Origin of the sequence: Vibrio sp. 10N.247.311.51, assembly GCF_041467855.1 — a bacterium.
GTDB classification, from domain to species: domain Bacteria; phylum Pseudomonadota; class Gammaproteobacteria; order Enterobacterales; family Vibrionaceae; genus Vibrio; species Vibrio coralliirubri.
On the sequence record NZ_JBFSVK010000025.1, the window covers coordinates 1 to 94824 of the forward strand.

At 44.3% G+C, this 94824-nt stretch carries 73 protein-coding genes and 1 riboswitch; of the genes, 49 read left to right on the forward strand and 24 right to left on the reverse strand.

The features are described from left to right. Positions 1 to 1630: Ig-like domain-containing protein (locus tag AB6E85_RS19255; RefSeq protein WP_372143734.1), on the reverse strand; the 1630-nt coding region annotated here is incomplete at its 3' end. 402 nt (positions 1631 to 2032) lie between these two features. Here AB6E85_RS19255 and AB6E85_RS19260 point away from each other — a divergent pair. The 4 genes from AB6E85_RS19260 to AB6E85_RS19275 all read left to right on the forward strand — a co-directional run bounded on the left by AB6E85_RS19260 (position 2033) and on the right by AB6E85_RS19275 (position 6633). Then, positions 2033 to 3340 carry a TolC family outer membrane protein gene (locus AB6E85_RS19260; protein ID WP_050648222.1) on the forward strand — a complete coding sequence of 436 codons (1308 nt, stop codon included), beginning with the start codon at positions 2033 to 2035 and terminating at the stop codon, positions 3338 to 3340. Beyond that, entirely contained in the window at positions 3340 to 3957 is a 618-nt protein-coding gene (locus AB6E85_RS19265; protein WP_372143736.1) for an OmpA family protein, read from the forward strand. The genes AB6E85_RS19260 and AB6E85_RS19265 overlap by 1 nt, the downstream gene beginning before the upstream one ends. Before the next feature lie 135 nt (positions 3958 to 4092). Continuing rightward, positions 4093 to 4443, forward strand: coding sequence for a DUF2750 domain-containing protein (locus tag AB6E85_RS19270; RefSeq protein WP_017062305.1), 351 nt, complete (start codon positions 4093 to 4095; stop codon positions 4441 to 4443). Between the two features lie 162 nt (positions 4444 to 4605). Further along, positions 4606 to 6633, forward strand: a complete 2028-nt coding sequence (locus tag AB6E85_RS19275) for a diguanylate cyclase (protein WP_372143738.1) — start codon at positions 4606 to 4608, stop codon at positions 6631 to 6633. On the opposite strand, the gene queC is transcribed toward AB6E85_RS19275, so the two are convergent. Both queC and queE read right to left on the reverse strand, forming a co-directional pair. Then, the gene (gene queC / locus AB6E85_RS19280) at positions 6593 to 7288 is read right to left on the reverse strand and encodes a 7-cyano-7-deazaguanine synthase QueC (protein WP_050633466.1); all 696 of its coding nucleotides are present in this window, start codon (positions 7286 to 7288) and stop codon (positions 6593 to 6595) included. The genes AB6E85_RS19275 and queC overlap by 41 nt on opposite strands. Before the next feature lie 58 nt (positions 7289 to 7346). After that, a complete protein-coding gene (queE, locus tag AB6E85_RS19285) occupies positions 7347 to 8015 on the reverse strand; it encodes a 7-carboxy-7-deazaguanine synthase QueE (protein ID WP_338107884.1) in 669 nt (222 codons plus the stop codon). A gap of 184 nt (positions 8016 to 8199) precedes the next feature. Here queE and AB6E85_RS19290 point away from each other — a divergent pair, with 184 nt between their 5' ends. Next, complete coding sequence (locus AB6E85_RS19290; RefSeq protein WP_372143740.1) at positions 8200 to 9009, forward strand: Cof-type HAD-IIB family hydrolase; 810 nt, start codon at positions 8200 to 8202, stop codon at positions 9007 to 9009. A 99-nt stretch (positions 9010 to 9108) separates the two neighbouring features. Here the strand turns inward: AB6E85_RS19290 and AB6E85_RS19295 are convergent, their stop codons facing one another. The 11 genes from AB6E85_RS19295 to AB6E85_RS19345 form a co-directional block, all read right to left on the reverse strand. Next, entirely contained in the window at positions 9109 to 10521 is a 1413-nt protein-coding gene (locus tag AB6E85_RS19295) for an NUDIX domain-containing protein (RefSeq protein WP_372143742.1), read from the reverse strand. 86 nt (positions 10522 to 10607) lie between these two features. Beyond that, entirely contained in the window at positions 10608 to 11087 is a 480-nt protein-coding gene (locus AB6E85_RS19300; protein ID WP_009846623.1) for a GNAT family N-acetyltransferase, read from the reverse strand. 191 nt (positions 11088 to 11278) lie between these two features. Next, positions 11279 to 11680: a glycine zipper domain-containing protein gene (locus tag AB6E85_RS19305; protein WP_017062298.1), complete on the reverse strand. Its 402-nt coding sequence runs from the start codon at positions 11678 to 11680 to the stop codon at positions 11279 to 11281. A 238-nt stretch (positions 11681 to 11918) separates the two neighbouring features. Continuing rightward, positions 11919 to 12365 (reverse strand): hypothetical protein, encoded by a 447-nt coding sequence (locus AB6E85_RS19310; protein WP_050648228.1) that lies wholly within the window; start codon positions 12363 to 12365, stop codon positions 11919 to 11921. A 146-nt stretch (positions 12366 to 12511) separates the two neighbouring features. Continuing rightward, positions 12512 to 14416 (reverse strand): propionyl-CoA synthetase, encoded by a 1905-nt coding sequence (locus AB6E85_RS19315; RefSeq protein WP_372143744.1) that lies wholly within the window; start codon positions 14414 to 14416, stop codon positions 12512 to 12514. 118 nt (positions 14417 to 14534) lie between these two features. Then, the gene (gene prpF, locus AB6E85_RS19320; RefSeq protein ID WP_372143746.1) at positions 14535 to 15707 is read right to left on the reverse strand and encodes a 2-methylaconitate cis-trans isomerase PrpF; all 1173 of its coding nucleotides are present in this window, start codon (positions 15705 to 15707) and stop codon (positions 14535 to 14537) included. A gap of 9 nt (positions 15708 to 15716) precedes the next feature. Next, positions 15717 to 18353 (reverse strand): Fe/S-dependent 2-methylisocitrate dehydratase AcnD, encoded by a 2637-nt coding sequence (acnD, locus tag AB6E85_RS19325; RefSeq protein ID WP_372143748.1) that lies wholly within the window; start codon positions 18351 to 18353, stop codon positions 15717 to 15719. 101 nt (positions 18354 to 18454) lie between these two features. After that, positions 18455 to 19657 carry a 2-methylcitrate synthase gene (gene prpC / locus AB6E85_RS19330; protein ID WP_372078450.1) on the reverse strand — a complete coding sequence of 401 codons (1203 nt, stop codon included), beginning with the start codon at positions 19655 to 19657 and terminating at the stop codon, positions 18455 to 18457. Positions 19658 to 19803: 146 nt separating this feature from the next. Beyond that, entirely contained in the window at positions 19804 to 20700 is an 897-nt protein-coding gene (prpB, locus tag AB6E85_RS19335; protein ID WP_048606883.1) for a methylisocitrate lyase, read from the reverse strand. A 69-nt stretch (positions 20701 to 20769) separates the two neighbouring features. After that, entirely contained in the window at positions 20770 to 21489 is a 720-nt protein-coding gene (locus tag AB6E85_RS19340) for a GntR family transcriptional regulator (RefSeq protein ID WP_050621277.1), read from the reverse strand. A gap of 391 nt (positions 21490 to 21880) precedes the next feature. Continuing rightward, the gene (locus AB6E85_RS19345; RefSeq protein ID WP_372143750.1) at positions 21881 to 25054 is read right to left on the reverse strand and encodes an HD domain-containing phosphohydrolase; all 3174 of its coding nucleotides are present in this window, start codon (positions 25052 to 25054) and stop codon (positions 21881 to 21883) included. A gap of 372 nt (positions 25055 to 25426) precedes the next feature. Here AB6E85_RS19345 and AB6E85_RS19350 point away from each other — a divergent pair, with 372 nt between their 5' ends. The 28 genes from AB6E85_RS19350 to AB6E85_RS19485 all read left to right on the forward strand — a co-directional run bounded on the left by AB6E85_RS19350 (position 25427) and on the right by AB6E85_RS19485 (position 62273). Further along, positions 25427 to 27409 (forward strand): type VI secretion system Vgr family protein, encoded by a 1983-nt coding sequence (locus AB6E85_RS19350; protein ID WP_372143752.1) that lies wholly within the window; start codon positions 25427 to 25429, stop codon positions 27407 to 27409. Positions 27410 to 27469: 60 nt separating this feature from the next. Further along, positions 27470 to 28030: a DUF6931 family protein gene (locus AB6E85_RS19355; RefSeq protein ID WP_372143754.1), complete on the forward strand. Its 561-nt coding sequence runs from the start codon at positions 27470 to 27472 to the stop codon at positions 28028 to 28030. A gap of 9 nt (positions 28031 to 28039) precedes the next feature. After that, positions 28040 to 28339 carry a PAAR domain-containing protein gene (locus tag AB6E85_RS19360; protein WP_017110734.1) on the forward strand — a complete coding sequence of 100 codons (300 nt, stop codon included), beginning with the start codon at positions 28040 to 28042 and terminating at the stop codon, positions 28337 to 28339. 219 nt (positions 28340 to 28558) lie between these two features. After that, a complete protein-coding gene (locus AB6E85_RS19365; RefSeq protein WP_372143756.1) occupies positions 28559 to 30019 on the forward strand; it encodes an ImpA family type VI secretion system protein in 1461 nt (486 codons plus the stop codon). Between the two features lie 32 nt (positions 30020 to 30051). Then, complete coding sequence (locus AB6E85_RS19370; RefSeq protein WP_017110736.1) at positions 30052 to 30573, forward strand: type VI secretion system tube protein Hcp; 522 nt, start codon at positions 30052 to 30054, stop codon at positions 30571 to 30573. A gap of 19 nt (positions 30574 to 30592) precedes the next feature. Further along, the gene (gene tssB / locus AB6E85_RS19375) at positions 30593 to 31096 is read left to right on the forward strand and encodes a type VI secretion system contractile sheath small subunit (RefSeq protein ID WP_009846607.1); all 504 of its coding nucleotides are present in this window, start codon (positions 30593 to 30595) and stop codon (positions 31094 to 31096) included. Further along, positions 31096 to 32574, forward strand: a complete 1479-nt coding sequence (tssC, locus tag AB6E85_RS19380; protein WP_048606898.1) for a type VI secretion system contractile sheath large subunit — start codon at positions 31096 to 31098, stop codon at positions 32572 to 32574. Before tssB ends, tssC begins: the two co-directional genes overlap by 1 nt. 38 nt (positions 32575 to 32612) lie before the next feature. Beyond that, a complete protein-coding gene (locus AB6E85_RS19385; protein WP_372143759.1) occupies positions 32613 to 34007 on the forward strand; it encodes a type VI secretion system contractile sheath domain-containing protein in 1395 nt (464 codons plus the stop codon). After that, a complete protein-coding gene (gene tssE / locus AB6E85_RS19390; RefSeq protein WP_048606902.1) occupies positions 34007 to 34429 on the forward strand; it encodes a type VI secretion system baseplate subunit TssE in 423 nt (140 codons plus the stop codon). The genes AB6E85_RS19385 and tssE overlap by 1 nt, the downstream gene beginning before the upstream one ends. Further along, the gene (gene tssF / locus AB6E85_RS19395; RefSeq protein ID WP_050621116.1) at positions 34422 to 36173 is read left to right on the forward strand and encodes a type VI secretion system baseplate subunit TssF; all 1752 of its coding nucleotides are present in this window, start codon (positions 34422 to 34424) and stop codon (positions 36171 to 36173) included. The genes tssE and tssF overlap by 8 nt, the downstream gene beginning before the upstream one ends. A 64-nt stretch (positions 36174 to 36237) precedes the next feature. Further along, positions 36238 to 37170 (forward strand): type VI secretion system baseplate subunit TssG, encoded by a 933-nt coding sequence (locus AB6E85_RS19400; RefSeq protein ID WP_372143762.1) that lies wholly within the window; start codon positions 36238 to 36240, stop codon positions 37168 to 37170. A gap of 47 nt (positions 37171 to 37217) precedes the next feature. Further along, positions 37218 to 39830, forward strand: coding sequence for a type VI secretion system ATPase TssH (gene tssH, locus AB6E85_RS19405; RefSeq protein ID WP_372143764.1), 2613 nt, complete (start codon positions 37218 to 37220; stop codon positions 39828 to 39830). Positions 39831 to 39839: 9 nt separating this feature from the next. Beyond that, positions 39840 to 42407, forward strand: a complete 2568-nt coding sequence (locus AB6E85_RS19410) for an MFS transporter (RefSeq protein WP_372143766.1) — start codon at positions 39840 to 39842, stop codon at positions 42405 to 42407. After that, positions 42404 to 43402, forward strand: a complete 999-nt coding sequence (locus AB6E85_RS19415; protein ID WP_372143768.1) for an ABC transporter substrate-binding protein — start codon at positions 42404 to 42406, stop codon at positions 43400 to 43402. Before AB6E85_RS19410 ends, AB6E85_RS19415 begins: the two co-directional genes overlap by 4 nt. Beyond that, positions 43389 to 44117, forward strand: coding sequence for an ABC transporter substrate-binding protein (locus AB6E85_RS19420; protein ID WP_372143770.1), 729 nt, complete (start codon positions 43389 to 43391; stop codon positions 44115 to 44117). Before AB6E85_RS19415 ends, AB6E85_RS19420 begins: the two co-directional genes overlap by 14 nt. Before the next feature lie 3 nt (positions 44118 to 44120). Further along, positions 44121 to 45071: an FHA domain-containing protein gene (locus AB6E85_RS19425; RefSeq protein ID WP_372143772.1), complete on the forward strand. Its 951-nt coding sequence runs from the start codon at positions 44121 to 44123 to the stop codon at positions 45069 to 45071. After that, complete coding sequence (tssJ, locus tag AB6E85_RS19430) at positions 45068 to 45556, forward strand: type VI secretion system lipoprotein TssJ (protein ID WP_372143774.1); 489 nt, start codon at positions 45068 to 45070, stop codon at positions 45554 to 45556. Before AB6E85_RS19425 ends, tssJ begins: the two co-directional genes overlap by 4 nt. A gap of 41 nt (positions 45557 to 45597) precedes the next feature. After that, positions 45598 to 46929, forward strand: coding sequence for a type VI secretion system baseplate subunit TssK (gene tssK, locus AB6E85_RS19435; protein WP_048606919.1), 1332 nt, complete (start codon positions 45598 to 45600; stop codon positions 46927 to 46929). Positions 46930 to 46934: 5 nt separating this feature from the next. Next, positions 46935 to 48131, forward strand: coding sequence for a type IVB secretion system protein IcmH/DotU (icmH, locus tag AB6E85_RS19440; protein ID WP_372143776.1), 1197 nt, complete (start codon positions 46935 to 46937; stop codon positions 48129 to 48131). A gap of 2 nt (positions 48132 to 48133) precedes the next feature. Next, the gene (gene tssM / locus AB6E85_RS19445) at positions 48134 to 51526 is read left to right on the forward strand and encodes a type VI secretion system membrane subunit TssM (protein ID WP_372143778.1); all 3393 of its coding nucleotides are present in this window, start codon (positions 48134 to 48136) and stop codon (positions 51524 to 51526) included. A 94-nt stretch (positions 51527 to 51620) separates the two neighbouring features. Then, positions 51621 to 52337 (forward strand): protein kinase domain-containing protein, encoded by a 717-nt coding sequence (locus AB6E85_RS19450; protein ID WP_372143780.1) that lies wholly within the window; start codon positions 51621 to 51623, stop codon positions 52335 to 52337. A 273-nt stretch (positions 52338 to 52610) separates the two neighbouring features. Then, a complete protein-coding gene (locus AB6E85_RS19455; RefSeq protein ID WP_372143781.1) occupies positions 52611 to 53654 on the forward strand; it encodes an HD domain-containing phosphohydrolase in 1044 nt (347 codons plus the stop codon). Between the two features lie 32 nt (positions 53655 to 53686). Further along, positions 53687 to 57373, forward strand: a complete 3687-nt coding sequence (locus AB6E85_RS19460) for a response regulator (RefSeq protein ID WP_372143783.1) — start codon at positions 53687 to 53689, stop codon at positions 57371 to 57373. A 285-nt stretch (positions 57374 to 57658) separates the two neighbouring features. Then, complete coding sequence (locus AB6E85_RS19465) at positions 57659 to 58630, forward strand: tripartite tricarboxylate transporter substrate binding protein (protein ID WP_048615086.1); 972 nt, start codon at positions 57659 to 57661, stop codon at positions 58628 to 58630. Between the two features lie 242 nt (positions 58631 to 58872). Further along, positions 58873 to 59373, forward strand: a complete 501-nt coding sequence (locus AB6E85_RS19470) for a tripartite tricarboxylate transporter TctB family protein (protein ID WP_041472791.1) — start codon at positions 58873 to 58875, stop codon at positions 59371 to 59373. A gap of 10 nt (positions 59374 to 59383) precedes the next feature. Continuing rightward, positions 59384 to 60904: a tripartite tricarboxylate transporter permease gene (locus tag AB6E85_RS19475; RefSeq protein WP_372143785.1), complete on the forward strand. Its 1521-nt coding sequence runs from the start codon at positions 59384 to 59386 to the stop codon at positions 60902 to 60904. Positions 60905 to 61096: 192 nt separating this feature from the next. Further along, positions 61097 to 61855 carry a sulfite exporter TauE/SafE family protein gene (locus AB6E85_RS19480; protein ID WP_172379605.1) on the forward strand — a complete coding sequence of 253 codons (759 nt, stop codon included), beginning with the start codon at positions 61097 to 61099 and terminating at the stop codon, positions 61853 to 61855. Between the two features lie 226 nt (positions 61856 to 62081). Next, positions 62082 to 62273 (forward strand): hypothetical protein, encoded by a 192-nt coding sequence (locus AB6E85_RS19485; protein ID WP_017059711.1) that lies wholly within the window; start codon positions 62082 to 62084, stop codon positions 62271 to 62273. 102 nt (positions 62274 to 62375) lie between these two features. Here AB6E85_RS19485 and AB6E85_RS19490 read toward each other — a convergent pair whose 3' ends face one another. Continuing rightward, positions 62376 to 62789: a VF530 family DNA-binding protein gene (locus tag AB6E85_RS19490; RefSeq protein ID WP_010438513.1), complete on the reverse strand. Its 414-nt coding sequence runs from the start codon at positions 62787 to 62789 to the stop codon at positions 62376 to 62378. 429 nt (positions 62790 to 63218) lie between these two features. On the opposite strand from AB6E85_RS19490, the gene AB6E85_RS19495 reads away from it, so the two are divergent. Beyond that, a complete protein-coding gene (locus AB6E85_RS19495; protein ID WP_050646515.1) occupies positions 63219 to 64379 on the forward strand; it encodes an HD-GYP domain-containing protein in 1161 nt (386 codons plus the stop codon). A 132-nt stretch (positions 64380 to 64511) separates the two neighbouring features. On the opposite strand, the gene gnd is transcribed toward AB6E85_RS19495, so the two are convergent. From gnd to AB6E85_RS19520, 5 genes are all read right to left on the reverse strand, one after another. Continuing rightward, complete coding sequence (gene gnd, locus AB6E85_RS19500; RefSeq protein WP_017059712.1) at positions 64512 to 65960, reverse strand: decarboxylating NADP(+)-dependent phosphogluconate dehydrogenase; 1449 nt, start codon at positions 65958 to 65960, stop codon at positions 64512 to 64514. Positions 65961 to 65988: 28 nt separating this feature from the next. Further along, positions 65989 to 66723 carry a 6-phosphogluconolactonase gene (gene pgl / locus AB6E85_RS19505; protein ID WP_248641252.1) on the reverse strand — a complete coding sequence of 245 codons (735 nt, stop codon included), beginning with the start codon at positions 66721 to 66723 and terminating at the stop codon, positions 65989 to 65991. Further along, positions 66720 to 68222: a glucose-6-phosphate dehydrogenase gene (gene zwf, locus AB6E85_RS19510; RefSeq protein WP_017059714.1), complete on the reverse strand. Its 1503-nt coding sequence runs from the start codon at positions 68220 to 68222 to the stop codon at positions 66720 to 66722. Before zwf ends, pgl begins: the two co-directional genes overlap by 4 nt. 410 nt (positions 68223 to 68632) lie before the next feature. Then, on the reverse strand, positions 68633 to 69328 hold the full coding sequence (locus AB6E85_RS19515; RefSeq protein ID WP_017063807.1) for a response regulator: 696 nt from the start codon (positions 69326 to 69328) through the stop codon (positions 68633 to 68635). 69 nt (positions 69329 to 69397) lie between these two features. After that, on the reverse strand, positions 69398 to 71050 hold the full coding sequence (locus AB6E85_RS19520) for an ATP-binding protein (protein ID WP_372143788.1): 1653 nt from the start codon (positions 71048 to 71050) through the stop codon (positions 69398 to 69400). A 617-nt stretch (positions 71051 to 71667) separates the two neighbouring features. On the opposite strand from AB6E85_RS19520, the gene AB6E85_RS19525 reads away from it, so the two are divergent. The 6 genes from AB6E85_RS19525 to AB6E85_RS19550 all read left to right on the forward strand — a co-directional run bounded on the left by AB6E85_RS19525 (position 71668) and on the right by AB6E85_RS19550 (position 79128). Continuing rightward, complete coding sequence (locus tag AB6E85_RS19525; protein ID WP_009846577.1) at positions 71668 to 71895, forward strand: hypothetical protein; 228 nt, start codon at positions 71668 to 71670, stop codon at positions 71893 to 71895. Positions 71896 to 72110: 215 nt separating this feature from the next. Then, positions 72111 to 73568, forward strand: coding sequence for a TolC family protein (locus tag AB6E85_RS19530; RefSeq protein ID WP_050621131.1), 1458 nt, complete (start codon positions 72111 to 72113; stop codon positions 73566 to 73568). 3 nt (positions 73569 to 73571) lie between these two features. Beyond that, positions 73572 to 74546: an HlyD family secretion protein gene (locus AB6E85_RS19535; protein ID WP_019820704.1), complete on the forward strand. Its 975-nt coding sequence runs from the start codon at positions 73572 to 73574 to the stop codon at positions 74544 to 74546. 7 nt (positions 74547 to 74553) lie between these two features. Further along, entirely contained in the window at positions 74554 to 75858 is a 1305-nt protein-coding gene (locus AB6E85_RS19540; protein WP_372143790.1) for an ABC transporter permease, read from the forward strand. After that, positions 75855 to 77027 (forward strand): ABC transporter permease, encoded by a 1173-nt coding sequence (locus tag AB6E85_RS19545; RefSeq protein WP_372143792.1) that lies wholly within the window; start codon positions 75855 to 75857, stop codon positions 77025 to 77027. The genes AB6E85_RS19540 and AB6E85_RS19545 overlap by 4 nt, the downstream gene beginning before the upstream one ends. A 559-nt stretch (positions 77028 to 77586) precedes the next feature. Further along, positions 77587 to 79128 (forward strand): sodium:alanine symporter family protein, encoded by a 1542-nt coding sequence (locus tag AB6E85_RS19550; RefSeq protein WP_017059723.1) that lies wholly within the window; start codon positions 77587 to 77589, stop codon positions 79126 to 79128. 188 nt (positions 79129 to 79316) lie between these two features. Here AB6E85_RS19550 and AB6E85_RS19555 read toward each other — a convergent pair whose 3' ends face one another. Further along, positions 79317 to 79490, reverse strand: a complete 174-nt coding sequence (locus AB6E85_RS19555; protein ID WP_164091120.1) for a hypothetical protein — start codon at positions 79488 to 79490, stop codon at positions 79317 to 79319. 323 nt (positions 79491 to 79813) lie between these two features. Further along, positions 79814 to 80548: a chromosome partitioning protein ParA gene (locus AB6E85_RS19560; protein ID WP_048606944.1), complete on the reverse strand. Its 735-nt coding sequence runs from the start codon at positions 80546 to 80548 to the stop codon at positions 79814 to 79816. Between the two features lie 609 nt (positions 80549 to 81157). Continuing rightward, positions 81158 to 81278: riboswitch (glycine riboswitch) on the forward strand. 128 nt (positions 81279 to 81406) lie between these two features. On the opposite strand from AB6E85_RS19560, the gene AB6E85_RS19565 reads away from it, so the two are divergent. The 4 genes from AB6E85_RS19565 (at position 81407) to AB6E85_RS19580 (ending at position 86466) form a co-directional block, all read left to right on the forward strand. After that, positions 81407 to 82777: an alanine/glycine:cation symporter family protein gene (locus AB6E85_RS19565; RefSeq protein ID WP_372143795.1), complete on the forward strand. Its 1371-nt coding sequence runs from the start codon at positions 81407 to 81409 to the stop codon at positions 82775 to 82777. A gap of 383 nt (positions 82778 to 83160) precedes the next feature. Continuing rightward, positions 83161 to 83973 (forward strand): transcriptional regulator, encoded by an 813-nt coding sequence (locus AB6E85_RS19570; protein WP_372143797.1) that lies wholly within the window; start codon positions 83161 to 83163, stop codon positions 83971 to 83973. Next, positions 83970 to 84431, forward strand: coding sequence for a hypothetical protein (locus AB6E85_RS19575; RefSeq protein ID WP_372143799.1), 462 nt, complete (start codon positions 83970 to 83972; stop codon positions 84429 to 84431). The genes AB6E85_RS19570 and AB6E85_RS19575 overlap by 4 nt, the downstream gene beginning before the upstream one ends. Positions 84432 to 84990: 559 nt before the next feature. Beyond that, entirely contained in the window at positions 84991 to 86466 is a 1476-nt protein-coding gene (locus AB6E85_RS19580; protein ID WP_372143801.1) for an aerolysin family beta-barrel pore-forming toxin, read from the forward strand. Between the two features lie 106 nt (positions 86467 to 86572). Here AB6E85_RS19580 and AB6E85_RS19585 read toward each other — a convergent pair whose 3' ends face one another. Beyond that, positions 86573 to 87217 (reverse strand): LysE family translocator, encoded by a 645-nt coding sequence (locus AB6E85_RS19585; RefSeq protein ID WP_372143802.1) that lies wholly within the window; start codon positions 87215 to 87217, stop codon positions 86573 to 86575. 298 nt (positions 87218 to 87515) lie between these two features. On the opposite strand from AB6E85_RS19585, the gene AB6E85_RS19590 reads away from it, so the two are divergent. Beyond that, on the forward strand, positions 87516 to 88988 hold the full coding sequence (locus tag AB6E85_RS19590) for a carboxypeptidase M32 (RefSeq protein WP_372143804.1): 1473 nt from the start codon (positions 87516 to 87518) through the stop codon (positions 88986 to 88988). Positions 88989 to 89294: 306 nt separating this feature from the next. On the opposite strand, the gene AB6E85_RS19595 is transcribed toward AB6E85_RS19590, so the two are convergent. Beyond that, positions 89295 to 90218 (reverse strand): LysR family transcriptional regulator, encoded by a 924-nt coding sequence (locus tag AB6E85_RS19595; protein ID WP_372143806.1) that lies wholly within the window; start codon positions 90216 to 90218, stop codon positions 89295 to 89297. A gap of 280 nt (positions 90219 to 90498) precedes the next feature. Between AB6E85_RS19595 and AB6E85_RS19600 the strand changes: the two genes are divergently transcribed. From AB6E85_RS19600 to AB6E85_RS19615, 4 genes are all read left to right on the forward strand, one after another. Beyond that, positions 90499 to 91440 carry a ribokinase gene (locus tag AB6E85_RS19600; protein ID WP_061039681.1) on the forward strand — a complete coding sequence of 314 codons (942 nt, stop codon included), beginning with the start codon at positions 90499 to 90501 and terminating at the stop codon, positions 91438 to 91440. Between the two features lie 2 nt (positions 91441 to 91442). Continuing rightward, positions 91443 to 92333 carry a nucleoside hydrolase gene (locus tag AB6E85_RS19605; RefSeq protein WP_061039680.1) on the forward strand — a complete coding sequence of 297 codons (891 nt, stop codon included), beginning with the start codon at positions 91443 to 91445 and terminating at the stop codon, positions 92331 to 92333. A gap of 13 nt (positions 92334 to 92346) precedes the next feature. Further along, a complete protein-coding gene (locus AB6E85_RS19610; protein ID WP_248336611.1) occupies positions 92347 to 93699 on the forward strand; it encodes an MFS transporter in 1353 nt (450 codons plus the stop codon). A 98-nt stretch (positions 93700 to 93797) separates the two neighbouring features. Continuing rightward, a complete protein-coding gene (locus AB6E85_RS19615) occupies positions 93798 to 94529 on the forward strand; it encodes an oligogalacturonate-specific porin KdgM family protein (RefSeq protein WP_248639838.1) in 732 nt (243 codons plus the stop codon). The last annotated feature ends 295 nt before the right edge of the window (positions 94530 to 94824 follow it).

Consider the following 94824-nt stretch of genomic DNA (forward strand, 5'->3'; position numbering starts at 1 on the left):
CGTAACCGTCGGTCATCACCATCTGGTAATCGCCACTGTTCGTGCCTTGCTCGAAATCGTTCACGTCCGCCGCCACACCTGCTGTCGTGATGCTGATGTTGCCGGCCACATCCACACTGTAGAAACCGTCTTGACTTGTGGCGCTTAAGGTGCCGTCACTGTGTTTGAACTCGTATTTGGTCACGCCATCCAGATCGCTGCCGGACAAGGTACCCACCACCGCGTCCGCCACTTGGTTTTCCGCGTACGTCACCGTCTGCGCACCGAACGAGCCTGACTCATCCACGTTGCTCTCTTTCAGGGTCACCGTCGCTTCCGCTGTCGAGCCGTAACCGTCGGTCATCACCATCTGGTAATCGCCACTGTTCGTGCCTTGCTCGAAGTCGTTCACCTCCGCCGAAACGCCCGCTGCCGTGATGCTGATGTTGCCGGCCGCATCCACACTGTAGAAACCGTCTTCACTTGTGGCGCTTAAGGTGCCGTCACTGTGTTTGAACTCGTATTTGGTCACGCCATCCAGATCGCTGCCGGACAAGGTACCCACCACCGCGTCCGCCACTTGGTTTTCCGCATAACTTAGTTCTTGGTTAAAAAACAAAGAGTCGTCATCTACAGGCGTCACCCCAATATCAACAGTAATAGTATCTGTGCCTCCATTCCCGTCGCTAACTACAACGGTGAAGCTATCGCTTCCGTTGTAATTTTCGTCAGGCGTATAGGTCCAATTACCATTTTCATCAACGACTACAGAACCGTTTGACGGATCTGTACCTTTTGAGAATGTTAACGAGTCGCCGTCCACATCTGTTGCGTTTAGCGTTCCGCTTACTGGGGTATCTTCGTCGGTGGTTACTGAAAGGTCATTACCTATAGGCGCGTCATTTACGGGAGTTACGCCAATGTTAACCGTAATTGTGTCAGTACCACCGTTACCATCATCGACGATAACCGTAAAGCTATCGTTACCGTTGTAGTTTTCGTTGGGGGTATAAGTCCAATCACCATTTTCATCGACAACGACAGTACCATTTGATGGATCGGTGGACTTAACGAAAGACAGGGAGTCGCCATCTTCGTCTGACGCTGACAAGGTTCCGCTTACTGGAGTATCTTCATCGGTTGTAAATGAGAGAGCGTCACCGACAGGCGAGTTATTGGTATCAACAAAGGTAGGAGCGCTATTAATTTGCTCAAACGAACGGAATTGCTCTAGAAGGCTTAAGCTTTGAGTTCGAGACATGCCTAGTGCCTCAAAGCCCGTAGTGATGAACTCAGTACCAGGGATCGTTTCTTCACCGTCTCGTTCTACAGTCCCACTAGTTGCTAAGCTTGAACCATTTTGACCAGCAGCGGTAGCGAACTCATCTCCTAACTCAGTAGGGTCTTCACCTTCTTCTAATGCGGCAAAGATATTTGCGATATCTTGGTCTAGTTCAACTTCACCGTCTTCAGGTGAAAAACGCTTAACTGATACCTGAGGTTCATTAGGTGTATTTTGAGATTCAAGAGTTACATCTCCAGCCTGAAGAGGCTCTCCGTCTTCAAGTACTCTAACCGTGCCATCCACTGAAATAACAATGCGCTGACCCAATGCAAGTGCACCAGTCAAATTCAATGCTGTAATGTCCATATCAACCCCTAAAACCAATTTTCGCTTGCCACGTCAATTTTGTGACACCTTATTTATATAATTCTTTAAAATATAACATTTAACGTCACATCATTCCTAGTTATGAATCTAGTATTTAACAAACCGAGTGCCAAGGTAATGACGCTGATCACATCACACAATAATGAAAGTGCTCACACTATCAATATAAGTTATTGTGTTTGCGAAAAATAACACAGCTAAAAACGTAAAATTGACGCTCTTAAAATCATCATAAAGCGCACAGTAAGCTGTTAACAACTTTACAACCATTTACGGTAGCTTCTCGAGCGAACGTTATATTTTTGGCGGTTCATCTAAATTTCGTATCTAGCACATTAAAAAGCGTAGGTTTAGATGCAGTCCAATTTGGAGAGATGGAAATTGAATTACATTCAAACGACAACATTAGGGTTAGCTATAGCGCTAAGTTTGCCGACAACAGCACAAACCTTAGAGCAAGCCGTTGCGTTTACTTTAGAAAGCAACCCTGAAATCAAAAGTGCTTATAACGAATATATCAGTAAGCGTTATCTTAACGACGCTTCTGGTGGTGCTTATCGACCAAGTATAGACTTAGATGGTGGGATTGGTTATGAACATACTGATCTTGCAACCAACCAAGACACTACCGATCTGACTAGAAAAGAAGCAACGATCACTTTGACCCAGTTGATATGGGATGGTGCTAATACATCCAATGATATCGACCGCACTGCCGCTGATGCAGAGTCTGTGCGCTATCAACTACTATCTAACGCGCAAGACATCGCTTTAGAAGTAACAAAGGTTTATCTTGATGCAGTGAAAGCCTATGAAGTGCTTTCTCTTTCGGAAAGTAATTTAGCGACGCACAAAGAGATATATAACGATATTCGTAAGCGCGTGGAATCAGGTATTGGTTCAACCGCAGATATGTCACAAGTTGAGGCTCGTATTGCGAAAGCGCACGGGAATTTGCTTGCTGCTCAAAACAACCTGTTTGATACACATACACAGTTTAAAAGAATTGTCGGTCAATCTCCGTTAGGGTTGACCTTCCCTCGCGCAGATGTGGGCGCGATTCCTTATACCGTTGATGGTGCGTTGGCAAAAGCGTTTAACCAGCACCCAGTCATTAAGATTGCACAAGCCGATGTTGACTCAGCGAAGTTCCAATACAAGCAATCCAAAAGCACTAACTACCCGACTGTTTCTTTTGAAGCCGCTCAAACTTGGCGTGATGATGCCGGTGGTACAGAAGGCAGCAGCGATGAGTTTTCTGCCATGGTTCGTTTAAGATACAACCTTTACAATGGTGGTTCGGATCAAGACCGTGCAGAAAGTGCAGCTTACCAACTCAACAAAGCCAAAGACCTTCGCGAAAGTACTTACCGCAATGTAGAAGAGAGTCTGCGTCTTTCATGGAGCGCACTTGATTTAACAGTTCAGCAAAAAGAGTTTCTATCTGACCACGTAGACTCGGCATCAGACACGGTAATCTCATATGAGAAACAATACCGCATCGGTAAACGTACCCTTCTCGACTTACTTAACACCGAGAATGAATTATTCGAAGCTCGTAAAGGCTATTTAGATGCTAAGTATGACGAGCAATACGCAAAATATCGCGTAATGAACGCAACTGGTAACCTACTCATCGGTTTACGAGTTGAGATCCCAGAAGAATGGAATGAAAAGGTGGAATATTAATGAAGCTTACCAACACAGTATTATCGCTTTGCTTCATGGTTGTATCTGCCAATGCTTTAGCTGAAAACAGCGAAGATGAATTCGAATATCGCGCTCTTCCGCCTGTTACTCAGATTTACGATCTTCAAGATGATGACAGTGACGGTGTAATCAACGCGAGAGATTTATGTCCCGATACGCAAATTGGTGCCGAGATCGATAATGACGGTTGTGGCTCATATTTCGAGTCATCGGAAAAGAAAGAGCTGCATATACTCTTTGCTAATAATTCCACGGAAATAAACCCTGTTTTCCTAGGACAGATACGCCAAATGGCTGCGTTTTTGAAGCGCTACGAGAGCACAAGCATTGAATTGCAAGGTTATGCCAGCAAAGTAGGTAACGCGGCACACAACCTAAAGCTTTCGAAAGAACGTGCATCGCATGTAAGACGTGCGCTAATCAGCAACGGTATTCAGCCATCTAGAGTTAACATCGTCGGTCATGGCGATTCTGAATTCAGCAGCGATGACACTCAAATCAATCACGCACTGCATCGAAAAGTTGTTGCTTCCGTTGTTGGATTTAAGGGTAATATCAAAGAAGAATGGCACATCTTCACCAAAATTAAAAAGTAGGCGTGCCCTGCTTTTACCATACTGAAACGTTATCTTAAGTTAACGTTTCAGTATGGTGATAATTCCTTGAATAGCATATACCTAAGCCGTCTATAATGTTAATCTTGCCACGTTATCAACATAGAGAATTAATCCATGAGCAAACTAACAGCTGATACTCAAGCAAATCTAGAACTTTTCGTTTCTGAAACACAAGAAACTAAACTGGTATGGGGCCTTCGCAACGAAGAAGGTTGGCTAGCATGTGACTCAAGTGAATTCGAAAACAGCGAAGTGATGCCATTCTGGTCTTCAAAAGAAGATGCTCAAACTCACAACGTTGAAGAGTGGGCGGACTTCGAAGTATTAGAAATTCCACTAGATATCTTTGTAGAAGATTGGTTACTGACTCTTGCTGAAGACGGCGTTCTTGTTGGTACTAACTGGAATGCAACATTAGAAGGCAAAGAGCTTGAGCCTTCTGACCTAGCGAAATTATACATCTAATTTCCGATATCGGTCGTGCGAATCGTGCGACCGATATACCTCTGATTAGTATCAATAAATTAGAGATCTACCTCGCATAACCTCGTAGCTTTACCATTCAAAATTTGAAGCAACATCAAACTAATAATAGAATATCGTTCTTTATCTGATTGTTCGTCTCTTGTGAATCACTTCGTTTTTGTTACCTTTCTACTATTCATTAGCTTTTGTTCTTATAGCCAAGTATCAACATCAGATCGTGACCACAATTCACCAGTCTATACCTCCAATTTAAGCTCGACTCCAAATGCTGATTGGAACGCGCTTTACCTCTCTACTTTAAACCACTCTCCTGAGCGCGCATTAAACATGCTGCAAACACGCTACATCGGGTCAACGGTTTACGGAGATAAGCTTTACCTTGCGTCTCTTCTGTATCAATACATGAGCCACCGAGATCAGCCGTTCTACGGAATCGCTTCAAACGACAGCGACTACCAGGCGATAGAAACAGCGTTTATTTCTGCTCTGATGAAAGACGGCAAAGGCCAATATGAACAAGCACAACAAGGCTTTCTAACACTTTTGGCGAAAATGCAATCTCGTGGTGATTTAACTGGAAAAGCCTTACTAAAATACCAGCTATGCCGATCGCTTAACGAGCAAGCTAAATACCATCAAGCGAACTATTACTGCTCTGCCCTTCAGTCAGATTTACATGACATCGCTGACCCTGTATTACCAAAATTCGGGGCTTATCGAGTCATCGCGAACAATCACCATTTCCGCAGTGACTATCAAGCTGCACTAGACACCTACCTATCACTAATAAATGTGTTTCCACAAGGGCATGATATTTCAGGGGTTTACAACGATGTGGGTAACTTGCTCAAAGAATTAAAGCAATATGAAAAATCGGCGGAGTATCTAGAGCAAGCTCTAGCTCTCAGATCAAACGCTTCAGATTTAATGAAAGCACAAGTGCATCACAGCCTTGCGGATCTCTACCTTAACCAAGAGCAAAGTGACCTAGCAATTCACCACTTTCAAACAGCAATAACACTGCTGAGCGCAACGTCGCATAGCTACGGTATCGCACTAACAAATCTTGGCTTAGGAAAAGCGTACACTCAAACGAAAGACTATGATGTGGCGAGATCCTACTTAATCGAGTCTCTTTCAGCTTCGAGCGAACTGAGCAATGATGTCATTCGCATCAATGCTTACTTGGCGATCAGCGATATGTTCGAAGAACAGAAACTGCCAACTGAAGCGCTCAACTATGCTAAGCAAGCGTTAGAAATAGCAGAACGAGTCAAAAGGCATAAATACATCGCGCAGTCACTTCTGCAGCTTTCAGATATTCATCAATCACTCGGCGATTACCAACAAGCTTTCTATTTCTACCAGCGATACTCATCAATACAAATGGAAGCTAGAGACATAGATAATCGACTCGCACTCGAAGCGCTCGGCCTGACGCACGCCAAATATGAGCAGGAACTTGAAAGCTCTTTCCTGACACATCAGTCGAAACTCGACCGCGTTCAAATTGAAAAAATGGAACATCAAAGATGGATGTACAACATCGTTGTTATTCTGTTGCTTTGTACTGCAAGCTTTACGGTATTGGTCAACAAAACGGTTCGCGCAAAAGCAGCAATTGATGGCTTAACGAAAGCATATAGCCGAACTGAGATAATTCGAAGAATCAAAAGAGTGAAACGCTGTAAAGGGACGGACAAACAGCATGTGCTCGTGCTGCTCGATCTCGATAAGTTTAAGAAGATTAACGATGAGCATGGGCACCCTACTGGTGACCGAGCCCTGGTCCATATTAGTGATCAAGTTAGAAAACACTTAGTGAATGGTGAGTTGTTTGGTCGCTTAGGGGGAGAAGAATTTGTCATCATGTTAACCGATACCAAACCAGCAGAGGTACGAGAACGCGTTGAAGAGTTGCACTACGCCATTTCAAGCACTGTCTTCTTATCAGAAAGCAAAAAGTCACTTAATGTGACCGCGAGTTTTGCTTATCTAGCAACCTCAAACGCATTAAGTGACTTTGATGACTTGTATTCAGTGCTTGACCAAGCGCTCTATCAAGCCAAAAGCAACGGTCGAAACTGTATTATTGATGCATATAACGAACCGATTGATTTACCTGAGATTATTTATTCTCAGACTGTTTGCGAACCAACTCAGCCATAATGCTTTCGCGATCACCGAGGTAATCGTTAAGGCCAACTTTACGCAGTTCACATGCAGGACAATCGCCACAGCCATCACCAACAATGCCGTTGTAACAAGTCAGTGTTTTGTTTCTAACAAGCTCAAGTGCTGAGTACTGGTCTGCTAGCGCCCATGTCTCAGCCTTGTTTAACCACATTAGCGGTGTTTTGATATCAAGCTGCTTATCCATACCTTGTACAAGTGCAGAGTTCATCGCCTTCACAAAGTCATTACGGCAATCAGGGTAACCAGAAAAGTCTGTTTCACACACACCTGTAATCACGGTTTCAGCACCGATTTGGTAAGCGTAAATACCCGCTAGAGTTAGAAATAGAATATTACGACCAGGAACGAATGAATTCGGCAGCCCATTTTCTTGCAGTTCATGAGACACAGGAATATCGTCACGAGTCAGAGAGCTGATAGCCAGTTCATTCAACAGAGTCACATCCATCACTTTATGCGCTTTCACACCAAGCTCTTTCGACAATGACTCCGCAACTTCAATCTCAAGTCTATGACGTTGACCATAATCAAAAGTAATCGCATGAACTTCATCATACTCTTTTAATGCCTGAACAAGACACGTTGTTGAGTCTTGACCACCACTGAATACTACCACTGCTTTTTTCATCTTAAATCCTTACGAGAACCTTCTACTGGCGACTTATCTTGCGCAGTAAAAATACAACCTATGCGATGCTCAAATATTTGTGAGTTTGTATTGATAAGCGCCAATTGCGCTCAATGCAGGTATCAATACAAAGCTGAGTAGCACGGTCTTTTTGGCTGATTGGTTGCAGAGCGATAACAGTGTCGTTAGGAACTGCTGCTCGCTCCAATAAACCGTCAAGTTGTTCGATGTCTTTGCTTGTACCTACTGGATGCTTAATTTCGTTAGCACGTTGCAAGGCGCTATCTAAGATTTCCAGTTTCGCTTTCATCGCCACTTTCGGTGACACCGTAACCCAAGTGTCCGGTGTGGCTTTAACTTCTGATGTTCCGCTAGTCTCAATCTGACAGCGACAACCGTGCTGCTCAAATGCTTCAGTAAGAGGAACAAGATCATAAATGCATGGCTCACCACCAGTAATCACAATGTGCTTAGCAGTGTAACCTTGCTTGATATATTCATTCACGATTCCTTGAGCATCGATTGCTGACCAAGTAGGTGAATCTTCTGTCTTAACCATAATATCGCCAAGGCTGGTTTCATCTTCTGGCAACGCTTCCCAGGTCTGCTTGGTATCACACCAAGAACAGCCCACTGGGCAAATTTGCAGACGAACAAAAACAGCGGGAACGCCAGTAAACACGCCCTCACCCTGAATGGTTTCAAACATTTCATTAATCTTGTACAACTTTTCCTCAGCTCAATCATTTGATGAAATTAATCAACCGCAGACCTTAAAGCACTTCCCCCTTTCGGTCAAACAAATGAGTACTGATAAATGAGTTGATCAAAGCCCTAGCCTGAACTTTCAAGTTCCCTTATCCTTTCGCCCATAGATTTCGTTAGCTTTTAATTTTTTAGTAAGGAACAACATGTACAAACTGATTGCTCTTGATATGGATGGCACACTACTCAACAGTGAAAAAGTGATTTCTCAAGAGAACAAAGACGCAATCGCCAAAGCACGAGCTGCAGGCGTGAAAGTGGTTCTCGCTTCTGGTCGCCCTTTAGAAGGCATGCAAAGCAAATTAGATGAGCTTTCGATTGACGGCGAAGATGACTTTGTACTCTTCTACAATGGTTCTATGGTTCAGAACGTATCGACAAAAGAGATCATTCACAGTGAGATCAGCAACGGTAAAGCCGCAAAAAAGATTGCTGCCCTCGCTGAACAGCTTGGTGGTAATGTCCATGCTTTCAGCAAGATCCACGGCTTAATCACACCTGAGAACAATGAGTACACTGGTATTGAAGCGCGTATTAATGGCTTAGATATTACCGAGTTCGACTTTTCTCAACTAGAAGACGACCACGAAATCATCAAAACTATGATTGTCGCTGAACCAAGCAAGCTGACTGAAATCATCGGTAAGTTGCCACAAGAGCTTAAGACTCAGTTTACTATCGTACAAAGTGCACCATTCTTCTTAGAGTTCCTAAACCCGAAATCAAACAAGGGTGTCGGTATTGAAGCGATAGCGAAACACTTAGGCATTAAAGCGGAAGAAGTCATCTGCATGGGTGATGCTGAAAACGATCACCATATGCTTGAATACGCAGGCCTTGGCATTGCAATGGAAAACGCAATGGAAGAAACCAAGAAACTGGCGGATCACATCACAGCGAGCAACGACGACCATGGTGTAGCGGTCGCGATTGAGAAGTTTATCTTCAACTCATAAACGCTCAACAGGTTCTAATAAGAATTACTTTTTGCTTGTTTCAGAAATGACAAAGGCTGTGCACTGCACAGCCTTTTGATTTTGTGTTAGTCGAGTCGCTTACTCTCTTTTCCATGGCAGACGAAATGCCACCACACCAAACAGAATCAAGATTGGGAAACGTAACGTTTCAACAATAAATGAAGCAATACCACTGAAAGAGACAAAGCTTCCAGCCCAGCTAATCAGCAGATTTCCCGCTAACAACATCGCCATCACTCCAAGAACGATCTTGAATGAGAACTGACCAACTAAAGGTTTCGAGTCTGTTAACGTCACTAGGCATGCAATCGTCATCAAAATCGCCACCCAGAATGAGAATGTTGGCAGTGGCCATATCACCGTGAGAACAATCGACAGTAAGCACAATGCCCACCAAACACCTTTAGAACTCAATAAAGCACTAATATCAACATCCGGTTTCGCGTCTAATCTCACGACATGCCACGTCGTTAAAGCGCCTAATACGCCACCCATTAATACATCACTAAAGAACGCACTGCCTGAATAAGACTTAAATAGCATGATCCACAGCAGGCCAGCGAGCACTATCAGAATCGCTTTTTGCTCCAAGAGGCGTTTTAGTTTCCAAAAGACTAACAAGGTTAAACTAACCCACAAGGCAGCCAACAGGCTTGGAAAACTATACCCACTGCTCATCACCAGTTTCAATGTTGGCAAGTAAGCGTGTGGACGTGGAAAACCAAAACCTTGGTGCGCGATTAAAGTAAGTAGTGTCACCGAGATCAAAGTGAAGCCAAACTTCAACGCGAAGTTACGGCCAAAGTACCAAGCAATTAGCGGCAATATCACAATGAAAACCCATGGCTTCGCCAACAAGTCAGTCAAAAGCACAGTATTCGCAAACACGCTTGGCATCTTATCGAACGTGTTTTGAAGTGACACAATCCAATTTAATTCAACTTGATGAACCTTAGGTGCTGCGCCCACCAGCTCAGTCACATACGTCACAGGTTGATCTGTCGCAGATAAAAACAGCTCGTTAATCTCAAACCACTGTTCTGGATAGCGGTATTGGTGATCTTGCAATTCAGTAGGAGGAAGTAACATCGCTCGGCTGACTTCCACGCCATAATGAGGAGCAAACCAGATCGGCAGCTCAAAGCCACCTAACTCATTTCGAGCCTTGTAGCTGATCACTTCAGAGTCAGAAATACAATCAAACACGACGGCACTGTCGGTATAACCCAGTATATCACCGACCGTTACCGACAAGCCCGCCTCTTCCCACGTTTCACGTTGCGCCGCGACGGCTGGCGGCTCACCAGAAACCACAGTGCCTCCCGGTAGAGACAATTGACCTGTGATCAACTCATCAACCAACACGATTTGGTTATCAGCACGTACTACACACAAGGCGCCCGCGATATGATCGGGCAAAGTGTCGTTTGCCCAAGCGGAAGTAGTACTCAAAAGAGACAGTATGAAAACTAATAAATATCGAATAACCAACGAGTTTACCTAAAAAATAATAGAAGAATATTGAAGACTGCTGTTGCAGTTGAACTATTGTAATCAAAGCCACACAAAATCGCTGTCTACGTTTTGTGCAAAGCCTTCCTCATCCATTGAATGTGAGGTGTGAACCCCATTTTTTGATAGAAGTCCTTGGCAGGTGAGTTAAAGTCCCAAACTTCTACAAAGACTTGTTCAACCCCATAATCATCAAAAGTACTTTCAACTTTGTTAAACAACTTTTCAGCAATTGATTCTTTTCGATAATCAGGCAACACAAACAGTTCATCGACACTTCCCATCGGCACTGGTTTACTCACTGTTGAGATAAGCTCACAAAAATGCCCAGAGATAAAGCCAACAATGAGCTCACCTTTTAATGCCACATAAACCAAACATTCAGGGTCATCCAAGTATCGTGCAATGCTTTTTTCCTGCTCAATCTCTTCTGCCGTTTTAAAGTGCTCTGGGCTAGCAAGGTGGTGATGATGGTGGAGATCGAACATTAACTCGTTAAGTTGTTCCAAATCCGCGTGCTTTGCGGCCCTTAAGGTGACATTCATGACTATTGCGCTTCTCAAACCAAATTAATATCTAAACTGAGTCTAGTTTACTTGGCGTGAGTATCTATACAAGTTATTGAATTAATTCATTGTTTGAAGTGTGTATTTTAGATACAAAAACGGCCACATTACGTGGCCATTCTGTTTGAATGATTTTGAATTAAACGAATATCGAAGCTGTGGCTTTTGCTTTATGCACCGTTATCTTCTTTCTCTTCTTTGAGATCAGCAAGCTGTTGTTCTAGTTCAATAAGCTTAATTTCCGCCTCTACTTCAGCAACTCGCTTTTCTGCATCGGTGCGATTGTCTTGCGCTAGACCATCAGCAGTAACTTGGGTTCGTTGTGCGTTTCTTGCATCGTCCGTATCTTTCATTGAACCCGCAACACCACCGGTCACACCACCTAATGCAGCGCCCTTCACGGCTAAACTCGCATCTCCAGTTAGAGCGCCTGCTGTTGCTCCTAGTAAAGCACCACCTACAGCACCACGATTACGTGCAGCATTCTCATTTTCGTTATCCATTGCTGGTGATGCGCAACCAGAAAGAGTCACAATCAGTGTCGCTAAAAGAAAAGGTTTAGTGAATTTCATAGGAGTCTCGCTTAGTTCTTCGTTTGGAGTAAAGCCATCTTAAGCAGAACCGTTAATGAGATAAATAAAGCCACGTTTAGACGATACATCATGTTCAGCTATGTATTATTCAGCCATCGCATAACTGATTAATGATATATATCTTTGAGCTCGCTTTATCCTCACCAACAATAAAGGCGACCAATAAGGTCGCCTCAATCGCGCTTTCTCAATAATTCTTGTCTTTCACATGTCGCTCTTAGCCTTTAGACCAAAAGTTTTGCATGTTTGCTACGCTAGGTGGTGGCCTAACACCGCAATCTCGATAATGATTTTTATCGCCGATCCCCAGTATCTTGCCATTTTCGTCATCAATCATCGCAGCAACTTTAACACCGTCTCCCACATGGCGAGTTAACACGACAATTTCACCGGCTCTTTCAGATCTTACTGCGCCTAAGATTTGATATTCGTAGCGGCCTTTCCTTGAATTAACGATCATCTTCGAGTTAATAGGGTCGGCTTCATATCCCACACCAATATCAAAAACCGCTTGATAGAGATCGACGCCTGTCTTGGACACACATTTAAATACCTTGGGATGACTCAAAGGTTCTAACAACGCTCTACTCGCTTCATCCTTTGAAATACTGGCACTAGCAGCACCACTAACCAATAAAGCAATCAACAAAAAGTAAGCTCGCATAAAAAGACCTCAATATGTGGGATTCATAATGAGGTCATAGTAAACGCAATGGATAAGCGGATGAATAAAGTAGAGTTTAGGTAAACCATCACACTGGCTTATGTATAAATCAATAAGCCGAAGGGAGATTACCTAAACAACAAAACTTATTTACCGAGCTTTTCAGCAATTTCAGTTAAGCTGGTAGGATCGTCAATCGTCGAAGGCACCACATATTGTTCACCTTCTGCGATCTGCCGGATGGTTCTACGTAAAATCTTGCCTGAGCGCGTCTTAGGCAGTCTCTCAACCACCAAGGCTTGCTTAAAACAAGCGACCGCGCCGATCTCATTACGAACCTTGCCAACCAACTCCGCTTGTAACTCAGTGCCATCGACTTTTACGCCATCTTTCAGCACGACTAACCCAAGAGGTAGTTGTCCTTTTAAGTCATCGTGAATCCCGACTACCGCACATTCTGCAATAGCAGGGTGACCACCCACGATCTCTTCCATTTCCCCCGTAGACAGACGATGTCCCGCTACGTTTATCACATCATCAATACGACCCATGATAAACAGATACCCATCTTCATCGAGATAGCCGCCATCACCAGAAACGTAATAGCCTGGGAATTGGCTCAGATAGCCGGATTCAAATCGATCATGATTACGCCAAACAGTTGGTAGACAGCCTGGTGGCAACGGGCGTTTAAGAGCCACAAATCCTTGTTGATTAGGCTGTGCTACTTCACCGAGTTCATTGAGAATCTCCACTTGGTAACCCGGAACAGGTTTAGTGGAAGAACCCGCTTTGACTGGCAAAGATTCCAGCCCTGTGGGATTGGCAGAAATAGCCCAACCAGTTTCTGTTTGCCACCAATGATCGATAACCGGCTTGTTGGTATGAGATTCAACCCAATCCAATGTTGGAGGGTCCAAACGCTCGCCAGCCATGAAAATCGACTTGAGTGATGATAAGTCATACTTGGTGAGCAACTCACCTTCAGGATCTTCTTTCTTAATGGCTCTAAATGCCGTTGGAGCAGAAAACAATACATCGACCTTGTATTCTTCACACACACGCCAGAATGCGCCGGGATCTGGCGTTCTGACTGGCTTGCCTTCAAACAAAATGGTCGTACAGCCATGAATCAATGGCGCATACACAATATAGGAATGCCCCACTACCCATCCGACATCAGAAGCCGCCCAAAACACGCCATCTTGCGGCATATCGTAGATAGTGCTCATCGAGTATTTCATGGCGACCGCATGACCACCATTATCGCGCACCACGCCTTTTGGCTTACCCGTCGTTCCTGATGTATACAAGATATATAGCGGGTCAGTTGCTAGAACGGGCACACACACGTGAGGCAAAGCATCGTTAACCGCTTGTTGCCAAAGTACATCGCGTTCGTTGTTCAATTCGGCTAGAGACTGCTCTCTTTGGAATACCACTACTTTTTCAGGCTTCCATCGGCTGTCCATGATCGCGCGATCAACCATCGGCTTATATGGCAAGACTTTGTTTATCTCGACACCGCAGGAGGCAGTAATCAACACCTTGGGCTCGGCATCTTCAATTCGAACAGCAAGCTCATGAGGGGCGAATCCGCCAAACACCACCGAATGCACCGCGCCAAGTCGTGCACAGGCCAACATTGCCATTGCCGCTTCAGGAATCATAGGCATGTAGATCACCACACGATCACCTTTGGTAACGCCTTGCGTGGCTAACATACCTGCGACTTTAGCCACTTGGTCACGCAATTGATTGTAAGTGTACGAGGATTGAGTTCCAGTAACTGGAGAGTCGTAAATCAGTGCGGTATTGTCACCTCGCCCATTTTCACAATGATAATCCAGCGCGAGCCAGCAGGTGTTCATCACCCCATCAGGAAACCAACGCTCAATTCCGTTATCGTCAGTTTGTAATATCGTTTTTGGTGGTTCAAACCAATCGATCGCTTGTGATTGTGTTTCCCAAAACGAATTTGGGTCTTCCCTAGCCCATTGGTACTCGGTGATATAATCGGTTTTTCTGTTCATTCGATTCGTAGCAGACATAGTGCCTCCTCCATGATTTATCCATTAGTCCAAGCGACTAGCTTTTAGCAGTGTCACTTGGGTGCACTCTTTTCTCAGCGTTGTATTCGTGAACATTAAACCGTTCACGACAATCGCTTTACTTGGGAAAAGGCACACGGATGGCACCTTCCATGATCACTCGGGCACTACGACTCATAATCGCCCTCTCTATTTTCCAACCGCTTTCCGTTTGAATGGCTTTAGCACCCGCTTTTAAGGTTCCTGACGGGTGACCAAAGGTCACGAAATCTCGAGAACCCTCACCGGCTGCCAAGTTCACTAAGGTGCCTGGTACACTTGCCGCTGAAGCAATAGCAACCGCAGCCGTACCCATCATGGCATGGTGCAATTGCCCCATAGACATAGCACGTACTAGAAGGTCGGTATCTTCGACAGCAACCGCTTTACCACTTGAGGCTTGGTAAGCTTGAGGCTTAGCAACAAACGCGACTTTAGGAGTGTGTTGGCGTGATTCAGCTTGTTCTAGGGAATCAATAAGTCCCATCGCAACCGCACCATGTGCTCGGATGGATTCAAACAGAGCCAAGGCTTTGGTATCACTGTTAATATCCGATTGAAGCTCTGTGCCTTGATAGCCCACATCTTCAGCATCAACAAAAATGGTGGGTATCCCTGCATTAATGTAAGTTGCTTTGATGCAACCCAGATCTGGAACATCTAAAAAATCGACAACATTCCCTGTTGGGAACATAGAGCCACGAGCATCGGCTGGGTCTAGAAAATCGACTTGAATCTCAGCGGCGGGGAAAGTCACACCGTCGAGTTCAAAGTCACCTAACTCTTGGACTTCACCATTAACGATAGGCACGTGAACAATGATGGTTTTCTCTATGTTCACTTGCCATACTCGCACCTCGACCACACCGTGCTCTGGAATGCGATTCGAGTCGACGAGGCCACTATGAATAGCAAATGGGCCTACTGCAGCAGACAGATTGCCGCAATTACCGCTCCAATCAACGAACGGCTTGTCTATTGCTACTTGGCCGAATAGGTAATCAACATCGTGATCGGCTTTACTGCTTTTCGAAACAATAACGGTTTTACTGGTGCTGGATGTTGCACCACCCATACCATCGGTTTGTTTGCCATAAGGATCCGGACTGCCAATCACACGTAATAAGAACTCATCCCTCGCTTGTCCCGCAACTTGCGCCGCTTCTGGTAAGTCATTCAAGCAGAAGAAAACACCTTTACTGGTCCCTCCACGCATATAAGTTGCCGGGACTTTTATCTGTTTAATGTTCATCACAGGCTCCTATTGCGCGAGAAAATCTTTAGCAAAGCGTTGTAATACGCCACCAGCGCTGTAGACACTCACTTCGTCTGCCGTATCCAATCGGCAGGTCACGGGAACATCAAGCTTTTCACCGTTTTTACGAGTAATAACTAAAGCCAAATCTGAACCTGCTTGGATGTCTCCATACACGTCGTAAAGTTCGGTGCCATCCAGCTCTAAGGTGTTGCGATTGGTCCCCGCTTTGAATTGCAGAGGCAGCACACCCATGCCAACCAAGTTGGTTCTGTGAATTCGTTCAAACCCTTCAGCCACAATCACTTCAACACCCGCTAAGCGCACACCTTTGGCTGCCCAATCACGTGATGAACCTTGTCCATAATCCGCACCCGCCACGACAATCAAAGGCTGTTTTCGGTTCATGTAGGTTTCTATCGCTTCCCACATTCGCGTAACTTGACCCTCGGGTTCAACTCTTGCCAATGAACCTTGGATGACTTCTCCAGCGTCCTTCACCATTTCATTAAACAGCTTCGGGTTGGCAAATGTTGCTCGTTGCGCGGTTAAGTGATCACCTCGATGGGTCGCGTAAGAATTAAAGTCCTCTTCCGGCACTTCCATTTTGGTGAGGTATTCCCCCGCCGCGCTCGAAGCGAGAATCGCATTTGATGGAGATAAGTGATCGGTGGTAATGTTGTCACCCAGAATAGCCAAAGGTCTCATCCCTGAAAGGCTTCGTTCTCCTGCAAGAGCCCCCTCCCAATAAGGTGGCCTGCGAATATAGGTACTTTGAGGTCGCCAGTCATAAAGTGGTTCAGTCGTTACCTGATCCTCATCTGGCTGGAACATTTTTACGTAGATTTGTTGGAATTGCTGAGGCTTAACATGCTCACCGACAACAGCATCGATCTCTGCATCACTCGGCCATAAATCACTTAAGTAGATTGGTTTGCCGTTACTGTCAGTGCCTAAGCTGTCTTTCTCGATATCAAAGCGAATCGTGCCCGCTAAGGCGTAAGCAACCACCAATGGCGGTGAGGCTAAGAACGCTTGTTTTGCATAAGGATGGATTCGACCATCAAAGTTTCGATTCCCTGACAACACAGCGGTAGAGTACAGGTCGCGGTCGATGATCTCTTGTTGGATTTTAGGATCCAACGCCCCACTCATTCCGTTACAAGTAGTACACGCATAGCCGACGATACCGAAGCCTAATTGTTCAAGTTCAGGAAGCAAACCTGCCGACTCAAGGTAGAGCTTGGCAACTTTAGAACCTGGCGCAAATGACGTTTTGACCCACGGCTTGCGAACTAATCCAAGCTGATTGGCTTTTTTAGCGACCAAAGCAGCAGCGACGACATTTCTTGGATTACTGGTATTGGTACAAGAGGTAATGGCTGCGATGATCACAGCACCATCTGGCATTTGCTCGTCGCTGTACTGCTTAGCATGCTGCTCTTTCCAAGATGCTTGACTGATTCCTTGCTTGGCAAGTTCGCTGGTTGGCAAACGGCGATGAGGATTCGAAGGCCCCGCAAGGTTGCGCTCAACCGTCGACAAATCAAACTCAAGTACGCGCTCATATTCAACAGAATCTAAATCGTCAGCCCATAGCCCAGTTTGCTTAGCGTAGCGTTCAACTAATTCAACCTGTTCTGGCTCTCGCCCTGTAAGCTTGAGGTATTGAATGGTCTGCTCATCGATGTAAAACATACCCGCTGTCGCGCCGTATTCTGGCGTCATGTTGGAGATGGTTGCGCGGTCACCAATGGTCAGTGCACGAGCCCCTTCACCGAAGAATTCCAAATAGCTTGAGACCACTCTCTCATTTCGAAGGAACTCAGTAATCGCAAGCACAATATCCGTTGCGGTTATCCCTTCTTGTCGTTGACCCGTCAGTTTAACGCCGACAATATCAGGCAAACGCATCATTGACGGACGACCGAGCATCACAGTTTCAGCTTCCAAGCCGCCCACACCAATCGCAATAACGCCCAGAGCATCAACGTGCGGTGTATGGCTGTCTGTGCCGACACAAGTATCAGGAAACGCGATGCCCTCTTTGGATTGAATCACCGGAGACATCTTCTCCAAGTTGATCTGGTGCATGATCCCGTTCCCTGCAGGAATCACACTCACGTTCTTAAACGCAGTTTTACACCATTCTATAAAGTGAAAACGGTCTTCGTTTCTGCGCTCTTCAATCGCTCGGTTTTTATCAAACGCTTGGTTATCAAAGCCTGCATGTTCCACGGCTAACGAGTGGTCAACAATCAGCTGGGTTTCGACCACTGGATTAACCTTGGCAGGGTCTCCGCCTTGGTCGGCAATCGCGTCTCTTAATCCAGCCAAATCAACCAAAGCGGTTTGACCAAGAATGTCATGACACACCACGCGAGCAGGATACCAAGGGAAATCTAAGTCGCTCTTACGGTCAATGATCTGTTTTAAGCTGTCTTCAAGGGTTTCAGGATCACAGCGTCTTACCAATTGTTCCGCCAACACTCGCGACGTATAAGGCAAGGTTTTGTAAGCGCCTGGGGATATTGCTTCTATCGCTTCGCAAGCGTCGAAATATTCTAAGCCCGTTCCCGGTAGAACCTTTCGATACTTGCTTTCATCAAGCTCTTGGTTTCTTTCAAGTTTTACATCAGACATACATCCACCATTATCTGTTAAATGCTATTCGTTGGCTCTCGAGGCCTTATCACATGAAGAGAAAAGTCACCTCGAGATATAAGTCGGCTCGATATAGAGGACTAACGTAAATGGATTGGTAGCCAGTCTTGATGCTCTGGCCCGGTGTAGTCTGCACTTGGACGAATAATTCGATTGTTTTCTCTTTGCTCGAATACGTGTGCCGTCCAACCCGTAAGGCGGCTCATCACGAAGATAGGAGTAAACAATTTGGTTGGGATGTCCATGAAGTGGTAAGCCGATGCATGGAAGAAGTCCGCATTACAGAACAGCCCTTTCTCGCGCTTCATTACAGCTTCAACACGCTCTGAAACGGCGTAAAGCTGTTTATCTCCCACCTCTTGAGCAAGCTCTTTTGACCAACGCTTGATTAAAGCATTTCGTGGGTCACTTTCACGATAAATGGCATGACCGAAGCCCATGATTTTGTCTTTGTTAGCAAGCATCTGCATGATGTTAGTTTCAGCTTCATCGGCGGTTTGCCAATCTTGAATCATTTCCATCGCCGCTTCATTTGCACCGCCATGTAAAGGACCTCTCAACGTACCAATCGCTGCTGTAACGCACGAATGGATATCAGACAGAGTTGATGCACACACACGAGCAGCAAAAGTAGAGGCATTAAACTCATGTTCGGCGTACAGGGTTAGCGAGCAGTGCATCACCTTCTTATGAAGTTCACTCGGTGCTTTATCCGTTAGCATTTTCAAGAAGTAGCCACCCAAATACGCTTCACTTTGATCTTCAGTATCAATGCGCACGCCATCATGGCTAAAGCGGTACCAGTAACAAATAATCGCAGGGAAAAGCGCAAGCATTCGTTCGGTCGCGGACAATTGGCCAGAAAAATCAGACTCTTGCTCTAGATTACCTAGCATTGAACACCCCGTTCTCATCACATCCATAGGATGAGCGTCTGCAGGGATAAGCTCTAGTGCTGCTTTCAAAGGTTCAGGCAAGCCTCGCAAACCAATCAACAATGTTTTGTAATCGTCTAACTCTTTTTCACTGGGTAAATGACCTCTTAGTAACAGATGCGCCACTTCTTCGAACTGAGCATGATTAGCAAGATCGGTAATATCATAACCACGGTAGGTTAAGCCGGTTCCTGATTTTCCGACCGTACATAGCGCCGTGGTTCCCGCACTCTGGCCACGTAGACCAGCACCACCGATGGCAGGTGCGCTGGCTGTTTTTTCGCTTTGTTGTTGGTTTTCTGTTGAAGCCTTTTCGACAGCTGCTTTATCACTCAAAGATACAGACATGGTGAACTCCTTTTCTGTGTTAGCCGCCTGCACTCTTTGGTGCTGCCTGTTTATGTGTCCGGTGATCTTTATCATCGGTACTGGATATGGCGACTAACCATTTCACGTTATTGGATTAAGTTGATTTTTGATTAATTGAAACTAGGTTACCCTTCGCTTGAAAACAACTGATCAAGCTTGTTCTCGTAGTCGTGGTAATTCAAGTGTTCGTAAAGCTCCTTACGGGTTTGCATTGAATCCAACAGAGCTTCTTGATTGCCTTCAACTAGCAAGTGCTTGTAAACATTCTCCGCCGCTTTGTTCATCGCACGGAACGCACTCAACGGATAGAGCACCATGTCCACACTTGATTGGGCCAACTCGTTACAGTTGTAGAGTGGTGTTTGGCCAAATTCAGTGATGTTCGCAAGAATAGGCACGTGCTTACCCGTTGCTGATTTCAGCGCTGCCGAGAACTTCACGTATTGATCGAGCTGATTCATGGCCTCAGGGAAGATCATGTCCGCGCCCGCTTCAACACAAGCTATCGCTCGCTCAATCGCGCTATCAATGCCTTCAACTGCTAATGCATCGGTACGCGCCATAATCACAAAGCTGTCATCGGCTCTGGCATCGGTTGCCGCTTTGACTCTATCGACCATCTCTTGCTGGCTCACAATCGCTTTATTTGGTCGATGACCACAGCGTTTTTGCGCAACTTGGTCTTCCATATGAATCGCAGCTGCACCCGCTTTTTCCATAGCTCGAATGGTCCGTGCAATATTAAATGCGCCCCCAAAACCCGTATCGATATCCACCAGCAATGGCAGATCACATGCGTTAGTAATACGTTCAACATCCACCAACACATCGTTCAATGTCGTAATGCCTAAATCAGGCAAACCGTAAGACGCATTGGCGATGCCTCCGCCAGACAAATAGATCGCCTGATGCCCCAAGTTCTTTGCCATCATCGCGCAATACGGATTCACCGTGCCGACGATCTGCAATGGGTCGTTGTCTTGCACAGCTTGTCGGAACTTAGCCCCTGCTGATAACTTCATAATGACGCTCCCTGTTAATTGTTTATTTCTAACTAACTTTCATAACTACTGATGTTTAGCTCTCGCCAGTTAATCAAGATCTTTGGATTGAATTTGTTGTTCTATCAGTAATCGACTTCCCGAGATGTGTCTTCGCATTAGCATTTCTGCCAGCTCTTCATCACGGTTACGAATCGCTTGTAGGATGTATTTATGTTCATCAAGCGCCTCTTTTGGTCGAGACTGAGCCCTAGGCGATTGATAGCGGTACATGCGTAATAGGTGATAAAGCTCATCACACAGCAGCGAAATGAGTTTGCTGTTACGACTCGCTTTAATAATGCGGTAATGGAAATCGAAATCCCCATGTTGATGAAAGTAAGAAGAACCTTCGACTTCATCGATGTGTTTTGAGTGTGTCGACAATAACCCTTCAAGCCCGACAAGCTCTTCTTGTGTGATATGTCTTGCTGCGAGTCGAGCCGCCATGCCTTCCAATGCCTCTCGCACTGCGTACAACTCGAGTAGTTTGTCTGCCGAAAAGGTAATAACTCGAGCTCCTACATGAGGAATGCGTTCAATCAAGCCAAGCCCTTCAACACGCATTATTGCTTCACGTAATGGGCCTCGGCTTACCTCAAAGCGTTTAGCCAGTTCGGGTTCCGAGATCTTACTGCCCGGTGGTAATTCACCGTTAACAATCGCCTCAACGAGATACTCAGTGAGGTTTTCTGATTTAGTGTTCTCTTTATCGCTGACACGTGTTTTCGTGTTTGCACTTAAGCTGAGATCTTTTATCGCAGTATTCATATTCATGCTGCTCACTTCTGATTGCTGAACCTTAATTGTCAACAATTTCATAACATGAACATAAAATACACGAACAAATTGTCGACAATCAAGCTAATTGTCGACAATTTAGACTAAGGTAGTACTTTTTATAGACGATAAAAACTCATCCAAAAGGACACAAAAAACATTTTAACCATTTGTTATTTAGAGATTTAAACAGATTAACAACCACCAACCCGATACCTACTCTAAAATTATTTGAAATCGATGTGTCGACAACCTATCGTCAAACTTGTCAAAAGCAGCCCCTTTGTGTCTATCCACCTGCCCACCGATAAACAGATGTAAAAAAGGCGCACTCATGTGCGCCTTTCATTCATGGAACCCGTTCAAACAAGCCAACCTTTAATCAAGCAATTTGGCGGGTAACTTCGAGGTATTTGTTGATATCAACGAAATCAATTTGTTCTGGCTTCAGATACTCTTCTGCATAACGCAGGTGAGTACCGCTGGTTAAGAACAATCTAAACAGTTCGATATCGAGATGCTCGTCCAATGCCATCTTATACATGATGTCGACAGCAACACTGATTGGCTTCGCCTTCTTATAAGGCCTATCCGCAGCGGTTAACGCCTCAAAAATATCGGAGATCACCAGAATACGTTCTGGGATTGAAAGGTCATCACCAGTCAGTTTCCTTGGATATCCTGTACCTTTGAGTGTTTCATGGTGCGTCGAAGCATAACGAGGAACACGGCTTAGTTCTTTCGGGAATGGTAAGTTCTCTAGCATCTTAATCGTAGCAAGCATGTGCTCGTTTATCTTGAATCTGTCTTCTGCAGTCAACGTGCCGCGTGCAATACTCAGATTGTAGACTTCGCCTAGGTTGTATAAGTGCTCAGGTACATCCATTTTGATTTGATGTTTGGGGTCAAATTCTAACGGTCTATCTCTTTTCACTATATGCTCTGCTTTATCACTTAACAGTGGCTCTGTCGCAGGTAAACTTGCACTCGGTTCTCGGTTCAACGCCTCTATCGGTGATAAACCAAGTTGATCATCAAAGTTACGCGTCCAAGTCGTCTCAGCTATCGAGCGAATACGAGCGACTTTGTCATCACTCATGAATTCACCACCAACGTTCGATGTCGCGATAAAAGCAAAGTCATCTTGTAGCTGTTGTTTGGTTGTCGCAAGCTCATCGGTTATCTGCTGCGTTGATAGCGTACCTTCAAGTTGCTTTCTCAAAGCGGTTATTTCCGCATCACGCCAAAGTACTTCAAATCGAGTTCTCACCTCGTGAATTCGGTTGTAGTTCGCTTCTAGCTTCGTACCTTTATCGACGATGTGTTCAGGTGTCGTGATCTTGCCACAATCGTGAAGCCAAGCCGCAATTCTGAACTCACGACGTTCATCATCATTTTTAAACTCAAAATCTTTGAAATGATAGGACTGTGATTTCTCAGCCGCGTCAGCCAACATCAAGCCGAGTTCTGGTACACGATTACAGTGCCCTGCCGTATAGGCGGATTTATCATCGATAGCTTGGGCGATAAGCTTGATAAACGACTCCACAAACGCCTCTTGTGTCTGTTCATGCTGCTTAATCTCTGCCGCCATGCCTTTCACTGCTACAGAAAGCTCCCACACCTCTTTGATTCGCGTATTAAGCACAGACACATTATCGTAATCACGCTGCCTAATTTTTTGCGTTTCAGCTTTCAGTTGACGGATCGGTCGAACAATAGGCGCACCAAAGATCCAAGCCACTGGCAAGGTTAGGCTCATAAGAAGCACCGTCACACCAATAGACGTAGCAACTCGTTTGTTTACCGCGCTGTAGATTTCCGCTTCAGGTATCGCAACGGCAAAATATTCAGAGTAGTGCTCGCCCGTTTCAATCTTTTTCAGATACAGACGCTTAGGTTCTCCATTGAGCACAATCTTAACCATTTCGCCTTCGGTAGTAGCCGTCGCAGTACGTTCATAGAGTTCAGTGTAAGGAATGGTTGTGCCTGTATTGAGAGCATGATGATGGAACCATTTTTGTGACAACACTGCTTTCTGTTCATCAGTGAATGCGCGAATGGCTTGATTTAGGATTGGTAATAGCTGCTGATGTTTGTTCTGCAACACAATGTGGAATTGGTTTGGGTAATTAGCTTTGAGATCCAACAGCACTTCATTAACTTTCAATCTTGCATGGAAAAACTTATCCAATGAGAATTCCAACACAGGCTTAGCGTCGAGTACTGCAAAGCTCTCGCCACGATCAACAGCGTCAAATGCTAATTCCATGCTAGGAAACTCAACAAGCTCAATATTTGGGAAATCTTTTCTGAGTTGAGGAATAACCGACCACCCAGATAAAATCGCCACCTTTTTGCCGCTGAGATCTCCATAGTTTGAGACAGTTTGTGCGTTTTCTCGCGTTACAACAGAGAAAGGCAACTCGTAGATAGCATCCGTATATAAGCCTTTTACTCCGTTGCTTTCGTAATTCTGAATAGAGTGCAAACCATCGATGCTACCCTCAAGAAACTTGCCCGTTAGCTCGGCCCACGAAAAGCCATTAACAAACTCGAATTTAACGCCACTCATTTCACTGATCATTTTCAGAAGATCAACCGCATAACCGTGTGGCTGTCCGGATACTGCAAAATCCATTGGCCCCCAATCGCTTTGGTTAGAGAGTAACAAAGGAGGCGTGTTCTCAATGACGGCTTGTTGCTGAGCAGTCCAATCGATTTTACTTGTTTGAGGGAGTACATGTTTCGTTTCTGTATCTCGATTAGACGCAATGATATTGCCCGATTTGGAGTACAAAAAGGACTCTACCTGACTGTCTTCATCTAAACCTAACGCGCTCGCAGATAGCTTACTCGCTAACGAAGACAACACGATATCAATGCCGATTACATGTTGCGTGTCACCAACGGCCTTTGATTCAAAAGCTAAGGAATAAGTTTGTCCCGTGATCTGTAGATGCTGGAAAAGATAAGGCTGTGTTTTTTCAACTGTCTCAGTATTCGCGGAAACATACCAAGGCCGTGTCGTAGGAAAGTAATTGCTCGGCTCAGTCTTTGAGTCTCTGAGATTAAACTCGAGGTCGTAATACTTAGTCGTTCGGATACGACCTGCTTCTCTGTCGCTGATCTCAATCACCACCCAGCGGTCTGAGCGATCGGCACCAATTTTTTCTCTAACAAAAGGAGAAGATTCCAGATTGATAATTTGGAAGAAGCGCTCGTTAGAAGAGCCTATATAAATACTGTAAAAAAGAGGGTTATCTTTTATCGCTTCTGAAAGGATCCCACGCGACTCTTCGCGAGAGATTTGATGACTAATAGATCGATGCACTGAAGAGAGTAAGCGAGCGGTATTTATCGCATCTGAATCGACGTTGCCGATATAGTCGCTTAAATCCTGAGATACCATGGTCAACTTCGACAAGGTATGCTCGGTCGCCATTTTCTTACTGAAGTAGTATTGAAGTGAAACCGCGACGATCGCCGTCAGCACTGTCGCAAGTAAAAACATCCCTCCAACGGTAAACCGCAACGAGATTTTTGTGTTTGCCATTATTCTATCCTTGAATAACCACTAGCCCAGAAATGTAACATGCTAGCAATATTTATATTATTACTACGGCATACTACCTCTAGCAACACATTATTCTATATATTATTCAAGATCTCCCTATATCCCCTTCTACGTCGCAATATCATTGTATTTAAATGACATTTAACAATATAAATCAGCTGCCAATTACCATAATTAATTTAATGGTATTAGTTTTCATAAAATGGAAACACCTCACGCCTTTGTTGTCAGGCTTATTATATTATTTACTTTATGCTATAAATTTAGATATAAAATTTTAACATTAAGTCAGTTCGTTAGTATCGACATAACCTTATGTCAGAACATCTTCGAGCATTATCAGGCGAGCCTATGACGGATAATTTCTCCCCTTCTGCCAGCACTATTGTGGCAAAAGATTCTAAAAGCAACGAGCATGCAGTCAGCGATTTTGCTATTTCTGAGTACTTATCGAAGCCTTTTAAAATCGAACTAACCATCATCTCAAAAAACTTTGTCATCGATGATCAATTGGGGCAAAAGCTCTCTATTACCCGCTTCGTTAATGACACCGATAATTTGACCGCTACGCGAGTATTCAACGGTATTGTTACGCAGGTTCAATTACTGGGTATGGACGGTAACCTGCAGTACTCTAGTTACCGTATCACTCTAAGGCCTTGGTTCTGGTTGCTGAAGCACACCCACTCTTTCCGCGTTTACCAAAACCAATCAACGAAAGACATCGTTTCAGACGTGTTGACCCAAGCAGGCTTCAGTGGCTCATATAAGGCGGGCACCATGCCTTCGTCTAAACGTGAATATTGCGTTCAATACGATGAAAGCGACTTTGATTTCGTAACCCGATTGCTCGCAGAAGAAGGCGTTCACTACTTTTTCCAACACAGCGATTCCGACCATTTAATGATGCTGCAAGATGCGCAGAGCCCATTTCAAAAGTCGGATACTAGCAAACTCGACATGATTGAGGTCCCATCAGGCAGCAATCCATTAATCAACAAATGGATGCCACAGGGGCAATTTCATGGTGCTAGCATTGAGCTAACCAGCTACGACTACTCACAAACCAAATTGGTGAGCAGTAAAGAGAAGAAATCCAGCCATAAGATCGCCAACAACACCAAGTTGACCAAGCAGTTTTACCCTAACCTCGGTATCACTGGTGGGATGGAAGATCTCGCTAGCAACCTAGTCAAGAGGCGAATAGAACAGCTCGAACAAAGTTATCAAACCGTTGAAGCCGAAGCTCAACACGATTCATTTGAATTAGGCACTTGGTTCTCATTATCTTCCCATTTAGACAAGTCTCAACTCGGCGAGTATCTGGTCACAGAACTTCACATTCGATACAACACAGATAATCACTGTGAGGCTAAACTTACCCTACTCGATACGTCGATTCCTAATTACCCGTCACCGAGAGACAAAGCGAAAATCCACGGCCTGCAAAGTGCGATTGTTGCAGGCAGTACGGCGGGGGAAATCAATCAAGACGATCAAGGTCGCGTACGCATTCAATTTCATTGGGATACCGAAGCCTCTGGCGACAAAACAAGTTGCTATGTGCGTGTCGCTCAGATGATGGCAGGCAGCGGTTACGGTGCTCAGTTTATTCCGAGAGTCGGACAAGAGGTATTAGTCAGCTTCATTGATGGCGACCCTGACCAACCGATTATCACAGGAAGCGTTTATAACAGTAAAAATCCGCCACCTTACAAAGAGGCGAACGCCACGAAAACAGGTATTAGCACCAAATTAAGTGGCTTAGCGAATGAGCTCTATTTCGATGACAAGAAAGACAATGAGCTGTTGTACATGCACGCGACCAAAGACTTCACCAAAGAGGTCGAGAACAACCTGACGGAGACGATCAAAGGTGAGCTGATTCAGAAAACCACCAAGCAAGTGACCGTTTCAACAGAAGATAACTACACGCTTAGCTCGGATAAAGCGATCAGTGAAAAAGGCAAATCCATTTCACTTGAAGCCGATGACAAGATAGAGCTGACAGTTGGTTCAAGTAAGATCACCATGTCTTCATCTTCAATCAGTATCGAAGCCAGCAACATTGATATCAAAGCCAGCAGTGCACTCAACCTCGAAGGGATGAACGTGACCAGCAAGGCTACATCTGCAAACAAGATCTCCGGTGTGACGACAGCTTTGGAAGCAACGAGCTCCAACAGCATTAAAGGCCTCAGTGTCGCGATTAAAGCCGATACCACCCTCTCAGCAGAAGGTTCATTAAGTGCCGAGTTTAAATCCGGCCTAAAAGGCACTTTCGATGGTGGCGTGATGGGTGAATTAAAAGGTGCGATTGTTAAGGTGAATTAGCGAATTTAAATCGCCAACACTTAAACCACGCCGCAGTACAAATTTAGGTAGAACGAAAACATGTATAAAAAGATTCCGTATCAGACAGGCCGACAATTGCTCGATAGATTCTCAAGCTCTGATGAAGCTCAAGCGCTGATCGATGAAGAACTCAATATTGACGACTCCATTGAAGCGTTGTTGGAAAAAGAGCTCTATTTCGATTTGGTTCAGTTCCTTGCCCACGGGCTTCCGGTTCGAGAAGCCATTTGGTGGGGCGCGCACACGCTCGATGCAAGAAATGACGTCTGGTCTGCAATGCAAAAGCAATGCATTTCCACAGCTAAAGCTTGGGTCAAATCGCCATCAGAAGAGCAAAGGCGCAAGAGTGAACTATTCTCTAATAAGCTCAAATTAAATTGCGGGCCTTCTTGGTTAGCCCAAGCCGTATTTTGGAATGGTTCTGGCAGTATTGTGGCACCTGATTTACCCAATGTACTCCCAGACCCTTTTCTGTACTCGAAAGCGGTAGCAGGCGCGATAAACCACTCCGCAGCACTGCCCAATTGGGATAAAACCGACGAGTACTATAAGAAATCTATTGGAATGGCCCTTGAGCTTGCCAAAGGCAGTAAGGCATAGGAGTTATTGATGACGTTAGCCGCACGATTAACTGACATGCACGTTTGCCCAATGCAGACACCCGCTGTTCCGCCGATCCCTCACGTAGGTGGGCCAATCAGTGGGCCCGGAGTACCAACCGTTCTCATTGGCAATATGCCAGCCGCGACGCTTGGGGACATGTGCGTGTGTGTCGGGCCTCCAGATAGCATCATCAAAGGCAGTGCCACTGTACTCATAATGAGTAAACCAGCAGCACGCATGGGAGATACAACCAGCCACGGCGGTACAATTGTTCTAGGTATGCCAACTGTGATGATTGGAGGCTAAATGCCTTACTTTTCATAGGGTTTCAAAAAACCGTGACATCGGTCCACTTTCTTAGATGAAGTTCAAAGTTTTGAGTAAATATCTATTTTGCATGAGACTTTTCACGAAAAAGCTCTAGAATTAATAAATGTTAACAAGTGTTTACGAAACATAAGGATTATGTATCAAATATGACACTTTAGTGCGATCAGGATAACAATAGATTTTTACAGGATGTATATGACAGAAATCGCTCGCCTACTTGTTCCAATCTCGGATGAAGAGCCTTCAGGCTCTTATTTGAAGTTAGATCGAAGTGCCTATCGCAGTTTGAGAAACGTTTACAATAGCGCTCAATCCTCATTTCGACAGTTGGTTGAAACGCCTGATGCATCGTCTGATCCCGCTATCGTCGATGCCAATACAGACAACTGGGCTGAATTAAGAAAGATTTCAGAGGAAACGCTGACTTCACAGTCTAAAGACTTAGAGATATTAGGTTGGTACATCACGAGTCAACTTTTTACTTCTCAACCATTTCATAACCTTGCTAATGCTATCCCGGCTTTAAACCTTTTCATCGACCAATTTTGGGATACGCTAAACCCTATGCTTCCAGAAGCTAAACTCAAAGCTTCTGACGATGCAGGAAAAGCGAAGGAAATCACTGAATTTAAAACTAAACCCCTACTTCAACTCGTTGGTGAGTCTGTTGATTCAAGTTCCGTTTATATTCCTTTTCAAATGCTTGATTTTTGTGCAGGCGTTACTTTTGGTGATTACCTCACTGCTGAGCGTAAAGGCAATATCGCAGAGCTAAAAGAATCAGCATTAGGCTCATTTGATGGAAGTGTTTCAGAAACACTCTATCTACTTGCGAGTATTTTTAGTGAATTAGAGATTGCTGAGAAAAACTTAGCTGAAAAGTGCCAAGCTGTTGGTGCGACCGTAATCAGCTTCAACTTCATTAAGACAAACGTACGTGACTTAATTAAAGCGATACATTTCCTTGTTGGAGAAAAATTCGCTCCTTGGCCTCTGGATGACAACTTCCACGTTATCCAAAATTCAACAGAAGCACCTCAACAAGACGATTCGACACACTCGGCACCTATGCAAGCTAGTGCTCCCCAGAATGACTCGAGCCTAACCACTGAAACAAGCCAAAATTCAGGGTCAAGTAACCCGGTAAATCAAGGTAACGGAAGCGTGGCTAGTGACAGCCAAGCACTAAGCAACCTTGCCCCTCAAAACCAGACTCAAACGATTGTTCAAAACGTCTCGAGCATTAACGGCATTGTTAATCGCGATCATGCGTTTCAAGAAATTAGAAAAATAGCTGAGTACTTTAAAGAAACAGAACCTCATAGCCCTATTGCATTCTTACTCGAACGTTCAATTCGTTGGGGCTATATGAGCTTCCCAGAGTTACTCCAAGAAATGGTTGGCAATGAAAGTGTCATCGCCCAAATCAATCAAATGACAGGAATGGACAACCTAGACAAAACCGATTTGTCAGGAAAATCCGTTCCAGCAATGACTTCCGCTCCGGAGAGAACTCCGGTAGCAACACAGACTATTGAAGAGCCAGCGGCAGTATCGCCAGTTCCTGATAGTTCAAATAGTACGACAGATATAAACCAAACATCTGAACCGACTTCCAACTCATCATCGAGCAGCCTGCAAGATTTTGAGTGGTAAAGCACATTAATGCGTTGAGCAAGGAGAAAGTAATGGCTTCTATTTTTATGAGAATTGATGGTACGACACCAAAAGGTGCAGCAACGGTAGAAAAGATCGGGGGTAAAGATGGATTCTTTGCACTTGATAGCGTTTCTTGGAGTGCAGTACGTGGTGTTGGTATCGATGTAGGTAATGCAAACAATGCGGACCAAGGTATGGTTGCTCTTGGTGAAGTCAACATGACTCGTGGCTGTGATGGTGCAACACCTCATCTAACCACTTTCTTATATGCGCCGGGTCCAGAAGGTCGCACTGTTGAAATCGTTATGACAAAACCAAACCGTGAAGGTTCTGGTGCTGATCCATATCTGATTCTAACGCTTAAGATGGCTCGTATGTCTAGCTACAACATGTCTGGCACAGACGGTTCACTTCCAAGCGAGTCTTTCAGCCTAACCTACACAGAAATTTCTAAGGCTTACTACATTGAAGCAGACGGCGGTAAGATCGAGAAAGGCCCTGAGGTTGGCTTCGATGCGACTACAGCTAAAGTTACTTCAACTGCTAAGTAATTAAACAAGGAGAGTTACCGTGGCACTAAATTCCCAACATAAACGCGTAAGTAAGAACCGCGTAAGTATTACCTATGACGTTGAGACTAATGGCGCTGTAGAAACCAAAGAGCTCCCTTTTGTTGTTGGGGTTATTGGTGACTACTCAGGCCATAAGCAAGACAAAGAAGAAGTGGAAGATCGTACCTTCTATAACGTTGATAAAGACAACTTCGACACTGTAATGAAGCGTGTTGGCCCTGAATTATCCCTAAAAGTTGACAATGTACTTGCCGGTGATGACAGCCAGTTTGAAGCGAGCCTTAAGTTTGACTCGATGAAAGATTTCGAACCTGAAGCAATTATCGAACAGGTTGAACCGCTGAAAAAACTCGTCGAAACCCGTAATCAACTGAAGGTACTTCTTTCTAAAGCCGATCGTTCCCGCGATCTAGAAAAGCTGCTTAAAGAAGTTCTACAAAGTGCAGATACGATTAATGCTCTTTCTGATGAGCTTGGCATTAAAGAAGAAGGAGCTGAGTAATGAGTACTGAAACTGAGAATCAAGCGCAACCGGAAGCAGCGGAAGGCTCACTGAGCTTCCTAGACCGTGCGATTGAAGCAACCACTCAAACTCCTGCAGACACGACAAAAGAACTGTTTTCTGTACTTACAGAGCAAGCTCTTTCTGGCACCGTGACGTGGGATAAGAACGTTACAAAAACAATTGAAAACGCAATCTCAGAGATCGACAAGAAGCTATCTCAACAGTTATCTGAAGTCATGCAACAAAAAGACTTACAGAAGCTTGAAGGCTCTTGGCGTGGTCTACAAAAACTCGTTAAAGAGAGCGAACTTGGTCGTGATCTAAAGATCAAAATGGTCGATTACACTCAAGAAGAGCTGCTTGATCAATTTGAAGATGCACCAGCGATTGACCGTAGCCCGTTATTCAATGCGGTTTACCAAGGTGAGTTCGGTACCGCCGGTGGTGAACCTTACGGCACATTCATCGGTGATTACGAGTTCAGTGCGAAAGATGAAGATGTTGCTCTACTTCGCTACATGGGTGAAGTTGCTGCAGCGTGTCACGCACCATTCGTGGCTGCTGCCAATGCTGAGATGTTCGAGTTTAATGACTTCCAAACATTCTCTGAAGGCAAGCCTGTTGCTGCAGGTTTCGACTCTCCTGCTTATGCTGCATGGAATTCATTCCGTGAGAGTGATGATGCTCGTTACGTAACTCTAACACTGCCACGAACTCTTGCTCGCCTACCTTATGGTGACAAAGGTTTGAGTACTGATGTCTTCGCTTATGAAGAGCTTGGTACTGATATGGATGGCAATCCTAAACCAACCAGCAATGATCAGTTAGTTTGGTCTAATGCAGCTTATGATCTGGGTCTTAAAATGACTCAAGCTTACACGGCTTCAGGTTGGTGTACGTCTATTCGCGGTCTGGATAACGGTGGTAAGGTCGAGAACCTTCCAAACCTAACGTACAAGTCTGAAGCGGGCGACCTACTTCAGCAGTGTCCAACAGAAGTCAACCTAACGGATGAGCGTGAAAAAGAGCTTTCTGACCTTGGTTTCCTTCCTTTAGTTCACTACAAAAGCTCTAACTACGCTGTGTTCATCGGTGGTCAAACAACTCAGAAGCCTAAAACCTTCACGGACCCAGATGCAACGGCAAACGCGGCAATTTCAGCTCGCCTACCTTACATCATGGCAAGTAGCCGTATCGCCCACTACCTAAAAGTAATGGGTCGCGACAAGTTAGGCTCGAATCTTGAAGCTCCGGATATCAAACGAGAGCTGCAACTATGGATCGACCAATACACCAATGCGGGTGCCATTGGTAATGAGCAACGTGCAAAAACCCCTCTTTGTGAATCTCGCATTGAAGTGGTCGAGCAACCGGGTAAGCCAGGCGCATACTCAGCTGTCGCTCATCTAAGACCTTGGTTACAACTTGAAGAACTGACGACCTCAGTTCGAATGGTTGCTAAGATTCCAGGCTAATATGGATTTGGCCGGAGCAATCCGGCCAAAAATTTTGTATGAAGTTAAATACAGAATGGCAAAACAGATTCAATCAATTAGATGACACAGATAATACCTTTATGAAAGAGGCTTTATCTCTGTTATCTGAGCTAGACAAACACTCCTTAAGCTCTAAATCCTCACTAATTTCATTTATATCTACACTTATATCAACAATCGATTCCAAACTCAGTTTACAGCTTGATGAAGTCCTCCATGAACCAGAGTTTCAAAAACTAGAACGCAACTGGTTAAGCCTTCAGCAGCTTGTTTCCCTACCCGTCAGTTACCAAAGAGCGCATGTAAAACTGCTCGATATGAACTGGGCGGAGATCTCTAGCGACGTCAATCAAGCCTATTCCACCAAATCCAGTGACTTGTATAACAAGATTGGTAATAACGAACTGAATACCTTAGGTGGTCACCCTTTTGGTTGCATCACCTTTAGTCATCCTATCTCGATGGACATCGATTTTGATGCCGACTACGACGATCTGTTTACCGTAGAACTGTTAGGCAAATTAGGCGAAGCGACCCTCTGCCCTATGTTGTTTTCACCCGTATCAACCTTCTTTGGTGAGAGCGGCGCCGATTGGTTATCTGATATCGAACGTATCAATAAGATCCTTTCCGGCCCCGACTTTAAAGCGTGGCAGGATTTACGCAGTAAGCCGAGCTCTCGCTTTATTGGCATGGCGCTACCACAAATCCGCCTGAGAGACGCATACAAGAATCGACGCGCTGGCTTCATTTACAACGAGCAAGGTCAAGGAGCTTGGGGGTTAGCCAATATGGTACTGGCTACCACTATCATGCGAGAGTTTCACCGCGTGAACTGGTTTGGCTTCCTAAAATCCCGTTGGAACGACAAGCTGCAAGGTGCCGTCGTTAACCTACCAACCAATCACTATTTCGACAGCCATCTGCAAAAACCGGTGACGGATATCAGCTTGTTCGGCCAACTGTCGAACTTCTACGCTCAAAGCGGCTTTATCCCATTAGCGAAGAGCCCGTTAACCGATAAGTTTTACTTCAATGGTAACAACTCAATTTGGCAGTGCGGACAAAACGACAATGACAAAGTGCTCACGCAGATTCAAACCACACTGATGTCTTGCCGAATTGCTCATTACCTAAAAGTTCAAGTAAGAGAGATGATCGGCAGCTTCAACAACGCTACCGAGTGTGAACTGTTTTTGACCCATTGGATTGAAAAGTTCTCGAGTAACGTTTCATTTGCCAATGAGGAAACCTTATCCAAATACCCACTCAGCTTCGCCAAAGTGAGGGTGACGGAATCGAGTTCTCAAGCTGGCAGCTTCGCTTGTACTCTGCGCATTGTTCCTCAATACCAATTTGATTACTTCAGTGGTGAAGTTGTGCTGACCACCGACCTAAATGAGGTGGCGTAATGAGCTTTTGGAAGACCTTTATCAGTGATTCAAAGCCCTATCAGGATGCGGAGATTGAAGACATCAAGTTTCATCTCACCAAGCTACTTGAAGCAGAGGCATCATTGACAGATATCGATAACCGACTGATAGAAGTCAATCGCTCGAACTTAAAGTTTGGTATCGAAGATATTCAATTACTAAGTGCCACTCTAGAAAAAACACAACTGACTCTGCGTATTGAAACGTGGATAAAAAGCTTTGAGCCACGACTCCATGACATCTCGGTAGAGCTTGGAGAGCGCAAAGAGGGTGACAACTCACTGTCGTTCAACATCATCGCCAAGGTTAAGACAAGTCATGGTGAACAAGACCTTATCTTTGACTCCAAAATAGCATTAAGTGACCTAACCACCTCATTAGAAGAAGATAACTATGACTGAACCTATTATGCGTTACTTCGAGCAAGAACTGGCTTTTGTGCGCCGTTCATTAGGTCAGTTCGGTCAGGAGTACCCGACGCACGCTGAGAAGCTCAATATTCATCAGGGGAAGATTGAAGACCCTAGCATGGCTCGTCTATTAGATGGCGTCGCACTATTGAATGCTAAGGTAGAAAAGAAACTATCAGAGCAGTTACCTGAAGTCATCGAAGGTATACTAGGAGTGCTCTATCCTTCTTATATACAAACCGTTCCTAGCGTTGCTTATCTTGAGTTACTCGCAGAAGAAGGCCCGATTGAATCGAGTACTTTGCCAAAGGGTTCGCTTTTCTCAAGCACAAACACCAAAAACGAATGTCTATTTAGAACGGTTGATGAACTCAAAATAGCGCCGTTTAGCTTAGGTAACATCAAAGCGCTTAGCGCCCCGTTTAGCTTCAATAGACCCAAATCGGCGAATCAAAGCTCAGCGGTCGTTCAGATCTCACTGAACACCGGCGACCCTGAAGTGCATTTCAGCCACTTAGAACTGAATGACCTCGACTTTTTCGTCAAAGGGTTTGAAAACAATGCGGACTCTCTAGTCGAACTTCTTCTCAATAACACCTTAGCGATTTCTATCTCAGACAACGACTACGCTCGACATGTCACCATTGACAGCCACCAGCTTAAAAATCGAATCAGCGATCTCGAGTTTAAGTTTTTACCTGAGCATGGTAATCAATTCACGGGCTACCAACTGATTAACGAGTTTTTCTTTTTCAAAGAGAAGCGACAGTTCTTTAGGCTTAAGAACTTTGCGGATTACGCAGGCCAATTTGATGAATCAGAAGTCATCATTAACTTGTTCATGTCGTCATTGCCATCCGAATTTATCCGCCTATTCAATAAAGATGTTTTCAAGTTAAACGTAATACCAGCGATTAACTTGTTTGAGCAAACAGGCGAGCCTATTGCGTACGATCACAGAACCCTTTCAGTTCCTGTGAATGCCGACGCGCACAGCGACAACAATATTGAAATCATCGAAATTCAGAAGGTGTACGAAATCACGCCTAACGGCGAAATACCGTTAGTTCCTCTTTTTAAAGAGAAGTACACCCACAATCAGCAATATGACTACTGGCAAAGTAAACACAATCACTTTGGTGAAATGAGCATCGCAATCTCGCTATCTGAAGCGCCAGAAGCTGAATTTAGCAAGCTACTTGGTACTCATTTACTGTGCACAAATGGCAAGCAAGCGTGTGGCGTAAGCGGTACTTTAGAATGTCTAGAGAGTATTGATTTACCCGGTGAGTTTTCACCTATTTATCCGCCTTCGGCCCCCATCACAAAGGAAGTCGACCAAAATATCCATTGGGAATTCATTAGCTTACTGAACACCAACTTTTCATCACTGGTGCAGTCAAGCAATCCGGTTGCTGACCTCAAGCATATGTTGAGTTTGTGCAGTCGAGAACAAGTATCGAGCGCTGAAATTCAAATGATTCACTCGATCACGTTTAACTCTCAAGTGTCTGCGATTCGCGTTCTAGGCAAAAATGTATTCTCTCCAGGAACCGAGATTGAACTCACACTCGATGCAACCTCGCCCTACTTGGCGTTTGCCGACGTATTAAATCGCTTCTTCCAACAGTTTTGTAGTTTTGATCGATATATACAACTCAAGATCCGAATCTACGGACGAGATGGTGTCGTTAAAAAGTACCCTAAGATTCACGGTAGTCAATTGTGCTTATAACTCAGCGAATATCGGCAATCCTGCGAACGGGAAATAACCAGAGCTTAGACTGCAAGGGGGATATATGAAGCCTTTCATCGAAGACCTAGCCGCTCAGCCTGAAAAGTACGATTTCTCTCAGGCAATGAGGCTATTGGAGCAGCTTCAGTCCCAAAGTAGAGCGCCGATACAGATCCAATTGAAATCGGAGGCGATGCCGACTGGCAACTCTCAAGAGATCCAATACTTCTCGTTAAAGGGGAACAAAGCCAAACTCAGATTGGCAAAACAAGCGCTCTCGGGCGTTAAAGGCGTGATACCTAATTACATATACGAAGAGTTGTTAGCCGCGATCCACAATGAAGATCATTCGCTGCAAGATTTTCTCGACGTATTTAATCAACGACACTTTGAAATCACCTATCGAACCAATGCTCGACGTTGGCTACTCGTTGAAAGTGAGCAAAACCCAAAGAAAACAGCATTATTGAATCACTTTGCTGCGCTTGGAAAAGAGCACAAAGAGTATCTCCAATATTCACTACTGCTAAGCCAACAAAGCCGAAACCTGACAACTCTGAAAAAGATTTTGAATGACTTTTTCCCTTACTCCATCGAGGTGGAGTGCAAGGCATTTGAACAGCGTCTATTACCGACCGACTCGTTAACTCGCATCGGTGTTAATCGAGATTTTAACAGTCGCTTAGGGCAAGGTTTTTTGGTCGGCAAAACCTGCCTAGCGCATTTCAATAACTTGAGTATTTTTGTTACCCCAAAAAACAGAAATGAGTTCCTCGAGATTCAACAAAATGACCAATTTGCAAAAGCTGTGTTGTCTTTGACTCAGCACTATTTAAAAGACAGTACGCCTGTTGCCATTTATCTGAACGTCAAACGTTCATATTTAACCAAACCCCGTTTATCAAGCAAGGTTTCTATAGCCGCTCGTTTAGGTGAAATTGACTACCTTGCACCGGAGCGTAACCCCCATGAAACCGTAAAGATTTTGCTTTTGTAGTTCATAAATACGGAATGTGTAGATTATAGAGATACAAGGAATTGACTATGACACAAGTAACTCTCACTAACTTAGTAGGAAAGCTATCTCCCGAACTGAAGCAAGCGTTGGAAGCGTCTGCGGGCGCGGCGATGAACCAAGGTGTTGGAGCGATAGAAACAGAACACTGGATCCTTCAGCTTATTTCCCAAAAAGATCCGAAGCTAATGGCGTTGTGCGAATCTCAAAAGCTGTCATTAGACGCCTTAGTGAATGAGCTTTCCAAGAAAATATCTATGCTTCCAAAAGGCAGCGAAGGTCAGCCGACACTAAGCCATGGCTTAACTGAATTAATCAAAGATGCTTGGATGATTGCATCGGTAAACTATGGTCATGGCGAAATCGTCAGCTTGCATCTAATTCAAGCGTTGATGCAACAGAACGTGTTAGGCGTCAGCACCCTGCAGCTAGAAACACTGAGCAGTGTTTCACTCGAATCTCTACAAGGTCTGATAAAGAAAACCCCTATTGCCCGAAATTCTGCAGCGCCTTCAGCCGGTGGCTCTGTCGATACTACCCCATCAGGTAACGACGCACTGAGCAAGTACACGGTTAATCTGACTCAACAAGCGATTGACGGCAATATCGATCCTATTTCTGGCCGTAATGCCGAAGTAAGAAAAGCGATTGATATCTTGTGTCGTAAGCGCCAAAACAACCCGATTATGGTCGGTGAACCCGGCGTAGGTAAAACCGCTGTTGTTGAAGGCTTAGCGTTAAGAATCGCAGCCGACGAAGTCCCTAGTGCTCTACAAGGCGTACAGATCCACTCTTTAGACCTTGGCTTACTGCAAGCTGGTGCGAGCGTTAAAGGTGAGTTTGAAAACCGCTTAAAAGACGTCATCAACGAAGTGAAAAGCTCAGAAGTACCCATCATCGTATTTATCGATGAAGCCCACACCCTTATTGGTGCAGGTGGCGCTGCCGGACAAAACGACGCGGCAAACCTTCTAAAACCAGCCTTGGCGCGTGGTGAATTCAAAACCATCGCCGCGACAACTTGGGCGGAATACAAAAAGTATTTCGAAAAAGATCCTGCACTGACACGTCGATTCCAAGTCGTGACCATTGAAGAGCCTAACGCAGAAGATGCAATGCAAATGCTGCGTGGTGTAGCCGCTTCATTGCAAGCTCACCATGGCGCTTTTATTGCTGAATCCGCGATTGAAGCGGCGGTCAACTTATCTATTCGTTACCTTCCAAGTCGCCAACTGCCAGACAAAGCCATTAGCCTACTTGATACTGCGAGTGCACGAATCGCACTGACACAAGGTGCGAAACCAGAAGTATTAGAAACGTTAGAGCAAACTATTCGTTACCAAGAAAACGAGAAGTCAGCGTTAGAAAAAGAAGATGCGTTGTTCTCAAATAGCGCTGAATTGATCAAAGAACTCACACAGTCGATTGAAGAAAACCAACAAGCATTGGCAGCGTATTACACACGTTGGGAAAAAGAGATTGAGTTAGTTGACCAAATCAAATCGGTTCAACAGGAGATCACCGAAGAACAAGAGCAAGATACTGTCGACGCTAACAAGCAAAAACAGCTCGACACCCTGCGTACCGAATTAGCCGACCTGCAAGGTGAAGAACCTCTTGTTTACGCCATGGTAGATGACAACACCATTGCTCAAGTGATTGCGAATTGGACCGGTATTCCTGTTGGCAACATGATGAGTGATGAAATCGCCAAGCTGCTGACCTTAGAAGACGAGCTTAATACTCGAGTTATTGGTCAAGATGTTGCGAAAAACGAGCTTGCAAAAGCGATTCGCATATCACGCGCTGGGTTAACCGATAATCGTAAACCGATTGGTGTGTTCCTGATGTGTGGCCCAAGTGGTGTGGGTAAAACTGAAACCGCCATGGCACTTGCGGAGCAACTGTACGGAGGTAGCAACGATCTTACCGTGATCAACATGACCGAGTTTAAAGAGGAACATAAGATTTCGATGTTACTCGGCTCACCTGCAGGCTATGTCGGCTTTGGTGAAGGCGGTGTGTTAACGGAAGCTATCCGACGTAACCCATACTCAGTACTACTATTGGATGAGATGGAGAAAGCGCACCCGGGCGTACATGACTTGTTCTATCAAATCTTCGATAAAGGCCACATCAAAGACAGTGAAGGTCGAACTGTCGATTTCAAAAACACCATCATCATCATGACGTCGAACGCAGCTGACCAAGCTATCTGTGATGTGTGTGCGAAGACAACAGATCGTATCGACAACGACGAGCTACTTGAATCGATTCGTCCAGACTTGCAACAATACTTCAAACCGGCTTTCTTAGGACGAACTACCATTGTCCCTTACTACCCACTTAACGATGAAGAGTTAGCGAAAATCACTGAGATTTCGCTAAATCGAATCAAGAAAAAGCTGGCTGAACAGTATCAAGCTTCCTTTACTTGGGACGCAGACTTCATTCAATTCGTGGTTGACCGTAATACCGATCCAACAACAGGCGGCCGTGCAGTCGAGCAAATCATTAACCGCTCATTGATGCCGAGATTAGCTGAAGAGTGTATTGGAAGACTAAGCCGAAGCGAACCTATTACTCAAGTCACCGTTAGCGCGACCAACAATAGTGCTGACTTCGATTTATCGATTAAGTAGGTTTTAACTATGAACAGCAAAGCCAGCCAAACATTGACCAAACCTTCATTAATTAACCTGTCACTTAGGGTTAAGTTGATGCTTGCTATCATGGCGGTTTTGCTGTTTTCCATCACCTTAAATGCAACGCTGAACTATTTTAATTTCGAGAAAAGGCTCACTGAAACCTCCGACTCCATCTATGAAATTGTATTAGAAGAAACACATAACGATATCAACCAAGCGATCAGTTTAGGCTTGCCTCTCTCAGCAATATCAAACATCCAAGGCATGTTGGATCGTCGTTTAAAAATCGTTGATGGTATTACTGCTTTGGTTGTCGTCTCAAGCTCTGGCGAACGATTGTTTGGTACCGGAGAACAAAACAGCGAGAATAACCGTCAGCTATCGCTCGATATCACCAACTCTTTTGGATTAGTTGAGGGGCAAGTAAAACTCTACTACTCCACAACTCTGTTAGAACAACAAAAAACCTTCTTACTCAAGCTCCAGTTTCTCTATTCGGCAATTTGGATACTACTCTCTTGCCTGTTTGCCTTTGTCGCCTTGAAGTATCTATTGAAAGGTATTGTCGGCCGAGTAAAAGGCGCTACTGCGATCTTTGAATCCGCGACTGATTCGGATGAATTACTGCCAACGATTACCCAAGCTCACAAGGCACTGCAATCCCCAAACTCATTGTCTAAATTTGAGAAGTTGAAAAACAAGCACTTTCCAGTGTTTATCATCTCTCTTGCCATCCTGTTGACCATCATTGCTAACCTAGGGGTTTCGTATCAATCATTAGACAAATTTTCACAGATTTACGAGGTTAAGCTCGAACAGAAGTCCAACCTGATTGGCGACTCTTTAAATCAAATGATTAAAGAGCTACTCGATAAAGGCGTTCCTGCCGATAAGCTTCATGGCCTCGAAGACGAATTTGCGTTCTTCGTTGATCATCATAGCGAGATTCTATCGATTAACTTTGAAGGACAATCGGGCACTTCTTATCGTTATCCTGCAAAACAAGTTGAGCACCCTTCTATCCGCGAATCGACATTCTCACTCAACAACAACCACACAATTCAACTAAACGTCACCACCGACAACAACTTGATCATTAACCTGCTTAAAGAAAGCGTCATGGACATGATTACCGTGTTGGTTGCGTCTTGCCTTGTGGTTGCAGAAATCATTCTGTTCATGTGTAACTTCATGATTATTTCGCCTTGGAATCAGGTAAAGAAAGTGTTCATGTTGGTCAACCGCGACATCGTGAATCACTTAGCCAAGATCTCTACGCGCGATGAAATTGGCAAACTGCTCAATCTGACTAATCAAGCGATTACTAAACTCAACCCAAATCAGCCATCTCAAGATATCGACAAACAAGACTTTCGATTCATTCGCTTGCCACTGTTTTTATTGGTGTTCTCAGAAGCATCTTCACTCGCCTTCTTCCCTAGGTTTGTCTCTTCACTGGAAAATACAACCGGTTGGATTCCTGAAAACCTAGTCACAAGCTTACCCATTTCTCTGTTCATGTTGTGCTGGGCTATCTCACTGCCATTTGCAGGTTACTGGTCAGATAAAGTAGGCAGAAGACATTCATTGATGACAGGTGGACTCATCACTTGTATAGGCTTGGTTGCTACTGCTTTCATTCAATCTCTCGAACTCCTGTTAGTAGCTAGAGCTTTTACCGCTGTAGGCTACGGTATCGTATTTATTTCAGCGCAAGGTTATGTGTCAGATACCACTAACGATTCCAATCGCACCAAAGGAATGGCGACTTTCTTATCATCATTCTTTTCTGGCTCTTTATGTGGCGCCGCCATTGGCGGGATCCTCGCCGAGAAACTTGGATACTCAGAAACATTTATGCTCGCAGGGCTATTGGCAACATTGAGTGTCTTGTTGGTCTATGTGTTCTTTGAAAAGTCGACCACCAGCAACGCGAGTAAACCCGTTCAGCTGAAAGACTTTAAGCTGTTATTAAGTAATAAGTATTTTGCATTAATTACGATATTCAGTGCGATACCGGCGAAGATCGTACTGACAGGCTTCCTCTACTACATCTGCCCTGTCTATCTGCAATTCCTAGGCGAAAGCAGCTCTGTTTCTGGACGGGTGATTATGGCGTATGGCCTCGCTATCATATTAATTTCACCATTAAGCGCGATATTAGTTGATAAGCTTAAAAACAAAATGGCCTTCATTTTTATCGGTGGTTTGCTTTCATCCCTTGCCTTGCTCAACTTCTACTTCTTCCAAGGCACATTAGGGCTGCTACTTATCGTCATCATTATTGGTATTGCACACGGCATCTGTGTTTCTCCACAAATACCTTTGGTCATCGACCTCCTGTCTGGTCAGGGCATAGAGAAGGGAAAAATCATCGGTATATTTAGACTTACTGAGCGTATCGGTAATATCGCGGGGCCAATGCTGGCCGGGGTTTGTTTGAGTATCTTCGGTTACGACCAAACCATTCTCATATTTGGCGCGTCACTCCTCGCGAGCTCCTTTAGTTTAATTGTGTTTTTCTCGATATTCCTGAAATCTGATAAACAGAAGCTAGGGGTTCAATCATGAGATTTATAGTGTTCTTTCTTAGCTTTATTTTAATGTCCCCATCTTCATTTGCTAAGAGTGATGAAAAACACGTCATTCTTTTATTATGGCGGGGAGTAACGGACGCCGAACAAGGCTTCATGGATTATTTATCCCAACATATTGATGTGAGATTTACCGTTCTTGATGCAAACCGAGATAAAGCTCAGCTCAAACAACATATAAGAGATCTAGAATATAAAGAAGCCGACCTCATTTATTCATTTGGTACCACTATCACATTGAATTTATTAGGAACTTACACTGAACCTAGCGAATTTAGAATAAACAACACGACGCCCGTTGTATTCAGTATCGTGACCGACCCAGTGGGTTCGAAGTTAATCACTGATTTATCTTCAACAGACAGAAATTTTACTGGTGTATCGCACATCGTACCCCATGAAATACAGTTTAAAGCGATAGAAAAGCTCAATAACATTTCAAGCCTTGGGGTTATATATAACGCTGACGAAAATAATTCGATTATCACCGCAAATAAAATGATGGAGTTATCGGAAATTTATAACAAGCGTGTTATGTTGTACCCATTAAACATTGATAAAACCAAGTCAAACAGCGACTTAATTAACATCACGATAAATAATATGAAACGTGATGGTATCGATATGGCTTATTTACCCCCGGATTCATACATTATCACCCAAGGTGGGGAAGTCGTATCGGGGCTACATTCCGCAGGTATACCTACTTTTTCGGCGACTGAGAGCCCGATAAGAAAACATAAGGCCCTGTTTGGCATTGTCAGCCGTTACTACAATGTTGGTCAGTTCGCTGGATACAAAGCGAAGAACATATTGAAAGGAACTCAAAAAGCTTCAGACATCCCAATAGAATCACTAAGCCAATATTCCTATATTGTTAATATCGAAGCCGCTCATAAGCTCGACTATTACCCGCCAGTGTCTATTTTGAAGATTTCTGAAGTGATAGGACACTCTAATGACGTTAACTAGAGCCTCTACCATCAGACTATCGTTAGTCACGCTACTCATCTCGACGTTTTGGTCGATGAGTGTCTCTGCTCAAGTAAAAATTGGGCCATCTCGTCTAATGCTGACTACACAAGATTGGCCGCCGTACCAAACCTATGAAAATGCCTCAATGCAAGGAATCGCCCTAGACAAGGTTAAATGCGCCTTAGGTATGATGGGACAACCTTATCAACTGACTATGACCACTTGGTCTGATGCACAACTGCGCGTGCATAGCGGTAGCCAACACGGCTTTTTCGTCGCCACTAAAACTTCTGAGCGTGATGAATACGCTACGCTCTCGGCACCTATCGCAAAACAGACGTTGAATTGGTATTTTGGTCCAGGAGTGGAGCCGAAGGTTGATGAATTGTCAAAGTTAAACCTTAACTTTTCTGCCAAATTTGGCTCAAACAAATGGTTTTGGCTAAAACGTAATGGATTTAACGTCGTTAAGCAGCCACGAGATGCTAAAGTATTACTAAGACTTTTAAAACAAAGGGAAATTGATGTTGTTTTAGAAGATGAGTTGGTCTTTAAAAGAGAGTTGAACAAAGCCTCTTTACCACTCGATTACTTCAATTCGACGAATTTAGATACCAAGGATATGGGGGTCTATTTTTCGAATCGATTCCTTAAAACCTATTCGGGTTTCTTAGACAGTTTTAATTCAGCCATATCCAAGTGCAAGGAGTAGCCATTGTCCATCAGTGTCCACATGATTTCTGTACCTGCTGAAGAGGTTGTTTCCTCTAGAGTGACGTATCTGCCCGAAAGTGGCGGAAGCCTAGGTCGTTCTCCTTCATGTGACATTGCGCTACCCGATCAATCAAAATGGATATCTAGAACTCATTGTCAGATCTACCCGACAGATCGTGGATACGTGATTAAAGACATCAGTAACAACGGCGTATCGCTAAACGACAAGTCTTTGGCAAAAGAGAAAGAGTATGTCATTACCGACGGCGACATCATTAAACTTGGTGGCTATACACTTCTGGTTAGCTTATTGAGTGATCCAAAAGTCAACGCGGCCAATAACACCACACAGGATGAAACTTTTATAGAACCTTTTAACTTAAAGCTTGATGACAGCGATACTGACTTTTTAGATGACTCACCAGAAGTTGCTACCGTTCAGAAGACCTCGAATTTCTCTTCAAAGAATGTTCTGAGTGACGACCCCTTTTCATCTGATCCATTTGAAGATTTAGACGATGACAAAGTCATACCGAACATTGAAGTAGACGAAATCTCTCACGCCGATAACAACACGCTCTCTTCTGCAGAGTTAGAATATCTGCCAGTCAATGTTGAGAACAATACTCGCATTGAAGAGTCAATCGACAAGCTCATCACGCTGACCGAAAAGAACCAACAATACTTACAGAATCCTCAGCTGCAACAAAAAGCGCTGTTCGATGCCCTAGAACAAACTGTTGATCAGTTCTTAAATGAGTTCGCACCAAAGCAGCTTGAGAGCCAGTTTAGTGAATACGTAAGTAGCGGCATTTTTACCAACAAAGATAAAAAGTATTGGAAGATCTACCGTAAACACTTCCAACACCGACAAGACAACGGAGATTTCAGACGTCAATTCAAAGCGTTGTTTATGGAGAACATGCAGAAGCAAAGTGAGGAAAGAGAATGAAAAGCCTCATACTCTTATCGCTTTGTTTACTGATCACAGCATGTTCTTCATCGGACCCAGCTCCTGTTGTCACTCAATATTCGTTGACCGTTAAAGCTGATGCGACCGTCAACCAATACAACGACGACCAAGCGAACCCAGTTGTGGTTAGGCTTTACCAACTTACGGATCAACAGCTGTTCAAACAGCTGCCGTTTATTGATTTGTACAACAATGACTTGCAGCTATTGGCGGCAAACTTAGTTTCAAAACGGGTGTTACCGATAGTACTGCCTAACTCAGAGCAAAAGCTGACGTTAGACATCAACAAGAACACGCAATACATTGCAGCTCTGGTCGAATTCGCTGATTACCAGAATGGCACAACCAAGACCGTTTTGATTATGCCTTCAGATCCAGAGCAAACCTTAGAGTTAACGATTACAGGGAAGAAAGCAGAGTTAGCCGTGATACAGCCTGACTCGAGCTGGTGGCAAATCTTTTAATAAAAAAGCCAATATATAAAAATAATAGAAAAGGATTTTACGTGGACGCTTTCAAAAAAGTAGTGTGGCAAGAAGGGATGTTTATTGCCCCTCAGCACTTTCAGCAGCAAGATCGCTATGTGCAAAACTACATTCGTCAGAACATTGAAACACTGGCTGGTTTTGCCCCTTTCTTTGGCATCACCGAGCTAGTGCTTAACCACGATCTCTTAAAGATCGGTAAGCTGTCTATACCGAGCTGTTCAGGTGTTTTCCCCGATGGAACCCAATTCAACCTCAAGCAAGAGATTGTTGTCGATATTCCGCAAGGCACCATTGAAACTATCGTTTATCTTGCTCTGCCAATCTCTTTGCAAGGCAATAATGACTACAGCGAAGATGGCCAAGAACAGAGTCGTTACATCACCCGTTCAATCAATGTATTCGATACTTCTACCTCCGAAAACGCCAGTGTCGAAGTCGACGTAGCTCAGCTGAATATCGGGCTCAAATTCGCGGGAGAAGACACCTCTGGCTTTACCCTAATTCCAGTGGCTAAGATTTTAGAAATCAGCGACTCAGACGAAGTCATGCTTGATAGAGCCTTCATCCCTGCTTGTTTGCATTACGGCGCTTCTACCCTCCTCAGCGAGCGAGTCAAAGAGATCCACGCGCTGGTAAGCAACCGAGCTCAAAACCTTTTAAAACGCATTGAAGCTGGCCAAGGTCAAAAAAGCCCTCAGTCTATGATGCAAGATTTTCTATGGCTGCAAACTCTCAACACATGGCTACCGTGGTTTGAGTTGACCATCAGCAACACCAAGTACCCGACCCACGAACTGTATTCGAAGCTAAAACAGTTTGAAGCTCAAGTCATGGCGTTAACACCAGCGATTCCAGGTGAGTGTCAGCCTCTAAAATATGACAAGCTCTATGACAACTTTAACCCGCTGTTTTCGAGTCTACGAAACCTACTCACACTTGTTCAACAAGATTCAGTCATCGAGTTCAAATGGGATATCTCTCTGTTTGAGAAACGCCGTCTACTTCGCACGTTAATCAAAGACCCAAGCAGCGTTTATAACCGTCGCTTCGTTCTAAGTGTTAAATCCGACATCAGCAGTACAGAGCTTAATGAGTTGTTCCCAATCTCGGCCAAGTTAAGCAGTAACAACAAGATTGTAGAGCTAGTGAGAAGCTCGCTTTCTGGTATCTCATTGACACCGCTTCCGATTGCACCAAGCGAGCTTAAGCCGATGCAAGGCGTCGCTTATTTCGAAGTGGATACTAAGGACCGAAATTGGTTAGACATGCTAGACACACGTGACGCGATTGCCCTCCACGTTGATGCGCGCATTCCTGCTCTCGAAGTCGTTCTATACGCGTTGAGATAATGGCTATGGATTATTTAGACGAAGAAACACTGGTCATCGATAAAGCATCAAAAGGCTCTGCTAACACAGAGTCTGATCAGGCATTCTCCAAATTGGTTGCGGTGCACTCCACCAGCACTCAAGAAGAGTTTCTGCGTCATTTTGATAAGGCAGAGAATCAACTGATCAACATCAGCAGTGATTTACTGACTAAAACACTCAAGATATCCACACTGTCTGAACCTGAGGATCTTACGGTCTTCCGTGAACAATTTATTCAAGGCATCAACGACATAAAAGCTCAAGCAACCGAGCTTACTTACCCTATCGCGGTTATCGATAAGCTGTGCTTTTTATACGCCGTTGTCATTGATGAATTCATCATCTATACCGAGTGGGGAGAGAAACGCAGCTGGGAAAACAAGACCCTGCTTAGTGAATTGTTTGGCATGCGTAACGGTGGCGAACTGTTCTTCTCTGTTGCAGAAAAAGCCGCAAGACAACCCCACAAGCTGATAGACCTTTTAGAGATCATCTACCTATTTATCAATATCGGATTCAAAGGCCAATATCGTGAAGGCGGCGCTGAACAGTTAAAAGCATTTGTTCATCAGTTAGAACAAACCATCAGCCAATATCGCTCGGCTAGCGGTGTGCATTGTCGTACTAAAGTAAAACTTCCAGAAGTAAGGAAGCCAACTAGGCGTAAACGTTACTTCATCACTAGTCTGTTTTTCTTCTGTTTAATCGCCACCAGCATTGGTTTGACTGAGTTTTGGTACACCAAGACCCACGAGCAAAGAGCGCGTGATTTCACATTCTTGCCAAGCTTTAGCGAACGTTACGTCTTATCGGGCGAAATCAAAGACATAGTATTCATCAGCGATGATAAAGACTTGGTAAACCCACCTCGTCACGCCAGCAAAGCGGACGCAATAGAAACATCACAAACCAACGACTTTACGCCAAGTACAGCAAATTGGTTAGTTCAGCTCGCCACCTTCTCAAGTAAGAAAAACGCCGAAGCTTTCATCAAGAACCTATCACCTTCAGCTTATGAGCCGATTATCTCTCCTTACAAGAAGTACTACCGAGTGATACTAAGAACAAACACCTCAGAAGAAGCGAGAAGCACAAAGGCGTGGTATGTCGAAAACGACCAAATAAACGCCATTATCGTTCGCACTTCTGCACACGAGTTAAACAAGGAAGAGTCTAACTGATTATGCCGGATGCCAAATCAAACAAGTCAGGCAATGTAAAAAAAACAGTAGGCATCTCTGCCCTAGCCTCTGTCGCCTTTTTTACCGTCGCTTCTAGCGTCATTCTGCTAACACCTCTCAACGCTTATTTGGTGTGGGCGCTGGCCACTATTGCCATTATATCCACGCTTATCGGCTTCATTTGTTACTGGGTACTGATCAAACGCAGCGCAAAATCACAAGAAGAGTCATTAGATAAAGAATTGATTCAAAAGCGACAAAAGCAACTAGCCAGTCATTTCAAACGAATGATCAGTGGGCAAAAACGTAAAACTCGCTTAACCAGCCGTTACGACCAGCCAATCTATCTACTGCTAAGTCAGAACCCGAATAAAGACAAAAGCATCATCACTCAAATGGGTTATGAAGCGTATAAGCTCGATGACTTCGGCAATGACATTGAATTCCCAATCCTGTTTTGGGTCAGTGAGCACTCGATTCTTATTTCTATCAGTATGGGAGAAGACCAACACCCTGAGTACCTGAAAACACTGTGTCAGTCGTTAACTGCGTGGCGCCCAAGACAAGCAGCCAATGGCTTATTGCTTACCACCGATGTTTCCTCGTTATTAGAAAACAATGAGCAAATCACACAACAAGCTGACGAGCTTAAATCGACCATTAAGACATTTAATCAAGCATTTGGAGTCAGTTTACCGATTTATAATGTTGTCTCGAATATGGGTAGCATTAGCGACTTTTGTCAGTTCTTCTCAGCGTTTGATGAATCCAAAAGAGACGAAGTGTTTGGTGCCACCGCGCCTTACTCTAAACACGGTGGGATAGATGCAGACTGGTTTAACGATGAGTATGATCACTTAATCAGCGAACTGATTGCGAATATGAGCAATGCGCTTGCCGGGCAACTCAATCAAGATTATCGCAACTCGATAGCCAGTGCCCCATTCCAGTTTGGACTGTTGAAACAGAATCTTTGGTTGTTCCTCAATCGGTTATATCGAGGAGAACAACTTAGTGATGCTCTGCAATTCCGCGGCTTTTACTTCACGCATGATGGACAAAGTTCAGCGCAATCAGATTTACTAGCGAGTGCTGTCTCTTACTCGGTAGGTCACGAGCATTATCAACAAAACGAGCAAATCCCGGTTAACCAAACCTTATTTGCTCAATACCTAATGACTCACGTAATCTTATCGGAACATGAGCTGGTCGGAGTAAACAAACGCAAAGAGAATACTCTGCTCGTTAACCAAGTCGTTTTCACCCTATCCTGGATTGCCTTGCTCGCCGCCGTGTTACTGGTGATTAAGTTTGATTTTGATTTCCAGAATCAACGAGAAACCAGAGCGGATATCATGCTTGAGCGCTATAAAGAGGCAATATCAGCATCGCCTTATGACATCGAGAATATGGCTGACAATATTCCCAACCTATTCTCACTGCAACGTATCTATAACCTCTACAAACAGCCAGAGCCTTGGTACAGTTTGCCGTTTATGCCAAATCCGAGCATCAAGGAAGAGGTCGAAGAGGCCTATTTTACCGAGTTACAACAAGTCCTGATTCCTTCAATGGAGAATACGCTAGAGAAAGACCTGTTTGTGTACGTAAACCTCGAGGATCAATCTCAGACGTTGTCTCTGTTAAATAACTATCGCCTGTTGTTTAGCAAAGACAGAACCAACGTCCAAGAACTCAAGAACTACTACATTCGTACGCTCCAAGACCAAGGCGAAGCAGATAGCGTCAACATTGCTCAGCTTGACGTACTGCTCAATGACATCTTTGCTCGTAACCTGACACCAGTAAAATCGAACCATGATTTAGAAAGCCTCGCGAAGAAAGTCATCACGCAAACGGGCATTGAAACCCTGCTGTACGAACACATTCAGAGTTCTACGGCCTATGCTAAGCGCGTCGATATTCGCGGTGAGCTCGGTGACAATTTCGGCTCAGTGCTTCAGTTTTCACCGAGTTACGCTGGCTACTTGGTTCCGTATATCTTTACCCCGACGGGGTTTAACCAACTCGATTTATCGGTGAATTCCCCAACTCTGAAATCCGCTTTACAGTCTTATGAAGGCGTTGCAGGAGCTTACCCTAGCGCACTGGAGCTGCATCGAATCAGTCGAGAGTTGAAGCAAACTTACCAGAATGATTACATCAACTATTGGCGTGATTTAGTTCGTAATGTCGAAGTCAAAGAAGTGGCTAATCCTACACAACTGAAAAGTGCATTAACAAGCCTGTCGGAAGCAAGCAATAACCCATTAGTCAGCTTGTACTCGACGATCGCTAAATACACCTATGTTGAGCTTGAAATCCCTGTAGAGGATGACAAGAAACAAGACCCTGCGAGTATGCCGATTCAAGACCCTGACAAAAAAGAATCCGCTCGCCAGATATCACTCAGCTTCCAAGCGTACAAAAAACAGGTATCGCCTAACGACCAAGGTAAAAAGCCAATCGACAACCTGCTTACTGCGTTTATCAACGCTAAAAAGTGGGGAGACAAGTTTTACGAAACCAAAGAGCCGCAAAAGGTTGCCTTTGATACGCTGTCCGTCACTTTGCAAGCCGGTAACCCTATTGCGTCCCTATCGAGCCTATCCAACAGTCATTTAGCAGTCGCTGAAGAGCTGGTTAACAAGGTGGTACACCAAAGTAATGAAACGGTGATGTCACTGGCTCACGACTACTTAAACACAGCGTGGTCGAACGAAATTTATCAGCCTTATCAACAGCGTTTGGCCGCTTTTTATCCGTTCAATCGAAAGTCTAAAACGGATGTCAGTGTGGCGGATGTCAAAGCCTTCTTCGTTACAAATGGCATAGTCGACAAGTTCTTTCAAACTCGCCTAAATGGATTCGTTAAAGATAGTGACGAAGCGCCTTATTTGCCGGGACTACTGCCGGGTACAGGCTTATCGATTACACCAGAGGTCTGGACAATGATGGACAAAGCGGGCGATATAAAAAGTGCCCTATTCTTAGCTGACCCATCGAACATCCTGATCAATTTCCAATTAAAAGCAGTCGATATGACGCCAAACATCACGGAGTTTTCGATCATTTCGGATAAGCCGATCTTTACCTATCGTCATGGGCCGACGTTATGGAGCCAGCAATCGTGGCAAGGTGATGCGAAGTTTATCGAAAAGCTAGGTATTCAGCTTAGTGCGCAGGACTCTACAATTGGCCAGAACACAGTAAAAGGCACATGGAGTTGGTTCCGCTTATTCGAACCAAACGTGAACTTTACGTCTGCACAAGACACTCAGGTGGAGTTTGTTTACGGCGAAAGCAAGGTGAAATTAACAATCAAAACTCAAGGCCAATCGAACCCGTTTGTTCCTGGCTTCTTCTCTGGATTCTCTCTGCCAAGTGGAATCTAATAACGCTTTCCCGACGAGCTCGTCTAGCCTATCAAGGCGAGCTCAACCTTCTGAAGATAATGTCTCTTCAAACAGAGAAGACGTGAAAGGAGATGTGGAAGATGAAAAGCTTTTACAAGCGTTTAAAGCTCATGGCTACACTAATCTCACTCGCTTAAGTCCACGAGTTTTCAGAGCCCAACATCCTAGCTGGGGACTGGTGACCATCAAATATGCTCAAGAGCTAAAGCACCGTCACTTTCTAAAACAAGAGGCTGAGTTTCTTCATTCCGATACAAGATCCTGTACAAGTTCCGGCACAAACGATATTTGGCCTACATATTGTGATTACTTTTCGATTCATCAGACTGACTGCCTCGTTCTTTCTCACTTGAGTGGTAACACACTGCTGGAAATTCAAAACAGATCAAATATCAATGCCGATATGCCATCTCAATGGCTGAACACTCTAGAATCAACCATCAACCGATTCCATGCGCTTGGTTTTGTTCATGGAGATATTAAGCCATCCAATATCGTACTCAGCCTGCAAGGACAAGCTCAACTTATCGACTTTGGCTCTGTCACCAAAATAGGAACTGAACGCTCTGTACTTCGCTTTGACAGCTACACTCCTCGATATTCAAGGCATCAATCAGTCACAAACAAGCTGGATGATTGGTTCGCACTTGCCGTCATATTGGAAGAACAGTTAGATGAAACGGATCTGCCCAGTCGGTATCAGGTTCTACTGAAACAGCATAGGCAAGCCCGATATTCGGCATCGCGTGTTTTCCCCTTTAACAAGTCCACAATAGATTTGAAAAGCTAATTGAACGACTGAGTAACTCTGAATGATTCAGTGTTAGCAAACGAGAACCTGAACTATTCAACCTTGATCGCACTACGACACAATCCATTTAGTTATTCTTTGTCAAATAACGGTTAATATATAAAATATCTATCAATAAAAAGGCGTACCATTATTTTGTTAGATTCCAAAACCAACAATTAACCCTCCAGAAATCATGCATTTCCACCATATTCCACTACGCTTTATTAGCATAGAACATAGCAATCTGATTAAATTTTTTAGGGACGAAAAATGAATCAAATTACGACAGATAAACCGATCATTCTGGTTGTTGATGACATTCCGGACAACATTCATACCCTCTCAGGGATCCTGAACGACGACTTTAAAATTAAGGCTGCAACATCCGGAGAAAAAGCGCTAAAAATTGCTTCTACCCACCCAAAGCCTCATCTCATTCTTCTCGATATCATGATGCCTGTGATGGACGGTTATGAAGTATGTCGCCGACTTAAAAGTAACCCTGTCACTTCTGACATCCCCGTTATCTTTGTGACAGCTAAGACGGATGTAGTAGACGAACAGAAAGGCTTTGAACTCGGTGCTGTTGATTACATAACTAAACCAGTCAGCCCTCCTATTGTGAAAGCTCGCGTTGTCACACATATCTCTCTGTATGACCAAAACTTGGCACTGTCTCGTAAGGTAAGACAGAGAACGGAAGCTCTCGCCATGAGTCGATTGGAGATAATCCGCAAACTAGGCCGCGCCGCTGAATACAAGGATAATGAAACCGGAATGCACGTTGTAAGAATGAGTTACTACTCAAAGATTCTGGCTCAGCACTTAGACGTCAGTGAAGAGTGGGTGGAGTTGTTATTCCAAGCAGCTCCGATGCACGATATTGGCAAAATCGGTATTCCTGACTGCATATTAGGTAAACCTGGCAAGCTTGATGCGGATGAATGGGCAATCATGCAAACACACGTAACGATTGGTGGGGATATTATCGGAGACAACGATTCTAAACTGCTAAAACTCGCCCAAGAGATCGCTCTTTATCACCATGAAAAATGGGATGGCAGCGGCTACCCTCATAAGCTATCAGGCGAAGACATCCCTCTAAGTGCACGTATTGTTGCAATAGCAGATGTATTCGATGCCCTCACCAGCGAACGCCCATACAAGAAAGCTTGGCCGATTGAAAAAGCGATTGAGTTAATACAAGAGCAAGCTGGCCATCACTTTGATCCTAACTTGGTTCCTATTTTCATTAGTAAGCTCGATGAAATGCTCACTATCAAAGACTCTTTTACTGATGAACAAGAACACTAAGTTCGCTGGTACTTTATCAATACAGGCACTTTATGAATACTGTTTCAAGATTTGCTACTGATTCGAAATTAATCTTAACCTCCTTTCTGGTCGCAGCCATCGTGGTGTTTTCTGTCGCGGTAGGTGCTTGGATCAATCTCAACGATCGCTTCATCGGCGTTGAACAATACGCTTCCAGTACTCGCTTATTGACCTCACTCGATAAGCTTCGCGTTTATGAGTTGTCTTTTAGTAACGACTACAGCGAACAAGTCACCTCTAGCTTTGATCAAGAAGCAGAACAAACCGTGGGTCTAGCCAATGATTACGCCGACCAGTATGCAACGTCCCTTCCTATCAATTTACTCACGGAATATTTGATTCAATTCAAGCAATATGTCGACATTGTTGAGTTGACCCAATCAACTCGAACGCTTATGGACGAGCGCTCCAATGCCGCAACAGACTTATTGCGAGAGATGAGGGATCTACATAATCAAGCGATCAATCAAAACAATCAGAAAATTCGCGGTCTACGACTAAACAGCGAAGAACTGACCAACGTCGCACTAGAAACCAGTCAACTTGCCACTCTTGCCGTTAACATACAAAATCTTGAAAAAGAGTATTTACTCGACGGCAACCTAAAGACTCACTCGTTAGTCAAACTTGAGATGCAAAAGGCTTCACGGCTCATCTCAGAGTTGCAAGAGCAGATTTTGGATGACAAAGGACAACAACTTTTAGAGGTTGTAGATAAGGCAAAAGATCGCTATTACACCAACTTAGTTCAGCTGCAAGGCATACCGGCGTCTTCGAAAAAGTTAAGAGCATCTCTTATCAATCAAGTCACCCTTAGTGGCTCTGAATTCTCACGCTCAGTTAGCTTGCTCTATCAAACCAAACAGAGCCAAGTCGCGGAACTGAGTCATCTCGTTTCTCAATCTCAAGAAGAACTCTCTTCCCAATTGCTCATAGGGCAAGACCTACTGGCGATTCGCACGCTACTAAGTCGTTCAAATCGATTCAACCGAGATTTTCTGCTCGCAAATTCAAAGGAACAGAAGCTCATCGCCGACAAAGTGTCACATGTGATTAATGAGATGCAATCTAAATCTAGCAACGCGCAACGACTTATTACCCTGTATGCACCAAACGTAAAAATTACTGCCTTTGACGAGCATATCAGCGTTTATGAGTCGCAATTTATGGAGTTAGTCAGTTCACAGATGCGAGGTCACCAACTACTCAACACGATGGATGAGAGCTTCTTAGAATTTCGAGATTTCGTCTCTCAACGTCACCTTTCAGAAAGCGTCAATGTAAAAGACTCTTCTAGCGTGACGTTCCATTTGGCCATCGGTGGCGTGATTTTCTTCGTCATTATTTTGTTGATGGGCTTGCTCGCCAGCAAAGCGCACTCAGCCTTAGAGGCATTCGCGCGCAGTCTAGCTGCAGCAAGAGATGAAGCCGATGCCGCAAACCAAGCAAAATCCGATTTCTTAGCCAACATGAGCCACGAAATTCGTACACCAATGAATGCCATCATCGGCATGAGTTACCTGGCATTAAAAACAGATTTGACCAAGGCACAACGTAACTACATCCATAAAGTGAAGCTCTCTTCCGATACCCTACTCGGTCTAATCAATGACATTCTCGATTTCTCGAAAATTGAAGCTGGAAAACTCGACATTGAGAAAGTGGACTTCCAACTTGAGAATGTACTCGACAATATTACTAACTTGGTTGGCTTACGAGCCTCAGAACGCGACCTAGAGTTGCTCATTCAAGTCGACAGAGACGTGCCGACTAACCTGATTGGGGATCCGTTAAGAATTGGGCAAATATTGATTAACCTAAGTAACAATGCTGTCAAATTCACAGAGAAAGGCGAAGTGAAGATCGCTATCTCGGTTGCAGAAAGACAAGGCGATGACATCAAGTTGAACTTTGCCGTCTCAGACAGTGGGATTGGTATGACGCAAGAGCAAGCCGCCAAGTTATTCAATAAGTTCACTCAGGCTGATAGCTCAACCACACGCAAATACGGTGGTACGGGCTTGGGCCTCGCCATTAGTAAAGAGCTAAGCCAACTGATGGGCGGCGATATTCATGTCTCAACGGAGCTTGGTAAAGGCTCGACCTTTTCATTTACGATTGCCACTCGCGTCAGTCATTCTATCCAGCAGCATCGCGTGGTGGTGCCTGCATCAATTAACGACTTGAAAGTGTTGGTCGTCGATGACAACTCCAGCGCACGCTTGATCATGGGTGACATTCTAGAGTCGTTGAAGCTAACACCAACACTAAGTTCATCAGTCGATGACGCTCTTGTTGAGTTACATAACGCTGACGCTCAGAACAAACCATTTGATTTGGTTATCTCCGACTGGAAGATGCCTAAGAGAGACGGCGTAGACTTACTCGCAGAGCTCAACAAAGGGCATCAGCTAAACACAACGCCTAAGATCATGATGTTGACCGCTTACGACCGAGAAGAGCTTGCTGAAGCGATTAAACAAAGAGGCTTTAACGTACCGAGTATTTTAGACAAACCAATCACCTCCTCTCACCTTTATGACTCTATTGTCTCACTCTATGGGCTCGACTCAGACCGTGTCTCACGCAGTGAACTTGAGCAACAAACTCAGTTAGCTAACGTCCAGCAACTAGCCGGAGCCAAGTTACTCTTAGTTGAAGACAATGAGATCAACCAAGAACTCGCGACTGAGCTATTAGAAGGACAGAAAATTCAGGTTTCGGTAGCCGAAAATGGCAAGCTAGCGATCGAGCTCTACCAACAAGCCATTACAGACGGACAACCGTTCGATGGTATTTTGATGGATTGCCAAATGCCAGTAATGGACGGCTATGAAGCAACAGAGTACATCCGTCAGCAGATCAACGATCAAGACATACCTATCATCGCGATGACAGCTAATGTCATGGAGCGAGACAAAGAAAAGGCGCTCAGTTGTGGCATGAGTGACATTATTGCTAAACCCATCGATGTCGGTTCCATGTTTGCCACTCTTGCGAATTGGGTGTCACCTTCTCGTCCTGTTGCGTTTGTTGATCCAATATCACATCAAGAAGAGTCAACGAGCTCTAGTTCTAACGAATCAGAAGACAACAGGGCCTTTAATACAGCGCTTTCCATAGTTGAGGGTCTAGACATTACGCTTGGCTTAATCAGAGCCAACAATAATCACCAACTGTATAGCAAGCTATTGCATCGATTTGTCGAGGCATACTCTGACAAAGGTAAGCTTGAAAGCGAGCTAACAGGCGGCAGCGCACCACGCTATCTCCACACACTGAAAGGGGTGGCAGGCAATTTGGGGACGAAACAACTGCACACGTTGTGTGAAAACCTAGAAGCACAGCCAGATGATGCCGATTTAAAAAACAGTGTGATCGACACATCGCTTAAACTAAGCAAATCAATAAGCCAAGCCTTGTCTCAAATTGAAGTATCGAAATATTCAGTAGCGACCAAGTCGGAAGAGAGCTCTGAACAGCAGCAACAGTCGACTACTGATCAGCAACTCTACTGCCAATTATTGGAGGCGACGACTAATGATGACACCGATGCGCTCACCATAATTCTTAACATTGAAGATGGCGCTAAGATTGGGTTATCCCCTTCAGAATTCAAACGACTCGAAGTTTCGTTGGAAGAGTTTGATTTTGACAAGGCAACTGAGATCTTAAAAGGATCGACCTTGTCTGATTAACCGTCTGACAAATAAAGGAATTCGTTATAAACATTCCAAATTTTATAGAGAGCCTGACATGGCTCTCTTTTTTCACCTTCGCACAACACGTCACCGTGAACTTTATGAACAATATTAATCCAATGTTCTTTATTCTCAATATCGCCGCATTACAGACATTTCATTAACACACCGTTAACTTTAGCTTCATCTGCTAAGCAATATCCTACTCATCTGTTTAGTAGCTGGAAATAAAACATAAGTTTCTCTCCATTGAAGAGATCCCCTACATAAGGAACGTGAACCATGTTCAAGGCACTGAAACCTACTCTTGCGGCTTCTATCATCGCAGCAACCTTTTCTTTCAACACTTTTGCTGCTGACGTAGAAAAAATCCACTTCCTAATCCCTGGCGGCGCTGGTGGCGGTTGGGATATGACAGCTCGTGGTACGGGTGATGTATTGGTGAAATCAGACATCGTAGAAAATGTCTCTTTCCAAAACCTGTCTGGTGGCGGTGGCGGTAAAGCGATTGCTCACCTAATCGAAACGGCACAACGCCAAGAAGACACGCTAATGGTGAACTCAACGCCTATCGTTGTTCGCTCACTAACAGGTATCTTCCCTCAATCTTTCCGTGACCTAACTCCGGTAGCAGCAACCATTGCCGATTACGGTGCAATCGTGGCGTCTGCGGATTCTAAGTACGACACTTGGGAAGACGTCGTTAAAGAGTTCGAAACCAACCCACGTAAAGTAAAAATTGCCGGCGGTTCAGCTCGTGGCAGCATGGACCACCTTGTGGTTGCGGCAGCGTTCAAAGGCGAAGGTTTTGATGCGAAGAAAGTGCGTTACATTGCCTACGATGCTGGCGGTAAAGCGATGGCGGCACTGCTTTCTGGCGAAACACAGCTGCTTTCAACTGGCCTTGGCGAAGTACTAGAGATGTCTAAATCTGGCCAAGTAAAAGTGCTAGCTGTGACGGCTCCAAAACGTCTTGACGCTGCACCTAACATCCCAACACTGACTGAGTACGGCAACGAGACAGTATTTGCTAACTGGCGTGGTTTCTTCGCGGCACCGGGTACAAGCCAAGCGAAAATCGACGAGTGGAACGAAGCTCTTGGCAAAATGTACAAAACCGATGAGTGGCAAGTGGTACGTGACCGTAACGGTTGGATCGACAACTACAAAGCTGACAAAGATTTTTACGCCTTCCTAGAAGACCAAGAAAAACAGATGGGCGATCTAATGCGTGAGCTTGGTTTCTTGAAGTAACCAACAATCAGAGAGGGTCTTTGTGCCCTCTTACTCTTTCCTGTTTCGCCGTACATGAGTTAACTAAAACTCCTTTGTTTATTCGTAGTGTATTGCTAAAGCTTGCTGATTCGTTGTAGAGGCAAGTGGCTTAACTAAGTCATGTAATTCGCTCACCTTTGGTTAGTGATCCCAGACATTCTTCATTAACTCGCTCATGTACGGCTTTTTTACTTTTTATACCACCCCAAATGGAGTTGGATATGTCGGACTTACCAACCAAATTTCTGAGTAAGGAATCTTTGCTTTCGAAGGATCGCATCGGAGCCATGATCTTTATGCTGGCGTGCTTGTGCTACGGCTACCAAACCACGCTGATTCCTTTGTTTCCCGGTGACGAGTACGAACCCTTCACAGCAAGAACCTTACCTACCCTGTTGACGTTTATCGGCATTGGCCTTTCATTGATCCTGCTGATAACAGGACAACCGGATAAGAAAGTCACATGCGACACAACGCCGCTGAACTGGAAACTGCTGATTGGCTTCTTGGTGTTAATGGCACTGTACGGTGTTGGGCTGACTTATCTTGGCTTTGTTTTAGCAACCAGCTTCTTCTTACTTGCAGGCTTTTACCTGTTAGGTGAGCGTCGTAAAGCGGTTTTATTTGGCGCGTCGTTCCCTTTCGTTATCGCGTTCTTTCTTTTATTAACTCAAGGCTTAGATATCTACCTAGAGCCTGGTTTAATCTTCACTCTTTGGTAGGGATAACATTATGTTAGACGGAATTTTACAAGGACTTTCGACCGCTGTGATGCCAATGAACATCATGATGGTAATTGTGGGCTGTTTCGTTGGCACCTTCATCGGTATGCTTCCGGGGTTAGGTCCAATTTCAGCAATCGCGTTGATGATCCCTATTACATACGGCCTAGACCCTTCTTCTGGCCTAATCTTGATGGCTGGTGTGTATTACGGCGCTGTATTTGGTGGCTCAACGTCATCCATCTTAATCAATGCTCCGGGTTGTTCTTCAACGGTAGTAACCGCGTTTGACGGCTACCCGATGGCTCAAAAAGGCCAAGCAGGTAAAGCACTTGCTCTCGCGGCTTACTCTTCTTTCACTGGCGGTACGCTTTCAGCAATCATGCTTTTGATTGCCGCTCCGGCTCTAGCAAGCGTGTCACTGAGCTTCCAGTCTTCAGACTACTTTGCGTTGATGCTATTAGGTTTATCCGCTGTAGCGGCGTTTGCAGGCCCAGGTCAGGTAATCAAAGCGTGGATGATGACTATTCTTGGTTTGATGCTATCAACAGTAGGTATCGACAAAGGCGTTGGTGTTGAACGTTTCACTTTTGGTTTAACGGATCTGATGGATGGCTTCAGCTTCCTGTTATTGGCGATGGCAACATTCGCACTGGGTGAAACCTTGATGGGTATTCTTAAGCCAGAGCAAGATACCAGCGCAGAAGAAAACCAAAAGATGTCTGATATTGGTAGCATGAAAGTGACCAAAGAAGAGTTCAAAGAAGTGGCGCCAGTTTCGATCCGCTCTTCTATTCTCGGGTTCTTTACCGGTGTTCTACCGGGCGCAGGTGCCACTATTGCAGCATTCCTAAGTTACGGTATGGAGCGTAGCCTAGCGCCAAAAGACAAGCAGAAAGAGTTCGGTAAAGGCAGTATCCGTGGTCTTGTTGCTCCTGAATCAGCAAACAACGCAGCTTCAAGCGGCTCATTCGTTCCTCTACTAACGCTGGGTATTCCAGGCTCTGGTACAACCGCGATTATGCTTGGTGCATTAATTGCCTACGGTATTCAGCCAGGCCCTCGCTTGTTCGTTGAACACCCAGATGTATTTTGGTCAGTCATCATCTCTATGTACTTTGGCAACATCGTACTGGTTATCTTGAACCTGCCTTTAATCCCTTATATTTCCAAACTGCTAGCGGTACCTAGAACGGTTCTACTGCCAATGATTATCTTCTTTTCAATCACTGGCGTGTACTTGGTGTCATTCAACACGATGGACGTATTTGTGATGCTACTTGTTGCGATGGCAGCGATAGCATTAAGGCTAGCCAACTTCCCATTGGCACCATTACTGTTAGGCTTCATATTGGGCGGCTTGATGGAAGAGAACTTAAGACGTGCATTGATGATCAGCGATGGTGAGCTGAACTTCTTATGGGAACGCCCTATTACGATGACCTTCACTATTCTGGCGGTACTGGTGCTGTCTAGCCCGATTCTAGTGAAACTATTTAAGAGTTTTAGAGCGAAGCCAGTAGAAGTGTAAAGCTTTACCGAATCAACTAAACCTCAACGAAAGGAGCCATTGGCTCCTTTTTTCATTTAGGGCCTCAATTCAAACCAGCGGTTAAAGATGGTAGCAAACTCACAAACCTATCTTTACAACACACATCGCGCTGATATTCATAACAAATTCAAGTAAGGTAACCAGTTAGTTAACGTATTGGATTCTAAAACTATGGATTGGTTGATTCTGTTCTTATCAGGGGTGATTGGCGGTGTGCTTAACTCTATTGCGGGTGGCGGCAGCTTCATTACCTTCCCTGCTCTATTGTTTGCTGGTGTTCCACCAATAGCAGCCAACGCGACCAATACCTTTGCTTCGTGTGCTGGATACATTAGCGGAGCCTACGCTCTGCGCCACGAAATTCAATCTGGTACTAAGCAGCTAAAACTGACTATAGCTTTATGTGTGATTGGCGGTGGTATCGGGGCATTTTTACTGCTGCACACACCAGAAGCTCTGTTCACTCAATCCGTTCCTTGGCTTTTGCTGTTTGCAGCTTTGCTATTCACGTTTGGCGGTACGCTCAATAAATGGCTTAAACAAGCTACAGCAAAACATAAGCACGCCACCAGCGCAGGCGCATTCTTTTCCGCTTTATTGCTTTTGATTGTCTGTATCTACGGTGGGTATTTTAATGCCGGTTTGGGCATCGTGACATTGAGCTATTTGGCGCTGGCTGGTTACACCAACATCAACGTGATGAATGGCATCAAACTGCTCGTGTCCGCGTGTGCTTCCCTCGCAGCGATCGTGTTTTTCATCGTCAATGGTTCGATTGATTGGCCGTCTGGCATGGCTGTATTATTGGGTACATTGGTTGGTGGTTATTATTCAGCAAAAATCTCTCGCCGCATCCCTCAACCATATATTCGTACCACAGTGATCATCGCGAGCTTTTTGATCACCGCTTACTTTTTCTATGCTAATTAGACGTTCGGTTTAATAAGACTTGCAACTGGAAAGATAAAGCAAAAAGACTCCACCCTTCTCATATCGATTTCGCTATTTTATTGCTTATAAAATAGCCAAGCCAAAATGTGTGAGACGAGCCCTTCAATTAGCAAATTTGATAACAATTTAGACTGTTTTTTAGCCTTTACTTTGCCAAAGGTGGGATAATCCTTCTGTCGAAAGTGAGACTTCATTAGGAGGCGTTATGAACACTAAACTAGGTCATGTCATGTCATCAAGTCGACTCATTTGCTTTGTCGCTTTTCTTGCTGCCACATTCGCGTGGATCCTAAAAATGCCCGCTCTGTTTTCTGTGTCAGCGCTATTCTTACTGGTCAGTGCGATCGTTTATGTCACCGATCTTTGGAAGAATCAAAGAAAGAACCGCGAAGCTTAGCCATTTACGGTTTAAATCGAACGAACTAAAAAAGGAGCTCATAGGCTCCTTTTGTGTTTTTCGCTTATCTAATTAGGTGTACTAATCGCCGACGCCTTCTTATTAACGACGGAAGTTACGACCGTTACCGCCGCGGCGCTCTTTAAATGCAGACGCAGCTTTAGCTTGAGAAGCGTGGATAGATTCAACCGTTAGTTCCATTGGCTCACGAGGCTCTAGCCCATGGCGGAATGTACGTGAACGCGGAGGCATCTGGTATTCAATGTCCGATGCTTTAGGCATGCGCTTGAAACGGTAAAGGTAGAAGTTTTCAACCTTTTCACGAGCCCATTCGGTTTTCTTCAGGTATTTAACTGCGCTTGCCACTGTAGGCTTAGTGTTAAAGCAGTTCATACGCATTGCCGCATCTAAAATTTCCCAACCATAGTGATCCACTAATTCAGTGATCATGGTTTCAAGCTTTAAGCCGTGTAGCGGGTTATTTTGTTGCAGTTCGATTCTTTCTTCTTCAGTCATAACATTACCTTTTTCAAGGCAACTAAAGGCCTTGAATTTACTCTAGAACACAGTCATCACTGACCATTTCTAGCTCAATCACTTGGGCATTACATCCATTGCCCTTATTTATGCCTTTATGATGGCATAAAGCATACTCGTTATCCTATTTATCTTTGAAATTAATTTCGAATTGGTCACTTAATACCCTACCTTAGCTCGCTATACAGTCTAAGCACATTCTGCAAACAAACCTTCACCCCAAAAGTTATGAAACTGGTTCAACTTAACAAAACCTACGGTAACCGTATGCAAAAACCATATATTTAGTGATGACATTAAAGTTTTTCAGTACGCAGTATTACATTTTAATAACACAGTGCTATGGTTTTATTGAATATCGAAACGGTAAAAAACCCGATTAAACAATGACATAATTATAATTAAAGGTTGGCTTGCCACATGTTTGACTACTCCCATTTCAGTAGAGCAGCGGCCCAAGACAAAGACATCGTCGCCATAGTCGATGATCTCTTCCAGCTAGCTCGTGAACACTACCCCATATTATCTCGGCTATCCGTGGTGCTATGCAGTGAAAATAAAGCATCGAATTATTTTGTATCAGATTCACTGTGCCAAAACGCCAAGCATCACTACATCGAACAGGAGATCAAACCCAACTCTGCGTTGAGTCGTCTGGCTGAATCATTGGAAACAAGAATTGTTGATGACCTCTCTTTGATGAATCCGACTAAGCAAATCTCTCATCTACTCGAGCTTGGTCACCAAAGTAGCTACACCACTCCAATCCACTACCAAGAGAGTAACCTTGGGTTCGTTTTCATCAACGCATCATGCACTGACTTTTTTGCTAAGCAGACAATACAAAGTGACATCGCGTACCTCACTCAAGCGATTTCGAACCTGTTTGTGCAACTCTTCGAACGTCAGAGACATTTTCAGTCCTCATTAGCGATCGCTCTAAACATGGGGCACGCACGTGATCCTGAGACCAAAGAGCATCTGATTCGCATGGGAAAATACAGCGAGCAGCTGGCACGTACGCTTTCGCATAGTAACAATGAGATTACCCACCAATTCGTTCACCGCATTCGCTTGTATGCCCCGTTTCACGACATAGGTAAGTACCGAATTCCAGACAAAGTGCTCTTCAGTACTGAGCGTTTTTCGGAAGAAGAAAGAAACATCATGAACAATCACACGATATATGGCGAAGAGATGATTGATGACGTGGTTGCCCTTTCCCACCACAGCTCAATGTGCGGCGAAGAAGTTCAGTTCATCAAGAATATTGTACGTCACCATCATGAACGGTTTGATGGCTCTGGGTTGCCAGATGCGCTCATTGGAGAAGCGATTCCACTGGAGGCAAGAATTGTAACGCTGGCGGATGTGTTCGATGCTTTACTGAGTAAACGAGCTTACAAACACGCATGGTCAGCGTCCAAGGTAATGGACTACATTGAAGCGCATACTGGGCTGATGTTTGATCCAGAGTGTGTGTCTGCGCTGAAGCAAAACCTTGATTACTTCATGTCGATACGAGAGCAATACAGTGATGTGCAAAGTCCACAAGCTGCGCTCGCTTAACGGGTTGTATTAAATTTACTGTACGTGACTCTCTTGCAGAACCTACAAAAAAGGATGCCAATCGGCATCCTTTTGTTTTCTAGTTTACAGCGGATAAGAACAACAAGGTTCTTAACCGATTCTAACTAACGATTATACGTCGTAAGTTGTAGAAGCAGTGTCGCCGCCTGTACCAGTCCAGTTTGTGTGGAAGAATTCACCACGTGGACGGTCAGTACGCTCGTAAGTGTGAGCTCCGAAGTAGTCACGTTGAGCTTGAAGCAGGTTCGCTGGTAGACGTGCAGTTGTGTAACCGTCTAGGAAAGATAGCGCAGAAATCGTACATGGCATTGGGATACCAGACTCTAGAGATTTCGCTGCTACTTTACGCCATGCCACTAGGCTGCCTTGTAGGATGTTTTTGAAGTACTCGTCAGAACCTAGGAACGCGATGTCTGGGTTTGCTTCGTACGCATCACGGATGTTGCCTAGGAATGCAGAACGGATGATACAACCACCACGCCACATTAGCGCTACGTTACCGTAGTTTAGGTCCCAGCCGTTTTCGTTCGACGCTTCACGCATTAGCATGAAACCTTGAGCGTAAGAAATGATCTTAGAAGCCAGTAGAGCTTGACGTAATGCATCAACCCACTCTTGCTTGTCGCCTTCAACTGGAGTGATTGTCTTCTCAAACAAAGCTTCAGCTTCAACACGTTGGTCTTTAAGAGCAGACAGGCAACGAGAGAATACAGACTCAGAGATTAGAGTTAGCGGGATACCTAGGTCTAGTGCGTTGATACCCGTCCACTTACCCGTACCTTTTTGGCCTGCAGTGTCTAGGATCTTCTCAACTAGCGCTTCACCGTCTTCATCTTTGTAGCCAAGGATGTCAGCAGTGATTTCAACTAGGTAGCTGTCTAGCTCAGTCTTGTTCCAGTCAGCGAATACTGCTTGCATCTCGTCAGCAGACATACCTAGACCATCTTTCATGAACTGGTATGCTTCAGTGATAAGCTGCATGTCACCGTATTCGATGCCGTTATGTACCATCTTAACGAAGTGACCAGCACCGTCGTTACCAACCCAGTCACAACAAGGCTCACCAGCGTCAGTTTTTGCAGAGATACCTTGGAAGATTGGCTTAACCGCTTCCCAAGCTTCAGCCGCGCCGCCTGGCATGATTGAAGGACCGAAACGAGCACCTTCTTCACCACCAGATACACCAGTACCGATGAAGTGGATGCCTTTCTCACGACAATGCGCTACACGACGGTTAGTGTCTGGGTAGTTAGTGTTACCACCATCAATGATGATGTCGCCTTCGTCTAGAAGTGGGATTAGGTTTTCGATGAACGTGTCTACAACGTCACCAGCACGAACCATAAGCATCACTTTACGTGGCGCTTCTAGCTTCTCAACTAGCTCTTCTAGAGAGTAAGCACCAACAATGTTAGTACCTTTAGCTGGGCCTTCTAGGAACTCGTCTACTTTAGCAGCAGTACGGTTATGAGCCACAACTTTGAAGCCGTGGTCGTTCATGTTTAGGATAAGGTTCTGACCCATTACTGCTAGGCCAATTACACCGATATCACCTTTCATTATTTTATCTCCTTGCGGCTATTCGCACTTATGCGATAGCACTTGCTGCATTTGAATCTAGGAACCACTCTGTTTCGCCAGTTTTAGACTGGATTTTCGCTGCCGGGTAAGGCAACTCTGAAGCAGGAGTTGTATGAATTTCTTTAACGATCTCAACTTTACCTGCACCCAGTACTAGGTAGCTGATTCGTTTTGCTGCTTCTAAAACTTTCGCTGTTTTAGAAACACGGATTTGACCAGACTCAGGGTGAGAAGCTAATACAGATAGGTTCTCATCTTGGTAGTTGGTTGCACCCGGGAATAGTGAAGCTGTGTGGCCGTCTGCGCCAACACCAAGCAGAATCCAATCGAATACAGGCGTGCCGTTTTCTGTTGGGATTACGTCTGCCATCTCTTTTGCGAAACGCTCTGCTTCTGCTTTTGGTTCATCTTCACCACGGATGCGGTGGATGTTTTCAGCAGGAAGGTTTACTTGAGTAAACTCTTTTAGTTTTGAAAATAAGAGCGCGTTAGCTTCACCGAAGTTGCTTTCAGCGTCGTCTGGTGCAACGCAACGTTCGTCGCCCCACCAGAAGTGAAGGTTATTCCATTGAATACCTTCGGCGTAAGGCGCCTGTGCTAAAAGCTTGAAAAGCATTTTTGGCGTGCTGCCACCAGACAGTGAAATGTGAACAGGTGTGCCCTGCTCGCTGTATGCTTTCATTTCATTTGCTAGGTTTTCAACAACCAGTTCAGGCGTTGCAAAGATCTTGTGATTGATCATAGTTCGCAGTAATCCGTGTCTGTTAAGTTTTTGCATGGGAAACGCCATGCGCGGCCATCACGTTGCAGAAGTTCATCCGCTTCCTGTGGGCCCCAAGTACCACAAGCATAGCCAAAGAGTGCTTGAGGATCTTGCTTGAAGTCTAAGATTGGTTGAACGTACTTCCAACACGCTTCTACTGCATCGGTACGTGCAAACAGAGTTGCATCACCGTTCAGTGCATCAAGAAGAAGACGCTCATAAGCCGTCAGCATCTGAGTTTCTGGCAAGTCAGAGTAAGAGAAGTTCATTTTCACTTCTTTTGCTTTGAAGCCTGCGCCTGGCTCTTTCAAACCAAAGCTCATCTGAATACCTTCATCCGGTTGGATACGGATAATCAGTTTGTTCTCTGGTGCATCTTGACCAAATACTGGGTGTGGCGTGTTCTTAAAATGAATCACGATTTCAGTCACACGTGTTGGTAAGCGTTTACCTGTACGTACGTAGAAAGGAACACCATTCCAACGCCAGTTATTGATGTGAGCTTTCAAGCCGATGTAAGTCTCGGTACGAGAATCATCCGCTACACCATGCTCTTCGCGGTAACCTAGTAGGTGCTGACCACGAACATCTGATGCCGTGTACTGACCTAATACTAAGTCTTTACGCAGATCATCTTCTTCTAATGGTTTCAGACACTGAAGCACTTTAACCACTTCATCACGAATAGAATCAGCGTTAATTTGTGCAGGCGGCTCCATACCCACCATTGCTAGCACTTGTAGTAGGTGGTTTTGGAACATGTCGCGAACTGCGCCAGAACCGTCGTAGTATCCACCACGCTCTTCAACGCCAAGGAACTCAGCACCTGTGATTTCAACGTATTCAATGAAGTTACGGTTCCACAGTGGTTCAAACATCGCGTTTGAGAAACGAAGCACTAGAAGGTTTTGAACCGTCTCTTTACCAAGGTAATGGTCGATACGGTAGATCTGGTGTTCTTGGAAGTGATGATGGATCTCTTCATCCAACGCTTGAGCTGATGCTAAGTCGTAACCAAATGGTTTTTCGATGATCAGACGACGCCAGCCGTTCGATTCATCGTTAAGGCCATGCGCAGCAAGGTTTGCTGGAATCACACCGTATAGGCTTGGCGGGGTTGCCAAGTAGAACAGTGTGTTATGGTTTTCGAATTGGTAGTCTTGCTCAAGCTTGTCTAGACGTTGTGCTAAACGAGCATAGTCGTCTACATCTGAAGTATTGATCGCTTGGTAATGCAGATGTTCAATAAATGCATTCAGCGTCTCAGGTTCAGTTTTTTCCATTTCCTGAAGAGACTTCTTCAGCTTCTCACGGTAAGACTCATCGCTGTACTCAGTACGGCTCACTCCAAGAATCGCAAAGGATTCTGGTAGTTGATTGCTAGCATACAGGTGGTATAGAGCAGGAATTAACTTGCGGTAAGTTAGATCTCCCGACGCACCAAAAATAACGATGCTGCTGTTTTCAGGTATTACCATCATCTTTCCTATAAAAACAAGGTTTTTAGTATTCGCCAAAGGTATCAGCGACATACGAAAATAGATAATAGGTCTTAACTATTACATCAATAGTAAGCACCTATTAAATTTGAGAATGCGTTTGGTAAACGAGGGTGAAAGCTATCACCTCTATTCGGGACAGTATTGTCTATGACTATTTGATTTACATCAACCACTGTGAAAGCAATCGATTAAATATTGACTCATTTCGAACAAATTCTAATCGATAGCTCCGTTCATTTGACCCGAGGGAGATGCAAATCGGCATTCTCAAACAGTGTAGTCAAGAAAGAACGGTATCTGGTCGGTGGAGTGAGCAATAGGAAAGGGAGAAAAAGGTAAAACCAGCTTATTCAACTGGCTTTATATTTATTTTGATGGTGTCGTGTTTATCTTTGCGCTTTGTTGTAGCAGCGCTCCGGACGCCCCACGGTACCGTAATTTAAGTCCGCGACTAACTCACCAGTGGTAATCAAAAATTCTAAATAGCGTCTGGCGGTGGTTCGGCTAGCACCAATTCGTTCTCCGGCTTCATCGGCGGTAATATTCACGGCATCAGCTTGCTGAAAAATGGCTCTGATTTTGTCCAACGTTACGCCATCAATGCCTTTCGGTAAGGTTGATACTTTTCCAGAGTCCGCTTTGGCATTGGCTTGCAGCATCTTATCAACCAAACCTTGATTCAAATCCGACACACTTTCAAACTCTTGCTGTTGAGACTGATACTTTTTCAGTGCCGCTTCCAAGCGAGGGAACATCACTGGTTTCAATAGATAATCGACCACTCCACCACGCATTGCTTGCTGCAGTGTATCCACATCTCGAGCAGCAGTAATCAAGATAACATCGCAGCCTTGATTGCTCCCTCTTACGTGATTAAGAATATCGAGCCCACACCCGTCCGGCAGATACACATCCAATAACACCAAATCCGGTTTTAAGATGTCCAGTTGCATGAGCGCTTCAGACTGTGTGGTGGCAATGCCGACCACATCAAAGCCACCCATCTGTTCTAAATAACGATGGTGTAGCTCTGCAATCGCAATATCATCTTCAATGACCATGACTCTCGTGATTGCGTTCATTTATGTTCTTCCTTTAACCATGCTTTTTCCGTCACGATGATCTTCGCAAGATCGCGTCGTGCTTAATTATTATTGTTCTTCTTTTGGCAGATAAACCGTCATTCGCGTGCCAAAATCGTGGTTGTCGACCATTTCAAGCTGCCCTTGATATCGGTCTGCCAACTGCTTTATCAGATACAAACCCACACCACGATTTTGCTTCGCTTTGCTCGATACGCCTTTTTCGGTAAGTGCTTTGGTTGCCAACTCTTTCGGCAAACCACACCCTTTGTCTTCTACTTCTACGATAATTTCATTACCAAAATCACTGATTGAAACTTCAATAACCCGACGCGCTGGCCCAATTTGACCCTCTTGCTTAATCGCCGTCATGGTGGCATCAAAGGCGTTATCAATCAGGTTTCCAAGAATTGTGACAACGTCATCCGCGTTTAACCAGCTAGGCAGTGCTTCAAGCCTTGAGCCTTCTTCAACTTTAAGCTCTAAACCAATTTCTCGCGCGCGCTCCGTCTTCCCAAGGAGCATACCTGCAATGAGCGGGTCTTTAACGGTTTCACGCAAGAACTCGATCAAGCTTTGATAGTGCGCGGTTTCTTGGCCAATCAACTGCTGTACTGAATCCAACTCGCCCATCTGAATCAAGCCACTAATGGTGTTAAGCTTGTTTTGATGCTCGTGGGTTTGTGAACGCAGTAGATCAGCATATTCTTTGGTTTGTGAGAGCTGGTCTGTTAAATCGTTGATTTCATCGCGTAATCGGAAACTCGATACCGCCCCGACCACCTCACCTGCCACTATAATTGGGCTTCGGTTAGCAATGATTCGCTTATTGTTCAAATACAACTCAACATCGTGGTCGGTGTCACCGGTTGATAACAGTTGCTCTAAATCACTGCCTGGCAATACATCAGAAAGGCGCTGTTGATTGAGTGCTTTATCCCTGTCTATCGATAAAATATCGCAGGCACTTTTATTAATTGAACGCAAAATGCCGTGCTTATCGATGCTCAGAATGCCCTCTTTCACGGTACTCATGGTTACATCTAGCTCAACATACAGTCGGCCTATCTCTTCAGGCTCAAAGCCTAAAATAGCGCGTTGAAAACGGCGAGATACATAACTCGAAATCAAAGCGTTGACCGCAACCACCAGCAACGCCATCACAATCAAAAAGGCTAAATAAGGTTCGATTCGATCTTGTAAAGAATCCAGTAAGTAACCAACTGACACCACCCCAATAACGGTACCTTGAGTGTCTTTTACCGCGGATTTACCACGAACTGAGAAACCCAGCGACCCTTTGGCTGTCGACACATAAGACTCTCCCAAGACCAATGCTTTTTGGTTATCGCCACCACGCATGGGTTTACCGAGCCTGTCATCGTAAGGGTGAATCAGGCGGATACCTTTATCATCTCCAACAACGATAAACGCCGCGCCAATGAGCTGAGTAAGGTTACGAAATTTAACTTGGGTTTCTTCAGACAAAACGTAGGGAACGCCATTAGGGTCCAACGTTCCATTTTCTTGAATAATGCTGGTGACAAGTGGCGATTCAGATAGAAATTCAGCAACACCTAACGCTTTCAAACCCATCTCTTGTTCTTGAGATTGTTTGATGTAGTAAAAACCAGCCGCTGCAAGAATCAAAAGTTCAACGAGGCCAGTGACCGTCATGATAATCAGTAACCTTTTACGGAAACTGATACTGCTCCATTTCATATTCCACCGTCCCTAGTGTTAGACGATCAATGTTAACACCAAGTTAATCGCATGACCTTTCTAGGGACGTGAATTTGTGACTGCTACTCAACTAAATAATTGAGCAGATTGTTAATTGATAATCCTTTACGTTGTTCATCTCGATTAATCGTTCACTTTTAGAACGAATTAGCTTAAAAACCAAAATAAACGAATAAATATTGAGCTAGATCACTAAGCTTTTAGGTGTTTTTTAGGTTGTTTAAAATAAATACAATTATAATGGTTGCATATGAAGGAGTTTATTGTTGCCAAGCTATACGTTGCAATTTTAAGACTGCGCTTTAAACCGGATTTTCGGTTAACAGAAAGGCAACAACTCTTCACTCGCTGGACGTATCGATAAGTAAAAGTTACTCGTTCGCCGTTACGAATGATGGACAAACGGATTAAGTATTCTCCCCTATTCATCCATCGCTATTTCAAACTCGGCTAGCCAGACAACGAAGAGGTGACTGATAAAATCAGCACCCAATAATAAAGCATTGATGAGCAGGAAGTATCGATCAGTGGCAACGTCCAATAGAAACAGGATAACAAACATAACGTATAAACATTGTTGAAAAGGAAACAAGGCAATGAAACGCGATAACTTTGGAATTTGTCTTACTAAGACTATGCTGTTCAAACACTTACAATCGACTTTTACTCACGTAAGAGCCTATGAGAAAGATGGCACCTCCCCACTCGATCTCAAGGTATTGTTAGCATTCCCGCAAATGTCAGGTAGAGATTTATTACAAACAATGCAAGGTTCAAGACAATTGGTATGGCGCGCCGATCACCATTGTCCTAGCTTTAAATAAGCCACTTCATTTTGTAAAAACACTTCTATACTGAACTTAAAGAGCACGCTTATGCGTGCTTTTTAAGTTTCATTTATCTTTGATATTCACGTCACTCAATCTTATTTACACTTGATTAACGAGTTATGAGAATTTCTATTCATATGAGACAATCTATTCAAGACAAATGACTATCGCCCTGTTAACATTAGAGTTAATGCTCTAATTGGTATTTAATGCAGATGACCAAACCAAAATTCCGATACCTTGCGATCGCCAGTATGCTTCTCGGCACTATGGCTTCGCCAGGCTATGCAGCTCCGCTCACTTTTTCTGAAGCGTGGCAAATATTGCAAGAAAACAACAACTCACTTGCGGCTCAACAAGCCAACGTTGAACGTTATCAACACCTTCAGAACTCAACAAGTAGCCTCAATCTTCCTTCTATTACCTTAGGGGCTAACTACACGCACCTTGATAGTGATGTGACGATTAATGGTGAACAGTTTGCCGATAGCTTAAGTGGCGTACCAGCTGGTTTATCTGGTATTGGAGCCGTATTACCTGGGTTAACTTCATCTCTCGGTGGCATCACCTCTACCATTACCGAACAAGACATCTTTAGCTCTTCCATTCGCGCGGTGTGGCCTATCTTCACTGGTGGTCGAATAACCGCTGCGCAAAATGCGGCTGAAGGTAAAAGCGAAGAAGCGCAAAGCCAACTGTTGATGGAGAAACAAGCTCGCTACGAAGACTTAAGTAAGTATTACTTCTCGGTGATCTTAGCGGAAGACGTCGTGAGAACGCGTCAAGCCGTTGAAGCAGGCTTAACTCAGCATCGTGATTTCGCCATCAAGCTTGAACAACAAGGACAAATCGCCCGAGTAGAACGCCTACAAGCCGATGCTTCTTTAGATAAAGCGATTGTAGAGCGCACGAAAGCTCAGAACGATCTTAAAATTGCGCAATTGGCGCTGACTCAGATCCTTGGTCAAAGTGAAAGTGTAGAACCCTCTGAACAACTGTTTATCAATAAGAACCTGCCTCATATGGACGTGTTCATTGACCAGACACTCATGACCTATCCCGGCCTTAAGATTCTTGATGCAAAAGAGAAACAAGCAAGCAGCTTAATTAAAGCCGAGAAAGGTAAATACTACCCAGAAGTTTATCTTTATGGTGATTACAGCCTGTATGAAGATGACTCTCTAGCCAGTGAAATGAAACCCGATTGGCTGGTTGGCATCGGTGTGAATGTACCACTGCTTGACACTTCAGGCCGTTCCGACAAAGTCGCCGCGGCTCACAGTGCCGTATCACAGGTGCAATTCCTTAAGTCACAAGCCAAGCAAGACTTAACCGTGTTGGTGCAAAAGACTTACCTTGAAGCAAACCAAGCGATTGAAGAGGTTCAAGGCCTAAACTCGAGCTTGTCTTTAGCTCAGGAAAACCTATTACTTCGTAAAAAAGCCTTCACACAAGGGTTATCTAACTCATTAGAAGTGGTTGATGCCGAGCTTTATCTTGCGAGCATTAAAACCCAGCAATCTGCTGCTCGCTTCAAATACCTAATCTCTCTCAACAAGCTGTTAGCGCTAACCAGCGAAATGAATGCTTACTCAAGTTACTTAACCTCTTCTGTTCCGTCTGATTTCGACTCAAAAACAGACACCGATAGCCAGTCAAAAGGATAATTCATGAAACCTATTAAGCCCCTTCTTCTATCTTTAGTTGGTATCGGCGTTATTGGCTGGGTCGGATACAGTTTCTATCAAGCTTATCAACCTCAGCCGGTTAAACTTCAAGGTCAAATCGATGCGCAGCAATACAGCATCTCATCGAAAGTACCTGGCAGAATTGATGAAATATTCGTGCGTAAAGGTGATTCAGTTGAAAAAGGCGAATTGATCTTCTCTCTACTAAGCCCTGAGATTGATGCGAAGCTAGAGCAAGCAAAAGCTGGTCAGAAAGCCGCTGGTGCATTAGCACAAGAAGCAGAGAATGGCGCGCGTACTCAACAGATCCAAGCGGCTAAAGACCAATGGTTGAAAGCCAAAGCAGCTGCCGACCTGATGGACAAAACCTACCAACGTGTAAACAACCTTTACAACGATGGTGTGGTTGCCGAGCAAAAACGCGATGAAGCCAAAACACAGTGGCAAGCGGCGAAGTACACCGAAAGCGCTGCATTCCAAATGTATCAATTAGCGCAAGAAGGTGCTCGTGACGAAACCAAAGTGGCCGCCGCTCAAAAAGCGTTAATGGCAGCGGGTGCGGTAGCGGAAGTTGAAGCTTACGCAAAAGACACACAGATCCACAGCTGGTTTAATGGCGAAGTCTCTCAGGTTCTATTGAGCAGTGGAGAGCTTGCACCACAAGGCTTCCCTGTTGTGACTGTTATCGACACCAAGGATGCTTGGGCTGTGCTCAATGTCCGTGAAGATATGCTTAAGCATTTCGAGAAAGGCAGCCAGTTTGAGGCGTACCTACCGGCTCTGGATAAATCATTAACTTTCCAAGTGACTCACATCGCCGTAATGGGTGATTTCGCAACTTGGCGCTCAACAGACGCAGCACAAGGCTTCGATTTACGTACTTTTGAAGTAGAAGCGCACCCTGTCGATACGAGCGAAACACTGCGTATGGGCATGAGCCTAGTGGTTGAGCTTTAGGTGACTTATGTCTGCTAACTATCGATCTACAGGTTCGCAATCTACTGGATCGCAATCTAGAGGCTCGCAACCAACTGAGCATCATAGAGCGAAGAATACCTTGCTTAGGCAGTGGGCGATTGTCCGCAAAGACAAATGGTTGTTGTCTTGCCTAACTTGGATTCCTGCCAGTATCTGGCTGATTTTTTCACAAGGGATCGCTCGTGACTTACCGGTCGCAGTTGTCGACCTTGAGCACAGTCAAATCTCGCAACAGTTCACACGTCTTGTTGATGCGTCACCAACGCTGCAAGTCACTCAGAAATACAGCTCTGCGAGTGATGCGGCGAAAGCGATGATCGAACGTGATATCTATGGTTATGTTGTGATACCAAGGCACTTCGACCGAGACCTTCTGCTCGGCTTGAATCCGCAAGTGTCTGTATTCTATAACAGCCAATTTATCTTAATCGGTAAGCTGGTGAACTCTGCCTTGCTGCAGGCTCAAGGGACTTTTAACGCGCAACTTGAAGTCGTGAAACAGCTGTCACACGGTGATACCACGGTGCAATCCGCATTAGGCCAAGCAGTAACGGTACAAAGCCAGATCACGCCGCTGTTCAACAAGAACACCAGTTATGCACAGTTCTTGGTGTCTGCGGTTATTCCTGCACTATGGCAGATCATGATTGTGGTGGGCACGATATTGGTTTTGACGGCAAACGTTAGAGCTCGCGGCCTTAATGCTTGGTTATCCAACGCCCCTATGAAGTCACTCGCATCAACATTAACGCCCTACCTTGTCTTGTTTTTGATGTTTGGTATCGCGTTTAGCTTTTGGTTCTATGTGCTCTTAGACTGGCCATTTAACGGCAGCTTTGTGGCATTAACCATTGCCCAACTGCTAACCGTCATCAGTTGTATCATCATGGGTTGTTTGTTTTTCTTCTTAACACTTGATCCTGCAAGGGCGATGAGTTTCGCTGGCGCGTTTACGGCACCAAGTTTTGCGTTCATGGGTATTACCTTTCCAGTCACAGACATGAACACAGCTGCTCAAATTTGGAGAAGCTTATTGCCCGTGAGTCATTACATCGAAGTACAAACGGCGCAGTCTAGTTATGGTGTGAGCGCAGCACAGTCTTTGATCAGCCTCTCTTCTATGTTGTGGTACGCGGTTCCTGCTTTGGTGGTAATGTTGCTAATTAAGAAACACTTGGCGCAATCAACTCTAACTGCACAAGCAGATCCATCTACAAAAGCAGCTTTATCTGCAAAAACAACGCCGTCAACACAGCCAGAAGCATCAGCACAACAAGGAGTAAAACGATGAGCTTTACTCAACTGCTCAAGCAAGAACTCTTAGCGGTACTGCGCAACCCTGTCGTGCTTCTTACAGTATTTGGTGGTGTGGTCTTCTATTCATTCTTGTATCCATTGCCTTACGCGAACCAAGTTCCTCAACAACTGAAAGCTTCGGTTGTGAACTTGGATAAGAGTCAAAGCAGCTACCAATTAGAGCGAATGGTGGATGCCACCTCTCAAATCGAATTGGTCCGTCGAGACTCCACCATCGCCGATGCAAAACAAGCCGTGCTTAACCAAGAGATTGGCGGCTTCCTTGTCATTCCAGAAGACTTCTATAAAGACTTGCTGCTCGGTAAGAGCCCGACACTTTCTTACGCTGGTGATGCTTCTTACTTCTTGGTCTACGGAACCATTGTTGAAGGGCTTGCCAAGGCCGGTGGTACGTTAGCTGCGCAAGTTAAGGTCAGCCATTTGTTAGTCGAAGGTGTGCCTTTAGAATCGGCAGCCAAAGGCTACAGTGCATTCAGCTTGAACCTGAAACCAACGTTTAATAGTCGCATGGGATACATCGATTACGTGGTTCCAGCCGTCTTTGTGTTGATCCTGCAACAAACCTTAGCCATGGCTTCTGGTTTAGTAGGTGCAACCCAAAACGCTCAATCGACATTTGGCTACTGGAGTAAGACCTCTCCAGCGAAACTGATGCTTGCTCGCTGTTGTACCTTAGTCGGCATTTATTACTTGTTGTCGATGTACTACTTCGGCGCTAGCTTTTCGATGTATGGGATAAATTTGCTCGCCTCAACAACACAGATCTTAACCTTACTTCTGCCCTTCTTACTGGCCAGCTGTTTGATCGGGATTTTTATTGGTGAGTTAGTGCCGCGAAGAGAGCTAGTCACGGTTGTAGTGTTAATCAGTTCAATGCCACTGATCTTCTCGTCTGGGTTTATCTGGCCAGTTGAAATGATGCCTGAATGGTTAGTTCTATTATCACAGCTATTCCCAAGCACACCGGCTATCCAAGGTTTCTTAGCACTTAATCAGATGGGTGCATCTTGGCAAGAAGTGGCGTCTCAATGGACATTACTCTGGGGACAAGTTTTGTTGTGGGGTTCGTTATTGGCACTTAAGCTCTACCACAAATCCAGCAAAGGCACGGTTGGCAATAGCAATAGTCATCGAGCCGTTTAGTTTTATGTGCTAGCGGAAAGTATTCATGCTTTCCGCTCATCAAAAAGCTCTGATAAAGGGCTTTTTTAATATCCTCAGATCCGAACACACCTTTAGCCTTCGTATGTTTAAACACCTCGAAAACATATCGAATACTCGAACTCCCCTACGTTCCCTCTATGTCCCTACAGCCCATCACTCTGAATTCTCCTTCATTCGCCTCTATAACAGCTACTGCATATGCTTTTCTCAGCCAAAAAAGCATCGACTTATTCCCAAACGATGACAAAACCCGAACAATTGTAAATTTATTGTAAAAATTTCTTTGTTGGTATTATTTTTATGTATAGGATTATCAGTAGGACTTGGTAGCCCGAATACCATAGTCTTATTGGTGCACATACCAAAAGGATATCCATACAAAGCAAGATCAGTACTTATATTTATTTCGTTTTTCGACCTAGCTACAGCCGTTTATGTTGCCGTCGAATGAAGTAGATATACCGCTGAAATATACAAATCAAATAGAAAACAAACACAACAGCAACAAACATAATTTATTAAAAAGACAGGGAAAACCATGAAAAACATACGTGAATTATTTTTTGGGTTTATATTATTGTTTAGTTCCAGTGCATTTGCAGAAGAAGGATCATTTAACCAAGCTATCAGCAACTTAAGTCAAAGTGTTGATGGGTTTTTCAACGAATACACAGGTTGGTTCGTTGGGCTGATATTTAAAAGTGTACCGATTGGTGAAGCTAACTTCCCCGTGATTGTTGGCTGGCTGTTGCTCGCTGCGATCATCTTCACTGTTTACTTTGGCTTTGTTCAATTTAAACGTGTCGGCATGGCGATAGACATTATCAAAGGTAAGTATACCGATCCTAACTCTAAAGAGGACGGCGAGGTTTCTCACTTTCAAGCGTTAACAACGGCGCTTTCTGGTACTGTCGGGCTTGGTAACATTGCCGGTGTGGGTGCTGCACTTGCGATTGGTGGTCCTGGCGCGACATTCTGGATGATCTTGTGTGGCCTTCTGGGTATGGCTTCTAAGTTCTGTGAGTGTACTTTAGGTGTGAAATACCGAACTATCCTACCTTCAGGTGTTGTTTCGGGTGGTCCAATGTACTATCTAAGCCAAGGTCTGGGTGAAAGAGGTTTGGGCGGACTAGGCAAAGTGCTCGCTATTGGTTTCGCATTAATGTGTATTTTGGGCGCATTGGGCGGCGGTAACATGTTCCAAGCTAACCAAGCACACGCCATGTTAACTTACGCATTTGATGTACCAAGTGAATACGGTGTGATCACTGGCCTTGTACTTGCCTCTTTAGTTTTCTCTGTGATTGTTGGTGGTATGCCTTCTATCGCATCGGTAACGGAAAAAGTTGTTCCTTGGATGGCTGCTCTGTATATCGGTATGGCTCTGATTGTTATCGGTTCTAACCTTGATCAAGTTGGCCCTGCGTTCAGCGCAATCTTTACAGGTGCATTTACTGGTGAAGGTGTTGTTGGTGGATTCATTGGTGCGTTAATTCAAGGCTTGAAGCGTGCAACGTTCTCGAACGAAGCAGGTGTAGGTTCAGCAGCTATCGCTCACTCAGCGGTTAAAACAAAAGAACCAATCACCGAAGGTCTAGTATCACTATTAGAACCGTTCGTTGATACGGTAATCATTTGTACAATGACAGCATTGGTTATCACTATCGCTGGTTTAAACGTAGGTCCATTCGATGGTTCTGGTTTAACGGGTGTAACGCTAACGGCAGCATCGTTTACTGAAACGGCAGAAGTATTCAAATACACACTCGCTCTCGCGGTAATCATGTTTGCGTTTTCTACCATGATCTCTTGGTCGTACTACGGTCTTAAAGCTTGGACTTACCTATTTGGTGAAGGCAAAACAACGGAGCTGATTTTTAAAGTGATGTTCTGTGTGTTTGTTGTTATTGGTGCCACGATTCAATTTGGTGCGGTAATCGACTTCTCTGATGCAGCTATCTTTGCGATGTCTATCTTCAACATTCTTGGTCTGTACTTCTTGATGCCAGTTGTGAAGAAAGAACTGCAATCGTTTGTTGCTCGTGTGAAATCAGGCGAAATCAAAACGTATGAGAAATAACGTTGAGTGGAATGAGGTTTTACTCTAGTAGCTAACTGGATTCTAAGAAACGATACAGCTCTAAAAACGAAACTGTTCTAAAAATTTTTGTAAGACCCTTTGCTTGAGAAAGCGAGAACAGGACTGCAACTTATTCAAAATCCCTACCAGCTTGGCTTGTGGGGATTTTTTATGTCTGAATGATTAGGTTAATTGTTATCTTCAATGCCCTGCTCACTCTTTTCGCCCTTTTCACTATCGTGTTCAACATCGACACGACGAACCAACTCTTCTACTTCGATCATCTCTTTTTGCGCTAATGGCGAGCGACAATCATCGAAACAATAAGCTATGGTGCAGTTCTCACAAAGATACTCTGGCATCACTCCATCCCTTGTCGTCAAAGCAGCCAAATGCGAGCTAGCAATCGACTGCGTGTTCATCCTGAACAATACTATTATGCAGCGACTCTGATCTGAAAATATGTATGCAAAGTCATTTAATAGACAACAAGTGACATATCATTATGGTTATACGTAACTATTCACAAATATCTAAGCAAACAATGAAAACACGCAAATAATCAATAATGAGAAAGCACCGGATCTATACTCCCGAGAAAACGAAAAACGCCCACATCACGTGTGTGATGTGGGCGTTTCAATATTTACTGTAAAATCAATATTAGGCTGGTAAAGCCTTCGGCTTATAGACCCATCTCTTCAGTGAGCGTTTTGATCTGCTTGAGATCCATTGTGTGCACTTCAATCATTTGTCTGATATCGCTCAGTCGAGAGTTAGCGTTATCTTGCTTCTCACACGCGTCAGATTTCGCGTCCCATGATGTGCCATCTAAGTAAACATCACACGCTTTCTTAAGAGAGCCTAGGTTCTGCTCGAGTTGATCTCTCTCTTTCTCAAGCTTTTCAAGTTCTTGAGAAATCTGTAGTTCTTTTCGGAAAACTTCACGCGAACGCTCAAACAAAGTCGATTGCATGTCAGCCTGACGATTAAGTTTCTGGTTGTCTTGCTGAGTTTGCTCTAACGTTTGCTTCTGTTCATTTAGCTGTTGCTCTAACGAGTAGTTCGCCTTCTCTAAGACCGAAGACTGTTTTGCTAATTCTTGGAGTTCTTTTTGATGCTCTTCCGTTTGTTTCACTAGAGCAGCTTCTACTTTCGCATCGATTTCGGTATCAACTTTTGCCACTTTAGTTTCAACGGATGTCATCAACTGTGCTCTGCTGTCATGCAGTTCTTGATAACGAGTTTCGAGTACCTGATAAGTGGACTCCCACTTAGAAGCCGTAACTGTAGAACCGATTAAGCCACCCAGAGCTAAGCCTATAACCGCAGCAATGCCGATATAGAGCTGACTGCGCTTATCGCGTTCTTCAATAACAACCACTTCATCTTGTTCGCTTTGTCCAGATTGCTGGTTCACTAGCGGGTACTCCCAAAAATTTGTTTAACGTTACGCGGTCACTGGCACGAATGCCAATACTGATTGTGAAGGCTCAGTTAAACCTATCGCTCAAGCCAGAAGCACTTAAGCTTTGCTAACACATTCATCCCACCTGTTTACAGGCAGGTTTAACGAGTTAACTCCGAAATCATCAAGCTGGCAGTATACAAAAGGAAGCTGCTAACGATAACTATCACTACCCATTTTTGCAGTTTTTCGTTTGTCCGGTAACGAAATAGTACAAATGCCAAAGCCAATAAAAAAACAATCGCTATTAGTCGAGTCATAACTCCTCCTTGTTTCTCTATTTTATACCATTTAAATAAGCAAGTTACGTCAGAGACTCGTTGTTTGATCATTTAGTTGAACAACATTTGTGCAAACAGATATTTTGTAGCTGACATCACATTTTATATGATCTAGGATACGCCTACAGATTACCTAATTATTTAGGTAATTGTTCCGATGAAGACTGCAGGAGAGTGGTTTTTAACTAAATATTAACATTTAGTTAGATTGACCCGCCGAAGAAGTAAATCTTTCAGGTGCTTTATGCTGGAGAAATCCAGAAAAGTGAGGACTGTCGTTGGAGGAACCTCTGGAGAGAACCGTTAGATCGGTCGCCGAAGGAGCAAGCTTAGTGCCCGTTACTTATTCTATAAGTGATTCGCTAAGTGAAACTCTCAGGCAAAAGGACAGAGGAGTGGAAAGCAACAGCCTTAATTAACAAAAGAATTCTATCTAGAAATCCGTATGTATTAAGTAGTGCTCCCGATCCCTGTGATCTGCACTGCCTTCCCTCTTCTCCTTAAATTTTTAATTTATTAAGGGGAATCTATGAACCACCTACAAGCTACACTGCAAACCATCAACCAATTCGTTTGGGGACCACCACTACTTATTCTGCTAGTGGGTACAGGTATCTACTTTACTTTTCGCTTAGGCTTACTCCAGTTTAGACACCTCCCAACCGCACTGAAAATGGTGTTCAGCAAAGACAAATCCGGTACGGGTGACGTATCGAGTTTCGCGGCTTTGTGTACTGCACTTTCAGCAACCATTGGTACAGGTAACATCGTTGGTGTAGCGACCGCAATCAAGATTGGTGGCCCTGGTGCCCTATTCTGGATGTGGCTTGCCGCTGTATTTGGTATGGCGACCAAATACGCAGAATGTCTACTCGCCGTTAAATACCGCAGAACCGATAGCAATGGCGAAATGGTTGGCGGCCCAATGTACTACCTGCAATACGGTGTCGGCTCACGAATCTTGGCGGTAGTGTTCGCTGTCTTCGCGCTCGGTGTTGCTTGCTTCGGTATCGGTACCTTCCCACAAGTCAACGCTATCTTAGACGCAACTCAAATCTCATTTGGCGCTTCTCGTGAGATGTCTGCTGTCGTTCTTACGATATTAGTGGCGGTGGTAACCCTTGGTGGTATCCAATCTATCGCTAAAGTAGCAGGGAAAGTCGTTCCTACTATGGCGGTGATGTACGTCGTCGCGTGTTTAAGCGTTCTGATTTCAAATGCAGACCAACTACTGAATGCCATTACCCTTGTTGTTACTTCTGCGTTTACCAACACAGCAGCAACCGGTGGTTTCTTTGGCGCGAGCATCATGCTTGCTATCCAATCAGGTATCGCTCGTGGTGTGTTCTCAAACGAATCTGGCCTAGGTAGCGCACCAATGGCTGCAGCAGCGGCTAAAACAGACTCATGTGTGAAACAAGGGCTTGTCTCTATGACAGGTACCTTCTTCGATACCATCATCATCTGTACGATGACAGGTTTGGCGCTTATCTTAACGGGTGCTTGGCAGACGGACCTTTCAGGCGCTGCGATGACCACTCACGCATTCGCTGTTGGTTTGAATGCAGACACCCTTGGCCCTATGTTGGTTTCTGTTGGCTTAATCTTCTTTGCGTTTACAACAATTTTAGGTTGGAACTACTACGGTGAGCGTTGTGTTGTGTTCTTGCTAGGTACCAAAGCAGTATTACCTTACAAGATTATCTTCATCGCCTTGGTGGCTTCTGGTGCATTCTTAAAGCTCGACATGATCTGGATAATAGCCGACATCGTGAACGGCCTAATGGCAATTCCGAACCTAATCGGGCTTATCTTGCTGCGCCACGTTGTTATCGAAGAAACCAAGCTATTCTTCAAACCGTTAACTTCTTCAAAAGATTGTGAAGCAGTTAAAGCGTAACCTGAATTGATTGAATACCAAGCCCGCACTCAACTGCGGGCTTTTTATTTTCATCACATAGCGAAACGTCTTAAATTATTATGCAGCACATATGCCCTTATAAATAACAAGAATATTAAATCGACTACTATGCGATTTAATAAAGCAAATAGAAGACTACTAAAAAGGACACTAATAAAACCAACACTTAATTAGATATTACTTATATTTAACAGATTGTGCGTTGGTGTCAGGCGTTTTGTCACAAACATATTAAATTTCTTTTTTGTTTCAACAACACAAAAACCAGAAGAATAAAACATGTGACTTTAATTCATATATTAGTCAGTTTATAGTCATCTACATTGTAGAGAGAATTATAATAAAAATAAAACGTTGGCTATATGATCAGATTCGACCCGATTAAAAACCGTATTTATAACGATGAACGTTCTATTAAAGTAGGATACCGTGAAACTCGAGTTCTGGAGTTATTACATAAAAACTCACCCGATATTGTTAACAAACAAGATATTATTAGCTTCGCTTGGGGAAACGAGTTCATAGGGGATACGTCACTAGCGAAAAGTATAAGTCTACTGCGCCAAGGGTTCGTTAGATTAGGCATCAAAGAAACCCCAATCGTCACCGTTCCTAAGGTGGGCTACCGCCTTATCGATGAGTGCGTGGTAATCGACTCGCCCGTCAATAATGCAGCCACAACTCCCCTTGCTGCTGCGAGCAACCTAATACCCGTCGGCAATAACGGTATTGCTATCGGTGCACCAGTTGCAGTCGAACCTAAGCCTAACCCTAAACAAAGTTCTTCGGCTTACTTCCCCACAGCTGAAAGCCGAAACAAGTTGTGCTACTTCACCACTGGCTGCTTACTGTTGGCATCAGCGTTATTGGCTTTTGCTAAGGTTAATGAGAGAAACCTCAGCGATATCAACCCCGTTAACCGGCTCAGTGAGCAATGGATAGGTCAAATACAAGTTTTCCAAGCCCCTGAAATGGCGATGACGCCAGAGCTAGAAAGCATTCTCTATCAATATCAATGTGATTGTGTGGCGTACATTAGCGAAGAAGCGGAATATTCAGAGCTCTCTATTCTCAACAAAGCCACACGCCAGTCCGTCAACATCTTTTACACGCCAACCCAACTAGATCAAGCCAGTACCGAACTGGCGTTATTCCTAGAAAGAGGTCAATTATGATGCCAATCGTTGCGCTCATTTCTGCATTCGTTTTATTGGTTGGCATATGGAGTATCCCTTCGCCCCAACCAAAAGAAGAGGATCGCTACCAACATAGCGTGGTGGACCTAATAGTGAATGACAATGTATTACGTACCGACGGATTAACGAAAATAAGTAACAACAAGGTGCTGCACCTGATGTCCGTTCAAGATGACAACATGCCCGACCCACTTGTTCTGCGATTCAGGGGAACAGCCCGCCCTTCTCAATCACTTTTCTTTTCTATTTCTGGCACCATCGACTTAGTCTCTGTGCAAAAAATAAATAAAACAATGAATGACAGCCGATTGTCGCCTTACCTGTTAATCAACAATGACCCATTAACGGTAAAGATTGATATCTTAAGTTCGAATGATTTATTCGCCATCATTAAAACGTGTAATACAGGCCGAACGCAACTTCTGGCCAAACGATAATTAGAGATAGTTTAACCACTAGCAACAAGTGTCCTATTATCAAGTAGCAAGCTTTTCCGATATTACACATAAAAAACGGATGGTTATTTTCATTATTTTATCAGTAATACAATTATTACCGTCTTCCTTACTTTAAGTGTTTGCATTTTAAAACCGATAGCAAATCAAAATATTCAAGTTAGATTTTTACTCCTTATCACTCACTACTTGCCCACCTTAAAACTACGAGCATTGTGAATGGTTATATCTGTTCTTTTAATTAACCATTCATACAAGCGCCAAAAATAACGTCAAATGATTTTGACGTCTAAGCCCGAATAATGGGCCTTCATTTTTCTAAAAACGGTTTGAGCCCCATCAAACAATTTACGTTTAGTTGCATATATTTTCACCATAAAAATACTAATAACAATACAAGCCATTGAATTAACGGGGTAATTTAATTCAACCCTTTTCAGTATCTATCTATTTATCAACATGAAAAAGTGAACTTGTCTTGTTAACTGCACGGCACACAAAACATTATCAAAATAGAAAATTACAAATGAGGGAATTGTTAATGATCACAGTAAACAGAAGTCTCTTAGCAACCGCAGTGTTGTCTGTTCTATCAACCGGTGTAAATGCGAAGATTTACCCAGACCAAATAGTGTTTGACCAACTTGGTGAAGATGTATGTCGCTCAGGTTATCGCCCTATAGACCGTTATGAAGCCGAAGAGCAGAAGAGTGCTTTGGTCGCTCGTATGGGCACTTGGCAGATCACCGGGTTAAAAGGAAACTGGGTAATCATGGGGCCTGGTTATCATGGCGAAATTAAACAATCAAGCAGTGGGTCAACGTTCTGTTACCCAAACAACGACCAATCTGAAATCCCTAACTATTCCGCCAAATCGGTTCAGGAAGGTAGCGAAATTGATGTTCAGTATGAATTAGTGAACAACCGTAACGACTTTGTTCGCCCATTAAGCTATTTAGCCCACAACCTAGGTTACGCATGGGTTGGCGGTAATAACAGTCAGTACGTTGGCGAAGACATGACGATAAAGCGCTCTGGCAACAGCTGGGTGATACAGGGAAATAACAATGGCTCTTGTAGCGGCTATCGCTGTGATGAAAAAACCAAAATCACCGTCGACAATTTTGCCTACACCGTTAACGATGACAACTTTTGGCATGGTGACGTTGTCGAGTCGGGTCGTGAACTAGTGAAGACGGTTTACGCGACGGCAAGAAACAACAGCAACATCGCACAACAAGTGGTGGTCGACCTAAAAGTAGACGAATCAACAAACTGGTCGAAAACGAACAGCTATGGATTCTCACAAAGCGTTCAAACAGAAAATACCTTCAAGTGGCCTTTGGTTGGCGAAACTAAGCTCACCGTTAAGTTCGAGGCTAACCAAAGCTTCGCAGAAACAAATGGCAACTCCACTAGCGAACAAGTCACACTTCAAGCTCGTCCTATGGTTCCTGCGAATTCGGAGCTACCGATTCGAGTTGAGCTGTATCGTTCAAGCATCTCTTACCCGTACCGATTCAACGCCGACATTAGCTACGATGTTGAATTCAACGGCTTCCTTCGTTGGGGTGGCAACGCGTGGCACTCCCACCCAGATAACCGCCCGTACAAGGCTCATACCTTCACCATGGGTCGTGGCAGCAGTGAATCTGCCGACATTCGCTACCAATGGGATCACCGTTACATCCCAGGTGAAACAAAATGGTGGGATTGGGGCTGGGCGATTAAAGAAGCTGGCTTATCAAGCATGCAATACGCGACTGGCGGAAGCTTACGCCCCTTCCACTCTTACGTGTCTGGAGATTTCTACGCTGAATCTCAATTTGCAGGTACTATCGAAATTGGACAAGCAACACCAATTACTAACAATCTACGCAGCAAAAGAAGTACTGATTCCGTCAACGAATCTACTGAGCGCATTGGCGACATCGAAGTTACCACCAACTTTAACGCCGATGAGTTGAGTGACTTAGGTTTCGAAGGTGCTGAGATGAACATTAGCGTCGTTGAATAACTGCGCTGTTGAATAAGATCGGTACAAAGATCTACCAGTAATAAAGCACAAAGCCCACGACACATCGTGGGCTTTCATATATTCATGTTCAACTGGAAACGGTGAGCTACACAGGCTCTTCCATCAGAAGCTTAACACCTAGCCCAACCAGCACCATGCCCGTCACGCCTTCCATCCACTTCATAAAACTCGCGTTCTTGAGCAAGTTTTTAGCAGAATTAAGAGCACCAGCCAAACCACACTGCCACACCATCGCAATCATAAAGTGTACCGAAGCCATCAACATAGATTGCAATAAAGGTGAACCTTCAGGGTTTACAAATTGAGGTAAAAAGGCCAGATAGAAAACTGCCGTTTTTGGGTTAAGAACGTTAGACAAGAAGCCTTCACGCAAAGAACGCTTTGCACTGTAAGCTTGTTGAGCTTGTTGAGCTTGTTCTCCGACCTTCAAACCGCCACCGTTTTTCATCAAAGCTCGTAAACTGCTTAAGCCAAGCCAGATGAGGTAAACCGCACCCACCATCTTAACGGCTTGAAAGAGCTCTGCGGATTGGGCGAGGATTGCAGATATACCCACCGCAGAGAAAAACGCGTGTACATACAAGCCGCTACAAATACCAAAGCTCGTCATACAACCGTCAGCTAAGCCAGAGCGGCTGGTATTACGAATCACCAAAGCCGTATCTAAGCCCGGCGTTAGCGTTAAAATAGTGATGGCAATTAGAAATGCCTCAAAGTTCAAAATATCCATATCATTGTCATTCTTGTTCAGCGATCTATCATCAATACCGTGTATCTGAACAATTCGCAAGCAACAATTGCCACCAGCTATACAACTCACTGATTTTGTGCACAATAGAACAGTTTAATTTGTTAATAAATAGTAAATTCAAGGCATCGTACCGCCTCATGCTTTTCTCGCTATATCTTCGACTGCGAAGGTCGGCGTCATTAAAAAGCAGAGCCATAATAAAAGTACATGAGAGATGAGCCTTAACGCTGACACAGCCCTAAGGATCATTTAAAGAAACCAAATTAAGAGTAGTCAAATGAGCGCATTCAAAAAACTAGTCGAACACTCTCAAAAATGTTCACGCTTTCAACACCTAGCCTCTATTTGTGGTTGGGACCAAGCTTCCATGATGCCTGCCGGTGGTAACCAAGCCCGTAGTGAAGCGATGGCCGAACTTTCGGTTCATATTCACGGGTTGATGACGCAACCACAACTTGGTGATTGGATTGCAGACGCTGAAAACGAAGCGTTAAATGGCGAGCAACAATCGTCTCTGCGTGAAATTAAACGCCAATGGCAACAAGCTAACCTACTTCCAGAAAAACTGGTTGAAGCGAAATCTCTAGCGGGTTCAAAATGTGAACATGCATGGCGCAGCCAACGTGGTAACAACGACTGGGTTGGATTCGAAAAGAACTGGCGTGAAGTGGTTGAGCTGTCTCGTGAAGAAGCGCAGATCCGCGCCGATGCAGCGAACCTAACGCCTTATGATGCCATGCTGGATATCTATGAACCGGGTACCAGCTCTGCTTCGCTTGATATCTTGTTTGCAGACGTTAAAACCTGGCTACCAAACCTGATTGACGAAGTCATCGAAAAGCAATCGAGCGAGCAATTTAATGCGCCATCTGGTATCTATTCGACCGAGAAACAGAAAGCACTGGGTTTAGAAGTCATGAAGCTGCTTCAGTTCGACTTCGAACACGGCCGATTGGATGAAAGTGTTCACCCATTCTGTGGCGGCGTGCCTTCAGACGTGCGTATCACAACCCGATACGACGAAGCGGAATTCGTTCAAAGCTTAATGGGTATTGTGCATGAAACAGGGCACGCGCGTTACGAACAAGGCTTACCAAAGCACCTAGCAGGACAACCGGCGGGTGAAGCGCGCTCTATGGGCATCCACGAATCTCAATCTTTGTTCTTCGAGATGCAAGTTGGCCGCAGCGACCCGTTCATCGGGCACTTGGCAAACTTGGCGGGTCAGCAATTCTCAGGCTCAGAGTTTGAGAAAGAGAACTTCCAGAAGATCTACACGCGTGTGAAGAAAGACTTCATCCGTGTCGACGCTGATGAACTCACCTACCCTGCACACGTTATCTTACGTTACGAAATTGAGCGTGACTTGATCAACGGAAAGATCAAACACACCGACGTTCCAGAGTTATGGAATACCAAGATGCAGTCATACCTTGGCTTAAGCACTCAAGGCAACTTCACAAACGGTTGTATGCAAGATATCCACTGGACAGATGGCGCATTCGGTTACTTCCCATCTTACACATTAGGTGCGATGTACGCGGCTCAGTTCATGGCTTCAATGAAGAAAACTGTCGATGTGAACTCTGTGATTGAAAGTGGCGACCTATCCCCTATCTTCACTTGGTTGGAATCGAATATTTGGAGTAAAGGCAGCCTGCTGACCACCGATGACTTGGTGAAAGGCGCAACGGGCGAAACCTTGAATGCGCAATACTTCAAAGATCATTTAAGAAGTCGTTATCTGTAGATAAAACACCCAACAACATTAAAGTGTTCTACTTGCAGAGCTTGCTGTGTAAGTAGAAACAAGCTGAAAAAAGCATAGTACATGTATTACTCCCCTTAGTAACCCCACGGCCTGATGCAAAGGTCGAAATGTCAAAGGCAAACGTGGTTTATTCCTTGATCACACACCGCAAAGCAGCGCTCTCTAACTCAAAGGTGGACAAAAGCTTGTCAGCGCATTTGCTAATTTAGCGAATTACGGATAACTACAAGTATGGAAAATTGCCAAACTTGGTGCCCAGTATTGTTGGATACTAATCACCAATAGTTACCTTCTATGTTTTTTAAATCGAATTAATTCATTAGTCACATGCTCGAAGAAAGCTGTCAATACAACATTATCATTCTTGTCAAGATACAAAGCACACAAGTGAGCCGGTAACTTTTCTCTGAGCTTAATAAAATGTACATTGCTCCAACGGTGATAGCTAAAACTAGTTGGAACTATTGAGACTAGATTACTGCTTGCCACAATTGAAACCAGTGTGTTTGGCTCATAAACCTCTTGGGCAATATGGATATGATGCCCATGTGTCATAAAGGTATCGACAATCAACTTGGATGATGCCGAGTCCTGCCTTTGCATAAAGATAAACTGCTCATCTTTTAGCTCATCAATCGAGATCATTTTTCTGTCTTTAAAGGCATGGTTGTTGGCAACCACCACGCACATTTCATCATCAACCATTTTTTCAGCGGTCAATGGCGTTGTATTGATGGTGTCGGCAAATCGAACCAAACCGATATCAATTTTATGTTTATCTATGCTCGATTTCTGCTCTTCTGGGGTCATCTCAAAGATCTGAAAGTCGTAATCAGGGTAAGCATCTTTAAAACTGCGCAGCGCATCCCCCAGCCCAGCCCAAAAGAACGAGCTGATGAGTCCGACATTTAGCGATTTGCTTTCATTTCTTCCCTGCTCGATCACCTTGCGCACAGATGTATCTAAAACTCTGAAGATTGTCTGACACTCCTCAAAAAGAAGCTGGCCAGTATTAGTCAGCTCAACGGTTCGTGTATCACGGATAAATAGCGGGCTACCAATAATTCGTTCTAGCTCTTTAATCTGAGCACTTAATGGTGAGTTGGAGATGTGCAGTTTTTTTGCTGCATTGCCGAAGTGTTTGTCCGTGGCAACTTGAAAAAAGTAGCGGAGCATCTTAAGTGTGATCTTTGATGAGTGATCTAGCATGGTTTCCTCTGTGATCTTTATCACGAGCTGTACACGATGTGCCCATACTCTGATAGAAAAAATGAGTAAAGAGGTCACAAAATTTAATTGCCTGTTTAATAAGGATATTTTCACCAATAATAACAGGCTGTCTACTAATCAGACCAAAAACCTCTGTTATTAAGGAGTAATAACAATAGGATTGTGCCGAGTAACAGCATAATAAGTACTTTTTTTGAGATATACCAGCTTGCATGAGTTCTAGATACTGCCACCACGTAATCTTGAACAGGCGTTAATCATGGATATTTCATCAAACCATAAAGGTGTATTTGTCGCAGGCTCTTACAACCTTGATATTGTCTCGCGAGTGGCTTCATTCCCTCAAAAGGGAGAAACAGTACGTATCCTATCTAAAAAGTTTCTTTCTGGTGGCAAAGGGGCAAACCAAGCCACCGCATGTAGACAAGTAACAAAAGACACGCACTTCTTTGCCAAAATTGGTCATGATGACTTTGCTAAACGAGCTAAGCAGCACCTAGAAAGGCAACAGTTTGCCTCTCTCACGTTAGCTGAAACCTACCATTCACCGACAGGTGTTGCGTTGATCACGGTTTCTGAGCGTGAAAAAGATAACTGCATTGTGTTGGACCTGGGGGCAAATCTGAAGGTGAGTGATGCGGACATTGAAAACCTCACTCCGCAAATAGAGCAAACTTCCGTCGTCCTTGTGCAATTGGAAAACAATATTGAAGCGGTTGCGGCAATGTTGCGTAAGGCAAAAGAGCAGGCCAAAACCACCATCCTAAATCCAGCGCCTTACCATGAGCAGGTCCATACCTTAGTCCCACTAGTAGATGTGATTACCCCCAATGAAACCGAAGCCTCTGAGCTAAGCGGTATTGTGATTCATGATATTGAGACAGCAGAACAAGCAGCGCGTTTTATTCATCGTATGGGGGCAACCAACGTCATCATTACCTTGGGCGGCAATGGGTGTCTAGCTTATGACGGTAATGAATTTAAGCGCTTTTTGTCGTACCCCGCTGAGGTGATAGACACCAGTGGTGCGGGAGATGCGTTTAATGGTTCACTCGCGGCATCCTTATCTCTGGGTAAATCCTTAACGGAATCAATTAGCTTTGCGACAGCCTTTGCATCGTGTTCAGTAGAGAATGAAGGGGCTGCGAACATGCCTTCCATGACGCAAGTAGAAGCAAAGCTTGCGACTGTAAGGAAGTAACAATGCGCAACATTATTATTGATACTGATATCGGCGATGATGCTGACGATATTTTGGCATTAGGTCTCGCTTTATCGACAGAGCAGCTCAATCTTGTGGGTGTGACAACAGTATTCAAGAACACGCGCCTAAGAGCCAAAATGGCAAAGCGTGTGCTTCAGCTAGCAGGTCGCGAAGACATCCCTGTCTATGCTGGGTGTGAACATCGTATTAATGGCGAAGAAAACGATGACGAAGAAATCCCCTGCCAGTACCAAGGAAAAATGGATAGCCAGCCTATCGAAACCGAGCATGCTGTCGAGTTCATGGCTGATGCTCTCTCACAGGAAAAACTAACCATTGTTGCCATTGGTCCATTAACCAATATTGCAACACTAATAAAAGAACACCCAGAGTTAATTAAAAATATTGATGAATTGGTTTTAATGGGAGGATGTTATTACCGACATGTCAATGAATGGAACATTATCTGCGATCCCGAAGCTGCCGATATTGTTTTTAACTCTGGCATTGATATTCGTGCAGTTGGTTTGGATGTTACAACTAAATGTCATTTCGATGGTGACTATTTATCTCAGGCTAAAAATAATGCCAATACAGAATTGAAAAAGATTCTAATAGAAAGTTGTGATGCTTGGTTTGATAAAACAGGATTCACTCCAATTCTTCACGACCCTCTTACTGTATTTGCTCTGCTCGAAGAAAGCGATATTGAATATAACCAAGAACAAGTTCATGTCGAATTAAAAGGCGAATACACAACCGGAATGACGGTGTGTACTGAAGATGGAATTTGGGGCAGAACACCAAGTAACCCCAACTGTTTAATCGCAAAGAATTTAAATTATTCTCGATTTATTAAATTTTTCCTAAATAACGTGTTTCTAAATTAAAGGTGAGGTCATTATGGCTTTAAATAGAATGTCGGTCTTAGAGAAGATTGGCTTTGGTTCAGGTGATTCTGCAATCAACCTATCCATGATATCTGCAGGTATGCTGATTTACGCATTCCACGTTCAAATTGTTGGTTTAACCCCTGTTGATGCAGGTTGGCTACTGCTACTGGTTCGTATTATTGATGCGGTAACCGATCCGGCAATGGGCTGGGCAACGAACCGTTACAAGTCGCGTTGGGGTCACTATCGCCATTGGATTGGCTTTGCTGCAATCCCTATGGGTGTCTCGATGTACCTGATGTTCACCACGATTGGTGACACTTATAAAATGCAGCTCATTTGGGCGTACGGCACTTATATATTCAATACGTTGATGTTCACTATGGTGACAATTCCTTACATCTCAATGATTGGTGTAGTGACGGATAATCCAGACGAGCGTATTACAGCAAATTCGTGGCGCTTCACAATGGCGAAAACGGCAACGCTAATGTGTACATCATTGGTTCCATTCTGGGTGACATCACAAACGGATCAGGTACAAGGCTATGCAACTTCGTTTGCTATTCTTGGCACGATTGGCGCAGCATGTCTTCTATTTTGTGCATTCACAACTCGTGAACACATCGAGATAGAGCCAAACACTGTACCCGTTAAACAACAGCTAAAAAGCTTAGTTAGAAACGACCAATGGATCGTGCTGTGCTCTGCTTGCATCACACTTATGCTTGCCTTCTTGGTACGTGGCAACATCGCCTTTATCTACGGGACAGAATACGCTGGCGCAAGTTTTGGTGTACAAATTTCCGTTTTTCTAGGGATGTGGTCAGTCGGTGGCATCCTTGCCGCAATCGTGTCAAAAAAACTGACCAAACATTTTTGTAAGATTCGGGTGTTCCGCGTATCGATGTACGCCTCAGCACTCATGGGCTTGTCGATCTACTTCTTAGTCGGCCAAGGCGAGTTCGTTGCTGCTGTTATTTGTTACTTCCTTTACTGTTTCCTAACTGATCTTAATACCCCAATTTTCTGGGCACTGATTTCTGAGGTAAGCGACTATGGTAAAAAGAAAACAGGTATTGATTCATCAGGCATTTCGATGGGTGCAATTTCATTCTGTCAGAAGCTTGGTATGGGCCTATCCGGTATTGTAACCGGTTATACACTGCAATATTTTGGTTATTCAGCAGACGCAGAGAAAACACAAGAAGTATTAGAAGGCTTATCGTTATCACTCTCGATCACACCAGCTATTTTCTTCTTAATTACTGGCCTAATTATGCGAAAATATATTATCACAACCGATTACTACAATAGCATGATGAGTAAACCTGCGGATGGGGTGATATTAAACAAGCACTAAAAACCATCGAAACAAATTAAAAATAAAATTTCTTGGTTAAATATTAATTTTTATAATCTAACAAAAAATATAATCAATAATTAAAGAAAGAGTAAAAAATGAATAAAATACCCCCTCTATCTATACTCGCAGCAAGCATGATGTTCCCTACTATTTCGATGGCAGAAAATTCCTTAGAAAATGAGGAGATATTAGATAATAATCCTGTTTATATAGAGTTCTATACACGTTATGAAGAAGAGCGTAACGTAGGTCTTCAAGGTTTAACTGGTTGGATTACTTTTACTGACTTTTATGACATCCAGTTTGGTGCGGAAGTGAACACCGATGGCTATTATGAATATAACCTAGGCAAGTTTGTTCCATTGACGGAAAAAGCATGGGTTCATACTTATGTTGGTTATACACAATGGAACTACCGCTTGTCGCTACGCGCAGGCTACAACTTCGATAACGGCCTAATGATAAATGCACGAGTTCGCCCTGAATTCGGTTATGACGATTGGATTGGTGAGGATGAGAACGGTAACGAGGTGAACTACGGTACTAACCTATCTGTCCGTACAGACCTATTTGTTGGCTATAACTCTGATCGATACGAGTTCTTTTACAACCGTGTCGATAATTTTGAAACCGATGAGGAAATTGCCGACACCTTCCGTAATGGAACTCACATGGCAACGGACCATGAGTTCCGCGTCACTTATACTGCTAATAAATGGCGCCCATACTTCCAAGCGACAATCATGAAAGATGGTTTTTTTGATGGCATATCCTACGAAGACGATCTCCGTTGGCAAGTTGGTTTTGCGCTACCGATGAACATTTAATCTAATTTTACTTTAAGCATCCAATTATTCGTAAGATACGAGACAACTATTACTCGCGGTAATAGTAACAACTAATGCCGCGTTTATCGTATTTTGCTGTTTACGAATTCTATTATAATTTGTTGTTCCATTTTCCCTACCACTCAGCACTGCAGTGAAATAATATTTACCAAGCTAGAGTTATTTGAAAAAGTAGGTCCAATACCCATCCACAAAGTACAACGAGTAAGAGTGCTAGCTTGATGTATGGAATCCACTCCCTCCTTAGCAATCTAGACTTAGGAGTGTGAGAAAA

What these genes read in the sequence shown, in the direction of transcription:
- AB6E85_RS19345 (WP_372143750.1), bottom strand. Translation starts at nt 25,054, where the DNA reads ATGGCAAACACAAAAATCTCGTTGCGGTTTACCGTTGGAGGGATGTTT.
- AB6E85_RS19535 (WP_019820704.1), top strand. Translation starts at nt 73,572, where the DNA reads ATGAAACCTATTAAGCCCCTTCTTCTATCTTTAGTTGGTATCGGCGTT.
- AB6E85_RS19400 (WP_372143762.1), top strand. Translation starts at nt 36,238, where the DNA reads ATGAAGCCTTTCATCGAAGACCTAGCCGCTCAGCCTGAAAAGTACGAT.
- pgl (WP_248641252.1), bottom strand. Translation starts at nt 66,723, where the DNA reads ATGATCAATCACAAGATCTTTGCAACGCCTGAACTGGTTGTTGAAAAC.
- AB6E85_RS19615 (WP_248639838.1), top strand. Translation starts at nt 93,798, where the DNA reads ATGAATAAAATACCCCCTCTATCTATACTCGCAGCAAGCATGATGTTC.
- AB6E85_RS19520 (WP_372143788.1), bottom strand. Translation starts at nt 71,050, where the DNA reads ATGAAATGGAGCAGTATCAGTTTCCGTAAAAGGTTACTGATTATCATG.
- AB6E85_RS19420 (WP_372143770.1), top strand. Translation starts at nt 43,389, where the DNA reads ATGACGTTAACTAGAGCCTCTACCATCAGACTATCGTTAGTCACGCTA.
- AB6E85_RS19485 (WP_017059711.1), top strand. Translation starts at nt 62,082, where the DNA reads ATGAACACTAAACTAGGTCATGTCATGTCATCAAGTCGACTCATTTGC.
- AB6E85_RS19360 (WP_017110734.1), top strand. Translation starts at nt 28,040, where the DNA reads ATGACGTTAGCCGCACGATTAACTGACATGCACGTTTGCCCAATGCAG.
- AB6E85_RS19460 (WP_372143783.1), top strand. Translation starts at nt 53,687, where the DNA reads ATGAATACTGTTTCAAGATTTGCTACTGATTCGAAATTAATCTTAACC.
- AB6E85_RS19585 (WP_372143802.1), bottom strand. Translation starts at nt 87,217, where the DNA reads ATGGATATTTTGAACTTTGAGGCATTTCTAATTGCCATCACTATTTTA.
- AB6E85_RS19540 (WP_372143790.1), top strand. Translation starts at nt 74,554, where the DNA reads ATGTCTGCTAACTATCGATCTACAGGTTCGCAATCTACTGGATCGCAA.
- tssJ (WP_372143774.1), top strand. Translation starts at nt 45,068, where the DNA reads ATGAAAAGCCTCATACTCTTATCGCTTTGTTTACTGATCACAGCATGT.
- AB6E85_RS19550 (WP_017059723.1), top strand. Translation starts at nt 77,587, where the DNA reads ATGAAAAACATACGTGAATTATTTTTTGGGTTTATATTATTGTTTAGT.
- AB6E85_RS19340 (WP_050621277.1), bottom strand. Translation starts at nt 21,489, where the DNA reads ATGAATACTGCGATAAAAGATCTCAGCTTAAGTGCAAACACGAAAACA.
- AB6E85_RS19515 (WP_017063807.1), bottom strand. Translation starts at nt 69,328, where the DNA reads ATGAACGCAATCACGAGAGTCATGGTCATTGAAGATGATATTGCGATT.
- tssC (WP_048606898.1), top strand. Translation starts at nt 31,096, where the DNA reads ATGAGTACTGAAACTGAGAATCAAGCGCAACCGGAAGCAGCGGAAGGC.
- tssM (WP_372143778.1), top strand. Translation starts at nt 48,134, where the DNA reads ATGCCGGATGCCAAATCAAACAAGTCAGGCAATGTAAAAAAAACAGTA.
- AB6E85_RS19265 (WP_372143736.1), top strand. Translation starts at nt 3,340, where the DNA reads ATGAAGCTTACCAACACAGTATTATCGCTTTGCTTCATGGTTGTATCT.
- AB6E85_RS19370 (WP_017110736.1), top strand. Translation starts at nt 30,052, where the DNA reads ATGGCTTCTATTTTTATGAGAATTGATGGTACGACACCAAAAGGTGCA.
- AB6E85_RS19605 (WP_061039680.1), top strand. Translation starts at nt 91,443, where the DNA reads ATGCGCAACATTATTATTGATACTGATATCGGCGATGATGCTGACGAT.
- AB6E85_RS19455 (WP_372143781.1), top strand. Translation starts at nt 52,611, where the DNA reads ATGAATCAAATTACGACAGATAAACCGATCATTCTGGTTGTTGATGAC.
- tssF (WP_050621116.1), top strand. Translation starts at nt 34,422, where the DNA reads ATGACTGAACCTATTATGCGTTACTTCGAGCAAGAACTGGCTTTTGTG.
- AB6E85_RS19595 (WP_372143806.1), bottom strand. Translation starts at nt 90,218, where the DNA reads ATGCTAGATCACTCATCAAAGATCACACTTAAGATGCTCCGCTACTTT.
- AB6E85_RS19590 (WP_372143804.1), top strand. Translation starts at nt 87,516, where the DNA reads ATGAGCGCATTCAAAAAACTAGTCGAACACTCTCAAAAATGTTCACGC.
- AB6E85_RS19555 (WP_164091120.1), bottom strand. Translation starts at nt 79,490, where the DNA reads ATGCCAGAGTATCTTTGTGAGAACTGCACCATAGCTTATTGTTTCGAT.
- gnd (WP_017059712.1), bottom strand. Translation starts at nt 65,960, where the DNA reads ATGAAAGGTGATATCGGTGTAATTGGCCTAGCAGTAATGGGTCAGAAC.
- AB6E85_RS19610 (WP_248336611.1), top strand. Translation starts at nt 92,347, where the DNA reads ATGGCTTTAAATAGAATGTCGGTCTTAGAGAAGATTGGCTTTGGTTCA.
- AB6E85_RS19465 (WP_048615086.1), top strand. Translation starts at nt 57,659, where the DNA reads ATGTTCAAGGCACTGAAACCTACTCTTGCGGCTTCTATCATCGCAGCA.
- AB6E85_RS19575 (WP_372143799.1), top strand. Translation starts at nt 83,970, where the DNA reads ATGATGCCAATCGTTGCGCTCATTTCTGCATTCGTTTTATTGGTTGGC.
- AB6E85_RS19530 (WP_050621131.1), top strand. Translation starts at nt 72,111, where the DNA reads ATGCAGATGACCAAACCAAAATTCCGATACCTTGCGATCGCCAGTATG.
- AB6E85_RS19385 (WP_372143759.1), top strand. Translation starts at nt 32,613, where the DNA reads ATGAAGTTAAATACAGAATGGCAAAACAGATTCAATCAATTAGATGAC.
- AB6E85_RS19470 (WP_041472791.1), top strand. Translation starts at nt 58,873, where the DNA reads ATGTCGGACTTACCAACCAAATTTCTGAGTAAGGAATCTTTGCTTTCG.
- AB6E85_RS19415 (WP_372143768.1), top strand. Translation starts at nt 42,404, where the DNA reads ATGAGATTTATAGTGTTCTTTCTTAGCTTTATTTTAATGTCCCCATCT.
- AB6E85_RS19315 (WP_372143744.1), bottom strand. Translation starts at nt 14,416, where the DNA reads ATGTCTGCTACGAATCGAATGAACAGAAAAACCGATTATATCACCGAG.
- prpF (WP_372143746.1), bottom strand. Translation starts at nt 15,707, where the DNA reads ATGAACATTAAACAGATAAAAGTCCCGGCAACTTATATGCGTGGAGGG.
- tssE (WP_048606902.1), top strand. Translation starts at nt 34,007, where the DNA reads ATGAGCTTTTGGAAGACCTTTATCAGTGATTCAAAGCCCTATCAGGAT.
- AB6E85_RS19290 (WP_372143740.1), top strand. Translation starts at nt 8,200, where the DNA reads ATGTACAAACTGATTGCTCTTGATATGGATGGCACACTACTCAACAGT.
- AB6E85_RS19580 (WP_372143801.1), top strand. Translation starts at nt 84,991, where the DNA reads ATGATCACAGTAAACAGAAGTCTCTTAGCAACCGCAGTGTTGTCTGTT.
- prpB (WP_048606883.1), bottom strand. Translation starts at nt 20,700, where the DNA reads ATGAAGTTATCAGCAGGGGCTAAGTTCCGACAAGCTGTGCAAGACAAC.
- AB6E85_RS19355 (WP_372143754.1), top strand. Translation starts at nt 27,470, where the DNA reads ATGTATAAAAAGATTCCGTATCAGACAGGCCGACAATTGCTCGATAGA.
- AB6E85_RS19525 (WP_009846577.1), top strand. Translation starts at nt 71,668, where the DNA reads ATGAAACGCGATAACTTTGGAATTTGTCTTACTAAGACTATGCTGTTC.
- prpC (WP_372078450.1), bottom strand. Translation starts at nt 19,657, where the DNA reads ATGTCTGTATCTTTGAGTGATAAAGCAGCTGTCGAAAAGGCTTCAACA.
- AB6E85_RS19300 (WP_009846623.1), bottom strand. Translation starts at nt 11,087, where the DNA reads ATGAATGTCACCTTAAGGGCCGCAAAGCACGCGGATTTGGAACAACTT.
- AB6E85_RS19545 (WP_372143792.1), top strand. Translation starts at nt 75,855, where the DNA reads ATGAGCTTTACTCAACTGCTCAAGCAAGAACTCTTAGCGGTACTGCGC.
- AB6E85_RS19350 (WP_372143752.1), top strand. Translation starts at nt 25,427, where the DNA reads ATGACGGATAATTTCTCCCCTTCTGCCAGCACTATTGTGGCAAAAGAT.
- acnD (WP_372143748.1), bottom strand. Translation starts at nt 18,353, where the DNA reads ATGTCTGATGTAAAACTTGAAAGAAACCAAGAGCTTGATGAAAGCAAG.
- tssH (WP_372143764.1), top strand. Translation starts at nt 37,218, where the DNA reads ATGACACAAGTAACTCTCACTAACTTAGTAGGAAAGCTATCTCCCGAA.
- AB6E85_RS19490 (WP_010438513.1), bottom strand. Translation starts at nt 62,789, where the DNA reads ATGACTGAAGAAGAAAGAATCGAACTGCAACAAAATAACCCGCTACAC.
- AB6E85_RS19310 (WP_050648228.1), bottom strand. Translation starts at nt 12,365, where the DNA reads ATGCGAGCTTACTTTTTGTTGATTGCTTTATTGGTTAGTGGTGCTGCT.
- AB6E85_RS19365 (WP_372143756.1), top strand. Translation starts at nt 28,559, where the DNA reads ATGACAGAAATCGCTCGCCTACTTGTTCCAATCTCGGATGAAGAGCCT.
- icmH (WP_372143776.1), top strand. Translation starts at nt 46,935, where the DNA reads ATGGATTATTTAGACGAAGAAACACTGGTCATCGATAAAGCATCAAAA.
- AB6E85_RS19270 (WP_017062305.1), top strand. Translation starts at nt 4,093, where the DNA reads ATGAGCAAACTAACAGCTGATACTCAAGCAAATCTAGAACTTTTCGTT.
- AB6E85_RS19410 (WP_372143766.1), top strand. Translation starts at nt 39,840, where the DNA reads ATGAACAGCAAAGCCAGCCAAACATTGACCAAACCTTCATTAATTAAC.
- queC (WP_050633466.1), bottom strand. Translation starts at nt 7,288, where the DNA reads ATGAAAAAAGCAGTGGTAGTATTCAGTGGTGGTCAAGACTCAACAACG.
- zwf (WP_017059714.1), bottom strand. Translation starts at nt 68,222, where the DNA reads ATGGTAATACCTGAAAACAGCAGCATCGTTATTTTTGGTGCGTCGGGA.
- AB6E85_RS19475 (WP_372143785.1), top strand. Translation starts at nt 59,384, where the DNA reads ATGTTAGACGGAATTTTACAAGGACTTTCGACCGCTGTGATGCCAATG.
- AB6E85_RS19565 (WP_372143795.1), top strand. Translation starts at nt 81,407, where the DNA reads ATGAACCACCTACAAGCTACACTGCAAACCATCAACCAATTCGTTTGG.
- AB6E85_RS19305 (WP_017062298.1), bottom strand. Translation starts at nt 11,680, where the DNA reads ATGAAATTCACTAAACCTTTTCTTTTAGCGACACTGATTGTGACTCTT.
- AB6E85_RS19600 (WP_061039681.1), top strand. Translation starts at nt 90,499, where the DNA reads ATGGATATTTCATCAAACCATAAAGGTGTATTTGTCGCAGGCTCTTAC.
- AB6E85_RS19480 (WP_172379605.1), top strand. Translation starts at nt 61,097, where the DNA reads ATGGATTGGTTGATTCTGTTCTTATCAGGGGTGATTGGCGGTGTGCTT.
- AB6E85_RS19570 (WP_372143797.1), top strand. Translation starts at nt 83,161, where the DNA reads ATGATCAGATTCGACCCGATTAAAAACCGTATTTATAACGATGAACGT.